We start from the raw sequence: 111,814 nt of genomic DNA, 5'->3' as shown, positions 1-111,814 counted from the left end.
CCCGCGCATGGGTAAGGCAGAAACACGCCGTGCAATCGAAGCCGCCGAGCGTGCGTTGCCCGCCTGGCGTGAGCTTTCTGCCAAGGCCCGGGCCAATGCGTTGCGCCGCTGGTACGAGCTGATCATCGACAACCAGCACGACCTGGCCCACATCATGACGCTGGAGCAGGGCAAGCCTTTGCCTGAGGCATTGGGCGAAATTGTCTTTGGTGCGTCGTACATCGAGTGGTACGCGGAGGAGGCCAAGCGTGTCTACGGGGATCTGATCCCCGGCGCGACCGACAAGCGCCTGTTGGTGATCAAACAACCGGTGGGTGTTTGTGCCGCTATTACGCCCTGGAACTTCCCCAGTGCAATGATCACCCGCAAAGCCGGCCCGGCCTTGGCCGCTGGCTGCACCATGGTGATCAAACCGGCCTCGCAGACGCCGTTCTCGGCATTGGCATTGGTCTATTTGGCTGAGCAGGCGGGCATTCCCAAGGGCGTGTTGTCGGTGGTCACGGGCGCAGCGGCGGAGATTGCCGAAGAGCTGACCAGCAACCCGGCAGTGCGCAAGATTTCCTTTACCGGGTCCACCGAGATCGGGCGCCAGATCATGGAGAAATGCGCCCACGACATCAAAAAGGTCTCCCTGGAACTGGGTGGCAACGCGCCGTTTATCGTCTTCGAGGATGCCGATCTCGATGCCGCCGTGGACGGCGCGCTGGCCTCAAAATTCCGTAACGCCGGGCAGACTTGCGTGTGCGCCAACCGGCTTTACGTGCACGACAAGGTGTACGACGCGTTCGTCGACAAACTGGCTTCGGCGGTCGGTGCCCTGAAGGTGGGCGATGGCTTTACCGACGGCGTCACCCTCGGGCCGCTGATCGACGGTAAGGCCGTTGCCAAGGTGCGCGAGCATATCGAGGATGCGCTGGCCAAGGGCGCCAAGGTTGTTCAGGGGGGTGGCGCGCATGCCCAGGGTGAGAATTTCTTCGAACCCACCATCCTGGTGGATGTACCTGACAACGCCCGGGTCGCCAAGGAAGAAACCTTCGGCCCCTTGGCGCCGGTGTTCCGCTTCTTTGATGACGCCGAAGTCATCGCCAAAGCCAACGACACCGAGTTCGGCCTGGCGGCGTATTTCTATACCGCCAACCTGAGTCGCGTGTTTCGAGTGGGGGAGGCTCTGGAGTACGGCATCGTCGGGGTCAACACCGGCATCATCAGTTCCGAGGCCGCGCCGTTTGGTGGGGTCAAGGCGTCGGGTGTCGGCCGTGAAGGGTCCAAGTACGGGCTTGAGGATTACCTCGAGATCAAATACCTGTGTCTGGCCGGCATCTGAGCTGATCCATCACTGTCCACTTTTCAATTGATAGCTTGCTTCATGGCCGTCAGGGCATTGCCCTGCGGTCCGGTTAACGCTGTGTCGTAAAACATAAAAACAATAGGAACATCGACATGAACATCGCTTGGAAACTGCCGATGGGGCTTGGGCTCCTGTCGTGCATCGCCGTACCTGCGTCCGCCGCTGACCCTTCATCGCAATGGGGAACGGGTGATTGGGGAGGGGTACGCAGCGAACTGCTGGAGCAGGGCGTTGACGTGATCGTCGGTTACGTCGGCGAAGCAGCCACCAATGTCCACGGTGGCTACAACCATGATCGTACCGCACGCTATACCGCGCAGTGGGCGCTCGGCACACACCTGGACCTGCAGAAGCTGCTGGGCTGGGACGACGCCGAGTTCCAGCTACTGGTGACGGAGCGCAATGGCAATAACCTTTCCAACGAACGCATCTCTGACCCGCGCGCCCCGCAGCTCAGCTCGGTGCAGGAAGTGTGGGGCCGGGGGCAAACCTGGCGCCTGACCCAGATGTGGTATCGCCAGAAGTTTTTCGACAGCGCCCTGGATCTCAAACTGGGTCGCCTGGGTGTCAATGAAGACTTTGCCAGTTTCCCGTGCGACTTCCAGAGCCTGTCGTTCTGCAGTGCGCCCATCGGCAACGTGGCTGGGGATGTCTGGTACAGCGGCCCCGTCAGCCAGTGGGGCTTGCGCGTTCGCTACAACCTCAACGAGCAGTGGGCGCTGCAGGTCGGGGTGTACGAGCAGAACCCGTCGAATCTCAGCACCGGCAATGGCTTCAAACTCAGCGGCAGTGGTACTAAAGGTGCGCTGGTGCCGGTGGAGGTTGTCTGGAAGCCAACATTGGGCAAGGAAGCGTTACCGGGTGAATACCGTCTGGGTTACTACCACAGCAGTGCCAGCGCCAATGACGTGTATGACGATGTCAACGGTGCTCCGCAGGCGCTGACTGGCCAAGCCCCCAAATCACGCAGCAGCAAGCATGGTGCGTGGATCATGGGCCAGCAGCAATTGACCACTCATCACGGCGATGCCTCGCGCGGCCTGAGCGTCTTTGCCAGCCTGACCGTTCATGACAAGGCTACCAGCGGCATCGAGAGTTTCCAGAACATTGGTGCGGTCTACAAAGGCCCTTTTGATGCCCGGCCCAAGGATGACATCGGGCTGGGTGTCGCGCGCCTGAAGGTCAACGACGACGTGACCAAACGGCAGCGCCTGATCAATGACAGTACGGGCATCACCGACTACGACGACCCGCTCTATGTCCCTGTGCAGCACAGTGAATACAACATCGAACTCAACTACGGCGTACACGTTACCGACTGGCTGACCGTACGCCCGAACGTGCAGTACGTGCGTAATCCAGGCGGTGTCTACGAGGTAGACAACGCTTGGGTTGCCGGTCTGAAACTTCAGGCGAGTTTTTGAGCGTAGGCACGTACGTGAGCAGTCAGTAGTCGCTATCTAATTCTCCGTCACGATTGAGAAGGAAAACTGAAATGAGCAAATCTTTAGGAAAAGTCGCTTTTGTAACCGGTGCAGGTCAAGGGATCGGTGAGGCCATCGCGTTGCGATTGGCGGCAGATGGCTTTGCCGTAGCCTGCGCTGATATGAACATTGAAACAGCCAGTCAGGTGGCTGAAAGAATCAAAAAAGAGGGGGGTAAAGCTCTGGCCATAAAGGTTGATGTGGCCGATCGCGAGGATGTTTTCAAGGCCGTGCAGGCAGCGGTGGATGGCTTGGGTGATCTACATGTGGTCATTAATAATGCGGGTATCGCGCCTATTGCTCCCATTGAAGCGATTACGCCAGAGATCTACAGGAGAACGTTCGATATCAACGTAGGTGGTGTTCTCTGGGGCATACAGGCCGCGGTAAAGGCGTTTAAAGCGTTGGGGCATGGCGGGAAAATCATCAGTGCTTCCTCTCAGGCAGGTCATATCGGCAATCCCGACCTGGCTGTTTATGGGGGGACCAAGTTCGCAGTGCGAGGCATTACGCAAACAGCGGCCCGTGAGTTGGCCCATCTCGGTATTACGGTGAACGCATATTGCCCAGGCATTGTGAACACTCCCATGATGCGCAAGGTTGCCCAGGATGTGGCGGACAATGCCAACCAGACTATTGAATGGGGGATGGAACAATTTGCACAACACATCACCTTGAAGCGGCTTTCCCAGCCTGAGGATGTGGCAGCCTGCGTTTCGTTCTTGTCCGGTCCTGACTCTGACTACATGACAGGTCAGGCGGTCATTATTGATGGCGGGATGGTATTTAACTGATTCGTCATCAGCGCTGGAGAACGTTCAAGTTTATGCGTGTTGAGCGTTTTCGCGCATGCGACGTGAGGGATTGAGATGACTATTACTAAAGGCATTGCATCGCCGGCCAAGTTTCTGGTTCAGGCTGATGCACTGGTTGATTTATCGATGCATGGTAAAGCCTATGGGGCCAATGCCTATCTGATCTGCGATCAATTTATTGTGGGCCGGGTTCATGAAAAAGCGATGCCAGGATTCAAGCATGAACAGCGTGCTGAGTTGGCCGTGTTCGGTGGGCAGTGTTCCGACAGCGAAATCAACAAGCATGTCCAAGCCGCGCGTGAGGCTGACTATATTGTCGGTATTGGTGGCGGAAAAACATTGGATACCGCCAAGGCAGCAGCACATTTCCTGGAAAAACCAGTATTGATTCTGCCCACATTGGCTTCGACGGATGCGCCCTGTACCGCGATTTCAGTGATTTACAATGACGACGATACGTTTAATCGCTACCTGTTTTTATCAAAGAATCCGGACGTTGTTTTAGCGGATACGCGCATTTTGGCGGAACAACCGCCCAGGTTTTTTGCGGCCGGTGTGGGTGATGGTCTGGCAACTTATTTTGAGGCGAGAGCGTGCTTTGCTGCGCAACGCGACAACCTGATCCTGGGCAATGACGGAAAAATGCTCAAGCCTACGTTGATCGGTTTTGCTATTGCCCAAACGTGCTATGCAACCATCAAGAAGTATTCAGCGCAGGCGGCTTTTGCGGTGGAGAAGAAAGTCATCACTGCAGCATTGGAGAACGCCATTGAAGCCACCATTTATATGTCAGCTGTCGGAGCTGAATCTGGTGGTTGTGCTGCGGCGCATGCGATCCATAACGGAATGACCATAGTGCATGATCTACACGGAGCACAGCATGGTGAAAAGGTGGTTTTCGGCTTGTTCACTCAATTAGTGATGGAGGCCGCACCGATGGAGGAGATTGAAGAGGTTGTTGATATTGCGATCGCCGTCGGTCTCCCGTTGACGCTTGAGGATTTAGGGCTCAAAAGCTTTAAGGAAACGGAGTGGAGAAAGGTCGCCGAACTGGCATGCGACAAAAACGACACGATTCACAACATGCCTTTTACGGTGACGCCTGACTTGGTGTATGACGCGATCGTGGCGGCTGACGCACTGTTGCATGCGTTTAAAAAGAAAAAATCTCTGCACTAGTGTATTGATTGGGAACCGGTTAATCGGGAGCCAATAGCGCTCAATCGGTCAGGCGCCGTCAATCGTTCAAATTGATTGACGGCGCCTGGTGCTGAGGTGAGGCCTGACAGTTATCAGTATTATTTGGGCTGAACTACGCCCCTCAACTTGGATGGCCGGTAAGCGTCTATTTTCCAGCAAATCACTCAGGTAGCCAGTGAGGTGCTGAATAGTCGTCTCGTTTCGCTTCAAGAAATGAAACGGACCGGTTTTGTGTACATCGACCAATGCCACCCCTTTGAGCACGGCCAGGTGTTGGGAGACTGTCGATTGGGACAGACCGCAACGTTGTGTGATCTGGCCAACGCTCACCCCGAACTCAAAACCGCATGGTTGCGGGGGGAAATGCAGAGTCGGCGCCTTGAGCCACTCGAGGATTTTTCGTCTCACTGGGTGTGCAATCGCGCGCATGGTTGCGTCGAAGTGGGGCGAGGTGGACGTCGATTTTTGATCTGTATCGAGCATATCGGATACCTCGGGTTCATAGCCTTCGCTGGCCTCGTGTCGAGGTCAGCGATAGAGGGACCGCAGCAACACCGTTCCCTTTGGTATCAGTCGAGCAGGTCGGAAATGGATTCGGCGGCGAGTTGATAGGAGCGGCGGCGTGCGTCAGGGTCGTAAATCCTCGCATCGATTATCACCTCGTCCACCTCCGTGGTCGCGATGAACTGGCGCAGCCAACGTCCTACATCGTCTTTGTTGCCAATTGCGGTGCACGACATGGCTTCAGCCAGATTCTGCCGATCATAGTTGGACAGCCGTTCCATAAAGCCCTCTTCCGGGCGCGGCAGAGCGCCTGCTTTGCCCGAGTACAAGTTGCTGACCCACTGACGGTGTGAACTCGCCAGGTAGTCGGCTTCGGCTCGAGTCGAGGCAGCGAAAACATTCGCGCCTGCGATGACATAAGGACTCTCCAGCACTGCTGACGGCCGGAACGTGGCGCGGTAATGCGTAATGGCTTCCATCAAAAATCGAGGTGCGAAATGTGAAGCGAATGCGTAGGGCAGCCCCAGTTTCGCGGCGAGATCAGCACTGTTCATGCTCGAACCCAATAGCCATAGTGGAACGTCATGTTTTCCAGGGATCGCGCGAACCGGCTGATTTCCGTCATCCGCTAGATAGTCCGTCAATTGCTGGATGTCTTGCGTGAAGTCTCGCTCGGAGGCATCGCCGCGTATGGCGCGGATAGCCGGTCCAGCGGATCCAGGTGCTCTGCCAATGCCTAAATCGATGCGGTCTGGAAACAAGGTGTCCAATGTCCCGAACTGCTCCGCCACCAACAGAGGAGAGTGGTTGGGTAGCATGATGCCGCCAGAGCCCACTCGCAGGGTGCTCGTTGCCGCAGCCAGATGCTGAATGAGCAGGGTTGTAGCCGAAGACGCGATCCCTGGCAGGTCATGGTGCTCGGCGATCCAGTAGCGCTTGTAGCCGTGGGCCTCCACGTGTCGCGCCAGAGAGACTGCGTCTTCTAGCGTGTGGGCGAAGGTTTTATCTTCGCCGATCATCATGAGGTCAAGTACAGATAGGGCTGTCATCACAGGCTCCATTTTTCAAATTAGGTTCGTGAGGCAGCGATGCGTTACTTCAATGGGAAGTCCGACCAGTGCGGATAACGTTCCAGCCGTCGATCGATATCGCGAAGCGTTGCCAGGCATCGCTGGAGTTTGAGGTAGATATCACCACCATAATCCCAGCCAAGTACGCCAATACTGCCCGTGTAACCGACGCGGTTCAGCGCTGCGATCAAAGCAAAATTGTCGAGCTCTCCGCGGTCGACCGGCTCCATGGTGGCCGCGCCACCCCAGCCGAGTTGCGAAAGTGCGCTGCCAGAGGTCACCACTTGCATGAGCCAGGGTTTCATCGCGGCGAGTCGCTGTTCAAGTTCGCCTTCCTGGCTGGCGTACCAGTGATAGCCATTGAACGAGGCCCCCAGGCGTGGGTGAGCAAAGAGCTCGCAAATCTGCACGACTTGCGTAGTGGTCTGGGTGACGTGATGAAGATGCGGATACAACGCAATGCGTAATCCGCGTCGTTCGGCAATGGGCAGCAGCGACTCGATAAACCGCAGGATGGCTTGGGTGCCATTGACTGAGGTCTGTATCGCCAGCTCGATCAGCTCCACACCCTCGACGGTTTCAACGATGCGCCGTATCAGGGCGTCGTTGCGCCCCTCGTGGAGCACCAGGTAAAGGCCCTCGATGTGCAGGCCATGGTTTTCCCGGACGCTGGGCAGCAGGCTGAGGTCAGTCAGTGGTGTGCCACCCCAGGCAGCGACAGTAATGCCGTCGTAGCCGATCTCGGACAACATTTCGCACTGCGTCTGAAAGGCGTATACGCCCATTGACGAGTAGAAGAAGGAATCGAGTGCATGGATGCGATGAGCCATGATTTATCTCCTGGCTCAGTGCGGCGAGTCGGTCAGGACAGCCCACTCAGGGTGGGCGGCCAACCGTTGTTCCATCGACCGGAACGCAGTGACCGAGCGTCGCAGGTTGCCGTAGACGTCGCCGCCCATGCTTTCCCAGCCGAGCACGCCAAATCGTCCGTCAAAGCCGCGCCGTTCCAGCGCGCCCAACAGCACGAAGTTATCCATCTCACCTTCATCGAGCGGTTCGATAGTTGCCAGGCCACCCCATCCGAGCGGGGAGCGCCGACTGCCGGCAATGTTCACCTGTTTCAGCCAAGGCCACGCCGCATCAAGGCGCTGCTCCAGGGCCTGCTCTTCGGTCGCGTACCAGTGATAACCGTTGAACACGATGTTGAGGCGCGGATGGTTGAACTCACGGCATAGGGCCACCGCCTCGGTGGTCGTCTGCATGCCGTAGCGGGCATGGGGGTACAGGCTGATCTCCAGGCCACGACGCTCGCAGATCGGCAGTAGGCGCTCGATCATTCGGCGGTCAAAGTTCGTGACTTCGTCGCCGGAGTGCAGGGCCAATTCGATTGTGGTGCAGCCCTCAATGGTCTCGAATATGTTGGTCACAAACGATTCCAGGCCCTTGCGATAGATCAGGTAGACCGCGCCCACGTCCAGGCCCCAGGTGGGTTTAACCTGGGCGATCGACTTCAGGTCTTTACTCCAGGCGGACATTGTCAGCCCCTGGTAGCCGAGTTCAGCGAGCATCTCGCACTGCGCTGCCAAGGGATAGGTCCCCAGGGTCGTCTGAAAAATGAAATCCATATGATGCAGAGGACGATTCATGAGTGGGCCTGCGCTGGCGATGGTCCGACGGGTAACGACGCACTTGGAAAGTGCGGCAAGAGGTATTCGCCCAGCTCGTCGATGACATCCGAGGCATGGCGTCGTTGAGGTTTGAAGTGCAGGGCCACGTGACCGACGCCCTGATCCTGTTGGCGTTTCCAATGTTCAATCAGCGTATTTCGCCCGGCACGCAGCACACGGCCCGCTTGGACGGGATGGTTTGGATCACGGTCCAGGTCAAACAGGGTGCCGTAGCCATAGGGCTTGTAGACGTTGGCGCTACAGGCGGCGCGCCAACGTTCGATGATTTGCGGAATGAGAGCGGGATTGGATATGTAGGAAAGAATGCCGTCCGTATTTTCTCCAATCCACTCCAGCGACTGGCCGGCCTGGCCAACGATAATGGTCGGCATGCGTGAGCCTACCGGTTTGGGAACTAGGTCGATCTCTCCATTCAACTGGCCATAAAACCGCGACGGGTGCACGGCCCAGTGTGTTTCCGTCGTGGCGCGAATGATTGCCAGCGCGTCACGGAACCGCTCGGCACGGTTGCCGAAGTCGAGTCCGAAGGCGGGGTATTCCACCGGTCGATCGCCCGTGGCCAGGCCCAGAATAAAACGTCCCCCAAGCAACTGATCGATGCTTGCGGCCTGCTTGGCAACGATCAACGGATCGCGCAAGGGCAGCACGATGCCGGCGGTGCCGATGGCAATCTGCTTGGTCACGGCCGCGAGGAAGCCGGCATAGACCAGCGGATCAAGGATTTGACCCACGTCACCGAAGTTCGGATCGTAAAAGGGCACGTCCCGTAGCCAGATGGCGGAAAAGCCAACTTCGTCAACTTTCTGAGCTAATTGCGCGTGATCCTGCAGGGTCGGGCCTGGACTATTGGGATAGCTTTCCAGCGGCGCGATAAAGCCGAAGGTCAAATGGCCGGGTTGGAAAACGCGCGCGTAGCCGGGGTGTTGTTTGAGCTCAGGCGCAAGTTCGTAGGTGGAAGGCATCGAAGTCATTCGAGGGCTCTCGTGTAGTCAGATGACGGTGACTTCGCAGTGCGATATAGCGGGGTGAAGTCACAATGGCGGTGACTATAGGTTGTATGATGTAAAAGAAAAACAGGATGAAGTTCCGAACATTTGCGAATAAAACGCTCAAATAGACAGGGGTGGTCATGGATCATTTTGGAGCGCTCAGCGCGTTCGTGCATGCCGCGCAAACGCGTAGCTTTACCGAGGCTGGGCGCAGAACCGGCGTGTCTTCATCGGCCATTGGTAAGGCGGTTGCGCGGCTGGAGGAAGAGCTTGGTGTAAGGCTGTTTCACCGATCCACGCGCGCCATAACCCTGACGTCCGAGGGCAGCCTTTTTCTGGAACGCTGCCATCGAATTTTCGCGGAGTACGAGGTTGCCAAACGAGAGCTCACCCAGGCTGCTGGCAAGCCCCAGGGGAAGTTGCGCCTCGGTTTGCCACAACTGGGCATGAGGTTGATGCCTCACTTGATTGCGTTTCAGCAGGCGTATCCCGAAGTGGAGTTGGAACTGGAGTTCAGTGATCGGTTGGTTAACGTGATCGAGGAGGGTTTTGATGCCGTGATGCGTATCGGTGAGGTTGAAGACTCGCGCCTGATGATGCGCAAGCTCAACGGCTACAGTCATCGTCTGGTCGCGTCTCCACACTATCTTTCAAGCCGGGGTGTTCCATCACGGCCATCGGAACTGTCCAGCCATTCATGCCTGCGTTACCGATACCCCACCAGCGGTAAACTCGACCCTTGGCCTCTGGTGTCAAAAAAGGGACAGGACAGTGTTGAACTGGGACAGTCGGCTACCGCCAACGCGATTGAACCGTTGTTGGCAATGGCTGAGGCGGGACAAGGTATAGCGTGCCTCCCTGACTTTTTTGTCGAGGACGCCATTGCAGACGGACGATTGGTGCCTGTATTGGATCGCTACGTTCGCGACCACCGTACCTTCAGCATTCTCTGGCCATCGAGTCGTCATCCGTTACCCAAGATAAAGGCCTTTGTAAGCTTTATGACATCGCGTCTGACGTGAGGCGGTACGGTTGACCCGAGCGCAAACTGCCGATGCTCCGGAGAATTCCGCAGCGTCGGCAGGTTTTGAATCCGCAGTGACTTACGCTTTGTTGGAGGCCTTTGCCGCAAAGACGCCGTCGCCCAGCAAGGCTACTACCAGTGCGGTGACGCTCAGGTAAATCGGGTATTCCCAGCCGCCATTGGCGTTGATGAAGCTCCAGCCATTGCCGAAGTGGACGGTCGCGGCCACGAACAGCTGAACCACTGCCAGAGCGGCTACCCAGCGCGAATAAACTCCCAGCACCAGCATCAAACCGCCGATCACTTCAAAGGCCATGACCGGGTAGGCCAGGAAGCCCGGGAAGCCGATGGACTCAAAGAAGCCCGCAGTGCCTGCCGGGGTGAAGACAAAGACTTTGGTCAGGCCGTGGGCAATGAACATAATGCCCAGTGCCAGGCGCATAACGAAGGCAGCGTATGGTGCGGTACGTGTGTCGATCATGGTGCAGTTCCTTTTTGTTTACTTGGAAAGTGACAGCGTGTTGGTCAGCCATTGCGAGAAGTCTGCCAGTTCTTCAGCGACGATCTCGTGGGCCATGTCGTAGAAATGCGTTTCGTGGGCGACGCCGATTCGACTCAGCCATTCGTCCGCTTCTTTCGCCCAAGCCACTGGTAGTACGTTGTCCTGGTGGCCATGGGCGATGAAAGCGTTGATGGACTGGAGTCGATCGGCCGAAGCAATCCGAGGATCAAGTTCGCGCAGCATCCGGCCGCTCAATATTGCAAATCCGGCAACCAGCTCGGGCTCAGTGACCCCGAGGCTCGCGCTCATGATGCCGCCCTGGCTGAAGCCGGCGATGACGGTCGGCAACTTGGGCAGCGCTTCGATGAAGTGGTGCAACAGTTGCCGGCTGGACTCTGCCTGTTCTTGATTGAACGAAGGGCCGTTGCTGGTGAAGTTCACCTGGTACCAAGCGAAACCTTGTGGGCCAACCTGCAGCGGGCCGCGGAGCAGAATGACTTCCAGTTCCTCGGGCAGGGACGCGGCCAATGACGCGAGATTCGCTTCATTTGAACCGACGCCATGCAGCAGAAGCAGCCGGCCCTTAGGCGCCGATGTACTGCAACCCTTGCGGAAAAACAGGCCCGTTTGCGGCTCGCGAGCGGCTTCGGAAAAAGAGGTGTCACGCATGATCTGTAACGCCTTGGCTAGGTTGAATTGAGTCGAATCCAACAGGGTTGTTTGAGGAAAATAGATAGCTGTCCATCGCCAGTACCCCGTAGCTCACGCCGCCCTCCAGAACTCGAGTCTCGTAGTGTTCGCCGGCCGCACCGAGGGCGATGAGCAGCGGTAAAAAATGCTCATCCGTCGGATGGGCACGTTCGGCTGAAGGTGCGTGTTGCTTATAGTCCAGCAGGAAATCGGTGTTGCCCGCCTGCAGGGTTTGGGCTGTCCAGGCTGCAAACGCTTTCACGTAGTCGGCGCCATGGGTGGCCGCCCCCCGAAACTCATACAAGTTATGGGTCAGGCTTCCGGAAGCCACGATCAGCACATTCATATCCCGCAGTGGCTTGAGGGCTTGGCCCAGTTTCCAGGCGTGGTGGGTATCGAGGCCGGCAGGCATCGATACCTGAACGACGGGTATGTCTGCCTCAGGGGCCAGATACAGCAGTGGCACCCAGGCGCCGTGGTCCAGTCCTCGACGGTCGTCAAGCCGGGACTTCCATCCCGCATTCTGCAGCAGATCCACGATATGGGCGGCTAGGGCCGGAGCGCCCGGTGCGGGGTAGCGCAACTGGTACAAGGCGTCGGGAAATCCACCGAAGTCGTGAATGGTTTCAGGGGCGGTGCTCGCCGTAACGCTGACTTCGCCACGAGTCATCCAGTGTGGTGAAAGGATGACGATGGCATCAGGTCGCGGCAGTTCGCGACCGAGCTCAGCCAGCCGCTGACCAGCCAGACCGGGCTCGATGGCAAACATTGGAGCACCATGAGACACAAACAACAGGGGGAACGAAGTGTTCATGGTGAAGTGCTCCGAAGTGATTACTTGTTAAGCCAGACCGGTGCGATGGCGGTGCCCAGGCCGGCGCCGTAGCCGAGATAGATATTCAGGCCTGCCAATGGCTCCAGGTAACGGGCGTTGATCAGTCCACCAGCGTCCACTGTCTTCCAGCCCAGGCTGTGTGCCAGGGCAATCGCGGTCTGCTTGGCGCGCTCACTGTCACTGGCGACGAACACACTGCCACGCTGGTTTTCCGAGAATGTCGGGCCGTCGGCAAGCACTTGAGCGAACAGGGTGTTGAACGCTTTAACGACATGGGCCTGAGGCACCGCTTTGGCAATTTCTTCGCCAGCGCTTGTCACGTGACCGATGGTCAGCGACATGTAGTCGGCGCTTAGTGGGTTGGTGATGTCGATAACCACCTTGCCCGTCAGGTCGCCCAGGCTTTGCAAGGCTTTGGCGGCGTCTTCGTAGGCGGTTGCAACAACAACGACGTCGCTATCACCCAGTGCCTCTGCCGCCGAATAGGCGCTGACATTGTCAAACTGAGCGGCGAGGGCTTTGGCCTTGTCGATGTCGCGGCCCGTGACACGAACGATATGGCCGGCGCTGGACAGCTGTTTTGTGAACGCCGAACCCATGTTGCCGGTACCCAAAACTGTAATTTTCATAGCGACCTCATTTGTCTTGATGTGCGTTTCGATGGGCTCAGTTTATAGGTTGTGAAAACGAGATAAATAAGGCTGAATATGATTAACCGTTCCACCTAGTGAGACAATGATGGACAGAGCATTGGAGATGCAGGTCTTCTGCACCGTCGTCGATAAAGGCAGTTTTGTAGGCGCGGCCAAACCGTTGGAGATGTCCAAGGCGGCCATCTCGCGCTATGTGAGCAGCCTGGAAGAACGGCTCGGTGCGCGGCTTTTGCATCGCACGACCCGCCGGCTTTCATTGACGGAGGAGGGGCGCCAGTTCTACCACCAGGCGCGGGAGGTGCTGGCGCTGATGGATCAGGCCGAGGAGGCGGTTTCGTCCACCGCGCCGGAACCCAGTGGCGTGTTGCGGGTGAATGCACCGGTCAGTTTCGGAGTGCTGCACTTGGCGCCGCTATGGGGCGACTTCATGAAGGCCTACCCCAATATCGAGTTGGACATCAGCTTGAACGACCGACTGGTTGACCTGGTGGAGGAGGGATTCGATGCGGCTGTTCGCATTGCCCGCATGGAAAACTCTTCGCTGGTCGGGCGTCGTCTGGCGGGCACGCGGATGTGCTTGTGCGCTTCACCCGAATACCTGGCAAGTCACCCAGAGGTGCGCACTTTGTCTGATCTGACAGAACACGGCGTGATTGCCTATACCAACTTCGCCAGCGGCAATGAATGGCAGTTCCAAGGCCCTGACGGCAGCGAAAGTGTGCGCACCCGTTCCATTGTTCGCTGCAACAATGGCGATACCTGCCGCAGTATTGCCTTGGCGGGAGGTGGTATTGCCTTGCAGCCCAGCTTTATGGTGGCCGAGGATTTGCGGGCGGGGGACCTGGTGGAGATTCTGCCTGAGCACCAGTCGGTCGAACTGGGCATCTACGTGGTCTACCCCACGCGCAAGCATCTGGCGACCAAGGTTCGGGTGCTGATCAATTTTCTGGCCGAGCGATTTGCCCACCCTCGATGGGAGCAATAGCGGGCATTTCGCCGGGCATCGTCTGACTCAGCAGTTATCCAGGAAGCCCCGCAGGTCGCTGGCAAACTTTTCCGGGTTCTTCAATGCCAGGAAGTGGTCGCCCTGTTCGGCCTTGGTGTACACATGCAGTACGGAGCCTGCGACCACCGAATTCATCCAGCGTTGGCTGTCCAGCCAGTCGCTGTATTCGCCGGTGAAAATGGCGGTTGGCACATCAATCTTCGTTTGGATGACATCCCGCCAATCATTAGTGACGTGATCGAACAGCACGCGTTCCAGGAACGCCATGTCATCCTTAGCGACGCGCTGTGCCAAGCTGATGACGTTGTGAAAGTAGGGCGAGTCCAGGGCCATGGCGCGTTCCAGAACTCGAGTCCCGCTGATCAGTTGGTTGGTGGGCGACCCAGTGGCATAGGACGCAATCATGCGCTCTGGAGAGGTGGTGAACGCCCCGGCTTGCAGTCGCTCCTGCTCCGTCCAGTCTGCGTGACAATACACCGATGGCGCCTGGTCGATGATGCTCAGCGAGCGTATGCCTTGTGTACCGAACAGGTCGATGCAGGCCCAGAGGATCGACGCGCCCATCGACCAGCCACAGTAATCGGCTTGGGAGACACCCAGGTGATCGGCAAACTCTTTCACGTCCATGGCATAACGGGAAATCCGATTGCCAAAGGCAACCTTCTCGGACAGACCCTGGTTCCTCGCATCCAGCACGTACACACGATAATGCTTGCTGAGGATGTGCATGAGGTGAAAGTACAGCGCACCGTTAGCTGACCACCCCGGGATGAAAATCAGCGGCTTGCCTTCACCGGCCTCCCAATAGGCGAGATTGACCTGGTCGCTGGTGATAAAGCTGTTGAGTTTCAGGCCTTCAAAGTCAGAAACCCGAACCGGTTGGCCGGGAATTTCATGGGGGAAGTGAAAGTCTTCGCCGAGCAGCGAGAGAAGCGATTGATAGTTCAGTGGGTATTTCAAAGTGCAATCCCATTCAGTTGAAGAAATGGCGCAGTTGATTCAGGGCGTGAGAAGGCGGGGTCTCATCCATACCGCCATTTATTGACGCCGAGGGGAGGCTGCGTACAGGTTTACGGCGATGCACACTGCCAAGACCAGCGCTGAAAACAGCATCGCGGTGGATAGTCCAGCGGAAAAAGCGGCCTTATCCGAATGGGCGATCATCGTGCCGAAGACCGCAACACCGATCACGCCGCCCAGTTGCCTGGCGGAGGCCATCAGGCCGGAGGCGATGCCCGCGTCATGCTGTGTGACCGAGGACAGCATCGAGTTGGTAATGAACGGTACTGACATGGCGCTGCCAATTCCCACCAGCATCAACGCACCATTGAGCAACCAGAGCGAGCTATTGGAAGTGGTTTGCGAAAGCGCGATGAATCCGACGATCTGAACCGTGAAACCCGTCGTGATAATACGAGTGGCACTGAACCGCCTGGCGAACCTTGACGAGAGCATCGTAGAAAGTGTCAGCACCGCCGTCAGCGGGATAAACGACAACCCTGTTTTAAATGCGTCGTAGTGCAGGAAGGTTTGAAAGTAAATACTGAAAACGAAGACCGTTCCATAAAACGTCAGATTGATCGCAGCGCCTGCGAGCGCCATGCTCCCCAGCACTTTGTTTTTCGCCAGGTGAGCGGGCAGCATCGGATGCGTTACCCGACGCTCGATCAGAACAAATGCCGCCGCGCTAATCGCGGCAATTGCAATCGCGGTGAGTGTTTCGCTTACCCAACCTATGGCACTGGATTCGGTCAAGCCATAGGTCAGTGACGCCAGGAAAATCGCAATACTGATTTGCCCTGGAATATCGACGTGCTTATCAACCCGAGGGGAGGCGGGGGCGTAACGCAAGATCAGCCCGACAGCCAGCAGGCCGATCGGAATATTCAGCAGAAATACGCTTCGCCAGCCGAAGTACTCGATCATCAGGCCGCCGATCACGGGTCCGGCTGCCAACGCGATACCCCCACAGGCGCCCCAGAGCGCAACAGCGGCACGACGTGCATCGGGGTCATGAAATGACACGCGAATCAGGGTAAGTGATGTCGGTATCAGGAAGGCTGCGCCGATGCCCTGCACGACCCGCATCGTGATCAGCATGGTCATGCTGTCGGCGAGGCCACAACCGATCGAGGCGAGGGTAAAGATAGCGAAACCCGCTGCAAACACGGATTTTGCTCCCCATTTGTCACCCCATGCGCCTCCCAGGATGAGCAAGGCAGAAAAAGGCAGCGCGTAACTGTTAATGACCCACTGCAGGCCGGTGAGGTCGGTGCCGAACGCATTTTTGAGAGCGCCAAGGCCAACGTTTACGACGCTGACGTCAAGTTGAACGACAAGAAACCCCAAACAGGCAGCGGTCAGAATCGCGCGTAACGAAGAAGGTGATTTGGATTCAGCGATCAATGGTTCACAGCCCCAGGCATGTGGTAGTTGCGAGTCGATCAGCAACAGCCAGCGAAGCCAGGTTGTACCTGGCTATCGCCGGCAGCACTGCTTACACGAACTGCAGAACGTCGTTGACAGCTTTACGGGGCTTTTGCGGCCAGTTAGCCGAGCCAGGGTAGCCAACGGTGATCAACATCACCGGAATCTCCGTAGCGGAAAGACCGAATGCTTGTGCCACTGCCGACTGGTCGAACCCGATCATGGGTGTCGAAACAAGGCCTTGTCCTTTGGCGGCCAGCATCAGGGTCATGGCCGCCAGCGAGCCTGAGCGGATCGCTTCGTCGCGTTGTAACTGCGGGTTGTCCTGGTACATGCCTTGAGCGGCGCCAACCCACATGTCGTAGATCGCCTGATCAATGATCCCTGCATCCAGCGTCGGCTTCAGGGCTGATGGCAGGGTTTCATGGGGATTGAGGGTGCCACAGACAATAAAGGTCACGGCTGAATCCATGACCTTTTGTTGACCGAAGGCCAATGGCAGCAATCGCGCCTTTGCTTCGGTGCTGCGTACCGCCAGGAACCTCCAGTTTTGAAGGTTGAAGGCAGAGGGAGCGTGCGTTGCCAGTTCGATCAGCTCGGCGATCTGTTGATCCGTCAACTGACGTTCAGTGTCGTAGCTGTTGGCGGAAATTCGGGACTTAATTACTTCAGCAATAACAGACATGGTGATCTCTGTGCGGGAAAGGGGATGCGTGCAGTCCCGGTTGTTACCGTCGAGCCTGCGCCGTCATAGAACTTAGCGGCTGAAGCCGTCGAAAGGGGTCATATACACCGCCCCGAACGGGTCAAGACGTTTGCGGATTTCTGCATCCGGTGTGCCGTAGACCACCAGACTGGTAACGGTGCACAGTTCGAGGAAACGCTTGCCGAACGGTGCGAAGGTGGTGTCTACGTGACTGACAACGGCATCGGCGTTATAGCGTTCAAGGATGTGAACGGTGTTGTTGTCTTCGTTGGCGCTGTATTCGTAAACCAGCGTGCCAGGCTCGGCGCGGGTGGCTGCCACGATGTTCGCGATCAGCGCCTTGAACTCTGGAAACTCTTCGGGTTTTACAGCGAGGGAGAACAGGCAGGAGACATGTGGGTGCATGGATAGCTCTTCCGTCAGAGGCTTCATAAGAAGCCTGTTGAGAATGCATCGCTGGTCAAGCCGATGTATTCGGTGCTGATGGGGGGTCAGGATTTCTCGGGCGCGTCCCCGAATAGTTTGCCGGCGCCAGCCCAATCCGAAGGCGCAACGTCTTCAAAAATGACGTAGATATAGTTGGCATCTGTACCAGTGTGTTTAACGATGCTTTCGGTGATCTCTGCGGCAACAGCGGCTTTTTGTGCGTGTTCTTTACCTTCGAACCAGCTCACACGTACGACGGGCATGATGGTGTCCTCTTGGGGCATTGATCTGGAGAGAGGTGCGTGATGTGCACCGTTGTCTTTCTAGAACCCATCCTACTGTTGAGTGTGCTGGCGATAAACGGCCTCAAGCTATAATCTGGGTAGACTAAAACTCTACAATCGGCGAGCAGGCATGGTTCCTATCGATTCGTTTCAGGGCGTCATCACGTTCGTCGTGGCCGCGCGCTCGACCAGCTTCACTCAGGCTGCCGAGCGCCTGGGGCTGTCAAAATCCGCCGTGGGCAAAGCCATTGCGCGTCTGGAAGAGCGCTTGGGTACGCAGCTGTTTCATCGCACCACTCGCCGGATTTCCCTGACCGCGGATGGTGAGGCTTATTTCGTGGCGTGCTCTACCGCCCTTGAGGAAATTGGTGCTGCAGAGAGCGGGTTGGGGCCCGGCGGTGGTGAACCTTCCGGGCGTCTGCGAGTGGACATTCCTGTGGCATTCGGTCGTCGTGTTGTCGCCCCGTTGCTGTTTGAGATCGCCAACAAGTACCCGGCTTTGCAACTGAACTTGACGTTTTCCGACCACCTGGTTGATCCCTTTGAGGAGGGGATCGATTTGTTGGTCCGCTTTGGAGAGCTGCAGGACACTAGCGGTCTGGTGGCGCGGCGGCTGACCCGGCAGCGCTGGGCCATTTGTGCCGCTCCCGACTACCTGAAGCGCTATGGTGTTCCGCAGACCCTTGAAGATCTGAGCCATCACCGTTGCATTGTCGGGCATCGACGCGGCCAGCCGTTGTCGTGGCGGGTCATGCAAGCGGGGCAGACCGTACGCTACGCGCCACCCTCGACCCATCAGATTGGTGACGGGGAAGCCATGATTCTCGCGGCAGTCGCCGGCACGGGGTTGTGCCAGATGCCGCGCAGCCTTTTCCAGGAGGATATCGAAGCGGGCCGGCTGGTGGAGGTTCTGCAAGTGTATGAACCAGAAGCTGTCGATGTGCATGCCGTCTGGCCAAAGGTGTCCCATCTGCGGCCGAAGGTCAGGTATGTGGTCGATGAGCTGGTCAAACTATGTGAGCACTGGCGGTGATGCAGGCTGCCGCCAGGTGAGTTCCATCGCTGGATGACTACCGCCGCTCCATCAGCCTTCATCGCTCAATCGCTGAACAGATCAAACATCAGTTGCCGGAACCATTTGTTGGCCGGGTCCCGATTGTATTTACCGTGCCAGAACAAGTTGATGGCGATCTCGGGCAACGGTAAAGGCAACGGCAGGCTCGTCAGTCCGAAGGGGCCGGCGCAGCTGTTGGCGAAACGCTCAGGTACCGTGGCGATCAGGTCTGTGTTCTGCAGGATATGACCGACCGCGACAAAGTGTGGAACCTCCAGTCGAATGTCTCGTTGTAGACCGGCCCGCTGCATATGCGTATCGATCTCTCCATGCCCCGTGCTGGCGGCGATGATCCTGACATGCCCGAACTCGCAAAAGCGCTCCCGTGTCATGGGCTGTTCAGTGAGCGGGTGGTCCTTTCGGCATAAACAGACGTAGCGATGGTGGAACAGGCGCCTCTGGTAGAAGCCCGCTTGCAGATCCGGCAGCAATCCCACGGCCAGATCCACCTCACCATTGGCCATTTTCTCGGAAAGTTCGGTATTGCTGCGCAATGTGGTGACCGATATTCCGGGGGCCTGTTTGAGCAAGGCGTCGATCAACCGTGGCACAAAATAAATCTCCCCGATGTCGGTCATCGCCACGACAAAGCGCTTCTGGCTGGTCGATGGATCGAACTCGTCATGGCGATTGATCGCGCCGTGCAGCAGGTTGATTGCCTGGGAGACTGGCTCGGCCAGTTGCGCGGCATAGGGCGTCGGCTGCATCCCCTGATGGGTGCGCACAAACAATTCGTCATTGAACGTGTTCCGTAAACGCTTGAGCGCATTGCTGACGGCGGGTTGGGTCAGCCCAAGGCTCTCGGCCGCAGCTGAAACACTTCGATCCACCAGCAATTGGTGAAAGATCACCAGCAGGTTCAGATCCAGTTCACGCAGGTTCATCGCAAATTTTCTCGGCCTTGAGGCGGCTCTTGAAAGTGAATTAGTATTCAGGTTGGTGATAGTTTGTATGGGGTTGAGGGCATTTATCAATGGTTTGTGAATAGTCATGATCGGGCTATTCCAAAAACAACACATAAGGTTTCCCCCATGAGTAGCCCTCACTCTGTCTTGCAAGTGGGCATCGTCGGCGGCGGTATCGCTGGCGTCGCCTTGGCACTGGATCTTTGCCGTCATCAGCATCTGGATGTGAAATTATTTGAAGCTGCTCCCGCCTTCGGCGAGGTCGGCGCAGGTGTGTCCTTTGGTGCGAACGCCGTCCGCACCATCGAAGGGCTGGGTATCGGCAAACCCTACGAACTCATCGCTGACCGCACCCCGCAACCGTGGCAAGACATCTGGTTTGAATGGCGTCGAGGCGTCGATGCCGGTTATCTCGGTGCCAGCGTTGCCCAAGGCGTCGGTCAGTCCTCCGTTCACCGCGCAGATTTCCTCGACGCCTTGGCAACGCAATTGCCAGAAGGCATCGCCTGCTTCGACAAACGTGCGGTTGGCGTCCATGAGACGGGGGACAGGGTCAGCGTGCAGTTCACTGATGGCACGGACTATCAGTGCGACCTTCTGATCGCCGCAGACGGTATCAAATCCTCTATTCGCGACTATGTGCTTCAGGGGCTGGGCCAGCCTTTGGTCGCGCCCCGATTCAGCGGAACCTGCGCCTATCGCGGAATGATCGACAGCGAGCAACTGCGCGCCGCCTATCGCACTGCCGGTGTTGATGAGCACCTGATCAACGTCCCGCAAATGTACCTGGGACTCGACGCCCACATCCTCACTTTTCCGGTCAAGCAGGGCCGATTGATCAACGTGGTTGCATTCGTTTCTGATCGCACCGACCCCAATCCGGTATGGCCGCAAGACACACCTTGGGTCAAAAGCACGAGCCAGGCGCAGATGCTGGAAGCGTTCTCCGAGTGGGGGGATGCCGTTCGCGTGCTGCTCGAGTGCATTCCCGAACCTACCCTCTGGGCACTTCACGAATTGGAGGAGCTTGCAGGCTATACCCATGGCCGCGTAGGGCTGATCGGTGACGCTGCCCACGCCATGCTCCCCCACCAAGGGGCCGGGGCGGGGCAGGGGCTGGAGGATGCCTGGCTGCTCGCGCGACTGCTGGGAGACTCTCGGGTGCTTCAAAGTGATGCCCAAAGCGTGCTTGAGGTGTACGACGCTATCCGCAGACCTCGCGCCTGCCGTGTTCAGCGAACGTCCTGGGAAGCCGGCGAACTCTACGAGTTTCGAGACCGTCAGGTCTTAGACCAAGAACCCCTTCTGTCGACAACCCTGGCCAGTCGTTTCGACTGGCTGTGGAACCACGACATGCAATCGGACCTGGCAGAGGCTCGCACCCGACTCGGGTGGGTAGAGGCCATTTGATTGCGTTCCTGCAATGCGCCAGTTCCCAGCGGCTGGCGCGCTACACCCACAATAAAAATAGGTGAAACCTCTATGGCTGTCAGCATTTCCCATACCCCCCCAATGCTTGAGTTTTTCCAGGACGCAGCAGGGCTGAAGAACGCGGCGGGTAACCCGCGCAATAAACAAATCGTGTTACGTATTCTGCAAGAGACCGCCAGGCTCATTGAAGAACTGGAGATCAGTGATGGTGAGTTCTGGGCCGGTGTCGAATACATCAACCGCCTCGGCAAAAGCAACGAGGCCGGGCTGCTGGCGGCAGGCCTGGGCGTTGAGCACTTTCTCGATCTGCTCAATGATGCCAAGGAAGCCGACGCAGGGCGTACCGGAGGCACACCGCGGACGATTGAAGGGCCTTTGTATGTAGCCGGTGCGCCCCTCAGCCAGGGTTACGCCCGGATGGATGATGGCGCCGAAGACGAGGTCGCCACTGCATTTTTTGTGGAAGGACAGATCCTCAATCTGCAAGGCCAGCCGATTGCGGGGGCCCTGGTGGACCTGTGGCAAGCGGACAGCAAGGGCAACTACTCCCACTTCGATAAAAGCCAATCCGAATTCAATCTGCGCCGACGCATCGTGACCGACGCCGACGGTCGTTACCGGGTCAGGAGCATCGTCCCCTCGGGCTACGGCTGTGATCCCCAGGGTCCGACCCAGGAGTGCCTCAATCACCTGGGCCGACATGGCCAGCGCCCGGCGCATATCCACTTCTTCGTGTCCGCTCCGGGGTACGAACATTTGACCACCCAGATCAACCTGTCCAACGACAAGTACCTCTGGGATGACTTCGCCTACGCCACCCGAGATGGATTGATCGGCGAGGTGCAGTTCATCGATGACCAGGCTTTGGCCGCTGCCCATCACGTGCCCGGACGTTTTGCGCAAATGACCTTTGATTTCCAGCTGCGTCCGGCAGCCAACCCTGAAGCGCAACAGCGCAGCAATCGCCCGCGTGCCTTGCAAACCGCGTAAGTCGAAGCAGCATCCCCCGAAACTATTCAAGAGGATAAAGACATGTCCCAAAGCACCCTTACCCCTATCGAAGTCAACGTTGCCGTATTGCGTGAAGCCGGTGGCAGGCTCCAGCTCGAGCGTGCAGAGCTGGCGGTTCCGCGCGCTGATGAGGTCCGTGTGCGTATCGTCGCGACGGGTGTTTGCCACACCGACATGGTCGTGCGTGACCAGCTTTTCCCCACGCCGTTGCCCATCGTCCTGGGTCACGAAGGTGCGGGGGTGGTCGAGTCGGTGGGCGCTGCAGTCACCACCATCGTGCCTGGCGATCACGTGGTCATGACCTACATGTCCTGCGGCTTGTGTCTGCCCTGCGAAACCGGGCACCCCGCGCATTGCTCCCATATGCACCCGCTGAACTTCGGCGGTGGGCGCCTCGATGGCAGCACGTCTACCTGCAGCTGCGACACCGCGGCTCCGATACATGACCACTTCTTCGGCCAGTCGTCTTTTTCGACTTATGTAATTGCCAGTGAACGCAGTGTGGTGAAAGTGTCGAAAAAGGCACCACTCGAGTTGCTCGGCCCGCTGGGGTGCGGCATTCAGACGGGCGCGGGTTCGGTACTTAAGGCTTTGCAAGTGGAGGCGGGAGCCAGTTTCGCGGCCTTCGGTGCAGGCGCAGTAGGCCTGGCGGCGGTGATGGCGGCCAAGGTGGCCGGCGCCACCACCATTATCGCTGTCGACGTTACGCCGAGCCGCCTGAGCCTGGCGCTTGAAGTGGGCGCCACCCACGTGATCAACAGCCGTGAAGAGGACCCTGTCCAGCGCATCCGTGAGATCACCGGCGGTGGCGTGAACTACAGCCTGGAATGCTCCGGGCGCGCGGAAGTGTTGCGTCAGGCCATCGACGCGCTCACGACGCTGGGGACCTGCGGGATTGTCGGGGCAACCAAGATGGGCACGGAGGTGGCGTTCAACATCAACGACGTGATGATCCCCGGCAAGCGAATCATGGGCATTGTCCAGGGCGATGTGGTGGCCAACGCCTTCATTCCCACCCTGGTCGATCTGTACCTGCAAGGTCGCTTCCCGTTCGACAAGTTGTGCCGGTTCTACACGTTTGACCAGGTCAATGAAGCGATGGCCGACAGCGAAAGTGGTATCACGATCAAACCGATTCTTCGCATGCCGGCCGCGGCCGACCTGGCGTGATTGTTCAGGCTCATTAAAGGAACCCAAGATGAATGTTCAACTCGTAATCGACAATATCCCGCAAGATGCCTCGGACGGTAAGACCTACCAGCGTGTCGACCCTGTCAGCGGCAAGGTCGTCACCACCGGCGCCGCCTGCAGCGTCGAAGACGCCCTGCGTGTTGCGGCCTCTTCGCAGCAGGCGTTCAAAACATGGTCGAAGGTCGGTCCTACCGAGCGCCGTCGTCTGCTGCTGGCGGCAGCCGATGCCCTGGAAAACAAGATGGAGCTTTTCTGCAGTGTCATGGCTGAAGAGATCGGTGCTTCGCAGCTGTGGTCGCAGTTCAATGTGGGGGCTTCCGCCAACCTGCTCCGTGAAGCCGCTGCGCTCACGACGCAAATCAAGGGTGAAACCCTTGCCACCGACAAACCCGGCACTTTATCGGTAACCCTACGCCAGCCCGCCGGTACGGTATTGAGCATCGCGCCGTGGAACGGCCCGGTCATCCTCGGCACCCGATCCATCGCCTACCCATTGGCGTGTGGCAACACCGTTATTTTCAAAGGTTCGGAGAACAGCCCGCGCACCCATGAGCTGCTGGCGCAGGCCTTCTATGAAGCGGGCTTTCCGCCCGGCGTGTTGAACTTCATCATCTCTGCGCCCGAAGATGCCGGCGCCTTGACGGAAGTGCTGATTGCCCACGATACGGTTCGCCGAGTGAATTTCACCGGTTCGACCAAAGTCGGCCGGATGATTGCCCAGACCAGTGCGAAACACCTCAAGCGCTGCCTGTTGGAACTGGGCGGCAAGGCGCCGTTTATCGTGCTCGATGACGCCGACCTGGATGGCGCAGTCAATGCCGCAGTGTTTGGCGCCTTTCTGTACCAGGGGCAAATTTGCATGTCGACCGAACGGTTTGTCGTCGACGAAGCCGTGGCGGACGAGTTCGTTGCAAAGTTTGCGCAGCGTATCCGCGGTCTTGAGCAGGGTAGTCCGGTGACCAACCCGGCCAGCATTGTGGGCCCGATGATTTCCCAGGGCTCGGTGCAGCGCATCAACCAGTTGCTCGACGATGCCATCGGCAAGGGCGCGACTATTGTTGCCGGCGGGCTGGCGGAGCAGGCGCAAATGGCGCCGACGCTGGTGGACCGTGTGTCCTCGGCAATGGAGATCTACGATGAGGAAACTTTCGGCCCGGTAACCACGGTGGTGCGTGTCAAAGGTGCCGAGCAGGCGCTGGAAGTCGCTAACGACACAGCGTTCGGCCTCTCATCGGCGATTTTCAGTCGCAATGTCAGCCTTGCCCTGGACCTGGCCAGCCGGCTGGATGCCGGTTGCGTGCATATCAACGGTGCAACGGTGCAAAACGAGCCTCAGGCACCCTACGGCGGCATGAAGAACAGTGGCTATGGCCGGTTCGACGGCAGTGCCGTTATCGAAGAGTTCACCGAAGTGAAGTGGGTCACGGTCGAGCCCTCCGACCAACCTTATCCATTCTGACGTCAGGCCACGGTGACCGGCTCTTAGGAGTCGGTTACCGACACTCTTCACTTCACGACGACACCTTGTGTTGCGGTAAGCGGTGCCTGTGTGTCTTCAACAAATCCATGGTTGCGACAATGAATAATAAAAATACCTATGCAGCTGTAAGCCTCCTTAGAAATGTTCCTTGTGCGATGGCTGGATCCGCGTTGGCAATTTTTTTTCCCGCGGTGCAAGCCACCGAAGGAGGAGGGTCGTCGTACCCAATGGGGGCGGAAAACTACATGACCGGCGCCATGCCGCCGCCTGGTTTTTATGGGCAAATTTTTGCTGAAAGTTATCGCGCTGATCGTCTTCTCGATAATCGAGGGCAGCGGGCGGTTGACGACTTTCATTTGAGTGCAGATGTGATTGCGCCAAGGCTGATTTGGGTCACGGAGCAAAAAATTCTCGACGGGGCGCTGGCATTTCACGTCAACGTTCCATTGGTTGATCTAAGGGTGGAGGTCAACGGCCAGCATCAAAACAAAACGGGGCTTGGGGACATCATCTTTGGTCCGGCTCTGGGGTATCACTACAGCGAAAAATTTCACGCGATTTATGCAGTTGACGTCTTCGCCCCAACCGGGCGTTACGATCGCGGTGACCTGGCCAATATTGGCCGCAACTACTGGGCGTTTGAACCCATCGCGGCGTTTTCGTATGTTGATCCTGCGGGGGTGAACGCCGACATCAAGATGATGTATGACTTCAATCTGCGCAATGCCGCTACTGACTATCGCTCTGGCCAGGAGTTGCATGCCGACTACTCCCTGGGTTGGGGCTTCGGCAATGGCTGGGTGGTTGGGGTAGGCGGTTACGTCTACCGCCAGACCACCTACGATCATCAAGACGGTGACCGCGTTGAGGACAACAAGGGGCGCGCGTTTGCCATCGGCCCTTCGATCAAGTACGCCAGTTCTGCTGGCTGGTTCGTGACCGCAAAGTGGCAGAAGGAGAGCGAGGTGCGCAATCGTCCGGAAGGGGAGGCTTACTGGCTCAAACTGACCGTTCCCCTTTAGCGATGGTTCGCGCATCGGCCCCATTGCCGTTGGCTAAACAGTAGAGATTTTTTCTACACAGCGGCGATTTTCGCGGCGTTTATCCCTGCTGGAAAGCCCTATAGGATCGCGTTGCGCGCGCCTCTGGCGAAACGCATCAGGTACTTTGAAAGCAGGGATAAATCGATGACGGTATCAAAAACCGACGGCTACACCGGCACTGCCAAGTGGTTGCACTGGGGCATGGCCCTGATATGGCTCGGCAGTTGGGGTGTGGGCATTCTGGCCACCCATTGGCGTGACGAACTCAATCCACATCATGAGCTGACCTTTCTGCATAAGGCTACGGCCAGCACTTTGCTTTTTCTGGTTGTGGTGCGAGTCTTCTGGCGTTTGTTAAAGCGCCCGCCAGCCTTTCCGGTGAGCATGAACCCACTGATGAGGCGTGGTGCAGCGTTGGGACATATTCTTCTGTATGCGCTTGCACTGATGGCTTTACCACTGTCGGGCTGGTACTGGAGTTCGGTGGCCGACAAACCCATTCTCGTCGCCGGCCTGTTCATATTGCCGCCATTGGTTGCGCCCAATCCCGATCTCTATGATTTAGCCAAACTCGTCCATACCTGGATCGCGTGGTTTTGCGGCGCGCTTGTCGGCGGGCATGCGCTGGTGGCTCTCAAGCACCATTTTGTCGATAAGGACGACATTCTGAATGGAATGCTGCCCAAGTCGAGGGGCTGAGCGTCAAGGCGTTCGCACCGCAGACCTCACTTGAAGGTCTTCTGCATCATGGAAACGACCAGTGCAATACTGGCGACTATGATGACAGCCCAGAAGTACTCCATGCTTGCGACCAGGGTTGATTGTTGGTGCAGGGATTGGGCAAGTGTCGATACCGAAATCTGACTGGCTGGGCCCGCACCTACGGCAGGTGTGAGTGCCTGAGCCAGCAGTTGAGTCTGTTCCAGATAGAGCGGATCGCCTGAACTGAAATGCCCGTTGAGATTGTTGTATTGCAGAGTGGTGCGCCATTGCAGGAACAAGGTGGCAACGGTTGTGCCAAGTGCCATGGCAATCTGCGCCAGCATACTTTTGATCTGATAGGCGTGGGCGAACAGCGTTTCATGGTGTGTCACATCGCGAAAAGTCTGCATGGCCGCTGTGGCGAGTACAAGCATCACGAAACAGCCGTTAAGCACCAGTGCAGGCAGGATGTTTGACCACATATTGGCGTCGGGGGTCAGGGATGACAACAACACGCCAAAGCAGATCAGGGCACTGAAGCCCGCGACGAAGAACTTCTTCGGAGCTGGATACTTTGGAATGACGATAGCCATGACGATCCATGTCAACAGCGCACCAGCCAAGCCGAAGGCCTGGAACGTACCGATGGTGTCCCAGGAGTAACCCAGTGCCGTTTGCAGGAAATACGGCAAGATGTAGTTGTTACTGCCCAGCACAATGTAGGTGAAGCAGAACAACGCAACTCCGAGGATGTAACGAGACTGCATCAAGTCCTTGACCTTAAGGAAGGGCGCCTCTTTACCGTGTTCGGCGTGGAAGAAGATGTACACGCCCAAGGCGGCGAGCAGCGCGAAGGTGAGGAGGATGAACATCTCGTTGTAAAAATCGTAGTAGGAGCGCTGAAGCACATACAGCAGGAAGAAAGTGCTGACGGATAACAACAGGATGTTAGCCGGGCTGGAGGGCGTCCGGTCATCCTCGTGAATAGGTATGTTGGGTAAAAAACGTGTGCAGAGAACGGCCGCTACCGACGCACCGACAATCAGTAGCCAGAAGATCGCGTGCCATGTGTCCTCGACGACTGCCAGTGATGAAAGAAAGGGCGCCGCTGCCGTGCCAATGGCCAGCCCAGTGGCGAATACTTTTACCCCGACGAATCGCCCGGGCCCCGGCGGGAGCAGGTTGACCATCAGGCGCGCTGAGGTCATGAACGATGCGCCTCCCAGCGCCATGACCACGCGGCCGGTGGTGAAGGTAGTGAGGTCACTGCTGACGCCGCACACGAAGGCCCCCAACACGTAAATGCTGATGGAGCCCAGCATGAAGTTGCGCCAGCCGAGCCGTTCCACCAACCAGCGTTGTTTTGAGATAACCACCACGGCGATACACGCATAGAGCGCCGCAATCAGCGTGAACTCTTCAGGGCTGGCGTCGATCTCACCGCGGATGGGGGCCGAGGCAAAGGCGATCATGCCGGCCTGTAGATACTCCAATGCGCATAGCAGCCCTACGGTGATCAACAAGGCGGCGTTTTTCCGGTACATGAAAGACCCCGTCAAGGTTTCAGATGCTTGGCATATCGGCCACGGTCATCGTTGGCGCTGATCACTTGCTCCACAACGTCATTGGCATCCGTAAGCTCGTTTTCAAAAATATTGGTGCTGTAGGCCGGTTGCGCGGGTGTCTTCTTGTTAAGCACCTGCCCGCTGGTGTCGGTGGTGTCAACGGACACACGCATGGATAGGCCGAGACGCAGCGGGTTGTCGGCGACTTCCTGCGGTTGCAGGGCGATTCGCACAGGCACGCGCTGGGTCACCTTGATCCAGTTACCTGTTGCGTTCTGTGCCGGCATCAACGAAAACGCGCTTCCGGTGCCAGCATCCAGACCTACGATGGAACCGTGAAATATCACCTTGCGGCTGTAGGCATCGGCACGCAGAACCACTGGTTGGCCTATGCGTAAATCCTGGATCTGCGATTCCTTGAAGTTGGCGTTCACCCACACCTGGTCGATTGGCACCACCGACATCAGGGCCACGCCTGGATTGATTCGCTGACCAACCTGCACACTGCGTTTGGTGATTACACCGGTAACCGGCGAGTAGATTTGGCTGCGATGCAGAGAAATACAGGCATCGCGCAAATTGGCGGCAGCCACCAGCACATCGGGGTGGGTACGTAGAGTCGTGTTATCGACCATGGCCAGGCGAACCGCCAGTGCATGCCGGGTACCGTCCAGGTCCGCCAAGGCGTTTTTAAGCACCTTTTCGGCATGGCTGATCTCTTCGCGCGAAACAGCGCCGCTGGCGGCAAGCTGACTGCGTCGGCGTACATCATCCTGGGCCTTGGTTACGTCGTTTTGTCGTTGGCTGACTTCAGCCTCCAGTTGTTGCACCTGGTAATACTGGGTGCGAGCCTGGCGCACGGCGCGGGCAAGGTTGGATTTAGCGCGCTCGAATTGGATCTCGGCATCCACAGCATTGAGCGTGACCAGCGGCGAATGGGCATCGACATGGTTGGTGTTGTCGCCACTGATCACCGTCACGGTGCCGCTGACCTGAGAGGTCACCTGAACGATGTTGCCGTCCACATAGGCATCGTCGGTAGATTCGGTACCCAGTCCCAACAGGTACCAGATGCCCAAGGTCGCCATTAACAGCACAATGCCCAGGATCAGCAGCAACTGAGGGCGATAGGAGGCTTTGGGTTGAGCAGGATCGACGGGGGAGGACGTTTGGGTGGTCATGATTTATCAGCTACGGTTGGGAGTGCAGGGGGGTTGCTGGAGAACTCGGGGCGATAGCCACCGCCCAGCGCCCGGCTCAAGTTGGCTTGCAGAGAAAGCGCACGGGACTGCAACGCGACCAATTGACTTTTTTGGGTCAGTGTCGCGTTCTCGGTTGCCAGCACTTGCAGGTACGTGGCCAGCCCCGCGCCATAGCGCAGGTTGACCAGATCGGACGCGGCCTGGGCTGTGTTGACCGCCTCGAGTTGTTGGGCCAGTCGCTCTTTTAACCAACGCAGCGAAGACAGTTGATCGGCGATGTCACGTAGCGCGTCGATGACGGTCTGGTTGTAGTTTTCAACGGCGAGGTCGTAAGCCGCATCCTGAGCATCCAAATTGCCGCGCAAGCGTCCACCCTCGAAGATGGGCAGGCTGATCGCCGGCGAAAAGCCCAAAATTCGACTGCTGTGGTCGTTGAAGGTGTCGAACGCTAGGCTTTGCAGGCCAATAAAGGACGTGAGGTTCACGTTTGGGTAAAACCGGGCTTTGGCCACATCAATCTCATGCCCCGATGCCTCTACGCGCCAGCGTTGAGCGACTACATCGGGACGGTGCCCGACCAGCTCGGCAGGAATCTGGCTGGGAAGCGCGACGGTGTTGCTTGCCTGCATGTGCGGGCGTGCGATCGAACGTCCACGGTCAGGTCCCTTGCCCAGTAAAGAGGCGAGCTTGTTCTGGTTCAGCTCAATCACTTCTTTGTGGGCGGCAATGTTGGCCCGGCTGGCGGGCAGCGAGGCTTGGGATTGCTTGATATCAATTTGCGTGCCCAATTCGGCGGTAAAGCGTTGCTGTGTCAGCTTTTCAATGTGGACTTGCTGGGCCAGTAACGCCTGAGCAACATCAAGTTGCTCATAAGTGTCCTGCAAGGCGATATAGGTTTGCACGATGGACGTCGATAGCATCAGCGCAGCCGCGTGGCTGTCGACCTCAAGCGCATGTCGACGCCCCACGGCGGCTTCAACGGCAGAACGATTTTTACCCCAGAAATCCAGTTCGTACCCAACATTCAGCGTCGCTTGGTCGACATTTTGCCAGGTGCCTTTGACAGGCGCAGGCGTAGTGCCGTTAGCACTGAAGCGTTCGCGGGTGGTGCTTGCCGCTGCGTCAATACGTGGCAACAGCGAGGCGCTTTCGATGGCCTCCAGGGCGCCGGCCTGGCGCACGCGAGCGGCGGCGGAGCGCAGTGTCGGACTATCTGCGAGTGCCTCTTCAACCAAAGTGTTGAGCTGCGGATCGTTGAAACTGGTCCACCAGGTTTCGGTTGGCCAAGCGGCAGGCGATAACGTGATGCCGCTATCGGCCAAGGTTTCACCGGCATCCTCGGGTGAGAGCATTCTGGACTGCGGCCTCAAGTCGCTGAAAGAGCAACCGGCAAGCAGGATCAGCAAGACAGCGGCTGACGCTTGGGCGGCAAAGGAGCGTCTGGATCGCACGTCCGTAAACTCCTCATTTTTTCGACTGTTCATGAACGGTATTCTCTGGCGTAAGGATTGGCGGGCAGAAATGAAAAAGTGACGGGTTGTGAGTGCGATTTAGTCAATAAACACTGTTAGTGTCGTTATGGGCAAAAAAAAGAACTGGACCTTCTGACGACTATTGAATTCTAAGGCCCTTGACGATCACCGCGACTGAATTGTCTATGTCATCTAGGTTTTCCAGGTTCGCGGTGATCAGATGCAGCCAGGACATGCCTGTGAGCATCGAGACGGCGACCTCCACGGCAGGACCGTCGACAATTTCTCCTGCGCTCACTGCTCTGGCGAATATCTTGCGCAAAGTACGTTCGCGACGCGGTAGAAACTCCTCTCGGAATTCCGCAATGGCCTTTGAATCCATCTGAATTTCAATGAAGAAACTGCGGAGGGTTTCCCCGGCGCTAGACGACTGCCACCAAGTCCAAAGAGAGCGCAAATGCACAATCAAATCCTGCTCCAGATTGCCGGTGTCGGGGGAGGTGACGAAAGTCAGCGCGGTGCGCTCGTAAACATCTCTCAACAAAGCGCCTTTGCTGCGCCACCAGCGATAGATGGTAGGCTTGCTTGACCCGGCACGCTCGACCAGCGCATCCATGGTAAACGCCCGATACCCTTGCTCTTCAAGAATAGCGGCGGCCGCTTCCAGGATGGCCTCGGTGCTTTGCGGGCTGCGCACCGCGCCAATCGAGGAACGGCTGCGGGGTTTGGCAGGCGTGGACTTGGTGGGCTTTTGGGTCATGGGCTTGGCGATGCTCGAAATCGGCTGGTTAATGCTTTGCGGACTCTATAGAAACTGGCAGTGTTTATACAATAGCGTTTTTCCAAGGCAACGCAGCTAGCTGATGGTCTGAGGGGCTGCTTGCCGGTGGGCGCGACGATGAGTTGAAAACGTGCAGACTACGGGAACCGTCTGAACGTCAGGCTGATACGCGGGGAGACCACAGCGTTGGTTTTCGTCAGTGCATGAAGCCAATATTGTTGCGTATCCCCTCGCATCACGATCAGTTGTCCATGGTGCAAAGCCATTTCCCTACGCTCACCGGAGCTCTTGTGTTTGAAGGCAAACTTTCGAGTTCCCCCCAGACTCAATGACGCGATCACAGCGTGCTCACCCGTAGCCTCACTGTCGCTGTGCCATCCCATTCCTTGGGTGCCATCCTCATAACGATTGAGCAAGCACGAGTTGAACGTCGTTGCGGTTAAGCGCTCAACCTGGGCTCTGAGCGAGTCGAGGATTTCGACATCCCATGGCAACGATTGTCTCAGGACACCGGAATGGACGTAGCGTGATGGGGTGTCTGCATACCACGCCACTTGGCGCCTGGTTTCGATGACGTTGCCATTGATGAACGCCGTATCGGCCTGCCAGGCAATCTCTGATATCAGGCGTGAGAAAATAACATCGGCTTCTATCATGCTCAGGACAATGCCGAAATCGTTCACGACACCACCCGAAGGAAGCAGATTTAGATCCTCGGGTCGAGTCAGAAATAGGTCTGCTTGCATGGGGCGTCCATTCGACGATCAAGAAATTTACAGAGTGGCTTAGAGAGCGTACGGCGGACCGGGCATCAATTTAATGGGCAAGGAATAAGCTTCACCGCCGTCCGCTGCAATCGTCGGGTTGCTTCTTGTGGCGGCATTTGCCGGAGGTCTGGCTTAGTGCTGAGAAAGAATGGTCTCGAGCAATCCGGGGAACCGACAGCCAAGCACGTCGGCACGCAACGAATTCATATGCGTAGTTCCCACGCTACGGGTGTGTACAAGCCCTGCATCCCGTAATACCCGAAAGTGATGAGACATGCTGGATTTCGGACGTCCCCCGTCCAGTTCGCCGCAACTTGCCTCGAGAACCCCTGCGAGGCAACGAACGATTTCCAGGCGAACAGGGTCACTCAAAGCGTACAGCACGCGTTCGAGAATCAGGTCTTCGGTATTTGGGTGTTTGAAGGCTCGCATGACTCGAATAATAACAGGGCTATCGCTCATTACCATAGTTCGATTAACATCGAACAATCGAATGAAATTGTCTCTTCGTTTTCTGGAGCTCTCCCATGTCTGCATTGTTCGAACCCTTCAAACTGAAAGACGTTACGTTGCGCAACCGGATCGCCATCCCACCGATGTGCCAGTACATGGCTAACGACGGCATCGTCAACGACTGGCATCACGTCCACCTCGCAAGTTTGGCCCGCGGCGGCGCTGGCTTGCTGGTTGTCGAGGCTACCGCTGTCGCGCCTGAAGGCCGTATCACGCCAGGTTGCGCGGGGATCTGGAGTGATGAGCATGCGCAAGCCTTTGTCCCTATGGTGCAAGCTATCAAGGCCGCAGGCTCCGTACCCGGTATCCAGATTGCCCATGCCGGTCGTAAGGCCAGCGCTAATCGCCCGTGGGAAGGCGACGACCATATCCCCGCTTCCGACGCTCGCGCTTGGCAAACCATCGCACCATCGGCCATCGCTTTCGGCGCTCATCTGCCGAACGTGCCGCGCGCCATGACCCAGGAAGACATCGCCCGTGTTCGCCAGAACTTCGTCGATGCTGCCCGACGTGCCCGTGACGCAGGTTTTGAATGGATCGAACTGCATTTCGCTCACGGTTACCTGGGCCAGAGCTTTTTCTCCGAACATTCCAACCAACGTACTGATGCCTACGGCGGCAGCTTCGATAACCGTAGCCGTTTCCTGCTGGAAACCCTCGCCGCGGTTCGAGAAGTCTGGCCAGAAAACCTGCCGCTAACCGCGCGTTTCGGCGTGATCGAATATGACGGACGTGATGAGCAGACCCTGAGCGAATCTATCGAGCTTGCCCGTCGCTTCAAGGCCGGTGGGTTGGATTTGCTGAGCGTCAGCGTTGGCTTCACCACTCCCGACGCTAATATCCCCTGGGGTCCGGCGTTCATGGGCTCAATCGCCGAGCGCGTGCGTCGCGAAGCCGGTTTGCCAGTGACATCGGCCTGGGGCTTTGGTACGCCGCAACTGGCCGAAGGGGCGTTGCAGGCCGGGCAACTCGATCTGGTGTCAGTGGGGCGTGCGCACCTGGCCGACCCACACTGGGCGTACTTTGCGGCTAAGGAGTTGGGTGTTGAAAAGGCCTCCTGGACACTGCCTGTACCCTACGCTCACTGGCTTGAGCGCTATCGTTAAGGTGTAGCCGCACGTGGGGGGGCTGGTTTTTTCGCGCACACGAAGCTTGAAAGCCATGCCGGCCCACAGCGGCAACACATGGATGTCTTAGCTCGCTGCCCAGGCTAGGAATGCAGGGGATGGAAGTAGAAAATTGAGCGTCCGCAAAGCTTCGTGGTCTAGACTTGCACACTGGCATGTCGCCCCTCTTGGGATTCTGCACGGTGTATAGCGTTATGCGCATGTGTGTTATCAATGATCCGCAAACTTGATAAATGCGCAGCCAGGTTTCTCTCGCACACAGTTAAAAACCCCGTCGACACGCTCTGCACGACGGTCTGACTCTTACACGACAGGGCAGCATGAAGAAAACAAATCCGACAGCGCTCGAACTCCAGTCTGAACCAAAAAAGAAAAGGACGCGTCTGCTCCCCGAAGTTCGTCGCCAGCAAATTCTCGACGCGGCGCTGATTGAGTTCAATGCTTTGGGCTTCACCGGCGCCAGTATTGCCAAGATTGCCGAGAGGGCGGGAATCTCGAAGGCGAATGTCTATGTTCATTTCGCTAGCAAGGACGACATGTTCGAAACGCTCCTTGAGCAATTGATGAGCCGCTCGGAACGTAACTGGAGTCAGTTGCAGAATCTCACCAGTGCCGATGACCTTATCGAGCGCCTTATCGACTTTGCCTACAGCGGGCTTACCGATGACACGGTTGCGATTGCCCGGCTGCTTATTACCGAGGGCCATCGTGTGCCGCACTTGCTGGCGAAGTGGGAGGCCAAGAACATGCATGGTCGTATGGATCGCCAGGCACTGATCGATGGCTATGTGGCGGACGGCATCGTGAAGTCCAGCCCCTTGACCGACCATTTCAGCCTTGTGATGGCGCCCGTGGTCTATTCCGCAGTGGCGCAAATGGTCATGGGCAAGGATAAAGCGCAACAAGAAATACAGGCGGTCAAGGACTCCCATCGCAAGTTGTTGGCCTTGCTGTTGCGCCCCGAAAGCAGTGATTAGCGGGGGCTCTGCGAGTGCCCCCCAATGAGATTGCAAGCTGACAGTCGAAGGCCCTGGTTTTTCTATGGCTGGTAGCAATATCAGAAAAATTGATTGATCGTGTTGCCCAAGGCAACAGCAACGCTACGTTGTTCAGGATCAACGTCGTAATCGACATCCCCACATCCGGCAATTCGCAACGGCGCAGTCTGTCCAGCGTTAACGGAGCAGCATCTGTAGCAACGTTTGCGGCCGAATGCCTCGCCTATGCGCGCTCAAGCCGCCCATCTTTTTCTCATTAAATCAAATGTCTAGCGTGACCTTCTGGTTTAGCGAACGCTCAACCAGCAGGCCCGCGTTGCCGCAGGCTGCGCGTCAACAAACTGTTCAACCGCTGAAGTCGACAGTGGGTCAAGGCGCCGGCCTTGGGTACTGCCTGCAATATCTGGTTTTAAATTGAGCATTTAATGACCGATCGTTCGGTAGTAGGCTTTCAGCTAATGACCGATTGGTCGTTAATGCGTTTTTGATGAGTGTTTTATGGCGCCTGCCGATCTCCGGCCAGGCCTTCCCAGCAGTCTTCTCCGGACGATTCGACTATGTCATCACGTGCTTTCTCTGCCGTTTCACTCAAGCTCGTTCGCAACCTACCGGCGACCCTGGCCATACTTGCTGCCGGTGGCCTGCCCATGACTTCTGCGTTTGCGCAGACCACAGACACCACGGCCAAGTCATCTGGCGAGGGCCGGTCGGAAGCGGATACCAGCAATTCAAAGTGGGCCATCGGGTTCGCAGGCGGTATGAACTATCGGGTCTATCGTGATTTTGACGCCAAAGTACGCGGCTTTCCGATGGTGACCTACGAGGGCGAATATGTTCACGTATTCGGTTCCGGTGTCGACGTGAAGCTGCCATCGGCAGGGCCTGTGACCTTCCGTCTACGCGGGAAATACATCAGTGAAAGCTACGAATCAGGTGACTCGCCTTTTCTTCGAGGCATGAGTGATCGCTATAGCAGTTTCTGGGTAGGTGGCGTTGCCACCTGGAGAACGGAGTGGGTCAGGCTGTCAGCCGAAGTTCTTACAGACGCCATGAATAACAGCCAAGGAGCTCGGGCAAAACTGCAGATTGATCGTCGATTCGCTGCGGGAGCCTTCGGCGTTACGCCGCGATTGGCAGCCGAGTGGGTGGATAGCAACTATGTGGATTACTACTACGGTGTAACGACGGGTGAAGTGATTGCTGGGCGCCCAGGCTACCAGGGAGCTTCAACAGTCAATACCGAGGCGGGCATACGTATGGATTGGCGCCCGACCCCTAATCACTCGGTGTTTGTTGACCTGGGCGCCACCCGAATGGGAGGGGGTATCCAAGACAGTCCATTGGTTGAAAAGAGCACCCAGTACGGTGTTGGGTTCGGCTATTTTTATCGCTTCTGATCTAAGTGCATCAACGCAGGGCGGCGGGTCTGGTTCCTGATCGAAAGAGGGGAACTAGACCTAATACCAGTCAGTTAAGCTGACTGGTATTTTTATTTCTGATTGGATGCTTCAGCGATTTGAGCCGTATGGCGCGAGGATAAACACGCTCCTCAAGCCGGTGCGGCAGCACGTAGTACGGCGCTGAGGCATGGAGCTCGGCCAGGTACTTGGGGATATTCCCGGAACGGTCGGCCGACACACTGTTGATAAACCCCAGAATCGCCCAGGCGCAGGCGGTAAAGCTCATTTCGCACGGGTAGATGCCCGGACAATGACGGCTCATTTTCACCATCTGATAGCGCAACAAGTTGTAGCCCAACAACACCCCCCACAACTCCTACTCGATCGTCTCGGGCGTCTTGCTGCGCAACGTATAGCTGCTGTAGAACAGCGTCTGTTTCATCTCCCGAAAGCCAAATTCGAGCTCCCGTCGCTGGCTGTACAGGTCAACAATCTTGTCGGACGGGAAGCGCAGCGGGTCGGCCATCGAGGTTAGGATCTGGCAGACCTTGCCCTAGACGGTTTTGCTCAGGAGTCGTGCGGTCAGGCGCTCGTGCAATCCCGGCCATTTCTTGTGAGCCTGCGGCGAAGTGCTTAACAAGACCACAACATCCTGGCGAACAAAACGCTTAACCGCATCGATGTGGTGAGTGCCTACATTGGAGGTCGTCGATGAAAGCCGAGTTCGATATGGCATTGTTTCTGAGCCCGGTGCTCAAAGGTGCGCATGTCACGCGGCAGCGGCACATCAGGCAGGCCCAAAGGATGCACGAAGTGATTCGTGAGCGTTGGAGGTGTGCGACGCCCTGGTCCTGGAAGGAAAAGCACACCAGATGGTTTTTGGAGCACTGTCTGCGTTGCTCTGCACCAGCGACCGTTTACTACTACGAATTAACAGCAGGGTTGATTCGTCGAAGGTGTGAAGGCCGTTCAGCTGACTATCAGCTCAATATGGATAAGCGCTCCCCAAGCCATAATGGCAAATAACCCAAATGCTCTGCTTCAAGCTGACTCTCCCAGGGCCCTCTGCGGAAGTGCTTCGTTGGGTTGAGGGGGAGGAGATCGCTGTTTGTAAGGAATCATAAGCGGGGAGGTAGGAGTGGTAATTAGCCATGAAAATTCGGTCGGTACCTAACATTCTCGCGATTGATCCGCACAAAAGCCCGGTCGAAGCGATAGAGTTGCTGGTGGTCGTGCCAAGGTATGTTCTTAATGCGGACGTTGATCGCCGGATGCCATCGACTTTACCTTTGATTATCTGCTCGCGTTCGTCGAGGAGTTGCAAAATCCTGATGACAGCGCGTGATCGTGGCCGCCATTGAGCGGCGTTATCCTGAATTGGTCACGTACATTTCCTTTAGCACAGCGCTAAGAGCTTCTAGGGAACCTGTCGGACTTTCCGCGAAAACCCTGAGAATGAGCAAAAAAACAACCATAAAATTGATCGCTACGTGAGTTCCAAGGCATCAAGTTTCTGTGACTTGCCTGGAAAGCATGTAGCGTCGCCTGATTTTTCTAAGTCCGACAGGCTCCTAGGATCAATAGAAGCGAGCAGGGGAGTGGCAGCAAGCCTTACGCGACTTGGAGCCGGTGTCTTGATGCGGCGAACGCAAAGCAACTGCGACCTGGTCCGATAGCCTGGCCACTATTTGTCGGGCTAGCGCAAAATAGGTCTGGATGGCTATGTTCAGAAATAATAGAGCACTTGCACCGTCGCGGTAGCCTGCTTGCGGTCTCTGCCATTGCCAAAAGGTTTGTCATCATCGCTGCCGGTAAACCAGTCATATCGGATCTCAGGGCGTAACGATAGATTACGCGTTGCTTCATAGCGAAAGCCCGAGGTCAGCGCGTTGAATGCACCGTGAGCTGTAGACACCGGGAACAGTGCGAAGCCGTCGGGATCCGCGAAATGTTCTGCCCTCGCCGAGAAGATAAGGTCCTTGCGATATTGATAACTCAGAGAACTGTTCACGCCCCACCATTGAGCGCCTGAGAACCGCGGGCCTGTCACGATGTCGACAGTATCAACTTTGCCGTCGCCACTTTGGCGTCCATACACCGCCTCGGCGCCGATTGACCAATGCTGGTCAAGCGCGAACCAGCCATTCAATGAATGTTGCTGCTTGAGTTGGCCATTGGATGAAATCAAACGCGACGTCGGTGCTTGAATATCATCGATGGATTTATTCTGCTCGTCACCAATTAGAAATTCATAATCGATCCAGCCTTGCATGTCGGCTCTGCGCCAACGTATTGCGCCTAGTACCGATTTGCTGTCGTTATTGTCCCTCAGGTTATTCCAGCCCTGCACAATGCCTAGCTCGCCGCCAAGCAGACTTGATTCGGTACTGATTAGCCTCGTACCCAGGACGACACCGCTGACGGTTGCTGGCTCGGTTACAAATGCATAAGTTTTGGTAGCAAAAGCGTTGCGCGCAATGCGGATGTTCGGTGGGATCTCGTAGCCTACCCCCGGTCCGAAGATCCCGGCCATAACGCTGATCCCAGTGCCAACAGGCAGATAGGCCGTGCCAAACAAGTCAGGAAACGCATAGAAGTTTTGCCGGCTTCGCTGAGCTTTGGCCGAGTCTGATGCGCCCGGCTCATTCACTCCCCAGTGCTCATCCCAGCCCGTGGTTCGCGCAAATTGACCGTCGCGACCATAGAGCAACCCGAAAGTGAAACCGAATGACGCCTCGGTAGGCTGCGGTCCCGGTAGTGGCGTAGCGCGCGGAACATAGCTGGTATTAAGAGGCTTTTCGATAAACAGGTTGAAAAAGGACAATTGAAACTTTTCGTCGGCGTATCCCGCCACGGGCAAGTTGGTCAGGCCGCCGTGGCGCTCACTACGGGTCGATGTATTGTTGCGTGAAAACCCCGCATCAACGACGCCATAAATGCGAATGCCGGTGTCTCTTTTCAACTCAGGTATCAGCCAGGTTGCCAAGTCACCTTCTCCCGACTGGGAGGGAGGCGCCGCGCACAGGGTGCACGAAAACATTGCGCACAGCGAAGCGATAGGAATACGCATTAGAGCAATTACCTTATTGTTATTGTTTGTCCAGGGGGTATTGCGTGCGCGACCCGAAGATCGTCTAAAAGGCGGGGGAGTTACTCATGGCTTGGCCCTGTTGTTCTTATAGTCGAGTGCCTAGACGGTAAATTCACGGCCCCCGCACAACAAGTGCAATCTGGGCGAATAGATAATTCGCCGAAAACGAACAACTCGTTCGGCGCCCGAGCGCTTGGTTGGTGCCGGACCACTGTTCGTGTTTCGCGAACAGTCATTTCGCCCATAATGGCCTTGTTAGGGGGGGGGAGGGGCCTTAACGTTGAGCCACTCAAACACAAAAATAACAGGGCTAAGACGATGAGTACTCAACCTGCATTCGAAACAGTTTTCGGCTCGCTGGCGCACTACACCAAGGGCTCTATCGAGCTGGTGACCGGAAAAAAAAGCCACTATGCCTTCTCCAATATCTTCGAAGTCGCCGCACAATCGGCACCCTACGAGAAAGTCGTCGTGGGTCTCAATCTCGGCTATGTGATCGAAACGCTGCGCGCTGAAGGCACTTCTCCCTGGTTCACCTGTGCCCACGACGAGTTCGTCATCTCGGTCGACGGCAGCGTACGCGTCGACTTTCTCAAGCTCGACGCGGCAACGGCCCAAGGCGAGGGCACCCAGCTTGCTGGCGAACTGCCGAAAGGTCGGCCAATGGGCTACGTGCTGCTCAAGCGCGGCCACCAGGCACTGCTACCTGCCGGCTGCGCTTATCGCTTCGAAGCCGGCACCCCCTGCGTGCTGCTGCTGCAAACCGTGCAGGGCGCCCTCAGCGTCGAGAAGTGGGCTGACATCTGCCTGAAATGATCCGTGTTCTGACCTCGACATCACTCCAAAAATAACAGGAGCCAATCATGGCTATGCTCGAAGCAGTTGAAACCGAGAACGCACTGTCGTTTGACAACCTGGTGGACGCCAGCGCCGCCCACCCCATCACCGGCTACAAGTCTTATACGCTGGGTGCCTTCAAACTCTCCCGCGACGAATACTTCGCTCGTATCGAATGGCCGGCCAAGGGTGAGCGTCGCTCGCACCTGATCCCGGCAGACGCTTTCCTGCGCGCCGTCATGCGTGACGTGGCGTGGGGCTTTTTCTACGGCTGGGTCAACTTCGACCACGTCTTTGGTACTCGCAACCTGTACGGCAAGGTCGACATGTACGCGGGCACCTTCAATGGTGTCTTAAAAGCCGCCGGTGTCGACTACACCGAGCAGTTCGAAACGCCGCAGATCATGGCCACCTTCAAGGCGATCCTGCGTGACTGGACCAACGCCGGCTTTGACCCGTTTGCCGCACCTTCCGAAACCGGTACGGCGTTTGGCCGCAAGCACGGTGACAACATCGAGGCAATCGAGCGTTTCCGCGTTGCTACTCGGCGTATGCCAGGTCTGGAAGGGGATTCGCCGTTGCGCGAGGACCTGCCGGTCAACCGCCATTTTGCCGATGTGGCCCAGGACGAGCCCGAAGTACACGCCGCCGAGGGCTTCGAAGGGCAGCTACATGCCTTCAGCCTGTTCAAGTACCTGTCGCGCTCCGACGTTAGCTGGAACCCTTCGGTGACCTCTGTGTGCCGCACCAGTCTGTTCTGCCCGACCACCGAAGAGTTCGTCCTGCCGATTGTGCATGGCAATGACCGGATCGAGTGGTTCCTGCAGCTCAGCGACGAGATCGTCTGGGATATCGGCGACAAGGACGATGGCAATCCTCGTGCGCGGATCACCATGCGTGCCGGCGACATCTGCGCGATGCCCGCCGACATCCGTCACCAGGGTTACTCGACTAAGCGCTCGATGCTGCTGGTCTGGGAGAACGCCACGCCTAACCTGCCTCAGCGTTACGAAAGCGGCGAACTCAAGCCGTACCCCGTCGAATTCTAATCACCGCAGCCCAGCGATTCAGGCTGGGCCGGCATTCCCATACCAGTGCATTTCACAGTGCCTATCCAGGCACTGCAGGGAGTCTTTGCTCATGCAAAACCAATTGTTCATTGATGGCCAATTCGTCCCCGCCCTTGAAGGCGGCGAGATCGATGTCATCAACCCTACCAACGGCGAGCTGATCACACGCATTGCCGCGGCGCAGGCCGAGGACGTCGATCTTGCCGTGGCCGCAGCCAAGCGCGCATTCCCAGGCTGGGCGGCCACGCCGGGCGCTGAGCGGGGGCGGTTGCTGATGAAGCTGGCCGATCGCATTGAGGCTTGCAGCGATGAGCTGGCGCACCTGGAGTCGTTGGATACCGGCCATCCCCTACGTGATTCACGGATCCTCGACGTACCGCGCACCGCCGCCTGTTTCCGCTATTTCGGCGGTATCGCCGACAAGATCGAAGGCAAGGTTATTCCGGTGGATGCCGGCTTTCTCAACTACGTGCAGCGCAAGCCAATCGGCGTCGTGGGTCAGATCGTGCCGTGGAATTTTCCACTGATGTTCACCAGCTGGAAGATGGGCCCGGCGCTGGCTGCAGGTAATACCGTGGTGCTCAAGCCGTCAGAGCTGACGCCGCTGTCGACGCTGCGCATCGCTGAGCTGATGAAAGAAGTAGGCTTCCCGGACGGCGTGGTCAACATCGTCCCAGGCTACGGCCATACCGCCGGGCAACGCCTGGCCGAACACCCCGATGTCGGCAAGATCGCCTTCACCGGTTCTACCGCCACCGGGCGGCGCATCGTCGAAGCTTCCCAGGGCAACCTGAAACGCGTGCAACTGGAGCTGGGCGGCAAGGGGGCCAACATCGTCTTCGAAGATGCCAACCTCGACGCCGCCGTCAACGGCGCGGCCTGGGCGATCTTCCACAATCAGGGCCAAGCCTGCATCGCAGGTTCGCGGTTGTTGTTGCAAGACAGCATCGCCGATGAGTTTCTTGAACGCTTTGTCACCTTGGCCCGGTCCATCCGCCTGGGCGATCCCCTGGACCCGAATACCGAAATGGGCCCACTGACCTCTGCGTTGCACCGCGACCGCGTGCTGTCGTTCGTCGACATCGCCCGCCAGCAGGGCGGCCGCGTCCTCACCGGAGGCAAGGCGCCGAGCGATCCCGCGTTGGCCTCGGGTTTTTATATCGAGCCGACCATCGTTGAAGCCAAGCCAAGTGACCGTGTGGCCCAGGAAGAGGTGTTCGGCCCCTTCGTGACCGTGCTGCGGTTTTCCACCGAGGAAGAGGCGCTGGAGATAGCCAACGGAACGGCCTACGGATTGGGCAGTGGTCTGTGGACCCGTGACCTGCAGCGCGCCCATCGTGTGGCGGAAAAGATCAACGTCGGCATGTGCTGGATCAACTGCTACAAGCGTGTCAGCCCCGGCAGCCCGTTCGGCGGTCTGGGTCAATCCGGTTATGGCCGGGAGATGGGCTTCGAGGCCATTCACGACTACACCGAGGCTCGCTCGGTATGGGTAAACGTCGATGCCAAAATCCTTCCCCACTACCCGCGCTGAGGCGACCTCATGAACGCATTCATCTATCAAGGCACGCCGACCCGAGTGATTTTCGGTGCCGGTAAACTGGCCTGCCTCAGTGACGAAATCCAGCGCCTGGGCGCCCGTCGCGCGCTGATCCTGACCACCCCGGAGCAACAGGAACTGGGCGAGCAGGTCGCAAGGTTACTGGGTGATCGCAGCGCCGGCGTCTATCCCCACGCGGTGATGCACGTGCCGCTGGAAACAGCGCAAGCGGCCCGCGAGGAGGCCGTGCGCCGCGAAGCGGATTGCTGCGTGGCCGTAGGCGGTGGTTCGACCATCGGCCTAGGTAAAGCCATCGCCATGGATAGCGGCTTGCCGATCCTGGCGGTGCCGACCACGTACGCCGGATCGGAAATGACCCCGATTTACGGCTTGACCGAAAACCGTTTGAAGAAAACCGGTCGCGATCCACGGGTCCTGCCCAAGACCGTGATCTACGACCCGGAGCTGACGCTGACTCTGCCAGTGGGTATGTCGGCCTGTTCGGGCATGAACGCCATGGCCCATGCGATCGAAGCCCTGTACGCCGAGGACGCCAACCCGGTGATCTCGTTGATGGCCGAAGAGTCGATCCGCGCATTGGCGCAAGCGCTGCCGAAAATCGTCGACGACCCACAAAACGTCGAGGCCCGTGGCCAAGCGTTGCAAGGCGCATGGCTGGCCGGTATCTGCCTGGGTTCGGTGGGCATGGCGATCCACCACAAGCTGTGCCACACCCTCGGCGGTACCTTCAACCTGCCACACGCCCAGGCCCACGCCATCGTCCTGCCCCATGCGGCGCATTACAACCGCAGTGCAGCGGCCGAGCCGTTGCGCCGCGCTGCACGAGCGCTGGGTGGTGAGCACGCCGATGAAGTGGGGCCATTGTTGTACGAGTTGAACCGTCGCCTTGGCATTCCCCTGGCGTTGGCCGAGATCGGCTTCCCCGAGCAAGGCCCGGCCGAAGCCGCGCGCATTGCCTGCGCCAGCCCTTACTACAACCCGCGCCCGTTCGAACAGGATGCCATTGAGGCACTGCTGACCCGGGCGCTGAAGGGGCAAGCACCGGCCTGAGGGTGGTGCCGCTTTCCAACGATTGCCATACGAGAATAACAAGATGAATAACCTCGACTTGTCTTCCGAGCGCGAGATTACCGCCCGCGCCATCAACAGCTTTGCGCACACACCCGATGCACGCCTGCGCTTTTTGCTGCAGAAACTGGTGGGGTATCTCCACCAGTTTGCCAGTGAAGTCGAGCTCAGCGAGGTCGAGTGGTTGCAGGCGATCCAGTTCCTCACGGCCACCGGGCAGAAGTGTGATGACGTGGTTCGTCAGGAATTCATCCTGCTCTCGGATGTGCTGGGGTTGTCCATGCTGGTCGACGCCATCGAGCACCGCAGTGGCGTGGAGGCGACGCAGAGCACGGTGTTTGGGCCGTTCTACATGGCCGGTATGCCTGAACGGGAGTACGGCGAAAACATGGCGCTGATTCCTGGCAGCGCCTCGCTGATCACCGGTTACGTGCGCGATGCCTCTGGCAACCCTTTGCCGGGGGCCACCCTGGATGTGTGGCAGACCGCGGAAAACGGTCAGTACTCGGGTCAGGATGTCGCGCAGCCGCACGGCAACCTGCGCGGTCGTTACCACGCCGATGAACAGGGACGCTATGCGATTCGTAGCGTGGTGCCAGTGAGTTATCCGATCCCTACCGACGGCCCCGTTGGCGACCTGCTGAAGGCCAGCGGCCGCCATCCGTGGCGCCCGGCGCATCTGCATTTCATGCTGGATGCGAGGGGCCATCGCCGACTGGTGACCCATTTGTTCAACGACGACGATCCCTATATCGATTCGGACGCAGTGTTTGGGGTCAAGGATTCGCTGCGGGTCGTGTACGAACCACGGTCCGCCAGTGATCCCCTGGCCGAGCAGTTCGATATCGGTACGGATTTCCACATCGCGACCTTCGACTTCGTCCTGGAGGCCATGGCATGAACTATTTCTTTGCCATCTTCGCCACTGACAAGCTCGGCCGCGAGCCTTTGCGCAGCGAGATCCGCCCCTTGCATCGCGAGTATCTGCGCGAGCCCCACCCGCATCGCGTGGTGGTGCGCTTGGGCGGGCCGACGTTGAACGGCTGCGAAGGCGCCATGAATGGCACCTTGCTGGTAGTGGAGGCAGGCAGCTTGAGCGAGGCCGAGGCTTTTTTTGCCGACGATCCCTATGCCCGGGCCGGGTTGTTCGAGCGCGTCGAGATCCGGCCCTGGTGCTGGGGCCTGGGTAATCCCCAAATGGGAGCGTGAGCCATGGCAGATATTTGGCTGTGCGCCCTCGATCAGGTGCCCGATGGAGGAGCACTCGGGCTTGAGGCGACGCTGCGAGGCCAAGCCACTGCCTTGATCGCGGTGCGGCGGGGTACGCAGGTGTGGGTCTACCGCAACCGCTGCCCGCATTTTTCCATCCCCTTGGACTATCAACCGGGGTCGTTCAGCACCTACCAGACGCGACTGCTGATGTGCGCGCACCACGGGGCGATGTTTCGTTTCGAAGATGGCCGCTGCATCGATGGCCCTTGCGAAGGTGCGAACCTGGACAGTGTCCCGGTGTACGAGCAGGACGGGTTGCTGTGGTTGGCCGAGGTTCACAACGCACCCGAGCAGGTGCATCCATGACAGGAGAGCAACGCTATGACGCTTGATGTCGAGTCTGTCCGATTGCTTGAGCAATTGGCCGAGAGCGGCCTGAAACCGTTTCATTTGATGAACCCCTACGAGGCTCGTGAAGTCATGGCGAGCCTGCGCCCGGAGGCCGTGGGGCCGACCATGCTCAGCGTCGAGGAGGTGCAATTGGGTGGGGCGCGCCTGCGTGTATTGACGCCCAGCGCCTCGGTACGCGGCGCAATCCTCTATCTGCATGGCGGGGGCTGGGTCGTGGGTGGGCTCGACGACTTCGACCACTTCGCTCGCCAGTTGGCGCACCGTACCGACTGCACCGTGGTCCTCGTCGATTACCGCCTGGCCCCGGAGTTTCCTTTTCCAGCCGCCCTCGATGACGTCGAGCGCGCCGCACAGTGGCTGATGGACCGTCGCGAGCAGCTCACTGGCTCGGCCAACGGCACTCTGATCGTCGCGGGCGACAGTGCCGGCGGCAATCTGGCTGCCGTGTTCGCTCAGCGTGCTGCCCAGCGAGGCGAGTTGCACTGGGCCTTGCAGGTGTTGATCTATCCGGCGACCCAGGCTGATCTCGATGGGCCAGGTTATCTCGACCCGCAACGGCAACTACTGCTGACCCGTGAGGACATGCGCTGGTTTTGGGATCACTACCTGCCGGATGCCAACGAGCGCCAGCAGGTTTCGGCATCACCGTTGGCGGCTAAGAGCTTGCGTGGCGTGCCACCGGCGGTGGTGCTGACCGCGGAATTCGATGTGCTGCGCGACGAAGGCCAAGCCTACGCCAACCGTCTGGCGCAGGCCGGCATCGTTGTGAGTGAACGCTGTTTCAGCGGGCAGATGCACGGCTTTGTGACCATGCCTTTCCTGCGTGCCAGCCGCGAGGCGCTGGATTGGCTGAGTGACCAGATCGATCCCTGGTTGCAGGCCGTTTAAACCCCGTACGACCGATCAATGATCCCCTACAACAAGAACAAGAGGTTTACCCATGAGCGCCTATAACACTACTTTGGCTTCCCTTGACTGTGATGAAGAAACCCTGCGTGGCCACCTGCAGGGGGCCGATATTCCGACCTTGCTGATGACCGTCGCGCACCTGACCGGCGACCTCGATGTGCTCAAGCCGGATTGGAAGCCTCTCGTTGCCATGGGCGTGGCGGGAAGCGGGATGAGCGCCGAGGTCGAAGCCGAGGTGCGAGAATTTTGCTTGCACAGACTAATGGCCTTTCACGACAGTGGGATGCCCGTGCCAGCGCGGCCGACCAGCGACCAGTTGCACGCCATCGGGACCTGGCTGATGGGTCCTGTCATCGAGCCCTATCTGCCGCTGGTCGCCGAGGAACTGGTGACGGCCGAGGAAGACCCTCGCGCCCCTCGCTGGCATAAAGAACATGTGGCCGCCGGCCGTGACTTTAAGGTGGTGATCATCGGCGCGGGCGAGAGCGGCATGATCGCGGCGTTGCGCTTGAAGCAGGCCGGTGTGCCTTTTGTTGTCTATGAGAAAGGCGGCGATGTCGGCGGTACCTGGCGCGAAAATACCTACCCGGGTTGCCGCATCGACATCAACAGTTTCTTCTACAGCTTCTCCTTTGCCCGCAGCACCTGGGACGATTGTTTCGCCCCAGGCCCGCAGGTGTTCGGCTACATGCAGGCGGTGGCGCGGGAGAAAGGACTGTATGAGCATATTCAGTTCAACACCGAAGTCACCGATGCCCATTGGGACGAAGACAGCCAGCGTTGGAAAATGCTCTGCCGCAACAGCGCCGGGCAGACCCGCGTCGACAGCAACGTGGTGGTGTTCGCCGTCGGGCAACTTAATCGGCCGATGATCCCGGCCATTCCTGGCAAAGAGACGTTCCAGGGCCCGGCATTCCACTCGGCGCAGTGGGACCACAATGTCGACTGGAGCGGTAAGCGCGTTGCGGTGATCGGCACGGGGGCGAGTGCTGCCCAGTTCATCCCGCAATTGGCCAAGACCGCCGCCGATCTCAAGGTCTTCGCGCGCACCACCAACTGGCTGCTACCCACGCCCGATCTGCACGAGAAAATCTCCGACAGCTGTAAATGGTTGCTCGCCAACCTGCCCAACTACAGCCTGTGGTACCGGGCGGCTATGGTCATGCCGCAGAGCGTCGGCTTTCTTGAGGATGTCGTTGTCGATGTCAATTACCCACCGACAGAAGTCGCGGTATCGGCGCGCAACGATCAATTGCGCCGGGACATCAGTGCCTGGATGGAGCCGCAGTTCGCTGACCGGCCGGACCTGCGCGATGTGCTGATTCCGGATTCTCCCGTCGGCGGCAAGCGCATCATCCGTGACAACGGCACCTGGATCTCGACGCTCAAGCGCGACAACGTCAGCATGATTCGCCAGCCTATCGAGGCGATCACGCCCAAGGGCATCTGCTGTGTCGATGGCACTGAACACGAGTTCGATCTGATCGTCTACGGCACCGGCTTTCATGCCTCCAAGTTTCTTATGCCGATCAACATCACCGGTCGCGACGGCCTGGCCCTGCACCAGCTCTGGAAGGATGATGACGCTCGCGCCTACATGGGCATGACCGTGCCGGGCTTCCCCAACATGTTCTGCATGTACGGCCCCAACACCGGGCTGGTGGTGTACAGCACCATCATCCAGTTCTCCGAGTTCACCGCAACCTACATCGTCGATGCTGTGCGGTTGTTGCTGGAAGGCGGGCACCAGAGCATGGAGATCAAGCCGCAGGTGTTCGAGAGCTACAACCAGAGGATCGACCAGGCCAATGGCTTGCGCGCCTGGGGCTTCTCCAAGGTCAACAGTTGGTACAAGAACAGCAAAGGGCGGGTCACCCAGAACTTCCCGTTCAACGCCGTAGAGTTCTGGCGCCGGACTCATGAAGTCGAGCCGACCGATTACCACCTTTCCTGATCGCTTCGCTGGCGAGATCACCGGCACAGCCTTACTATGAAACGGCAGGCTGCGCCGGACTCACCTAAAATGAATTCCAGCCAATCATTACAAAAAAAAGGGGAGGTCATGGATCGTCTACTCATCACTGAGGCGTTCGTGCACGTGGCGCAGACCGGTAGTTTCTCCAAGGCGGCGGAGCAGCTGGGCGTGACCCGCTCAGTGATTACTAATCGTGTGCAACAGCTTGAGACGTTCATCAATTCGCCGCTTTTTCACCGCAGCACTCGCCACGTTCGACTCTCGGACATTGGCGAAGCCTATTTTCAAGAATGCGCCGACATGGTTGCCGGTTTTCATGGCCTGACCGAGAAGATGCGCAATCAGCGCTCCAACCTTACGGGTCAGTTGCGCGTCCAGGTACTGCAAGGGTTCGCGATCGACCACCTGGGCCCGATGCTGGCGGAGTTCACCGCTATGTATCCCGAGATCGAGTTCGATGTGGTGGTCAATGACCGCGTGGTCGATCCGATCGAAGAGGGCTTTGACATTGCCTTCCAGATGTTCCCGCCGATGGCCGAGCGCCTGGTGGTGCGCAAGCTGTTTAATGTGTATCGGCTGTTCTGTGCGTCGCCCGCATATTTGCGCGTACATGATGCTCCCCAGCATCCCGAACAGCTCAAGGATCACCGCATTGCCCTTTACGGTGGCTATCCGTCACGCAACCGGTGGCAGTTCACCCGGGGCGAGGAGTGTATCGATTTGACCTTACACGGTCAGGTGCGCTCCAGTTCGGTCCATCTTTTGCGTGACTATGCCCTGGCCGGGGCCGGTATCACTTGCTTGCCGACGCTCATTGCCAGCAGCGAGCTACTCGCCGGGCGACTGGTGCCGATTCTTACCAACTATCATTTGTCATCTTTTGATTTCGCCGCCGTGTATCCCGAAACCCAACGTCGAGCCCTCAAGGTACGGACATTGATCGACTTTCTGATCGAGCGCATCGGTGATGTGCCTGAGTGGGATCAGGTATTGCTGGATCGAGGGATCCTGAGCCACTGACAGCGAAGGATGGTTCGCTGCCCTGGCGAAAAAAATGCTGTGTTGGCTTGGCTACCCCGGAACCGGCGTATCCGTGTTCCGAGGTCAGGTTCGCGTCAGTTTGTGAAGCTTTAGACGCGTTTCGGTACTGCTGCCTATGCGATCACCCAGCACGCGCAAGCCCGTGCGAACCAACCCAAACAGAGCGACCTGATGCATCCGGTACAGCGAGACGTAAAAGCACTTGGCCAGCCATCCTTCCACCTTGACGCTGCCCATCACGGCCCCCGCTCCTCCCACAACAACGATGTTGACTGGCATGCGTTCAATCTCTTGCCTAAAGAACAAACCGCTGACGGCAACAGCGGAGCCAGGCTTGATACCATTGCTGGCGAGAAAAATTAATCGGTGCGCGATGCGGCCGCGGCCAGGCACGGGTAGATTCTAGCTTGCAAAGCATGTTTCGCATTGTGGTACATTGGGCCGCATTGCGATACAAGCGTCTTTCGGCGTTGAGTCTGCGACGCCGAATGGGGACCGGGACCCCTCAAGATGTGAAGAGCGCATCTCAACTGAATCGCTAACGAATGAGAGGTTGAACGAACATGAACGATGAGCTGCTTGATTTTACCGGTCAGGTCATCTTGATCACCGGTGGGAGTACTGGTATCGGCCGTGCTACAGCATTGGCGTTCGCCAAACGGGGCGCGAAAGTGGTTGTTGGCGATGTTAGCGAGGAAGGTCAAAAGACTATTGAGTTGATCAAGGCCGCCGGTGGTGAGGGGTTGTACGTCAAGACTAACGTCGCCGATGCCGCCCAAGTCCGAGCGCTGGTGGACACCACAGTGAAGACCTATGGCGGTCTGCACTGCGCGTTCAATAATGCCGGGATCTTACCGCCGACATTGCCCTTGGCAGAACAAGATGAGGAAATGTACGACCGCGTGATGGCGGTAGACGTCAAGGGCGTGTTCCTGTGCCTGAAGTATCAGATCAGGCATATGTTGAAGGCGGGCGGTGGTGTCATCGTCAATACCGCATCGGTCGCTGGCGTTATTGCCGATCCTGGAATGGCGCCTTATGTCGCCGCGAAACACGCCGTTATCGGTCTGACCAAAGCAGCAGCGGTCGACTACGCCAAGTCAGGGATCCGGGTCAACGCACTGGCTCCCGGCTTGGTCGAGACGCCTATGACCCAGCGCTGGTTAGCAGACCCCGATATGCGCGACGCGGTGTTAGCCGGGCCGCTGATGGGACGTCCTGGTAAACCGGAAGAACTGGCTAGCACCGTTCTTTACTTGTGCTCTCCGATGGCCTCTTTTGCTACAGGCCAGGTTTTCATCATCGATGGCGGCCAGACCAGTCACTGATAGATCATCACTTACCGTCTGACTGGCTGACTGTTTCCAGGCATAAAGAGCATGGCCGCCTGGCGGCCATTGCGCTGAGTGCATCTTTCAGCGCTGCCCCAGGATCGCCTCGATCGTTCTGATTGCAGGCGCTAGCTTACGAGCGATGTCGTGAGCTTTGGAAGTCGGTTCCATACCGCTACCCATTCGCTCGAACAACGGATCGCCAAAACGCGCACGCAACCGCGCCAGCGAGCCACTCACCGCCGGCTGGCCGACGCCAAGCTTGAGCGCCGCGCGCGAGACATTTCGCTCATCGTAAATAACCATAAAGACGACCATCAGATTGAGGTCGATTTCGGCAAAAATCCGGAGATTGATTTTCATGGGTGTCAGCGTGGGCATAGTTTGGGCTATCGGGTATCTGCTGAATCTATCGGTCAATCGCTCGAGCAAGATGAGGCATTAAGACTGAGCTGACATTCTTTAAGCGCCAGGATGATCGGCTCCCGCTGATTGCGAATTCGCCACGACGGGCCGACCACGGTTATGGAATAAAAGCCCTGGGTGGTCTCGACGCCTATTGCGATCGAGCCGATCCCCTGACGATGCTCCTCGTGATCGAAGGCAATCCCTTGCTGACGTATATGGCGCAGGTCATCGAGCAGCGCCGGCAAGCTTAATGTATCCGAGGTAAGTGGCTCCGTTACGCCACCCAGCAGGCTGGTCACCTGCTCGTCGCTCATCTTGGACAGGCAAATCTTTCCGGCGGCAGTGCCGTACACACAGAGAAAACTGCCAACCATGGGAGCTACTCGTAACTCCTGACTGGAGACCACTGCGTGCAACATGATCAACTCAATGCCGCTGGAATAAACCAGTGCTGAAGTTTCGCCGGTGTGTTGCGCCAGCCGTTCCAAAGGTGCCCGGGCGCTGTAGGTCACGTCGAAGTGGCTGTGGGAAGCCAGTCGCATCAATGCAGAGCCCAGACGCACACCGTTCTTGCCGATATCCAACAGTTGCTCGACGGCCAGCGCGTCGACCAGCCGTTGCACGGTCGAGCGGGGCAGATTACTGCGAGTGGCGATAACGCCAAGGCTCAATCCTTCAGGCTCACTCTCCAAGCAACGCAGTATTCGGGCGGCTCTGGAGACAACCTGGATGCTGTTTCTTTCAACCAATTCAATTCCCATATCACTTCTCGTCAGGGCATCAATCGCACACTATGTGTGTCACTCGGCCAACGCCGGTGCTGCCACCGGTAACCAATGCCATCCTGTCTCGAAAACCTAGGCATCCCTCCGTCATATCAACGTTCTCATTCGGCTATTCGAGATGGGAATCGGAATGTCTGGCACTGGCAAGTTGCGTGTCGTCCCAACCGCCGCCCAGGGCGCGGTACAGCTGGACCTGACTTTGAAGCTGCAACAAGCGGTTGGAAGCGAGTTCTTCGCGCGCCGCAAACAGATTGCGCTGGGCGTCTAGGACGGGCAGGAAGTTATCGACGCCGTGCTGGAAGCGATTAAGTGCCAGATCCAGGTACGCGCTGTTGTCTTGCACCAGATCGCGGTGCGCTTGCAGTTGCTCGTCGTAGACTCCCGCTGAGGCCAGGCCGTCGGCGACTTCACTGAAGGCGACCTGGATGCTCTTCTCGTAGGCAGCCACGCGGATATCTTTCTGGATTTCTGCGTAATTGAGGTTCGCCTTCAAACGCCCCCCATTGAAGATCGGGATATTGATCTGGGGGATGAACGTCCATTGACCCTGGCCTCCGGCGAACAAATGGGACAGCTGTGCACTGGCCACGCCAGCATTCGCCGTCAAGGTGATGGAGGGGTAGAACGCTGCCCGCGCTGCACCGATGTTGGCATTTGCGGCGATCAAGTCGCGCTCCGCTGCTCTGACATCAGGCCGTTGCCGCAGTATGTCCGCAGGCAAACCGGCCGGAATGGATGCGATCATCCGCTGCGTCCAATCGCCGTCGTCAGGCAGATTGCCGGGTATGTGGGTGCCGACCAACAGCGCCAAGGTGTTCATGTCATGGGCGACCCGGCGAGTGTAGGACAGGGTCTTGGTGCGTGCGGTGTCCACAAGAGTGCGTGCCTGACGCACGCTCAGGTCAGAGGTCGTGCCGGCAGAGCGGGCGGACTGCATCACGTTGAGCCCATGGATGTAGGTGTCCATTGTCGATTGCGCGATCTGCAGCAGCTGCTGGTCTGTTCGCCAGGTCAGGTAAGCGCTGGCGACACTGGCCACCAGGCCCACCTGAACGCTGTGCTGGGCTTCTTCGGTCGATAGGTAAGTCTGCAGGGCGCTCTCGTCCAGGCTCTGGATACGTCCAAACACGTCCAGCTCGTAGGACGCGACGCCGACATTGAGCTCGTAGTCGCCATAGGTCCCGTTCTTCCCGGAAATCGCCCGATCTGCTGGAAGGTGTTGTTTGCTGCCTGAACCATTGACGTCAACGGTTGGTGACAACTCGGAGCGCTGAATGCGATACAGCGCTCGGTAAGCATCAACATTCAAGGCCGCCTGGCGCAGATCCCGGTTGTTAGTCAAGGCCAACCCGATCAACTGGCGTATGGCCGGGTCGCGAAAAAATTGCTGCCAATGCAAGTCAGCGATGGATTTGGCGCTGTTGGCCGCACCCACTGATGAGGCTTTATAACCCGGACCTTGAGGCCAGCTCTGATCAACCGGCGCTTCGGGCCGGTGGTAGACGGGGATCAAGCTGCAACCCTGCAGGCTGGCGCCCAGCAGAATCGCAACAATAAGTGCTTTCAACTTCATGGTTCTTACCTGATTTTTTGAGGGTGTGGACTGCCAGCTTGTAAGCAAGGAACTTGAACTGTACCGCAATGCGAGAAAGTGTACCATAATGCGGCCATCTACAATGCTCGGTTTTTGCGATGCCGAGGTGTGTGGAAGGCTGAATGACATCCACCGGTGCACAGGATCAGGTAACAATTGTCATGGCGAGAAAAACGGTTGAAGAGTCAGAACAGACGCGTATCAGGTTGATGGCGGCGGGTACACGGATGTTCGCCAAGTACGGTTACGCCTATTCGACTCTTGATGACATCGCGAAATGTGCAGGTCTAAGTCGAGGTGCGGTTTACTGGCATTTCAAGGGGAAGGGGGATCTGCTGCTGTCGATCATGAACGCCTCGGTATTGCCCCTGGAGGGGTTCTTCGTGAACTCGGATGATCCGACGCCAGGTTTCGAGCATTTCGCTCGCGCACTGAATGACACGCTCAACGTCCAACACCACCGAGACTTCTGCACCATCTTGTTGAAGGATGGCGAAATCGGCGCACCGGAATGTCCGGTGGTGGTCCGTTGGCGCGTTGCGCAGCATAACCTGCGGACCCAACTGACGTTGCTCTTGACCGCTTTGGAGGGCATGTCGACACAGCGCACAGCGGTCCAGTTAAATGCACTGGCTCACCTGATGGCCTTGTCCATAACCGGCCTTGTCATCGAGACACTACACAGTCCCGACTCCACCGAGACACTGACGGGGCCGTTCGTTCATACGCTGCAAGAACTGGTCAGAGGCGGCTACGTCCTTGCCTGACAGACCAAAATCGGCAGCGATAAATTTGCGAGCTGTCGCCGTTAGGGATGTAATGTTTTTTTTTCTGGAGTGATTCCATGTCTGATCCAAGCGACCTGGTCGAGAGCAAGCAACCCAGCATCCAGGTCATCGCCCGAGCCGCCGCCATTTTACGTGCGCTTGGGAACAACTCTGGCGGGCTGAGTCTTTCGGCCATTGCCAACATCGTCAAATTGCCGCGATCCACGGTGCACCGTATTATCGTTGCGCTAGAGGAAGAGCACCTGGTCGAGTCAATCGGACCATCCGGTGGTTTTCGCCTGGGTCATGCATTCGGGCAGCTTATTCACCAGACCCAGGCCGACATCATCTCCAGTGTCAGGGAATATCTGAACTCCTTGTCGGCGCAGGTTCGCGAGTCGGTATGCCTGGCGACGCTGGCGGGCGCCAAGGTCAACGTCGTCGATTGCATCATTGTCGAGCGCGAGTTGCGGGTTGTCTTCTCGGTGGGCATCGAGGCTCCCGCCTATGCCACCGCAGCCGGAAAAATAATGCTGGCTGCGTTTTCCGACGATGCATTGCAAGCAATTCTTCCGAAGAAGCTTCAGGAGTTGACCGAGCACACACTGACCCGCGCCCAGCTCATTACCCAACTGCAAGACGTTCGTCAGTCTGCCGTCGCGGTGGATGATCAGGAACACATTGAAGGCGTCTGCACCTTTGCCGTGGCGCTGGAGACTTACCTCGGAAATTACTCCATCAGCATCATCGCCCCGAGCATCCGTGCCGGGCGTAATGGTGATACGTACAAAGCGGCGCTGATGGACTGCAAGCGCGAGATCGAGAAGAAGATCGGTCGCATGTCCAAGGGCGCTGTGGCAAGTCGCTAAGTTCTGTTAGGCGGCGCGGCGTTAGCAGTTTTACTGCTTATTGCGGCACTTCCGGTGTCGGCATTCCCCCTGATTCCAAACCCCTGATGCGTCGGCCCTGACTGGGCCGGTCGCAGCATTTCTGTGTCTACGTTTTGTTGATCCATGCGAGAGCCGGACAGAAATCAAAAATTAGAAAGCTACCGAGTTGTCTCGTATGGCGGGATGCTGTATCGTAATACGAGATTGCTTGTGGTCATCCTTTTGCTGACTCATTTGCCCCGTGTTGTCCGCCCTGGCCCCTCCTGCGCAGGAGATGGCTGGCAGTCGGATGATCGAGTTTTGCGTATTTAGCCTTTAACCAGAGGATTGCCTGTTATGCCGCTGCACGAAGTGAGTTTTCAGGGATTGCTGGTCAGCCCGATATTCATGATGGTGCTGATTGCCGCCGCCGTGACTGTTGTGACCAGCCGAGTTGTGGATCGGATCATTCCCTATTCAATGCAACGCAATGAAAGTTTGCTGGGCATGCTGCTGTTCATGTTGATCCTCGCCGGACTGGTACGAATTACTTTCTGAGAGACAAAAAATGAAAAGAGTCGCAAATATGGCCATGACACTGGTGCTGATTGGCGCCATTGTCGTAGTTCTGGTTTACATCTGGGACAGCTACATGTACACGCCCTGGACGCGCGACGGCAGGGTCCGGGCCGATGTCGTTAATATCGCTCCCGATGTATCGGGTTGGATTGATGAGTTGCATGCGCAGAACTCCCGTGAAGTTAAAACGGGCGATGTCCTGTTCACTGTGGATCACGCACGCTATCAAGTCGCCGTCGATCTGGCGCAGGCACAATCGGACAGTGCCAAGGTGAGCTGGGATCGGGCGACCAACGTCTATAAACGCCGGACACTAATGAGTGCCGATGCCGTGAGTCGTGAAGAGGTCGATACATCGCGCCTGGACATGATGGAAAAGCAAGCCAGCTACAAACAATCAGTCGCCGTCCTGAACAGCGCGAAGATTGACTTGGCGCGAACCACCTATACCTCGCCAGCCTCGGGCAAGATCATCAATCTTGAACTGGAAAAAGGCGACTACGTTAATCGTGGTGTGAATCGCCTGGCCTTGGTCAAAGACGACAGTTACTACGTCACCGGCTATTTCGAAGAGACCAAAATCCCCGGTATCAAGATCGGCGACAAGGTCGAAATATGGCTGATGGCCGGGACCTTGAAGCTCGAAGGTCATGTGGAATCAATCGACAGCGGTATCTCCAACAGTAACAGCACTCCGGGCAATCAGATGCTTCCAAGTGTCGAGGCGACCTTCGCCTGGGTGCGCCTGGCCCAGCGAATTCCCGTCAACATCAAAATCGATCAGGTACCTGAAGGTGTCAATTTGAGCTCTGGCATGTCGGCCACGCTGAAAGTCGTTGTGCCAGTTGGTGATCAGCGTGACCAGCGATCGGTTCTTCATGCTTTCAGCGAAAACGTAAAATCGTTGTTGTAGGCTCCGGCGCGATTTTTTTCAGATAGCAAGTGCGGCACCTTCGTGCAAAGTCGAGGCAAATTTCATGGCTCCTACAGCGCTGGATTCATACCTGTTAGGTAATAAGGTCGCCGTCAAGACCGGTATCAAGATCTCTGTTTCGGTCCTGGGCGCGTTGTTCATTGCTTTGTTGATGAATTTTGAACACCCGGTCTGGGCCATGATCACCGGGATGATTTCGTTTTTCGCGCCGGACCATGCGCAAGTGCTGAAGAAGTGCCTGTTCCAGTGTTTCAGCACTGTGCTGGGCGGGATTCTTGGCGTGGCGGTGATGAACTTTTTCGGCCAGAGCCCGCTCATGGCAGCATTGTCGGTCGCCATTATTGTCTTCATAGCCTCCGCGCTTTCCTACCATACACGCGATGCCAACCGTACTTTTCTGTGTGCGATCTTTGTGGTGACCGTTTGCATCATGGTCATGGTGACGGTGACGCTAGTGCCTACCAGCGAAGAGATTTACGAAATTTTCGTTGATCGGATCGGCACCATCATCGTGGGGATTATCTGGGCATCTTTTGTCAGCGCCTGCATTTGGCCGATGTTCAGTTCGGACTTGCTGCGCCTGTCTTCCGGGCGCCTGTTCAAATCGGTGTTTGCCCTCAATACGCAGTTCGGTTCGGACCCTGAGCAGTTCCGGGCACGACTCTCGGCGGTATTCAGCGGCATCATCGAACACGCGGACCTGGCTGACCATTGCGAGTTCGAGGGTGCATGGGGGAGAAGGGGGGCGCAGGTTGCCCGGGAAATGAACAAACTGGCGATCGAGGTCACCACTGATTCGTATGCACTGGCGCAACTCACTCCGGTGTATCAACAGCATATGGCGGTTGAACTCAATGAACTGGAGCACCTGGTTGACGTCTTGGCCCACCAGGCGATACCGGCGGGGGGCGATGTGTATCGGCTGCAAAGTTTTATGGCGGACGCCCGCGAGCGCAGCGAACAGGTCGCCCATGAAGATGGCGAACTGAGCATGTTGTTGGGCAAGATCGCTGATCTGGCCCAACACCTCAGCGGTTTTGCCCAGCTTTATGCGAGCCTGATGAAGGCTGAGAAAGTCAGCGTCAAAGGGGTCAGTGTTCGTCGTCACCGACAGCTGTCGAACTGCCTGATTACCGGAGCGCGATCGGCAGTGCTGTTTCTGCTCGGGTTCGTGTTCTGGTACGCGACCGATTGGACCTACGGCTTTTTGATGTGTGTCGTTCCGATCGTGTTCAGCATCATGCTGGGCAAGCTTCCACACCCGGAGCTAATCCTCAAGAACATCGCCATCGGTTTCTTTGTCGCCATTCCTGTGGGGATGGTGGTCATGAGTCTGTTGGCTCAAGCTCCGAGCGCCGTCGAGCTGCTGTTGCTGACCAGTGGCCTAGTGCTGTTCTTTGGCTTCATGGGCTTGTCCAGTCTGTCGAGCTTCGCCTACAGCCTGGGCTTCAATATCTCGTTCATGGTGTTCTTGCTGCCAGAAAACGTGCCGTCGGTTGACATCGGTTTTGCAATCGAGCGCTCGCTGAGCATGGGCCTGGGTACCATCCTTTTGGCACTGCTTTACATCTGCCTGCCCAGAAAACGGGTCCTGAAAAACCCGGCGCGGGTCAGTGAAGTGTTTGAACATGACCTTGATCGCTTCCTCTCCGATAATTCGGTAGAACGAACTTCGTCGATAGCCCTTGCCGATCGAGTCGGGCTGGTTATCGACAAGATGGTCTATATCTCGATTTATGAAGCCCCTGAGAAGAAGCACCAGTTGATCGAGCAGGCTGGGCGAGTGATCTTTCTGATGAGTCAGGTCCGGCATGTCAGTGCAGTTGTCGAGGCGACCAACCTCGCACCGTCTGGCACCAGAGCGCTACCGCAATGGCGCGCCGAACTGCTGGCCAATTACAGAAACGACACCAATCGTGATGAGCATCCGTTGGTCACCGAGATCGACAATTGGACGCTGACGTCGTCACCTGCGGTTGATGATCCCGGTGGCGCGCAACTATCAGGTTACTTGCTGTCCATGGATCGACTAACCCGTCGCGTGTTTACTCCGCACGCTTGATGCTGCATTTAGTGAGGTAGTGGATATGGATCGGTTTCAGGCTATGCAAGCATTCGCCCATGTAGTGGAACAAGCCGGCTTCGGTAAAGCGTCGCTGGTGATGGGTGTGGCGACGCCGACAATATCGCGCCAGGTCCAGCAATTGGAAACTCATCTCGGGGTAGCCTTGCTCAATCGCACTACCCGTCGACTGAGTCTGACTCCCGACGGTCTCCACTACTATGACCACTGCAAGCGGATTTTGGTCGATGTGGAACTAGCGGAGAAAACCCTGCCAGGCACTACCCTGGCGCCGCGGGGAAAACTGCGGGTCGATATTTCCCATGCGCTGGCCAGCCAGTTGATCTTGCCGGCGATTAACGAGTTCATCGAGCTTTATCCGCAGATCCAACTGACGATCGGCCTGGATGATCGGGTGGTCGATCTCATTCAGGACAATATCGATTGTGCCATCCGTACCGGCGTCCCGCAGGACTCCCAGACCTTGATCGCGCGACGCGTTGCTTCATTTGAGTGGATAACCTGCGCCTCCCCCGAGTATCTTCAAAAATACGGTACGCCCCGACAATTGACTGACCTCGCGGCCCATCAAGCCGTCGGTTATTTCCATCCGCAGTCAGGCAAGAATATCGACTGGGTTTTTATCTCCAATGGCGAGTCAGTCAACATCCGCATGAATAACACGATTTCTGTTAACGAGACTTCGGCGTACGTGACCTGCGGCCTTAAAAGCCTCGGATTGATTCGAGTCGCCAGTTACTTAGTGCAGGAGCATTTGCGCGCCGGACGTCTGGTTTCGGTGCTGGAGCAGTTCAATGAACCCAGTGTCCCCGTCTCGGCGGTCTACCCTAAAGGTAATCGCTCGTCGATGATTGTTCGGGCTTTCACAGACTGGGTTGGGGAACTGTTTGCCAAGCGTGCGCATGAAGAAGAGCGTCTACAAGGCGATCGGGTTAGGCGGACTGGCTAGAACGCCGTTTGCATTTTACTTGGTAGCTAACCACGAGCGATGAACGAAACAGCAACATACGTTGAAGTTTTTAAGGGGCCGCAATGTACGTGCGCCACCTGACGCTAGAAAGTGGTACAGATCAAATGTCGTTCAGACGACGTCATTTACAGCAGTGAGTGATGAGTACATGTAGATGCTGACGCCGAATTGACCCACATGCCGAGGCAAGACTAACCCACCTCCAATCGGCGTAAGTCCAGTACATGCGACGGTTCGCAAGAAGTCAGACTGGGTCAGTGATATCTCGGCATGTGGGTCAATTCTACGTCGGCCTCAACACATCGGGGCGGTTCGGGATTAACGGCAGCACATGAACTGCGGGTCGTGCTGGTTGGTCAACATCGTTTCGCCGATCGCTCAGCCGCAGATAGACAAAGGCTTGGAATGGTCGACGGGACATATATCAACGGAAATAAGGTTTTATGGCTGACTCGCTCAACCCGAAAATATACATCCTGACATTCACAGCATTCGTGATGCTGTCCTCCGAGTTCATAGCGGCGGGCCTGCTGCCTGAGATCGCTTCGGGTCTGCAAATCTCCGTGGGTCAAGCAGGCTGGCTCGTTACTGCATTTGCCTTGGGGATGGGAATTGGTGCTCCGGTCATCGCGGCTTTTACGCATAAGGTTAGCCTGCGCACCCTGCTGATGAGCGGGTGCGTGGCGCTCTTTTGTGGGAACACCATCAGCGCGCTCACTGATAATTTCTCGTTGCTGATGATGGGCCGAGCGCTGGGCGGCATAGGCGTGGCGATTTTCTGGACTAATGCTGCCCTGGCCGCCTCAGCGATGTCCTCAACGGCGCATAAGAGCCTTGCCGTATCTCGTGTGCTTATCGGCATTTCAATTGCTTCAGTAGTGGGCGTACCGCTCGGCAAGCTAGTTAGCGACACGTGGGACTGGGAAATTGCTATGGGGATGATGGCCGCGTTAAGTGCGTTGGCGTTGCTTGCCGTTATTCGATGGATACACCCGCCTCAAACTGACACACCTGTGAATCATCGCGGCCTCGCTCAGCGGCTCCGAAGCGTCTGGACGAGAGATATTGCCTTGGCTCTGCTGAGCTACCTATTTATGTTTGCAGGGATCATGGCGGTCTTCAGTTACCTCGCAACATTCCTCGCGAGGTATACGGGGCTGGCAGGTACGCCGGTCACGCTCATGTTAGCTCTGTACGGCGTTTCGGACATTGTTGGCAACTTGCTCCTGTCCCAGCGGGTTCCTGATCAACTGGATGGCATGTTCAAGACGCTGTTGTTAGTGCTGGCTGTCAGCCTCGCTGCGATCTCGCTCTTGGGCGAATCAGTATGGTTGGTACCTTTGGTAGTGGCCGCCATCGGCTGCTGTCATGCAGGTGCCAGCCTGTTGACAGGCGTTGACGTGCTGCGAAGGGCTGGGGCTAATGCTCAGTTCATCGGCTCCGTAAACGTCAGCGCGATCAACCTTGGGATCATGCTTGGTACTTCGGCTGGAGGGCTGTTGATCGATCACATCGGCCTTCAGTACGTCGGATTCTTAGCCGCCGGCTTCGTCATTTGTGCATGGGGCACCAGGATGTGCTTGAGCACGGAGCCAGTTGCCACTGAGGATCTCGCGGCCGAATGACTCAGTGCTTTTTCTGCTTCCGATTCTGCTAGCTAGCAGTGGTGCTCAAGAGCATCGGGTATGCCGGCGCTTCCACTGAGTCAGCCCCGGCGCCGTGGATGCATGGAGGGAGCCATAGAATGAAATGTTGCTCACGGGTTTGTTACCCTGCCGACAGACATTGCGCTTTGGCGCTCTGCGTAAGCGTTAACGTCAACCAACGCACACTTGGGATATCTCCTTCCCTATGCTGTGCGTGGTTAAAAATGCCTATTACCTCCTCGACTATCCAGGTCGAAAAGTCTCTATTCACGTCGTCCTTGCTCATGGGCATCCTGCTCATCGCGGCTAATTTGCGTGCCCCCATTACGTCGCTTGACCCAGTATTTGTCTCAGGTACAGGACTACTTCGGATTAAGTCCTGCGGCCGCAGGGCTGCTGAATGCGCTTCCTTTACTGATTTTTGCGTGTGCCCCCCATTTGGCTCCTTGGTTAACGTGGCGCCTGGACCTAGAGCATTCGCTGTTCACCTGCCGCTCTAGCAACGACTCTAGGCATCGGTGAAAGACGAGGATCTTAATGACAACGACATCAGCGATTTTCTGGTTGAGCGACTCAGCCAATGGGGCGTAACGCGGATTTTTGGTTATCCGGGGGACGGTATCAACGGTGTTTTTGGTGCGCTGAGTCGTGCCCAAGGCAAAATCGAATTCGTTCAGGCCCGGCACGATGAAATGGCTGCATTCATGGCCTGCGCTCATGCCAAGTTCACGGGATAGCTGGGCGTGTGTATTGCGACCTCCGGCCCCGGCGCTTCGCATCTGATCACCGGGCTTTACGATGCGCGGATGGATCACATGCCGGTGTTGACCATCGTCGGCCAGCAAGCGCGTGCTGCGCTTGGGGGACACTATCAGCAAGAACTGCCGTATTCAGGACTGGCGATTACTTCGGAGTCGTTGCGGGATTACCCGATTTACTTGGTGAGCTTCCGTAATCGTTGCGCTGATTGGCAGACGGTGTCCGTTCAACAGGTGATGAGCGAGTTGATGCTTTGGTGCATGGATACTCATCTGCGTGTGGCATTGCGCAAGCTTCAAGTCGATGTAAGTGGGCACTCTCACTTGGCTCGCTCGCCTGGCATTGAACCGCATTCGTTACTGCGGGTCACCCGACCGGTTCGTGTCGATTGAGGCCTCAAACATTAGGGTACGGTAGTCGTATCGCGGACTGGCTTTAACACCATCACTCCATCCAGAATCTCGATGCTTAACTGGTTGCCAGTCTCAAGCCCATAGCTGACAGCGGCGATAGGCAGAAATCGACCGATTCTGTTGAAAAAGTCGATCATCCAAAACTGTCTCGTCATTGAACGGTGAAAACACCTTTTTTACACGCTGCTACGTGAAATATGCGTCTGGGGATCTCAGCTGAAAGTAAAGATTTCAATCTCGGATGCGTACTTTTCAGCTGCGGAAACCACGGCCGACTTTTTCAACAAAATTGACCCATAGCTGCCGGTCAGCATTGGCTAAAATTGGCCGATTTCTGCCATCTATTGGATGCTTACACTAAAAAAGCCCTCAAAGGGCCTTTTTGTATTTGAACAAAATCTATTGTCGCCAAGGTGGTTGCGGCCGGAACTGATCCTGGAGGAAACGCAAAAAATTGAGCGTTCGCGCGGGCAACCCCTCGCGTTGATGCGTCAGCGCAACAATATTGACATCTGGAAGTTTCCAACCAGGCAATAGTCGTATCAACGTCCCCTCCGCCAGAGCATCGGTAACATCCCATTCAGAACGCATGATGATGCCGCGCCCTTCGCACGCCCATTGCCGAATAACACTTCCATCGTTGCAGCTCAATGCTGGGCGGATGCGCACATTGAGTGTTTTACGTGCGCGCGTGAAATGCCAGAGGGTGACGTCTTCGTTGTTTTCCCGCAATGCAATGCAGGGCAGGGTAGCCAACTGGTCGGGATGTTCCGGCAGACCGTACTGTTCAATAAAGGCGGGTGAGGCGCATACGTAGCGACGGTTGGGGGCAATGGAATGGCCCACCAGGTTGGAGGAGCGCAGTTCCCCAATATGGATAACGACATCAAATCGATCAGTCGCTTCGACCATCGGCTGTTCGGACAAACTCAATGCTATCTCTACGTCTGGATGCAGGCGCTGGAAAGCCGCCACCGCGGGCGCCACGTGCAGGCGCCCAAATCCGAACGGTGCGTTGACTTTCAGCTTGCCAACGAAGCCACTGCGTCGCTCATGCAGGTCCGCCAGCAGAGTATCGAACTGCTCGACCAGCTCGGCCCCACGCAGACACAAGAATTCGCCCTCATCGGTAAAGCGCAGCTGCCGGGCTGACCGATCCAGCAATCGAATCGACAGTTTTTTCTCCATTTGCTGAAGTCGCTGGGTCACGGCCGAGGGCGTCAGACCCAGCTTGCGTGACGCGGCCAACAAACTCTCGCTTTCCCGGACGACCAGGAGAAAGCGGATATCAAATGTCTCGTTCATTAAGAATCACTGAATATTAGAATTAATTTTATTAAATTTTAATCTGAAATCGGAAGCTTAGAATAGCGCTATTCCAGGAGACCAGACATGTCCGCACTCACTCATATCGAAACCCCCGCCTTACTGCTCGATCGCGATCGACTCGATGCCAACATCCAACGGATGCGCAATAAGCTGGCAGCATTCAATGTGGTATTGCGTCCACACGTGAAGACCAACAAGTCGGTGGAAGTCACCGAGCGCCTGTTTGCAGGTGGGCGCGGGCCCATCACTGTTTCAACCCTGCGTGAGGCCGATTTCTTTTTCGAGGCCGGGTTTACCGACATCTTGTATGGCGTTGGCATTGCGCCTAACAAATTCGCTCACGCCGCCACGTTGATCAGCAAAGGTGCGCAGCTCAAACTGGTACTCGACAATCTGGACACTGCCAGATTATTGGCCGACTTTGCCCAAACGTCGGGTCATGTTTTTGATGTCCTGCTGGAAATCGATTGCGACGGCCACCGCTCCGGTCTCGGCCCGCAATCGCCGCTGTTGGTGGAAATCGCGCAATTGTTGAGCACCAAAGGCGTCAGGCTCAGCGGCTTGATGACACACGCCGGCAAGTCCTACGACAGTCAGTCGATCGCTGAAATCGAGGCCTGCGCCCGGCAGGAACGCGCGGCGATTATCGATGCCAGCCAAATGCTCGCCGCTGCGGGTTTCAACATGACGATCATCAGTATCGGTTCGACACCCACGGCACTTTTTACTAAGGATTTAACCGGAGTAACTGAAGTTCGTGCGGGGGTGTTCGCCTTCTTCGATCTGGTCATGGCGGGCTTGGGTGTCTGCGATGTGCAGGATATTGCGGTCTCGGTTCTGACGACCGTCATTGGTCATCAGGCTGAGAAAGGCTGGATCATTACGGATGCGGGATGGATGGCACTGTCTCGTGATCGTGGTACCGCCAGGCAAGCGATCGATCAGGGATATGGCGTTGTGTGTGACGCCGCCGGCCAGCCCATTGGCGACTTGATCGTCAGCGCCACCAATCAGGAGCACGGGATCATTTCATCGCGGGCCGGGAAGCTTGAAGCCTTGAGCTTACTGCCCTTGGGCACGCTGCTGCGGATCTTGCCGAATCACGCCTGTGCCACCTCGGCACAGCACACGGGTTATCACGTTCTCAGCGAGGGACGCAGTCTCGGTTACTGGCCACGCATCACAGGTTGGTAATTAATCCATTCACCAGAACTTACAACTTTGATCGATCAAGGGGGGCAAATGAAGTTGATCACAGCAGAGAAACTGCCTGTACCCGGTGGGCATTACTCACACGGTGTAATGGCAGGAAAACTTCTATTCATTTCCGGGCAGTTGCCATTTCCACCGGATGTTCAAGAATTTCGTGATGGAATAGAGGCCCAGACTATTCAGGCAATGACGAATATTGAAGCTGTGCTTCAGGCTGCGGGAGGTTCGTTGAGTCATTTAGTCAGCGTGCAAATTTACATCGTTGATGTTGCTTACTGGCCGATCGTCAATCTGGCTTATTCAACGCTGATGGGGGCGCACCGTCCCGCAAGAGTAATCATCCCGTGTGGTCCGCTCCATTATGGGGCCTTGGTGGAAATTTCAGCAGTGGCTGAAATATAAATTTAAAGAAGGGCAGTTGTTATGAATTCGATTGAAAACAATGTGCAGCAAACTCCTGTCAAACTTGTCCTGTTCGATTTGCTCACTGCTTTGCTGGATTCGTGGACGCTTTGGAATTCCGTTGCAGGCTCCGATGAAATGGGGCACACCTGGCGTATGGCTTATTTGAAGGCGACTTACGGCTGTGGCGCTTACCGGCCTTATGAAACGCTGGTCGAGGAAGCCGCGATCAGTGTGGGACTAGGTAAAGAGGCCGCGCAAAATCTGGAGGCGCGCTGGACGGAATTGCAACCTTGGCCTGAGGCCAAACGCGTGCTCACCGAGTTGGCGCCGCACTATCAACTGGGGGTGGTCACTAACTGTTCGGAGCGGTTGGGACGCATCGCGGCGGATCTTCTGGGGGTGCCATTTGACGTAATTGTCACTTCTGAACAGGCCGGTTTCTACAAGCCCGATCCGGAACCTTACAGGCTCGCGCTGCAAGTCGCGGGTGTAGAGCCCTCTCACGCCATCTTCGTAGCGGGTTCAGCCTACGATCTGTTTGGCACGCAGAAAGTCGGCTTGCCAACCTTTTGGCATAACAGAATAGGACTCGACGCGCCCGCAGGTGCGCCTGATCCATTAATCATGCGCCCGACACTCGATAGCCTGTTTGAGGATATTAAAGCCCTGAGCGGGAAATAACCGTGGTGTTGCTCATCGCCGTCCTGCGGCGCGTCACTCTGTAAATCAATACCGGCGGGGGGGCTTACAAAGGCGTCTCCGCCGGACTGCTCTTGTAACAGGCCGCGAACGCACGCGGTTGTTCCTGGTTTGAGGCTCAGCTTATGCACTTCGCCCAACTCAGCGGACTTTAAGTTCAAAACAAATTCTTCCATCAAAGGAAGGTGTCTGAAACGGGTGCTGTGGTCCGAGGACTAATCACGCGTCCCAAACGAGGTTCCGCCATGTCAGCTGAAACCCATATCCGCAAACCGTTCTACAAGATTCTATATCTCCAAGTCTTGTTCGCGATCGCAATCGGCATCCTGATAGGCCACTTCTATCCGGAAACTGGTACCACGTTAAAACCGCTGGGTGATGGCTTTATCAAGCTGATCAAAATGGTCATCGCTCCTATCATCTTCTGTACGGTGGTCACGGGTATCGCCGGTATGCAAAGCATGAAAGCTGTGGGAAAGACCGGTGGCTTTGCGCTTCTTTACTTCGAGATTGTTTCGACAATTGCCCTGTTGATCGGGCTAGCCGTGGTCAACGTCGTGCAGCCAGGCGCTGGTATGCATATTGATCCGTCCACGCTTGATGCGTCGGGGATAACTGCGTACGCGGCCGCAGGAGAAAAGCAGAGCACGATCCAGTTCCTGCTGAACATCATTCCCAACACGATTGTTGGCGCGTTTGCGGAGGGTGAGATCCTGCAGGTGTTGTTCTTCTCCGTACTGTTTGGTTACGCGCTGCATCGCATCGGCGACTATGGCCGTCGGGTGTTCGAGTTCATCGAGAGCATCTCTCAGGTGTTGTTCAGCATCATGGGCGTGGTGATGAAAGTCGCGCCAATCGGTGCGTTGGGTGCAATGGCATTTACTATCGGTAAGTACGGTGTAGGTTCTTTAGTGCAGTTGGGCTATTTGATGCTGTGCTTTTACTTCACCTGCCTGGTCTTCGTACTGGGGATATTGGGCACGATCGCACGTGTCCACGGGTTCAGCATCTTTAAGTTCATCAAGTACATCCGCGAAGAACTGCTGATCGTCCTGGGTACTTCGTCGTCTGAGACCGCGCTGCCACTTATGATCGTCAAGATGCAGAAGCTCGGTGCGCATAAGTCCGTCGTGGGCCTAGTCATCCCGACCGGTTATTCCTTCAACCTCGATGGCACTTCCATTTACCTGACCATGGCGGCGATTTTCCTTGCCCAAGCCACCGATACGCCCATGGACATTACACACCAGATCACTTTGTTGCTGGTCTTGCTCATCACATCAAAAGGAGCGGCGGGTGTAACGGGCAGTGGCTTCATCGTATTGGCGGCTACGCTGTCGTCAGTAGGGCATGTGCCAGTTGCGGCGCTGGCCTTGATTTTAGGTATCGACCGCTTTATGTCCGAAGCGCGGGCGTTGACCAATCTGATCGGCAACGGCGTAGCGACAATCGTGGTCGCCAAGTGGTGTGGGCAGTTGGACGAAAAGGTGCTTCAAAAAGGTCTAGAAGAGGGCCCAGGAGTAGCGGCTATCGCTTCGCCGGCAACACGAGTTCCCGACGAACCTGTGCGTACTTAATCTAGCCATGTGAAGAAGGCCTGTCCTTGCGACGGGTTTTTGCATATGTCGTAAAGCCGTTACGGGAACCTGGCTGGCAAATGCCAATCAAGCCGGGCGTGATGCACCGCCAGGGGGCCGTCCCGTATGCTCAACATTATCAAGGTCCGTATATGGACTCCTCCTCGTTGCAAGCCTCCTTTGCTTTGGCGCCCGTGCCGACTGCACACGTATATTCGGCCTCTGACTTTGGCATCGATTCGATGCAGGGCCATGATGGGCTATTCGCGCGTCGGCTCCCAATCGGTTCTACGTGCTTTGCGCACCTGGACACTTGAGGGTTTTGCCGACGCCGGTTCGACCGGTTTGCCATTGCTCGGGTTACTTCGCAATCGTGGTGTAGGGTGCTTCTCCCGGGATGAATAGGTCAGGCCAATGCTCGATCCGGTTGGTAATCAGTGCCGTTGCGCAGCATCGCCCAAGCCATGCGTGCAGTTTTGTTAGCCAGTGCGATAGCGGCCACGTTGGGATGTGAGCGCTCGGCTATCCCCCTCGATAGCGACCATGATGAGAAGGCTTTGATCAATCGGGCTGACATTGCGCTCTACCTGGCAAAGTCTCAGGGTAGAAATCGAGTGAGCGGTGCACCGGCAATGGCGGAGAAATAACTTAACGCCGTGCACAGGAGTAGTTGAGCACTACATTGGTTAAGGGATTTAATGTGTCGTTTTCAACACAATGACTACCATTCAGTTACACAAAAAATTGATGAAATCAATGATTACACTGTCATAAGCGGCAAGTATTGTTTTTGTTGCTGAAAAAGAGAGTGCTGTAATGAAGCTGAATCGTGTAGCAAAAGTAGCGGTAGTGGTCGCTCTATTTTCGTCATTGTCGGGCTGTTGGTTATTCATGCCTCCAGGTGGTGGTGGTGGTGGTGGTGGTGGTGGTGGTGGTGGTCAGCATGGCGGGCCTGGCGGCGGTGGTGGTCAAGGTGGGGGCGGTCAACGATAAGTCCTGGGGTCGCTCTGTCTGCGTTTGAATAATCTGGATTTCACAAAAACGCCACTCTATGAGTGGCGTTTTTTTTGTTAGTTGATTTTGAAAAAGGTTTACACCTGCTGACTTCTTGTCAGGAAGTGCATGGGTACGCGTATAAAAGCAGTGCGACTGATGAGCATCTAAAACCGATACTCCGCTGGAACTTCCCGAGCGATGAATTGCTGCATGTGTTCGAGAAAGCTGATTTGCAGTTTCGATGCCGGTCCTTGAACCAGCAGCACGCTGAAGTCCATTTCGATCGCTGGTTCGAACGCTCTGAACACACTGGCCTGCTTCTTTTGAGTTGGGTGACTGAAGGCAAGTTGCATGCTTTCGATACGACCTCGACGACGTATGCCGGGCTGGTTCTTTTGTTATTGCCCCGTTTCGGTGTAATGACCTGGAAAGACGTTCAAGCACGCATTCTGTGGGGAGCCGTGATTGTCTTCGGGGTCGGCATCAGCCTGGGCACCGCGCTGTTGACCACCCAGGCCGGGCAATGGTTGGGTGTCCAGGTTGTCGGGCAAATGGGGCTGGACAAGCTCGGCACGCTGGGGGTGTTTGCCGTCCTCAGTGCCTTCCTTATTCTGATCCACTTGGGCTTTGCCAGCGCCACGGCGCTGACCTCGGCATTGATTCCGATTCTGATGGCCGTTCTGCAAACCCTGCCCCGAGGATTTCAGTCGACTGGGCGTTACCACGCTCCTTGGGTTTGGTTACGTCGGCGAGCGCGCCGCCAACAACGCCAACGATTTCTGGCTGAGCAGCTACACCGTGGCCGATGCCTTCGTACGTTGGGAGTCGCCGATGTTCGGGTACAAGACCACGCTGCAGTTCAACGTCGATAACCTGTTCGACAAACAGTACTACCCGTCCTCCACCGGCAGCCAACTGGCGGTCAATGTCGGCGAGCCGCGCACGGCCCGCCTGAGCGCCAGCGTGACATTCTGATCACACCGCTTTGACGAACTGCCCCGTTCTGCCCGTTTATCCGGCGGAACGGGGCGGTGATCATCCTCAGCCCGGACGACACCTCAGTCGTCGGCGAGTTGAAACCGATAACCCACGCCATACAACGACTCGATGGGATTCTCCCCCGGGCAGGCCTGTTCGAGCTTGCGCCGCAGATTACGAATATGGCTGTCGACCGTGCGGTCGGTCACCACTCGGTGATCGGAGTAGATCTTGTCGAGCAACTGATCCCGAGAAAATACGCGTCCCGGAGAGCGGGCGAGGGTGTTGAGCAGTCGCAGTTCCAGGGGCGTCAGGTCCAGTGCGATACCGTCGAGGGAGGCCTGGTATTGTTCTTCATCAATCTGCAGACGCGATCGCGCAGACGTCAAAAGGTGCGGGCTGCGTCGCAGGATGGCCTTGACTCGGGCGACCACTTCACGGGGGCTGAAAGGTTTGCAGATGTAGTCGTCGGCGCCCAGGTCCAGTCCGAGCAGGCGATCTACTTCCTCGACTCGGGCGGTGATCATGATGATGGGCACCGCACTGAAGCTGCGCAGTTCTTTGCACACTTGCAGGCCATCCCGTCCGGGCAGCATCAGGTCGAGAAGGATCAGTCGCGGCTCGCAGGCACGTACCGCCGGCACCACGTCCAACCCGTTGTCCAGACACTGGGTCGGGTAACCGGCAACGGTCAGGTAGTCGCGCATCAACGCGGCCAGTTTGGGTTCATCTTCGACGATGAGAATCGGAGTGTCGTTGACCATGTTCAGGCATTCCGTGGCAGGCGCAGGGTCAGCCAGAGGCCACCCAAGGGAGAGTGGTCGGCCGTCAGGCTGCCGCCGTGGGCCAGGGCGATGCTATGACAGATTGCCAATCCGAGGCCGGCCCCGCCACTGGCGCGATTGCGTGAGGCTTCGCCGCGGTAGAAACGCTCAAATAGCCGGGGCAATTGCTGCGCTTCAACCCCGGGGCCGGAATCGAGGAATTCGATGCGCACGTCGTCGCCATCGATGGCAGCGCTGATGCGCAGTACACCGCCCGGATCGGTATAACGCACAGCGTTTTCCAGCAGGTTCCCGAACAGTTGTTGCAGGCGCTTGGGGTCGGCCTCCAACCGCAGCGGTTGCGCCGGCAGGTCCAGCTCCAGACGTAGCTGTGCAGCGTTGCAGCGCTCTTGAAACATGGCCGCGCTGCTTTCCAGCAGCTCGTTGAGCACGCATTCGCTCTTGCGATAGTTCAGTGCGCCGACGTCCGCCAGGGACAGCTCGTACAGGTCGTCCACCAGTTTGCTGAGCATGCCGACTTCGCCTTGCAGCGACTTCATCGAGGTCTGATCGAGGGTGCGCACGCCGTCCTCGATGGCCTCCAGTTCACCGCGCAATACCGACAGCGGGGTGCGCAGTTCGTGGGAGACATCGGCCATGAATTCCCGACGCATCTGTTCGTTGCGTTCCAGCGTGTACGCAAGCTGGTTGAAGTCGCGAGCCAGTTGGCCCACTTCGTCGTCGGACGACACGGTCACTCGATTGCTGTATTCCCCGGCGGCCAGACGGTGAGTGGCCGCGGCCACCCGTTTGACCGGTTCGAGCAGGGTGCGGGCAATCCACCAGGCGATCAGCATCGCCAACAGCAACGAGAGCACACCCATCGCCAGGCTGGCACGCCATTGATACTGCTGAAACCGTTCGCCCCCTGCTTCTGTCACGCTCTGGAAGGGGGTGACTGCCAGCCAACCGACGGTTTTGCCAGCCACTTCGATCGGACGCAGCAACGCGTCATCACCGATCGCGGGGTAACCGGTGACGCGTTTTTTTTGCTGATCCAGCAAGGCTATGCGGAACAACGCGCCCGTCAGATCAGAGGGTGATGGAATCCTCAGCTCGTGGAACACATCTCCATCCCTCGGCTCCGGCCGCATGATCTCGAACCAGCGATCCGGCTGGTTGCGCAGGAATTCCCAGCTGCCCTCACGCTCGTAGGCGCTGGCCAGGCGCGGCAGCACCGGGGCCATGCGCTCCAGGGCCTGTTCATTGAGGTAGCCGAGAAACCCCCGGCCAAAACTCCAGCTGGTGGCCAGGCCCATGCTCAGGATGACAAACAGCACGCTGGCCAGTACAGCAACAAACAGCTTGGTGGAGATGCTCAGTTTCATGGGCTCGGGCGGGTCGGTGAATGGCCCGGTCATTTAGGCCCTGACGCGACGAAGATTCAAGCTCGGCGGGCAATCTTCAATTTTCCTGCACATTTGCCTCGCAGTATGGCGCATGGCTCAAGCCACCCCGTCTTGCAGAGGCAGATATGTCGACCAAACTTTTCGCCAAATCCCTGGTAACCGCCGCCGTTATTCTTTCCCTGATCGTTCTGTTCGTGTTGAGCGGTTGTTCGGCCGGCGAGTCCGCGCCTGTCGCTGTCGCACCAAAAGTTTCGGTGATCACCGTGCAACCTCAGAGTCAGGCGCTGACCACTGAACTGGCCGGGCGCACCCAGGCGTTCATGGTCGCCGAGATCCGCCCGCAGGTCGGCGGTATCGTCCAGCAACGCTTGTTTGTCGAAGGCGCCGAGGTCAAGGCCGGACAGGCGCTGTATCAGCTGGATGCGGCCCCTTATAAGGCAGCATTGGCTGAAGCGCAGGCGACTGTGGCCAAGGCCCGCGCCACCTTGAAGTCAGCCCAGTCCACCGCCAAACGCAATGCCCAACTGGCGAAAATCGACGCCATCAGCCAGCAGGATAACGAGGATGCTCAGACCAGTCTGTTGACCGCCGAGGCCGAACTGCAAGTAGCGCAGGCCGGTGTGGATACAGCGCGCATCAACCTGGCGTATACCCGCATCAGCTCGCCCGTCGGCGGGCGCATCGAAACGTCGACCGTTACCCCCGGCGCGCTCGTCGTGGCCAATCAGGACAGCGCACTGACCACGGTGCAGCAGCTGGACCCGATCTACGTTGATGTCACGCAATCGACCACCGAACTGCTGCGCCTCAAGCGCGATCTGGCCAGCGGCGCATTGCAAGGCAACGGCGAGGGCGAAGCGCGGATCAGCCTCAAACTCGACGACGGCAGTACCTATAACCACGAAGGCCGCTTGAAATTCAGCGGGGTCAGTGTCAACGAAGGCACCGGCACGGTGACCCTGCGCGCCGAGGTCGACAATCCGGAGCATCTGTTGCTGCCGGGTATGTATGTGCGGGCGGTGCTGGAGCAGGCCTGGAATGATCAGGCGATTCTGATTCCACAACAGGCTGTGAGCCGCAGCGCCAGTGGCGTGACCTCGGTGTTGCTGGTGGTCAACGGCAAGGTCGAGCAGCGCGTGCTGACCATCGACCGCGCCGTGGGCAACCAGTGGTGGGTCACCGCAGGCCTGAAGGCGGGTGATCAGGTGATCGTGGAAGGCGGACAGAAAGTCCGGGTCGGCGCCGCGGTGTTGGCGCAAAACACCAGCGCTCGGGGACGGACGCTGCACACCGCCCCCACTGCCATTGCGCAGGAGGGTTGAGCATGGCGCGCTTCTTTATTGATCGACCGATTTTTGCCTGGGTCATCGCCATCGTCATCATGCTCGCCGGCGCGTTGTCCATCAGCCAACTGCCCCTGGAACAGTACCCGGATATCGCGCCGCCGACGGTGCGGATTTCCGCCACTTACACCGGTGCTTCGGCCAAGACCGTGGAGGATTCGGTGACCCAGGTGATCGAGCAGCAGATGACCGGTCTGGACAACCTGACCTATATGTCTGCCTCCAGCAGCTCGGCGGGTAGCGCCAGCATCAACCTGACGTTCGACGCCGGTACCGACCCCGACGTGGCGCAGATGCAGGTGCAGAACAAGCTGCAACAAGTCGAGTCGAGACTGCCGCAGTCGGTGCAAAGTGAAGGCCTGACCGTGACCAAGGGCGGCTCGGACTTCCTGATGATTGCCGCCCTGGCCTCCGACAACCCGAGTGTCACCGGTACCCAAATTGGCGACTACATTTCCAGCACCTTGCTTGACCAGATCAGTCGTATCGATGGCGTTGGCGATGTGCAGACCCTCGGTTCGGGCTATGCCATGCGCATCTGGCTCGACCCGGCCCTGCTGGAAAAATACGCGCTGATGCCCTCGGACATCAGCACGGCCCTGGAGGCGCAGAACACCGAAGTTTCCGCCGGCCAGCTCGGCGCCTTGCCGGCGGTGGCAGGGCAGCAGTTGAACGCCACGATCAGTGCCCGCAGCAAGCTGCAAACCGCGGAAGAATTTCGCAATGTCGTGGTCAAGTCTTCAAGCGACGGCGCAGTGGTCTTGCTCGGCGATGTCGCGACGATTGAGCTGGGCAGTGAAAGCTATGACGTGAATTCGGCCCTCAACGGCAAGCCCGCTGCCGCCATGGGCATACAGCTCGCCGCGGGCGCCAATGCCCTGAAAGTCGGCGAAGCGGTGAAGGCCAAGCTTAAGGAGCTGGAGCCGTTTTACCCGACGGAAATGCAGCTGAAAAACGTCATTGCCTACGACACCACGCCCTTTGTCAGCCTGTCCATCGAGGAGGTGGTCAAGTCGTTGGGCGAGGCCATTGTTCTGGTGGTGCTGATCATGTTCCTGTTCCTGCAAAACCTGCGGGCCACGCTGATTCCGGCGATCACCGTACCGGTGGTGCTGTTGGGCACGTTCGGCGTGCTGGCGCTGTTCGGCTATTCGATTAACACCCTGACCATGTTCGCTATGGTGTTGGCGATCGGCCTGCTGGTGGACGACGCGATCGTGGTGGTGGAGAACGTCGAGCGGGTGATGGGCGAGCAGGGGCTTTCGGCACTGGCGGCCACGCGCCAGTCGATGGATGAAATCACTAGCGCACTGATCGGCATCGCCCTGGTGCTGAGCGCAGTGTTTATTCCCATGGCGTTTTTTGGTGGCTCCACGGGGATCATCTACCGACAGTTCTCGGTGACCATCGTCTCGGCCATGGTGCTCTCGGTGCTGGTGGCGATGACGCTGACGCCGGCATTGTGTGCGACCTTGCTCAAGCCGTCCGATGCCCAGGGTCATGGTCCTCAAGGCGGGTTCTTCGGCTGGTTCAACCGCACCTTCGAACGCAGTGCCGAGGCCTATCAAAGGCTGGTCGGCGGTATTTTGCAGCGCGGGCGCCGCAGCCTGCTGGTGTATGGGCTGGTGGTGCTGGCCATGGCGGCGGGTTACGCCAGCCTGCCGACCTCGTTCCTGCCGGACGAAGACCAGGGCATTCTCATGGCACAGGTGCAGTTACCGGTGGGTGCCACGGATAGTCGCACCCAAGCGGTGATGAAGCAGTTCGAAAGCTACATGCTCGAACAACTGGAAGTCGAAGCGCTGATCAGCATCACCGGCCTGGGCATGGGCGGCAACAGCCAGAACACCGCCCGCGCCTTTATCCGGCTCAAGGACTGGAGCGAGCGGTTGGGGGCAGGGCAGGATTCGGCGTCCATCGCCCAGCGGGCGACCCAGGCGCTGGCGAGCATCGGTGATGCCAATGTGTTTGTCATGCAGCCGCCGGCCGTGCGCGGGTTGGGGCAGAGCTCCGGTTTCGACTTGCAACTCAAGGATCTCGGTGGCCTGGGGCACGACGCCCTGGTGGCGGCGCGGGAGCGGTTCATCGAGCTGGCGGAAAAAGACCCGCGGTTGCTGGGTGTGCGCAGCAATGGTCTGGACGACACGCCCCAGCTCAAGGTCAGTATCGATGATCGCAAGGCCGGCGCCTTGAGTCTGAGCACCAGCGATATCAACGCCACCTTGTCGACTGCCCTGGGCGGCAGTTACGTCAATGACTTCCTCAATCAGGGGCGGGTCAAGAAGGTTTATGTTCAGGGCCAGGCGTCAGCGCGCATGCAAGCGGCGGATCTGGATCATTGGTTTGTGCGCAACAGCAACGATGAGATGGTGCCGTTTTCCTCCTTCGCCAGCAGCTCGTGGAGTTATGGCTCGCCGTTGCTGGAGCGCTATAACGGCAGCGCTTCTTTGGAGGTCGTTGGTGATCCGGCGCCGGGCGTGAGTTCCGGCGTGGCGATGGATGCGGTGGAAGCGATCATCAAGCAATTGCCGGAAGGCATCGGTTACGAGTGGACCGGGCAGTCGTATCAGCTGCGCCTGTCCGGTACCCAGGCACCGCTGCTGTACGGGATCTCGGTGCTGTTCGTGTTCCTCTGCCTGGCCGCTCTTTACGAGAGCTGGTCGGTGCCATTCTCGGTGATGCTGGTGGTGCCATTGGGTGTGGTCGGCGCGGTATTGGCGACCCGATTCACGGGCTTGAGCAATGACGTGTACTTCCAGGTGGGGTTGTTGACCACCGTGGGGCTGGCGGCCAAGAACGCGATTTTGATCGTCGAATTCGCCAAGCACCTGCAAGAGCAGGGCAACAGCTTGCGGGAGGCGACGTTGATCGCCGTGCGCCAACGCCTGCGGCCCATTCTCATGACGTCCCTGGCCTTCATGTTCGGCGTGCTACCCCTGGCGTTGAGCTCCGGCGCCGGTTCCGCCGGGCGCCAGGCCATCGGCACCGGCGTGCTGGGCGGTATGTTCAGCGCCACGGTGCTGGGGATCTTCTTCGTACCGCTGTTCTTTGTGCAGATCCGCCGCCGTTTTGGCCGCGCTTCCACGGCTTCGACCTCCACCCAATCCGTCCAGACAGGTGACGCATGATCAAGTTTCACTGGCCACTGCTGGCCGTTCTGGCCCTCGGCGGCTGTGTCAATCTGGCGCCTCAGTATGAGCGCCCTGAAGCGCCCGTCGCCGATCAATGGCTGCCGGCAGCCAGCACGCCAAAGGGGCAGGTGGCAGCCGACATCGAGTGGCAACAGTTTTTCACCGACAGCCGTCTGGCGCGCTTGCAGTCCCTGGCGCTGGTCAACAATCGCGACCTGCGCCTGGCCAGTCTGAACATCGAAAAAGCTCAGGCTCAATACCGCATCCAGCGAGCAGCGGCCTTGCCCTCGATCGATGCCGGCGTCAGCGGCACTCACAGCCGCACACCGAGCTCGTTGTCCAGCAGCGGCACGGCGGCCACCAGTCATGACTACAGCGCGCAACTGGGGCTGAGCAGTTATGAACTGGATGTGTTCGGGCGGGTACAGAACCTTCAGGACGAAGCGCTGGAAGCCTATCTGGCGCTGACCGAAACCCGGCGCAGCACGCAGATCAGCCTGGTGGCCGAAGTGGCCACGGCCTGGCTGACTCTGGCGGCGGACAACGAACTGTTACAGCTGGCTCAGGAGACCCTGCGCAGTCAGCAGGCGACCTACGAATTGACCCAGCGCAGTCACGCGTTGGGCGGTTCTTCCGGCTTGGCCCTGGCGCAGGCGCAAACCACCGTGGAGTCGGCGCGGGGCGACGCGGCGGTCTATGAAAGCCAGATTCTCCAGGACCGCAATGCCTTGCGCCTGCTGGTCGGCAGCGACGTTCCCGATGAGCTGCTGCCGGGCACGAGCCTGCAATCGGCTGCGGCGCTGGTTCAGTTGCCGGCTGAACTGCCATCCAGCCTGTTGCAGCGTCGCCCGGATGTCCTGGCCGCCGAACACACGCTCAAGTCGGCCAATATCGATATCGGTGCGGCCCGCGCGGCGTTCTTTCCAAGCATCACCCTGACGGCCAATGCCGGTTCCGCGAGTTCGGCGTTGTCCGGTCTGTTCAAATCCGGCAGCGGCGCCTGGACGTTTGCCCCGAGTATCAGCCTGCCGATCTTCGATGCCGGCAGTAACCGCGCAACGCTGGACGCGGCCAAGGTCGAGCACGAAATACAGGTGCAGACCTATCAACAAACCTTGCAGACAGCCTTCAAGGAAGTGGCTGACGCGTTGGCGGTGCGTAGCACCCTGGATCAACGCCTGGCGGCGCAGCAAGCGCTGACCGACGCCAGCCGCAAAAGCTTCGAACTGGCCGACGCGCTTTACCGCGGCGGCTCGCAAAGCTATCTCGAAGCCCTGGACGCCCAGCGTTCGCTGTACAGCGCACAGCAGGACCTGATCATCTTGCGTCTGGCCGAACAGAGCAATCGGGTGAGCTTGTACAAAGTATTGGGTGGCGGCTGGAATTAACCGTCGATGTTAACCATGGTAAAAGAGTCGGGCATTTCTCGGAGTCTTGGTGCGGCACTGTCGTTTCCCGCTCCATACGCAAAAACGCCGCTCATTTGAGCGGCGTTTTCGTTTGTACGTAATTTTTTTGGCTTGCTGAGGACGAGATCAAGATAGTTACTTTTGTCTCGGCGCTTCCTGCAGGAGCTGAGTCTTAATGGGTGCTTCAGGAGAGTGTAGCGGCAAGAGAGCATTCGAAAAACTAGCCACTGGTCGAAAATCAATGCTTCATCCAGGGTGTGGGCTGAAGTGTGGGCTGGTAGGTATTTCCAAAAGCCAGAAACGAAAAAGCCCTGAATAATCAGGGCTTTGTCGTATAAAGATGGCGGAGGCGATGACATCTCTTATTGTGTCTCAAGTCCTCCAAATCATCCTGGTGTATCAAGATATCAATGAGCATGTCGCCCAACAGGTTCCAGCTGCGACCGGTTTCTGTTTCATTGGGTCTACTGCGTTCCAGTCGTACCATTGGAAAAGTCCACTTACCGAAGGACCCTTCCGCGTGGATGACCACACCCGAATTTTCCATGGCGATTACTCGGTGGAATCCGGTAGCAACGCTCATTACTGAGTCTGCCCGCAGACTGAGGGTACACATAGAGGTAGAAAAATTTTCGACCTAAAAATTTCCCTTTATTTTCAATAACAATAAGAAAGGTTCGATTCCGGCTTCGGCACCATCTTAAATCAAGGGTTTGCGGGCGAGAGCTGATGCAAGCCCTTGTTTGTTTTTGGTCCGCTATCGATCTGCTCCGCAATTCATTACCTTTGCCAATGGTTAGATGGCGCGGCAGGGATGGTTTCCAGCGTTTCAAGATTCAGAAGCGTGAAATACCCACGATCCTTCCAACCACCGGTATCAATGTGAATTACATTGCCCAGTCTGACTGGCTTTTGAAGCGGTGTATGCCCGACGACTAGCGCACGCAGGCCGTCAACGCCATGCGTTTCAAACTGATCAATTCGCCGTCGTGACCACATGCAGCGGTTCTGCACTTGTGCCAAACGCTCATCGCTTTCTGGCGTTTCCAGTTCATTTCGCAATGCCTCCCACGATGGCAGCGGGCAGTCGGCGTGCACGATGCCGATCAGGCCTTGTGCGGTTTCGATTTCGATGGCGATAGGGAGTGCGGCGAAACGCGTCGCGAAGTATTGCTGTTCGGGCAGCGACAGGCCGGCGAACCAGGAGCCGCCGTTGTAGATCCAGCTGTCGACGTCGCAGGTATCGAAGTGAACCACGTAGTCGTCATGGTTTCCGCGTACCGGGTGGAACCAGGGTTTTTCCAGCCAATCAAGAACGTCGCGGCATTCAGGCCCGCGGTCGATCAGATCGCCAACACTGAACAGGCGATCGAGCGTGGGATTAAACCCGGCCGCATCCAGCGCGGCCTGCACGCGAGTGAAGTAGCCATGAATGTCGCCGACCGCGAAGTCTCGACCGGCCACGTTCGCGGCGAAGCGTTTCACGCGCGGCGCCTGCAAAGTTTCCAGCATGGGAATGCCTCGCCTGTTACTCACCGACGAATTGATGTTCAGTTGAGTTTAGGCCAGGAAGTGATGGGTGCAGGTCGCCGATTTTTGAATCAAGGGTTTGCGCGCGAAAGCTGAGGCAAACCCTTATTGGTTTCTGGTCCGCTATTTTTGCTGGCGGCAGCTATTGGCTGTCGCCAGTGGACGAATCGGCTTTACGCCGATCACTCCCACCAGGATTGCCGATGTCCACCAGCCTTCTTTCTGCCAGGACATTTTGCAGGGCCTGGCGAGCGATAGGGTCCAGCTGATGTTCTCTCTCCTTGAGTTCAAGCAAAATCGGGCTGGACCAGGTGCGATAGGTCTGCTCGGTGATATGGATTGTTGTCATCTGTCTCCTCCTTGATTAGGTGCCCGCCACCAAAGGCGCCACATTTCGATGCGATAGAAATCCTAGTTGAGGAATCTGTTTATCGCCAACCAGAGACCTGGCAAGGCTGACGCAAGCGCGCGTGAAGCGATTGAATTAATAATAAAATAATATATCCAGCACGTTGCGGTTATCTAATCTTAGGGTTTGTGTTGCCTGATTGGATAAATAAAAAAGGTGGAAGTTATGAGAAAGTTATTGGCTGCCATTGCTATAGCACTACTCGTGGCTGGATGCTCTTCAGGTCAGCAGACGCCCAATGCAGCCCATATGCCCGCACCTCCAGGCGCGAAGCAATTGAGTGGAGCCGAGATACACCAGACGTTGATTGGTCGTAAGCTGCAAAGCGAAACCGCTGGGGGACTGCCTTTCTGGGAGACCTTGAGTCCTGATGGAACGGCGGCGATACAAATTGCCAAAGATCCAATCCAAAAAGGCAATTGGACAGTCGCTGGCGACGTCATTTGCGTCACCTACCAAGAGTATGGAAAAGAATGCAATACCGCACACAGTGACGGTGTTTCAGTTTGGCTTGTCGATCAAACGAAAAAGACGACCAACAATAAGTTCAGTGTGCATTAGTTTCAGGGCCTTTAACTAACGCACACTAACTGTTTCAATCGCAGGCAGGCACTGGGCAACCCTTTCAACCTTCGTTCGCCCAAACGCCTGAAGCGGCCGTGCGCCGCACATAATCGGTGAAGTCCCGCGCCGGCCGACCCAACGCACGCTGTACGCCATCGGCCACCGGTGTATTGCGACCGTCGAGTACGGTGGTGAAGAGGTACAGCACCAGGTCGATCAGTTGAGCCGGCAGCGCTGCCTGTTCCAACGCCTGACGATAACCTTCCGCTGGCACGGCTGCGAAACGGATATCGCGTCGGGTCACATGGGCGATTTCTTCCACGGCGTCGGCAAACGTCAGCGAGCGTGGCCCCGTCAATTCATAGAGTTGGCCTGAGTGCCCAGGTTGGGTCAGCGCTTCGACTGCGATCTCGGCGATGTCTTCTGCATCGACGAAAGGCTCCGCAATGTCACCGACGGGGAGGGCCAGTTCGCCCTGAACGATCGGCTCCAGAAAGTGCGCCTCGCTGAAGTTCTGGAAGAACCAGCTGGCTCGCAGGATTGTCCAGTCGACGCCACTGTTCTGTACGACGCGTTCGGCCTGTTCTGCTTCGACTTCACCGCGACCGGACAGCAACACCAGTTTGCCGACACCACTTTTGACGGCCAGGTCGGTGAATGCCTGAACCGTGTCGAGCGCGCCGGGGACGGCGAGGTCTGGTTGATAAGAGAGGTAGACCGCGTGAATGCCATCAAGCGCCGCTGCCCAAGTGGTTCTGTCTTCCCAGTCGAATGCTGGCGTCGCGGCGCGCGAGCCGAGGCGAACGGGTAAACCGGCGGCTTGCAGGCGTTCAGTGATGCGTCGCCCGGTTTTGCCCGTCGCGCCGAGAATCAGGAGGGTTTCTTGTGTGGTTTTCATCGCGTTCATCTCCATCGGGTTAATGTGAGTGATGCTCATGTTTAAAATATGATAAACGCTCACGTTCTATCGTCAACCAACGGAATCGATGAAACCGACGTGCGGTGCTAAGGTGAGCCTATGTCACGTTATTGATCGGGAACCACGCCAGTGCGCAAGAAAACCACCGAGCAATCTGTTCCAGAGCCGACTCGGCGCAACCCTACGCAACAACGCAGTCGTGAGCGTCAGGAGCGAATCCTGGCGGTGGCGACGCAACTGATTGCGACCAAGGGCAGCGATCAAGTGAAGATGAGTGAAATTGCTGAGCGGTCGGAGATCTCGATCGGATCGCTGTATCAGTATTTTCCCGACAAGAGTTCGGTCATTCGCACCTTGGCCGAACGCTATAACGCCGAAAGCCGCCGCTGTATCGAGGAAGCGCTGGCGGCGGTCGAGGATGAACAGGGGTTGCGGAGCGCGTATTCGGAGCTGCTCGACCAGTATTACGAGATCGTTCTCGCGACACCGGCGATGCGTGATATCTGGTCGGGGATGCAGGCAGACAAACAGTTACTGGAGTTGGAGCTGGAGGAAAGTCGTGTCGCCGGGGCATTACTGGCCGACGCGATGCTGCGGGTCAATCCAGGCATTGATGCGCAACAGGTCGCTGACGCAGCCTTTCTGATCTGGCAGCTGGGAGAGGCGACGATGCGCCTGGCGATCTCATGCGTGCCCGAGGAAGGGCGGCGTCTGGTCGAAGCCTTCAAGCGCATGTCCTTGCGCGAAATCATGACGGCAGCGGTGGTGACAACGCCCGGCTCATAGTTATTTCTGCGACCAGCGCCCGCCGCCTGTTTCGCAATCGATCTTGGCTTGCTGCGGGTGTTCAACGCCGTAGTAATACGTGGTTATCTGCGCATTGGCGGGGATGTTCAGCGACTTGCTGTTCTTGTCCTTGCTAATGGACTGAGGGTTTGCCAGGGATTCTTGGGTCAATGTGGCCAGGCAGGTCGCCTGATAATGATCGCCGCACTGTGCGACTTTTTTCTTGGTGCTGGTCAGCATTTCCTTGCTCTCGTTGCTGCACGACCAATCGATGGCATCCACCGGCATGCCTTCGTATTCATAGCAGGTGTGGGTTTCAACCACCGGAACGGAAGGGCTTTGCGAGCGGGTGGTGACGTCACATCCTTGAGCGAACGCCAGGGTCGGGCTGAGGCTGGCAAGCAGAAGCAGCAGTCGACTGTTCATCAGGATTTCCTCTCCAATAGCGGCCTGTGTGCGAAGTCAGGACCTATAGGTTTCGAAAGATGATGAACCGGCTCGTTCCATCCGATTTTCTGATTTTGACAGACTGCACTGGGCGGCTGCCCCGATTTCAGTCGAGTCAGCCGCCGAAGTTTGCAGCTAAACGAAGGGTTGACCGGAAAAACCACGAGGCAATCGTTGCCGACCGGCCATGGCCGTCAGGCGCTCGGTCCAGGCTGCGCGCCAGTCACTGGCGGTGTGGGTGGTTTTGGCTTTGCGTGCGGCGCGCCGAGCAGCGTTGCGTTGGTCTTTGCGCGCGTCCTTGAAGGCATCGGTGTTTCGGCAGCTTCTGCATTTGACGCGGGTCAGTTCTTTGGTTGAAACCAGGTTGCTGCCGGTGTGACCGCAGGCCAGGTGCCCGCCGACTTTGAAGTGAGTGACCATAAGAGGTCTCCTTCGTGATGTGTGAACGTTTGACCTTCAGCGGGCGGTGACGTTCGCTGCCTGGAAAAGGCAAAAAAAAAAGGCCCGCATGCGGGCGGGCCAAGGGATTCATCAAAAGGAGTGGGCTCACAGTAGGGCCTGAGATGTGAAGGCAGTGTGAAAGGGAAATTTTCGCAATAAAAAAATCCCAGCGCCAGGCTGGGTTGGGGATGTAAACGCGGGCAATCAGGCAAGGACGCACTCGGTAACGATAACGTCGCCGTTCATGCGCCCTGAATCAGGCCGTGTCCTCTATGCGCGATCCCGGATTGAATCATCTGAACCGTGGCAGCGGCGGGTCGACGGGTTTGAGCGAAGACAGTGTGTTGCGAATCAGTGGCGCGTCCTTCTCGATGTCGTTCAGACGATCGCGAATCCGCAGGGCTGTCGGGTGCCCGCCTTGATGATCGACCCAGTCGGCGATTTCCTTGCACGCCGCAGCCAGGCGAGCCTGGCGAGAATCAAGCAGAGTAAGCAGGGTGGTGATGGACTCTTTTTCGGACATGGCAAACACCTCCGTTCAAGAAACCTGTAATTGGCAGCAAAAAGCCCGCTTGGTGCGAGCTGTCTGCCGATGGGGTCGCTAATCCTTCAGCTAACGTCAGTATAGACCCGGAAACGACAGGTGAATGTCAGCCGAGTCGGACCGTCATTTGTGACCTGGCGTTGAGCCGGTGGCATTCACGTTGGGCGTCTTCTTCAACATCGAAACCGTCACCGATGAAGCCGTGCGTGCGGGTGTCGGTGATTCGGAACCAGACGGCGGCGTCGGGCGGTTGATGACTGACTTCCCCGGCGCGGCGGCCATGAATAATGATCTTGTTGCAACGCTTCACAACGAAAATGTCTTCCATGGCGTCACCGCAGCTAATTCGTTCAGAACAACTATAGAAGCCATTTGCAATCGTGCAAAAAATAGGCAGGTCAGTTCGTCGGTTCTGTCGCCTCGATCATCTTTTCCAGGTACATCGCCAGCCCGACTTCCTCGGCCCGAAGCCCCTTGCGCATTCTCGGCCGGGGCAACTCGGCCAGTGCGCCGATGAGGAAACCGTCAAGCACAGCAGGATGGATATAGCACTTGCGGCACACCGCCGGGGTGTTGCCCAGTTGCCTGGCGACGTTCTTCACCATTTCCACCACATGCCGCTTGGCGTCCGATTCCGGTTCCCACTGCAACTCGCGCAATACCGCCAGTGCCAGGGCACTGCCGGCCCAGGTGCGGTAATCCTTGGCGGTGAAGTCCGCGCCGGTGAGGGTTTGCAGGTAGGCATTTACGTCGGAGGAGCTGATGGTGTGGCGCTCACCGTTTTCATCGAGGTACTGAAACAGGTTTTGCCCGGGGATTTCCTGGCAGCGCTTGATGATCCGCGCCAGGCGCCGGTCTTTCACGGTGATCTGATGTTCGACGCCGCTTTTGCCGCGGAACTGGAACAGGATTGCGCTGCCGTTGACCTCGACGTGACGGTTGCGCAACGTGGTCAGACCGTAGGAGCGGTTGTCCCGCGCGTACTGGGTATTGCCGACGCGAATCAGCGTTGCATCGAGCAAGGTGATGACCGTGGCCATGACCTTGTCGCGACTGAAGCCTGGGGCTTCCAGCAGGGCTTCGAGTTGTTTGCGCAGCTTCGGCAAGGCCAGGCCGAAGTCGCGCAGGCGCGAGTATTTGTCGGCGTCGCGCACTTCACGCCAACGCGGGTGATAGCGGTATTGCTTGCGGCCTCGGGCATCGCGGCCAGTGGCTTGCAGATGGCCGCGCGGGTCGGCGCAAATCCACACGTCGGTGTACGCCGGGGGCACGGCCAGTGCGTTGATCCGTTTGATTTCGTCCGGGTCGGTGATGCGTTGACCCTTTGCGTCGAAATAGCAGAATTTGCCACGCAGTTTCCTGCGGGTGATTCCGGGTAAGGTGTCATCGACGTAATGCAGGTCGGGCGGCAGTACAGCAGGCAGCGCGGTGTCAGGCATGGCGGTAGTCCTTGGCATCGGATCAGGGGGCCGTTACAGCCATTGACCGCGCGCCCTTGCAGTCGTGCCAGCGGATTTACGCCAGTACCGCCACCGCCTTGATCTGCGCCCAGAGTGGCTGGCCGGGGTGCACGCCCAACTGGTCCCTGGAGAAGCGGGTAATCCGCGCCAGCAGCGGGGTGCCCGCCGCGTCCAGGCGGATCAGCACATGGGCAGCGTTGTCCGCGCCCATTTCACTGACCACCGTGACCGGCAGGCGATTGAGGATGCTGCTTTGCTCGACGCTGTGCAGGCTCAGGCTGACATCTCGCGCCTGGACCTTGCAGCGCAGCGCCTGGCCGGCGTCCATCGGCGTATGCGTCACGCGAATGTTCAAATCCGTGCCGGGCAGTTGCAAGGTCAGCAGCTGATAATGGCTGTCATACGCGCTGACGTGCCCCTCGATCACCACGCCCGCGTCATCGCCCAGCGCCAACGGCAGATCGAGTCGCGCCAGGGTCTCACCGATCGGGCCGCTGGCCAGCGCCTTGCCGTTGCTGAGCAGGACGATATGGTCGGCGAGGCGTGCCACTTCATCCTGGGAATGGCTGACGTACAGCACCGGAATATCCAGTTCGTCGTGCAGCCGTTGCAGGTAAGGCAGGATTTCACTTTTACGTTGTGCATCCAGCGCGGCCAGCGGTTCGTCCATCAACAACAGCTTCGGGCTGGTGAGCAGGGCGCGAGCGATGCCGATCCGCTGCCGTTCGCCGCCCGACAGGTGTTGCGGATGGCGATCCAGTAAATGGCCGATACCGAGCAGTTCAGTCGCGTGAGCCATATCGACCCGGCGCTGTTGTTTGGGAATTCGCTTGAGGCCGAATTCCAGGTTGGCCAGCACCGAAAGATGCGGAAACAGACTGGCTTCCTGAAAGACATAACCCAGCGCACGTTTGTGCGGCGCGACGAAAATCTTCCTGTCGCTGTCCTGCCAGACTTCGTCGTTGACCTGGATAAAACCCTGTTCGGCCCGTTCCAGGCCGGCGATGCAGCGCAGCACAGTGGTCTTGCCCGATCCGGAGTGACCGTACAATGCGCTGACGCCGCGCCCCGGCAACTGCACATCCACATCCAGTGCGAACCCTGAGTATTTCAGTTTCAAACGCGTATGAATCATCGATCAGCTCCAGCCCGCTTTGGTTTTGCGGCTGGAGTAGAGCGCCAGCAACACGGCAAACGAGAACACCAGCATCGCCCCGGCCAGCCAATGGGCCTGGGCATATTCCATCGCCTCGACGTGATCGTAGATCTGCACCGAGACCACGCGGGTCTTGTCGGGAATGTTGCCGCCGATCATCAGCACCACGCCAAACTCACCGACGGTGTGGGCGAAACCGAGAATGGTGGCGGTGATAAAGCCGGGTCGGGCGAGCGGCAGGATCACGCTGAAAAAGGTGTCCCAGGGATTGGCGCGCAACGTCGCGGCCACTTCCAGCGGACGGGTGCCGATGGCGGAAAAAGCGTTCTGCAGTGGCTGCACCACGAACGGCATCGAGTAAAGCACCGAGCCGATCACCAACCCTGCAAAACTGAACGTGAGGGTGCCGAGCCCCAGTGACTGGGTGAAGTGGCCGACAAACCCGTTAGGGCCGAGCGCCAGCAACAGATAAAAACCAATCACCGTGGGTGGCAGCACCAGGGGCAGGGCGACGATCGCCCCGACCGGGCCGCGCAACCAGGATTGGGTGCGCGAGAGCCACAACGCAATCGGAGTGCCGATGATCAACAGAATCAGCGTCGTCACGGACGCCAGTTTCAGGGTCAGCCAGATGGCGGAAAAGTCGGCACTCGAGAGCGTCATTTAGAGTTGGTAACCGTAGGATTTGATGACAGCGGCGGCTTTCGGGCCCTTGAGGTAGTCAACCAGCGCCTTGGCGGCCGGATTGTCCTTGCCTTTGTTGAGGATCACCGCGTCTTGTTTGATCGGATCGTGCATGTTGGCTGGAACGATCCACGCCGAACCGCTGGTGACTGTGCCGTCTTTGTAGATCTGCGACAAGGCAACGAAGCCGAGCTCGGCGTTGCCGGTGGACACGAACTGGTAGGCCTGAGTGATGTTCTGGCCTTCAACGATCTTGCCTTTGACCTTGTCGGTCAGGCCCAGCCTGGCCAGCACCTGGGTCGCCGCCAAGCCATACGGTGCGGTTTTCGGGTTAGCGATGGACAAGTGCTGATATTCGTTCTTTTTCAGCACATCGCCCTTGGCATCGACATAACCGTCCTTGGCCGACCACAACGCCAGGGTGCCGATGGCGTAGGTGAAGCGCGAACCCTTGACGGTGTCGCCTTCGGTTTCGAGCTTCTGCGGGGTGGTGTCGTCAGCCGAGAGGAACACTTCGAACGGCGCACCGTTTTTGATCTGGGTGTAGAACTGGCCGGTTGCACCGAAGGACGTGACCAATGTGTGCCCGGTGTCTTTCTTGAAATCGGCAGCGATGGCTTGAATCGGCGCGGTGAAGTTGGCGGCGACAGCCACCTGGACTTCGCCCGCCTGGGCAGACCCGATGGCCAGTGCAGCGAGAAGGCTTGTGAGGGCAAAACGTGAGGCACGAATGGACATGAAACGGCTCCGTGGCAGGCACTGCAGCGAGGGGGTGAACGCTATATAGATGAATATATAGCGAATTGCCTGCAAACGGAATGTTCGTTGAAATCGCACGCAATCCTGTAACAGCTGCCGAAGGCTGCGTTCGGCTGCGCAGCAGTCGTAAAACCAGGCACCGCGGTGTTTCAGAATGACCGTGTAGACAGATTTACGACTGCTTCGCAGCCGAACGCAGCCTTCGGCAGCTGCTACAAGGGCTATGCACGAACCAGTTTCGCCAATCCCTCTTCGGCCAGGCGTCGGGTCAGTTCTGCCGTCGTTAATTCAACCCCCAACGTAAACGCCTGTCCTGCCCAGAGGTTGCTGAATTGCGCTTCCCCCTTGGCCCGCAACGGCATCAACGCACCACCCGCGAGCGGGAATGCCGGTGCTTTATCGCTCATGGGGCCGATTTCACGCATCACCCGATTGAGAATCCCGCGTGCCGGGCGACCGGTGAAAATATTGGTGACGGCGGTCTCGCTTTCCTTGGCCGTGCGCAACGCCGTGTGGTGCGACGCACTGACCTTGGCCTCTGGTGTGAACAAGTACGCCGTGCCCACTTGCACCGCCGAAGCCCCCAGCAGAAACGCCGCCGCGACGCCGCGTGCATCGGCAATGCCGCCCGCCGCAATCACCGGCACTTTCACCGCATCGACGATCTGTGGCACCAGCGCGAAGAGGCCCACCTGGCTGCTCAGGTCGTCGCTGAGAAACATCCCGCGATGGCCTCCCGCTTCGTAACCCATGGCGATGATCGCGTCACAGCCATGCTGCTCCAGCCAGACAGCCTCCTCGACGGTGGTTGCCGACGACAGCACTTTTGCCCCGGTCGCTTTCACGCGGTCCAGCAAGGATTTTTCCGGCAGGCCGAAGTGAAAACTCACGACTTCGGGGCGAAACGCTTCGATCACTTCGCAGGTAGCGTTATCAAACGGCGCTCGATTGGACACCGGCGTCGGTGCGTCGAAGTCGACGCCCAATTCCCGGTAATACGGCTCCAGCAAATTCTTCCAGTCGCGGGCGCGTTGCTCATCGGCAGCCGGGGGTTGATGGCAGAAAAAGTTGACGTTGATCGGGCGCTGGCTGTGTTGGCGAATCGTCTTCAGTTCCTCACGCAACTGCTCGGTGCTCAACATGGCGGCGGGCATCGAGCCCAGGCCGCCGGCGTTGCTCGCCGCAATCACCATGGCCGTACCGGTGGCGCCCGCCATGGGCGCCTGGATGATGGGCAGCTCAATCCCGAGCAGGTCAAGAATGCGGGTGTCTGGCCATTGGCTCATTTGCAGATTCTCCGGCGTGAAATCGGGGGCAGAGGAGTGCGGAGTCTGTACCAGCAATGACTGGCACACGACCGGTTGAGTGTATGGCTGGTGAGCATCTCCTTCAACGCCGATGCAATCCGTCACTGCCGCTGCCGCCTCGACCGCAGGTCACGTAACCCGGGAGCAATCACCCGGACTGGCTTAAAGTCGAGTACGGCAACCTTTAGCTTTGTGATATTTCAATTGCACAACAAACGGATAAATCCAAGAGGAAGCAGTAATGTTCAAAGGCATATTGATCGACAAAGACGACAGCGGTTACCGGGCCACACTGCAAGAGATCAATGACGATCAGCTACCCGAGGGCGATGTCACCGTGCGTGTGGCGTACAGCACGCTGAATTTCAAGGATGGCCTGGCGATTACCGGCAGCAGCCCGGTGGTGCGAAAATTCCCGATGGTGCCGGGTATCGATTTGGCAGGGACTGTCGAAGTCAGTGGACATCCAGACTACAAGTTCGGTGATCAGGTCGTACTCAATGGCTGGGGCGTGGGCGAAGGGCATTGGGGCGGTCTGGCGCAGAAGGCTCGTCTGAATGGCGGCTGGTTGATTCCACTGCCCAAGGCATTTACCGCTGCGCAAGCGATGGCCATTGGTACGGCGGGTTACACGGCGATGCTGTGCATCCTGGCGCTGGAGCATAACGGCGTGACGCCTGAACAGGGCGACATCCTGGTCACGGGCGCCAACGGCGGTGTCGGCAGTTTCGCCATCGCCTTGCTGAGCAAGCTCGGCTATCGGGTGGTCGCGTCCACCGGCCGTACTTCTGAACATGACTACCTGAAACAGCTGGGCGCCAGCGAAATCATCGACCGCGCCACCCTGTCCGAACCGGGCAAACCTTTGGCCAAGGAACGCTGGGCGGCGGTCGTTGATTCGGTGGGCAGCCACACCCTGGCCAACGCGTGCGCGAGCACCAAAGCCAACGGCACGGTCGCGGCGTGTGGTCTGGCTCAGGGCATGGATTTTCCGGCGTCAGTCGCGCCGTTCATTTTGCGCGGCGTGACCCTTGCCGGGATCAACAGCGTGACCCAGCCGAAAGCCAAGCGGGTACAGGCGTGGAATCGTCTGGCCGAGGATCTGGACTTTGCCTTGCTGCCGTTGATCAGCCATGAAATCGGTTTGAGCGAAGCGATCGATGCTGCGCCACGGTTGCTCGCCGGCCAATTGCGCGGGCGAGTGGTGGTGGATGTGAATCGCTGATTATTGCGTTTCACGCGCCAACAACTGCCGCTTGCGTTCTACCCCCCAGCGATAGCCCGACAAGTTGCCGTCGCTGCGGACCACCCGATGACACGGAATCGCCACCGCCAGACTGTTCGCGCCGCAGGCTTGAGCCACCGCGCGAACGGCTTTTGGCGCGCCGATGCGCTGGGCGATATCGGCGTAGCTCGCCGTGCTGCCGGCAGGAATTTCCCGTAATGCTTGCCAGACCCGTTCCTGAAACGCCGTGCCACGTACGTCCAGTGGCAAATCCAGGCCGATGGCCGGGGCTTCGATGAAGCCGACGACCTTGGCGATCAATTGCTCGAACTCGTGATCGGCACCAATCAGATTGGCCCGCCGAAATTTGTCCTGCAGGTCGCAGACCAGTTGGTGCGGATCATCGCCCAGCAGTATCGCGCAAACCCCGCGCTCACTTTGCGCCACCAGAATCGCCCCCAGGGAACACTGGCCGACGGCAAAACGAATGTCGTTGTTCTGACCGGCCGCGCGGTAATCGCCGGGTTTCATGCCCAACAGCTGATCCGCTGACTCATAGAAACGGCTGTTGGAGTTGAAGCCAGCGTCATACAGCGCGTCGGTCACCGAGCCGCCATCGGTCAAGCGCTCACGGACCTTGCGCGAACGGTGGGCCGTGGCATAGCCCTTGGGCGTCAGCCCGGTCACGGTTTTGAACACTCGATGAAAGTGAAAACTGCTGAGGCCGGCGGCAACGGCCAGTTCGCTCAGAGCCGGCACATGCTCGGCGGTTTCGATTTGTCGGCAAGCCGCGGCCACGGTGGCGGCATGCTGCGCGGCCACGTCACTTTGATCCTTCGCGGCGCGTTTGCTGGGGCGATAACCGGCCGCCTGGGCCTGCTCGGCGGTGTCGAAGAATTCGACGTTCTGCGGTTTCGGCAGACGCGCCAGGCTACTGGGGCGGCAGTAGATACCGGTGGTTTTCACCGCATAGACAAACTGCCCGTCAGCGCGGGCATCGCGTGCGACGACAGCGGCCCAGCGCGGGTCGTTCTCGGTGGCGATCTTTGTTGGATGGTTTGTCATGGCTTCATGTCCGTTGACCCGTTTAAGGCAGACTAACCAGTCGCCGGGCTCGCCGCACTCCGGGTCTTGCGGTCAAATTCAAGGGCTTCAACCCGCGGTACGAAAAGTGAAGTTGATCCGTTGCTCACCGAGTCGCGGGTGCAGTCCATCCTTGATCGGCAAGACCCCGTGATAGCGCAAGCGATCGACGCCGCCCCAGACCACAATATCGCCATGCAACAGTGGCACTCGTTGGCTCTTGTCGCCGCGCTCAAAGCCGCCGAACAGGAACATCGCCGGCAACCCTAACGACACCGAAACGATGGGCGCGGCGTAGGAACCTTCGTCCTTGTCCTGATGCAATGACATCTTGGCCCCGGGAACATAGCGATTGATCAGGCAGGAATCCGGCACGAAATCCGCAAACCCGGCTTCCCGGGCCGCCGCTTGCGCGAGCTCGAAAAACACCTCGGGCATCGCCGGCCAGGGTTGGCCGGTCTGCGGGTCGTTGCGGGTGTAGCGGTAACCGCTGCGATCGGTGGTCCAGCCCAGCGTGCCACAACTGCTCAACGCCACCGACATGGTGAAGCCGCCCGGCGTGACCATTTGCCGAAACGGCGCGGCGGCCAAAACCGCCTCTAATGCAGGCAACAACCGATCCAGCCAAGGCAGGGCAAAGCCGCGCAACACGCAGGACTGTTGGCCAATCTGATCGCGTCTGGGCTGCTGCTCAAGTTCGGTATCGGCAAACAGATCGAAAGTGCTCGGTTTCATGGGGTCATAACGCATCGTGAAAGATGATTCCAAGAGTATGCCGTTTTCCGCTGTGCAGGCGACTGACGCCATGTCGCAGCGTCACCCGGTAATAGCCACGAACCCCTTTGACCGGTCGCTGATTGACGGCAAAGATCAGCCCGTCGCCTTTCTTCAAGCCGATGACCTGCGGGCGCGACTGCATTCGTGGGCGCTGTTCGGTCAGGACGAATTCGCCGCCGGTGAACTCTTCGTCCGGTTCTGACAGCAGAATCGCCACTTGCAACGGGAATACGTGTTCGCCGTACAAGTCCTGATGCAGGCAGTTGTAGTCCTGCGGACCGTAGTGCAGCAACAGCGGCGTCGGGCGTTCCTGACCGGCGGCATGGCAGCGTTCGAGGAAGGCTTCATGCGTGTCGGGGAAACGGGTCGGCAGGTCCATGTGTTCGTACCAGCGATTGGCAATCGGCACCAGTCGAGGGTAAAGCGCGCTGCGCAAACGGGCGACGAGGTCTGGCAGCGGGTAATTGAAGTACTTGTACTCGCCACGGCCGAAACCGTGGCGAGCCATGACCACTTGCGAGCGAAACGGCTCGGCGCTGGGGTACAGCGCGCTCACTTCATCACAGGCCTTGCGACTCAGCAGTGATTGGATGACCGCGCAGCCATCCTGATCGAGTTGCTGTTCAAGCAGTGCCCAGTCCAGCTTGTCCAGATAATGCTCGCTCATCCCCGGGCCTCGCGATCCAGCAGTTGCCGTTTGCGTTCCAGGCCCCACCGATAACCGCCGAGGCTGCCATCCTGGCGCAGCACCCGGTGACACGGCACGATCACCGCCAGCGGGTTCGCGCCGCAGGCATTGGCCACTGCGCGAAAGGCTTTGGGTTGACCCAATTGCCGGGCGATCTCCTGGTAGCTGGCGGTTTGACCGATCGGTATCTGTTGCAAGGCCTCCCAGACACGCCGTTGAAACACGCTGCCGATAAGATCCAGTGGCAGATCGAGGGCGGTGTGCGGGTTTTCGAGAGAGTGCAGGGTTTGCTCCAGCGCCGGCCTCAAGCCTTCATCGCGTTGTAGCGGCTGCTGGTCGGGGAAACGCTGGGCAAGATCATGTTCCAGCGCCGCCAGGTCATCACCCAGCAGCAACGCACAAAGACCCTCGGCGCTGAACGCCAGCATCAGGATGCCGAGGCTGGAAGTACCCGTAATGAAGCGAATCGTGGAAGCGGGCATGTTCTGACTCCTTAACCAATGGTTGAGGTGGCCAGTCTAGGGCGCGTTATTGGAGCGAACACTCCGGCGCTTGCGGTCGAATTTACACGCGGGGAGCAGACGTCCATGTTGTCGCTCCGGATCGCGTTACAGCGCTTTGCTGACGCTGATCTCGCTGATGACGTCGTCGCTCTGGCCATGAATGACGTCCAGCGCGGCCTTGGCTTCTGCTTCGGTGCCTTGTTCAAGCTGGGCAAATTCGAAGCGGCGTTCGCCGTTGAGTTTGTATTTGATGACGTACTTGGTCGTTTGGGCCACGGTCATACCTGCCTGTCTTGGTGTGGGGCGCTACTCAGCTCAGTTTCGAGCTGGAGCGGCGGATGATCTTGATCGAGTGAGTCAGGGTCGGTTTGCGGGTCACGCTGATCGGCCGGCGGTTGACCGTGTCGATGGTGATGTTCCAGAAGCCGGTGCTCGGTGCAGTAATCCGCGCCGGGAAAGTGTCAAACGCTCCGCCGTGGTAAGTGTGGCGGCCGCCATTCTTGAAGCTGCGGAAGTTGGCGTCGTTCATCAAACGGATGTTGCACATTTGGGAGCACTGGATGACGACGATGTCGTCTTCGTTCAGGTGCTCGCGCTGGTGGATAAATTTCATGAGGCGCCTCCAGAAGGGCTTTTTCTACAAAATCAAAACGATAGCATGGGCGATTGGCGCAGTTTATCAGCCCGAACGGGTTATTATCCGGTCGTCGGGGTCCGCTTTGGCAATTAAAAACAGTTAATCGGAATTCTATGAGCCATAAAAGCAGTGAGCCTCGGAGAAAATTGGCATTTGTGCTGTCGGAGGGTCTTTATCGGAGGTTTCGTATGAAGTGGGGTGTGTGCGTGTTGCCGCTGGCATTGGTGATCAGTGGCTGTGCGAATGTCGCGGAAATCAATGAGACGTTGCCCACCATGAGCGTGATCTCCGGCAAGAAACCCCATGAGTATGCGCAATGCCTGGTGGAACAGTTGGCCGATACGCGTGGCGCGCTGCAGGTGGAGCCACACAAGGACGGCATGCGCGTGATCGTCCCGGCCAGGTTTTCGTCGGCGCCGGCCGCCGTCTTCGACATCGAAGACCGCTCCACGGGCAGCAGCATCAAGCTGCATGAGCGCATGTCCAATGTGCCGGTGCGTCCAAAGGACGTACAGAAAGCCGCCAACACGTGCATTTCCGGCTGATAGACTGTCGACCATCAGCACCGATGCCGTCAAAGCAACGCTTTGGCGGCATTGTCATTTCTGGAGTCGAGCATGAAGCGAGAGCAGGTACGGGAACGCCATGCAGAGGGTCATATCTCTGCCACGCATGTCATTCAGAATCCGGCAAACCCGGGGGAATGGATCGTGTTTTTCAAGAAGAGCGCCGGGCGCAGTTACTTCCTGGTGGATGAAAACGACGAAGTCGAATCCTTCAGTGGTCTCGACGAATTGGTCGAGACCGTGCGCGGTCTCGGGATCAAGTTCGCCGAAATTCACATGTAGGGCAGGGCGCCCTTACTTGCAGACCACCACGACACTGCGGTTCTTGTAGTTGCCGACGTCCACGCCCAGGGTCTTGTCGCTTTCCTTGGTCGAAGGGGATCCGTCGGTACCGACGATTCGGTAACCGGTGCCCGCGCAGGAGGCATCGGCTTTTTCGTAGCAGGTGGCCCAGGAGTTGGCTTCGCCCGAGCAGTCGATGCTCAGGCCTTGCTCGCCGTTGTTCAGGTAAGTCGTTTCGGACGTGGCGCAGCCGCTCAGGGCCAATACTGCAATCAGGGGCAAAAATTTATTCATGTCGTTGTCGTCGTCAGGATGATGGGGCTTAGCCTGTGACAGCGCCGGCATCGAAAGGTTATAGCGATTGGCCACGACCGTGCAGCCAATCACAAAAAAGCCCTGCGCGACGGCAGGGCTTTATCTAGTCAGGTGCTTCTCAGGACTTATCTTTGCCGCGCCGTTTCGGGCCGGCGGGTTGATCTTGCAACACCGATGCCACCTCGATCGCCAACGCTTCGGTCGGGAAAGGTCCGGCAATATTCTCGCCGCCAACGCTGTCTACCCACCATTGGCCGTCTTTCGCCTGATTGATCAGGTACCCATTGACGCTCTTTGCTACCGACATCTATCTGCCTCGTTGACTGGTTCAATCGCGCAATGATACCGCCAAATGCACGCAGAAGGTGCCGATGGGCGTATGGTGGTGCAGATTGTCTTCGGCTGACAGGTCGTGCAATTCTGTCGGTCTCTGCTATCTATAAGAGCCAGCGGAACTATCCGCGAGAATATTTCTCTATGATGGCATCGGTTAGCCAGTGCGGGGCATTGTAAGGTGCGCGCCGCCTGATTAGACTGCGCCGAAACTCGTACACACAGCCCTTTCAAGGACTTATATGATCAAGAAATGCTTGTTCCCAGCAGCCGGTTACGGTACTCGCTTCCTGCCAGCGACTAAAGCCATGCCCAAAGAAATGCTGCCGGTGGTAAACAAGCCACTGATCCAGTACGGCGTCGAAGAAGCACTGGACGCTGGGTTGACCGAAATTTCCATCGTCACCGGTCGCGGCAAACGCGCCCTCGAAGACCACTTCGACATCAGCTACGAGCTGGAAAACCAGATCAAGGGCACCGACAAGGAAAAATACCTGGTCGGCATCCGCAAGCTGCTCGACAACTGCTCGTTCTCCTACACCCGCCAGACCGAAATGAAAGGCCTGGGCCACGCCATCCTGACCGGCCGTCCGCTGATCGGCGACGAACCGTTCGCCGTGGTCCTGGCGGATGACTTGTGCGTCAACCTCGACGGCGACGGCGTACTGACCCAGATGGTCAAGCTGTACAAGCAGTTCCGCTGCTCGATCGTGGCCATCCAGGAAGTCGATCCGCAAGAAACCCACAAGTACGGCGTGATTGCCGGCGAGATGATCCGCGACGACATCTACCGCGTTCACAGCATGGTCGAAAAACCAAAGCCTGAAGACGCCCCGTCGAACCTGGCGATCATCGGTCGCTACATCCTGACCCCGGACATCTTCGACCTGATCGAACAGACCGAGCCAGGCAAGGGTGGCGAAATCCAGATCACCGACGCCCTGATGAAGCAAGCCCAAAACGGCTGCGTCATGGCCTACAAGTTCAAAGGCAAGCGTTTCGACTGCGGCGGCGCCGAAGGCTACATCGACGCGACCAACTTCTGCTTCGAGAACTTCTACAAGACTGGCAAGGCTTACTGATAGCGCTTGATCTGCTTGTAACGAAAAGCCACCTTCGGGTGGCTTTTTCATTTTCCGCCCTCATATCGTTTGCAGCGCTTGCCCCACGGACATCTGCGGGTATGCTGTTTGCCTGCCGAGGAGATTGAAAATGGCCTACGATTTTGACCTTTATGTGATTGGTGCCGGTTCCGGCGGTGTGCGGGCTGCGCGGTTTGCGGCGGGTTTTGGGGCGAAAGTGGCCGTGGCCGAGAGTCGTTATCTGGGCGGCACGTGTGTGAACGTCGGCTGTGTGCCGAAGAAGTTGCTGGTCTACGGCGCGCACTTCGCCGAAGACTTCGAGCAGTCGCAGGGTTTTGGCTGGACGCCGGGTGAGGCGAAGTTTGATTGGGCGACGTTGATCGCCAACAAGGATCGCGAGATCAATCGCCTGAACGGCATCTATCGCACGCTGCTGGTCAACAGCGGCGTGACCTTGCACGAAGGCCACGCCAAGATCGTCGATCCGCATCAGGTCGAGATCAATGGCGAGCGTTTCACCGCCAAGAACATTCTGATTGCTACGGGCGGCTGGCCGCAGATTCCGGAGATTCCGGGGCATGAGCACGCGATCAGTTCCAACCAGGCCTTCTTCCTCAAAGAGCTCCCCAAGCGCGTTCTGGTGGTGGGCGGTGGTTACATCGCCGTCGAGTTCGCCGGGATTTTCCATGGTCTGGGCGCCGAAACCACGCTGCTCTATCGCGGTGAATTGTTCCTGCGCGGCTTCGACGGTGCGGTGCGCAAGCACTTGCAGGAAGAGTTGACCAAGCGCGGCATGGACCTGCAATTCAATGCCGACATCGAGCGCATCGACAAGCAGGCTGACGGTAGCCTCAAAGTCACCCTCAAGGACGGTCGCGAGCTGGAGGCGGACTGCGTGTTCTACGCTACCGGCCGACGTCCGATGCTGGACAATCTCGGGCTGGAGAACACCGGCGTCAAACTCGACAAGAAAGGCTTTGTCGAGGTTGACGAGCAGTATCAGACCGCCGAGCCGTCGATCCTGGCGCTGGGGGATGTGATCGGTCGAGTGCAACTGACGCCCGTCGCGCTCGCCGAAGGCATGGCCGTTGCGCGCCGTTTGTTCAAGCCTGAGCAATACCGTCCGGTGGATTACAAAATGATCCCGACGGCGGTGTTCAGCTTGCCGAACATCGGCACCGTCGGTTTGACCGAAGAAGACGCGCGCGAAGCCGGCCACGACGTGGTGATCTTCGAAAGCCGTTTCCGGCCGATGAAGCTGACCCTGACCGAATGCCAGGAGCGCACGCTGATGAAGCTGGTGGTGGACGCCAAGACCGACAAGGTTTTGGGTTGCCACATGGTCGGGCCGGATGCGGGCGAAATCGTCCAGGGCCTGGCGATTGCCTTGAAGGCCGGCGCCACCAAGCGTGACTTCGACGAAACCATCGGTGTGCATCCGACGGCCGCCGAAGAGTTTGTCACCATGCGTACGCCGGTCGCCGGTTAAGCGTCCTTAGGTGCGTCTGGCACTGTCTTCGCGGCAGCTGCCAGGCGTACGCTTTCTGCCAGATCGGCCTGGGCCTTGGTCAATTCGATTTCCAGTGACTGGTTGATCTGCGACTGCTCGTCGACGCTTTGTTTGAGTGACTGACTCTCCAGCAGGGCGACGCGCAAGCGTTCCTGGAGAAGGGTGCGTTCGCTGTCGACGCGAGTGGCTTGCTCCAGCAGTTGATCCTGTCGGCTGTTGCTCTGTTTCAGCTGATCCTGCATCAGGCTCAGTTCCCTCAAGGTTCCACGGTTCTCGGTCAGCAGGCGCTCGTTGTCGCGGTGCAATTGCGTGATCTCATCCTGACGCACCATTGCGCTTTGCTGAGCCTGGCGCAATTCCATCTGAATCTGCTGCACTTGGCCTTCATGGCGACGCTGTTCCTGCTCGCGCTGATCCTTGACGGCGTTGCGGTAGTGTTCCAGCGCATCGCGTGCATGCAGGTGTTTCTCTTCAAGGGAGCGGATCTGCTCGTCCTTGTCTTGCAAGCGTAATTCGAAATCGGCCAGCGCCTGGTTCAGTCCGGCGTTGCGGGTTTGTTCGGTCTGCAGCAGGGCGCGAGTGTCTTGCAGTGCCTCGGATTCCTGGGTCAGTGCCAGGCTTTGAACTTCGTAATGCTCCTGCAGCTGCGTGTTGGCCTGATCAGCTGCCTGCAGCCGGGTTTCCAGCTCTTTTCTTTGTTGCTCGAACTGCTCGCGAGCCTGATCAATCGGCTCTTGCGCCTGCTCCTTGAGGCGTTGCGCCAGCCGCGACACCAGTCCTGCCAGCTCATCGTCGATGGGGGCGGGCGGCGCTTCGGCGCGCTCGATGCCGTCATCCAGTTCCTTCAAATACCGATGAATCGTGGTTTTCGAGCCAGTGTTGCCCATCTCGATCCGTACTGCGTCGATGCTTGGGTTTTCGCCGCGCGCCAAGATTGCCAAGCGTGCCGCTTGCACCACTGCTTTGTTTACACCGCCACGAGCCATGAGTTCTCCTACGATTTCGTAATGTGGTACATACCACTACAATACACATTGTACCATTCATTATTAGAAGTTAAATACTTGATGTAATTGACACGGGATATACTGGTATTACCCCGTGTGATGAGCCATTCACCGGGTTTTGACTCGCAACAGCAGTACGCCTTCGAGAAGTGAGCCCATGACTGAGCTGGATCGTTACCTGCAAGCCGCCACTCGCGACAACACCCGTCGCAGCTATCGGGCGGCGATCGAGCACTTTGAAGTCAGTTGGGGTGGTTTTTTGCCGGCGACGGGCGACAGCGTGGCGCGCTATCTGGTGGCGCATGCGGGCGTGTTGTCGATCAATACCTTGAAACTGCGTTTGTCGGCGCTGGCTCAGTGGCACAACAGTCAGGGTTTTGCCGATCCCACCAAGGCGCCGGTGGTGCGCAAGGTCTTCAAGGGGATTCGGGCGTTGCACCCGGCCCAGGAGAAACAGGCCGAGCCGTTGCAGCTTCAGCACCTGGAGCAAGTGGTGGCGTGGCTGGAACTGGAAGCGCAAACCGCCAATGCTGCGAACGATCGACCGGCGCTGTTGCGGGCCAGGCGCGACACGGCGTTGATCCTGCTGGGTTTCTGGCGTGGCTTTCGTAGCGATGAGTTGTGCCGCGTACAGATTGAGCACGTGCAAGCGAGCGCCGGCTCCGGCATCACGCTCTACTTGCCGCGCAGCAAAAGCGATCGCGAAAACCTTGGCAAGACGTATCAGACACCGGCGTTGCAGCGGTTATGTCCGGTGCAGGCCTATATCGCCTGGATCACTGAAGCCGCGCTGGTGCGTGGGCCGGTGTTCCGAGGCATCGACCGCTGGGGCCATTTGAGCGAGGAGGGCTTGCACGCCAACAGCGTGATTCCCCTGCTGCGCCAGGCGCTGGAACGCGCCGGCATCCCGGCCGAGCATTACACCAGTCACTCCCTGCGACGCGGCTTCGCGACGTGGGCCCATCAAAGCGGTTGGGATTTGAAGTCGCTGATGAGTTACGTCGGCTGGAAGGACGTGAAGTCGGCGATGCGCTATGTCGATGCCAACCCGTTTCTCGGGATGAACCGCATCGCCGAACAACCCTGATCAATTCCGCTTCACACGCAACCTGTTGTGGCAGCTGCCTCGCGGGCTCGACAGCTGCTACGAGACCTCATGGAGCCCTAGTACCGTTTTCTTCTATTAATACTGTCGGCTAATAGCGAAAACCAATCAGCAGCATGAGGTTTGCCAATGAGCCATCCGTCCGTCGAGTCGGTAGAGTTCACTCCATCAACTTCTTAACCCCTGACGGAGAGTCAACGATGCCTATCATCAACAGCCAAGTTAAACCGTTCAAAGCTGACGCATTCAAAAATGGCGACTTCGTAAAAGTCTCGGACGCTGACCTGAAAGGCAAGTGGTCGGTCGTGTTCTTCTACCCAGCTGACTTCACCTTCGTTTGCCCGACCGAACTCGAAGACCTGGCTGACAACTACGACGCGTTCCAGAAGCTGGGCGTCGAGATCTACAGCGTTTCCACCGATACCCATTTTGCTCACGCTGCCTGGCACAACACATCGCCAGCCATCGGCAAAATCCAGTACACCATGATCGGCGACCCGACTCACGCTATCTCCCGCAACTTCGACGTACTGATCGAAGACGCTGGCCTGGCTGACCGTGGCACCTTCGTGATCAACCCTGAAGGCCAGATCAAAATCGTCGAACTGAACGACGGTGGTGTAGGCCGTGACGCTTCCGAGCTGCTGCGCAAAATCAAGGCTGCCCAGTACGTTGCTGCTCACCCAGGCCAGGTTTGCCCAGCCAAGTGGAAAGAAGGCGAAGCCACTCTGGCTCCGTCCCTGGACCTGGTCGGCAAGATCTAAGTCTGTGGATCGCATCATCAGGGCGGAACTCCGCACCTACTAAGTAAGCTGCACCGCCCTCAAAAACGCCCGGGCGATATTCGCTCGGGCGTTTTTTTATGAATTTGCAAAAAGGAAATCGCCCGTATGTTGGACGCCAATCTTAAAGCCCAGTTGAAATCGTACCTGGAACGGGTCACCCAACCGATCGAGATCGTTGCCTCCCTCGACGACGGTGCGAAATCCCAGGAAATGCTCGAACTGCTGAAAGACGTTGCCAGTCTTTCCAACCAGATTACCTTGCTCGACAACGGTGACGATGCACGCAAACCATCGTTCTCGATCAACCGCCCCGGTGCCGATATCAGCCTGCGTTTCGCCGGCATCCCGATGGGCCATGAATTCACTTCGCTGGTGTTGGCCCTGCTGCAAGTCGGCGGCCACCCATCGAAGGCCAGTGCTGAAGTGATCGAACAGATCCGCTCGCTCAAGGGTGATTTCAGCTTCGAGACTTACTTCTCGCTGTCCTGCCAGAACTGCCCGGACTTGGTCCAGGCACTGAACCTGATGGCCGTGCTGAACCCGAACATCCGCCACGTCGCCATCGACGGCGCGCTGTTCCAGGCTGAAGTCGATGAACGCCAGATCATGGCCGTGCCAAGCATCTACTTGAACGGTGTGAACTTCGGCCAGGGCCGCATGGGCCTGGAAGAAATCCTCGCCAAGATCGACACCAGCGGCATCGAGCGTCAGGCCGAGAAGATCAGCGCCAAAGAAGCCTTTGACGTGCTGGTCGTCGGCGGTGGCCCGGCCGGTGCTTCGGCTGCTATTTACGCGGCGCGTAAAGGCATTCGCACCGGTGTGGCGGCGGAGCGTTTTGGTGGGCAGGTGCTGGACACCATGGCCATCGAAAACTTCATCTCCGTGCAGGAAACCGAAGGGCCGAAACTGGCGGTAGCGCTGGAAGAGCACGTCAAGCAATACGACGTCGACATCATGAACCTGCAACGCGCCGACAAGCTGGTGCCAGGCAAGAGCGGCGAGCTGCACGAAGTTCACTTCGCCAGCGGCGCGACCCTGAAAGCCAAGACGGTGATCCTGGCGACCGGCGCAAGATGGCGTGAAATGAACGTCCCGGGTGAGCAGCAATACCGCAACAAAGGCGTGGCGTACTGCCCGCACTGTGACGGTCCGCTGTTCAAAGGCAAGCGTGTGGCGGTGATTGGCGGCGGTAACTCCGGCGTCGAAGCGGCTATCGATCTCGCCGGTATCGTCTCGCACGTTACGCTGCTGGAGTTCGACGTGCAGTTGCGCGCCGATGCAGTGTTGCAGCGCAAGTTGCACAGCCTGCCAAACGTCACCGTGATCACCCATGCGCAAACCACTGAAGTGTTGGGCGACGGTCAGAAGGTCAACGGCCTGCGCTACAAAGATCGTCAGTCTGACGAACTGCGTAGCGTGGAACTGGAAGGGATCTTCGTGCAGATCGGTCTGTTGCCGAACACCGATTGGCTCAAAGGTACCATCGAGTTGTCGCCGCGTGGCGAGATCATTGTCGATGCGCGTGGCGAGACGTCGATGCCGGGCGTGTTTGCGGCCGGTGACGTGACGACCGTGCCGTACAAGCAGATCGTGATCGCGGTGGGCGAGGGCGCCAAGGCTTCCCTGAGCGCATTTGATCACTTGATCCGGACCTCGGCCCCGGCATAACGGCCGCGCTGAAAACACAAAACCCCATGAGCGATCATGGGGTTTTTTTGTGCCTCACGCCTACCAACTGTGGGAGCGGGCTTGCTCGCGAAAGCGGTGTGTCAGCCAACAAAGATGTTGAATAATACGCCACTTTCGCGAGCAAGCCCGCTCCCACATTAGTTCAGTGGTGGGAGTTACATCGGGGCCGGCTGGATGATCTCTACCCAGTACGCATCCGGGTCCTTGATGAACGCCAGGCTTTTCATGCGGCCGTCGTTCAGGCGTTTCTGGAAATCACAGCCCAGCGCTTCGAAGCGCTCGCACGCGGCAACGATGTCCGGCACGGAAATGCAGATATGGCCAAAACCACGCGGGTCGGTGTTGCCGTTGTGGTAGGCAAAATCCGCGTCGTTCTCGGTGCCGTGGTTGTGGGTCAGTTCAAGAATGCCGGGGATCGATTTCATCCACTCGGTACGCGCGGCGGCGTCGGCCGGGATCTGGTTTTTGTCGACCAGCGCCAAAAAGTACAGGCTGAACTCGGCTTCCGGGAAGTCGCGTTTTTCCACCAGCGAAAAACCCAAAATACGCGTGTAGAAATCCAGGGACTTGGTGATGTCCTTGACCCGAAGCATGGTGTGGTTGAAGACAAACTTCTGGGTGGCGGTGTCAGGTTGGGCGGTGACGCCTGGGAAGGTGTTCAATTCGTGCAGGCTCATGGGCCCTCCGGAAAAAAAATAAGTGGGGCGAACGAATGGCGACAATGATACGCAAGGGTTCTGACATCACCAAACCCAAACCGTCGGCTATTGCCTGACGGGCGGGTGAGGCTCAGACTTTACCGCTCAATCCGTGAGTGTTCATTGCAATGATTCGATTCTGTAAATCGGCGTTCGTCCTGATGTGTCTGCTTTCAGGCATTGCCAACGCTCACGCAGACGAGCCAATCGTGACGTGGCCCAGCGGCTGGGAAGTCGAAGTCATTCCGCCCGATGATGCCAAACCAGAAGTTTCCCGCCAGCGCGCGGTCAAAAACGATCAGGACGGTACGCCGGTGATGGTGATGGAGTTGACCATGACGCCGGTGGAAAGCGGTCATCAGGTGAACCTGCAAGGCGTGTTGCTGGAGATGCGCAAGTCGGTGCAAAAGGACTTCTTTCAAGGCGGTTATCAAAGTGTTTGCAGCAAGATTCACCCGACTACCTTGAGCCGCTTAACGGCGCTGGAAACTACCTGCACGATCACCCAGAACGGCAGGCATGTGCTCTCTCAAACATTGGTCGCGGCTGTCGATGCCGATAAAGCCTATGTTCTTTCCTACGCGGGGCAGGCTGAGGTTTATAAAGCAAGTCAGGAGGAAATAGAGGCTGCCCGTAACAGCTTGAAACTTTAGTGAACGATTTCAGTGGCCATCGATCTCAGCGCTTTTTGTCATGTTTAGATACCTGAAGGGACTAAGCACAAAGTTAACGTGCAAGTAGTGATTGATCGGTGCTGATCGTTGCATTTAGAGGTATCCATGAAAAAGCCCTGCATAAGCAGGGCTTTTCTTGTTACCGCGAGTGCTTAGCCGCGCAGCCAGGAATCAACAGTAGCTGCACCGTATTCTTCCTTCCAGGCTTTCAGGCCGCGGTGGTTGCCACCCTTGGTTTCAATCAGTTCGCCGGTGTGCGGGTTCTGATAAACCTTGACCACGCGAGCGCGGCGGGTCTTGGGTGCTGTTGCCTGTTGCAGGCCGGATTTTGCCGGGTTCGGATCGAGAATGGCGATGATGTCGCGCAGGCTCTTGCCGTAGGTTTTCATCAGCCCCTGGAGCTTTTCTTCGAATTCGATTTCTTTCTTGAGCCCGGCATCGTTCTTCAGCGATTCCAGCTGCTTGAGCTGTTCTTGAAGGGCCTTTTCAGCGGCACGAAATTCAGCGAGTCTGGACAATATCTTTACTCCAATAGTGTGTTTGGCTGATACCAACCGCAAACAAAGCTATAAGCCAAGGGCCTTGTAGCGACTCGGTGATAATGGCTCACCTGCTAATCTTACGCAGGCACGAAAAATTGTAGTAGTTAATTGGCCAAGAGTAAATCCTGTCTTTTTCTTCATGTAACTACCGTAGTCTTTTGATTCAATTTGGTGCAAGGCTTGCTTGAGTCATCGCTTAGAGCCGCTAGTTAATGGTGACTTAATGCGTTAACGAACTCTGCGGCGGGCATGGGGCGGCCGAACAGATAACCTTGCAAGAAGTTCACGCCATGGGCAGTCAGGTAATCACTTTGTTCCTCGGTTTCCACACCTTCGGCAACAATGTCCAGGTCGAGCTTGGCGCAGAGTTCGATGATGGTGTCCAGAATGTGCCGGGAAAGGGCGTCGGCGCCGATCATGGCGACAAAGCTCTGGTCGATCTTCAAAAAGTCCACATTGAACTGCCGCAGATAACCCAGGCTCGAGTGACCGGTACCGAAGTCGTCAATGGCAATCATCACGCCCAGCTCATGCAGCTGCTCGAACAGTTGATGGGTGATGGCCGTGGGCTCGATGAGTTCGCGTTCGGTGAGTTCCAGTACGAGGCTGATGGCACCCGGCGCAAAAGCGGCGAGGAATTCGCGGCAATCGGCGACCAGTTCCAGGTCTCGGCAGTGACTGGCCGTGATGTTGATCCCCACATGAAACGGCCGGTTGAACGACGCCTGATGGGGCGCCAGCAGGGCGGCAGTTTGTTGCATCAATGCGCGGGTCATCGGCACGATCAGCCCGGAATGTTCGGCAAACGGGATGAACATGTCCGGGCGCACCAGGCCTTCCTTCGGGTGATTCCAGCGCATTAGGACTTCGGCGCCCGACCACTTCTTGCTGTCGCCGTGGACCACGGGTTGAAAATACGGAACGAACTCTGAAGCCTCCAGCGCACGCTGCAATTCATGGCTGGGTGACGACGAGCGCTTCTGTAGAAAATGCCCGATAACACCAGCGATCACACCGAAAAAGATCAACAAACTGAACAACGGCGGATACTCGCTGCGCATATAGCGCCAGGTTTCACCTTCGGGGAAACCGGCCGTCACGGTAAATGCATAACGCGAGGACGCCAGTGTGGTTTGTGCCACTGGCAAAGTAGGCAGCGCGTCACCGTGGAAGGTGCCGTCAGCGGTCAACCAATTTGGGCCAACTTGCAGTAGCAGTAACGTCTTGCCGCCGATCATGCGCAACACATTGCTCAGGTGATAACCGTCCAGGGTACTCATCGCGCCCTGTTTTCCTGCGTTGAGCCGATACACCAGTAACGCGCTATTGGGCGTTACCAGGTTGCCTTTCATCAGCACTATCTCGCCTTTGCTGTAGTCACCGGCAGTGAGTTTTTCCTGGTAGTCGCCAAACAGGGAACTGCAGTAAATGGTGTCGTCCCACAGCAGATTGGTTGAGCGCACGAACGGGCGGCGGGTGACTTGTTCGCGCAACGCCAGGTTCACATCAATGCAACTTTGCCCGGCCAGTGGCAGTAACTCGCGTGCGGCCGAGGCGTTGTTGTCGAGCATCAGTTCGAATTGGCGAATGGCTTCTTCGGCGGTCTGTTCGGTGTTGTGCTTCAGTGCCCGTTCCGCTTGCATATAGAGGATGGCGAATCCCAGCAGTACCGGGAGTAAACCGCTCAATACAGTCACCGCAATCCGGGTACGTGTGCGGCGGGTTTTGACGTTCAGTGGCATTCGCGAAACCTGTAACGATAAAAGAGGGCTCTCAAATGCTGGCAGGGCAAGGTGCCTCCCAAAAAGAGTTCAAGTACGGGCCATGATAGTTGGCCTTCGGCAATTATGCCGTTCAACGGTAGTTCAGGCGCTCGGCCAGTTTGATAAAGGCCAGCGCCGCCGGTGAGGACTGGCGCTGGTCGAGCACCGCCAGGCCGACTTGGCGAGCAACCGGCGGTGACAGTGGTTTTTTCACGTAGCGGTTGTCGTCGTGCACGGGCAATGAGCCTTCGGCGACCACGGTCAACGCATCGCCTCGGCCAACGGTATCCAGCGTGCTCAGTAGCTGCGAACAGCGATAGCGAATGTTCGGTGTCAGCCGGGAGGCGCTGAACAGCCGTGAAACCAGTTCCGACGAGCCGGCCTCGGTCAGCACGAACGGGTCGTGACACAAATCGCCGAGGCTCAAGCTGTCGCGACTGGCCAGCGGATGATCGACGGGGAGCAGCGCGACCATCTGGTCCTCGATCAGCGCGAAGGTGTCGAAGCGCTCTTCGGGCAACACCACGAAGCCGACATCGATACGTCGCTCTTCCAGCCAATGGATGACTTGCCTGTCCGGGCCTTCATCAATATGGACCTCAATGCCCGGGTGAGCGGCGCGGTAGTGCTGCAGGATCAGCGGCAGCAATTTGATCGATGAGGTCGGGCCGAACGAGCCGATACGCAGCGTGCCGCGTTTCATTCCGCGGGCATCGGCGGCTTCCTGGCGCAAGGTGTTGGCCAGGCCGAGCATTGCCCGCGCGCGCATTAAAAGCTGTTGGCCGATGTCGCTTAGTTCGACCTGGGATTGATTCCGGCGCAGCAACTCGACGCCCAATTCCTGTTCCAGTGACTTGAGCGCGTGAGATACCGCGGATTGGGAAATCCCCAAACGGTTGGCCGCCGCCGTGAAACCGTGAAGCTCGGCCACGAGGGAGAAAATCTCCAATTGGGTAAGGGTCATGAGTGTTTACTCATTTTACGATGATCTGACATTAGTCGAATGATACGTCATCTCGTCCATTTCCCGTTCTGGAAACTTATGACCCGTTGTGAACAAACCCTATCGAACCCTTCGGATACACCGGTCTATCTAAAGCTCGCCGCTGTCACCATGATCTGGGGCGGCACCTTCGTCGCTGGCCGGTTTCTGGCAGATAGCCTGAGCCCGCTGTTCGCCGCCAGCCTGCGTTTCCTGTTGGCCAGCGCGGCATTGTTGCTGTTTTTGCTGTTGGCCCGCGTACCGCTGGCCCGACCCAGCCCCAGGCAATGGCTGCGGTTGGCACTGCTGGGATTCTTCGGGATCTTTTTCTACAACCTGTGCTTCTTTTATGGCCTGCTCTACATCAATGCCTCACGGGCGTCATTGATTGTGGCGCTGAACCCGGCCGTGATCGGGTTGGCGTCGTGGCTGTTGTTCAAGGAGCACTTGAGTCGGGCGAAAGTCGCCGGTATTGCGATCTGCATTGCCGGGGCCAGCCTGGTGATCGTCAGCCGTAACCCGCAGCTGTTGGCCGGCAATGTCGACGCCTGGATCGGCGATCTGTTGATTTTCGGTTGCGTGGTCGGTTGGGGGATTTACTCGCTGTTCTCCAAGGATCTGAACTACGCCCTCGGGCCCGTGCAAACGGTGACGTACTCGATTCTGCTGGGCACGCTGATGCTATGGGTGACCAGCGCTGTCAGGGGAGAGTTGAGCGTTGCAGCGCTCGCCAGCCTCGGGCCGCAACAATGGCTGAGCCTGATGTACCTCGGCGTGTTGGGTTCGGCGCTGGCCTACATCGGCTATTACGATGGCCTCCGCAAAATCGGCGCGACCCGTTCCGGCGTGTTCATTGCGTTGAACCCGCTGACCGCGGTGATCCTTGGCGCGCTGCTGCTGGGCGAGCAATTGACGCTGACGATGTGCCTGGGAGGAGGGCTGATTCTGGCCGGGATTTTCCTCTGCAACAAACCCCTTGCGCGAGTGGGGAAAAAGGGGATTTGATACAGAAGGCGGACAAACTGATTTACGCTGTGTAGAATCGGTTTACGCATATAAGAATAATCGTCTTCTGGCAGCAGAAGCCTCGCCCGCAACAGCCTTGGGTCGACAATGAAGAGTTTTGGGTTTCAATTGATCTACGGTGACTTCCTCGCCCGCAGCGTGCGGGGCATCTCCTGCGCGCCACCCGCCGGTCTCAGCATTGCTAGTAACTAACGTTCCGTTAATTCTAAGAATGATGATGAGGCGCCAACCATGGCAGATTTATACGAAAACCCAATGGGCCTGATGGGCTTTGAATTCATTGAATTCGCATCGCCAACCCCGAACACTCTGGAGCCGATCTTCGAGATCATGGGCTTCACCAAGGTCGCGACCCACCGCTCCAAAGACGTGCACCTGTATCGTCAGGGCCAGATCAACCTGATCCTCAACAACGAACCGAACAGCGTGGCCTCGTACTTCGCGGCCGAGCACGGCCCGTCGGTGTGCGGCATGGCGTTTCGCGTCAAGGATTCGCAAAAGGCCTACAAGCGTGCGCTGGAACTCGGCGCACAGCCGATCCACATCGAGACCGGTCCGATGGAATTGCACCTGCCGGCGATCAAAGGCATTGGCGGCGCGCCGCTGTACCTGATCGACCGTTTCGGCGAAGGCAGTTCGATTTATGACATCGACTTCGTGTTCATCGAAGGCGTGGATCGCAACCCGGTCGGTGCCGGCCTGAAAATCATCGACCACCTGACCCACAACGTGTATCGCGGTCGCATGGCCTATTGGGCCAACTTCTACGAGAAGCTGTTCAACTTCCGCGAGATCCGTTACTTCGACATCAAGGGCGAATACACCGGCCTGACCTCCAAAGCCATGACCGCGCCGGATGGCATGATCCGCATCCCGTTGAACGAAGAGTCTTCCAAGGGCGCCGGGCAGATCGAAGAGTTCCTGATGCAGTTCAACGGTGAGGGCATCCAGCACGTTGCCTTCCTCAGTGATGACCTGATCAAGACTTGGGATCACCTGAAAAGCATCGGCATGCGCTTCATGACCGCGCCACCGGAAACCTACTACGAAATGCTCGAAGGCCGTTTGCCGAACCACGGCGAGCCGGTCGATCAACTGCAATCGCGGGGGATTCTGCTGGACGGTTCGTCCGAGTCGGGCGACCGACGCCTGCTGCTGCAGATATTCTCGGAAACCCTGATGGGGCCGGTGTTCTTCGAATTCATCCAGCGTAAAGGCGATGATGGTTTCGGCGAAGGCAACTTCAAGGCGTTGTTCGAATCGATTGAGCGGGATCAGGTGCGTCGTGGTGTGCTTTCCACTGACTAAACCCTTACACCGATAAAACTGTGGGAGCTAGCCTGCTAGCGATAGCGGTTGTGCATTCAACATCACTGTTGACTGACACACAGCCATCGCTAGCAGGCTAGCTCCCACATTTGTTTTCGGTTGTTGTTACGGGCGTCGTTGCCTCATCAAATGCTTGAACCCTTCAAACATCAGCACAACCACCGCCATCCAGATCGGAATGTAGGTCAGCCATTCGCCGGCCTTGATACTTTCCCCCAGCAGCAACGCAACGCCGAGCAACAGCACCGGTTCGACGTAGCTCAACAACCCGAACAGGCTGAACGGCAACAGCCGACTGGCGATGATGTAGACCACCAGCGCCGAGGCACTGATCACCCCGAGTATCGGGATCAGCAGCGACAGCCACGGGTACTGATCGAACACGTCGAAACCTTGCTCACCCCCCAGCACGAACCAGAACGCCACCGGCAGCGTCAGCGTCATGTCCACCCAGAGCCCGCCGAGGTTGTCCGTCGCCAGTCGTTTGCGCAGGACGAAATAGGTCGGATAGCCAATGCACACCAGCAAGGTCGCCCAGGAAAAACCACCGACCTGATACACCTCATTGATCACGCCGAGGCAGGCGAATGTCACGGCGACTTTTTGCAAATAGGAGAGGCGTTCGCCATAGGCGATCCGTCCGGTCAGGACCATGGTCAGCGGCAACAGGAAATACCCCAGCGACACGTCCAGGCTGTAGCCGTTGAGCGGCGCCCACATGAACAGCCAGAGCTGTACGCCGACCAGGGCGGAAGAGGCGATCAGGCCGGCGAATAATTTGGGTTTGCTGCGCAGGCGGCGAAGGATGTCGATGACGCGTTTCCATTCGCCGGAGACCACCATGAACACGGTGATGCACGGCACCGTCAGCAGCATGCGCCAGCCGAAAATTTCCACACCGCTCAACGGGGTGAGCAGCGACGTGTAGTAATACATGACGGCAAACAGCACCGAGGCTGTGACCGATAAAACGATACCTTTAGACAAACTGTCCTCGCGAGGTTGAACGTGAAACGGGGGCGCAGAGGATACGTGGTTTTACCTGTGAATACTGACCAACCGATCAACACTGATCCCATGTGGGAGCGAGCCTGCTCGCGATGGCGATTTCAAATTCAACAGAGATGTTGGTTGATAGTCCGCTTTCGCGAGCAGGCTTGCTTCCACAGTGGATTGGGTGTTTTCAGTTGCTACGCGGTTTACGACCCGACACGAAATGGCTCACGTCATTGAACCCCGGTGTCGACGAGTGCCCCGGCGTGACCAGCGAGTCGATGAACGCTTCATCTTCCGCCGTGATCTTCACCGCCTGCGCTTTAGTGTAGGCATCCCATTGCGCTTCGGTACGCGGCCCAACGATGGCCGAGGTGACGGCGCCGTTGTTCAGCACCCAGGCGATGGCGAACTCGACGATGCCCACGCCACGGCCCTGGGTGTAGTGCTGGATCTGCTGGGCGATGCGCAGGGATTCGACGCGCCATTCGGTTTCCAGAATGCGTTTGTCTGCGCGCCCGGCACGACTGTTGGCGTCCGGTTTGACGTCCGGCGCGTATTTGCCGCTAAGCACGCCACGCGCCAGCGGGCTGTAAGGCACCACGCCGAGGCCATAGTTTTGTGCGGCCGTGATCTGTTCGGATTCGGCCTGGCGGTTGACGATGTTGTACAGCGGCTGGCTGATCACAGGTCTGTCGACGCCCAGGTGGTCGGCCACTCGAATGACTTCGGCGATGCGCCAGCCACGGAAATTCGACAGCCCCCAGTAACGGATCTTGCCATGGCGAATCAGATCGCCGATGGCCGACACCGTTACTTCCAGCGGCGTGTTGTGGTCTTCGCGGTGCAGGTAATAGATGTCCAGGTAGTCGGTGCCCAGGCGGGTCAGGCTGGCGTCGATACCATTGAAAATGTGCTTGCGGCTCAGGCCGCTGCGGTTTGGCACGCCGTTCACCGGGCCGGAACCGACCTTGCTGGCGAGCACCCATTCGTGACGGCGGCTGGCAATCGCTTCGCCGACGATTTCTTCGGAGCGGCCGTTGGTGTAGACGTCTGCGGTGTCGATGAAATTGATGCCCTGGTCCCAGGCCTTGTCGATGATCCGCAGGGAATCTTCGGTGCTGGTCTGTTCGCCGAACATCATGGTGCCCAGGGTCAGGGTGGAAACCTGCAGACCCGAATGACCCAGTACGCGGTAGCTCATGACGAAATCCTTTTACCGGTGGGAAAGGCTCAATCAAATACCAGAACGGTAGGGCGGGGCAAACGGAATTATCGAACATCCCACATTTGACC

General features: G+C 57.8%; 111 protein-coding genes and 5 pseudogenes (1 of these 116 only partly in view). 57 read left to right on the top strand and 59 right to left on the bottom strand.

Going from position 1 to position 111,814, the window contains the following annotated elements; translation table 11 throughout:
- The 4 genes from gabD to ACA057_RS17945 all read left to right on the top strand — a co-directional run.
- Positions 1–1,324 carry the 3' portion of an NADP-dependent succinate-semialdehyde dehydrogenase gene (gene gabD, locus ACA057_RS17960; RefSeq protein WP_497340961.1) on the top strand. The gene continues 125 nt to the left of window position 1, outside the view, so 1,324 of the gene's 1,449 nt are visible here — the last part of the coding sequence; the start codon falls outside the window, past its left edge; it ends in the stop codon at positions 1,322–1,324.
- A 116-nt stretch (positions 1,325–1,440) separates the two neighbouring features.
- A complete protein-coding gene (locus ACA057_RS17955) occupies positions 1,441–2,772 on the top strand; it encodes a carbohydrate porin (protein ID WP_497340959.1) in 1,332 nt (443 codons plus the stop codon).
- 71 nt (positions 2,773–2,843) lie between these two features.
- Entirely contained in the window at positions 2,844–3,626 is a 783-nt protein-coding gene (locus ACA057_RS17950) for a (S)-acetoin forming diacetyl reductase (protein ID WP_497340957.1), read from the top strand.
- A 75-nt stretch (positions 3,627–3,701) separates the two neighbouring features.
- Positions 3,702–4,826 (top strand): glycerol dehydrogenase, encoded by a 1,125-nt coding sequence (locus ACA057_RS17945; protein WP_497340955.1) that lies wholly within the window; start codon positions 3,702–3,704, stop codon positions 4,824–4,826.
- A gap of 174 nt (positions 4,827–5,000) precedes the next feature.
- On the opposite strand, the pseudogene ACA057_RS17940 reads toward ACA057_RS17945, so the two are convergent.
- The 5 genes and pseudogenes from ACA057_RS17940 to ACA057_RS17920 all read right to left on the bottom strand — a co-directional run.
- A pseudogene (locus tag ACA057_RS17940) lies at positions 5,001–5,330 on the bottom strand (ArsR/SmtB family transcription factor); the annotation flags it as partial.
- Between the two features lie 86 nt (positions 5,331–5,416).
- Positions 5,417–6,400, bottom strand: a complete 984-nt coding sequence (locus ACA057_RS17935; RefSeq protein ID WP_201087491.1) for an LLM class flavin-dependent oxidoreductase — start codon at positions 6,398–6,400, stop codon at positions 5,417–5,419.
- 44 nt (positions 6,401–6,444) lie between these two features.
- Positions 6,445–7,251 (bottom strand): sugar phosphate isomerase/epimerase family protein, encoded by an 807-nt coding sequence (locus ACA057_RS17930; RefSeq protein WP_497340953.1) that lies wholly within the window; start codon positions 7,249–7,251, stop codon positions 6,445–6,447.
- Positions 7,252–7,266: 15 nt separating this feature from the next.
- A complete protein-coding gene (locus ACA057_RS17925) occupies positions 7,267–8,067 on the bottom strand; it encodes a sugar phosphate isomerase/epimerase family protein (RefSeq protein WP_497340951.1) in 801 nt (266 codons plus the stop codon).
- Positions 8,064–9,080, bottom strand: a complete 1,017-nt coding sequence (locus ACA057_RS17920; protein ID WP_497340949.1) for an LLM class oxidoreductase — start codon at positions 9,078–9,080, stop codon at positions 8,064–8,066. The genes ACA057_RS17925 and ACA057_RS17920 overlap by 4 nt, the downstream gene beginning before the upstream one ends.
- Before the next feature lie 158 nt (positions 9,081–9,238).
- Here ACA057_RS17920 and ACA057_RS17915 point away from each other — a divergent pair, with 158 nt between their 5' ends.
- Positions 9,239–10,120: a LysR family transcriptional regulator gene (locus ACA057_RS17915; RefSeq protein WP_277588297.1), complete on the top strand. Its 882-nt coding sequence runs from the start codon at positions 9,239–9,241 to the stop codon at positions 10,118–10,120.
- A gap of 81 nt (positions 10,121–10,201) precedes the next feature.
- Here ACA057_RS17915 and ACA057_RS17910 read toward each other — a convergent pair whose 3' ends face one another.
- Genes ACA057_RS17910 through ACA057_RS17895 form a run of 4 tightly spaced genes read right to left on the bottom strand, consistent with a single transcriptional unit; the run spans position 10,202 to position 12,778 of the window.
- The gene (locus tag ACA057_RS17910) at positions 10,202–10,603 is read right to left on the bottom strand and encodes a DoxX family protein (protein WP_497340947.1); all 402 of its coding nucleotides are present in this window, start codon (positions 10,601–10,603) and stop codon (positions 10,202–10,204) included.
- 18 nt (positions 10,604–10,621) lie between these two features.
- Positions 10,622–11,293, bottom strand: a complete 672-nt coding sequence (locus tag ACA057_RS17905) for an alpha/beta hydrolase (protein ID WP_497340945.1) — start codon at positions 11,291–11,293, stop codon at positions 10,622–10,624.
- The gene (locus ACA057_RS17900) at positions 11,286–12,128 is read right to left on the bottom strand and encodes a DODA-type extradiol aromatic ring-opening family dioxygenase (RefSeq protein WP_462022394.1); all 843 of its coding nucleotides are present in this window, start codon (positions 12,126–12,128) and stop codon (positions 11,286–11,288) included. The genes ACA057_RS17905 and ACA057_RS17900 overlap by 8 nt, the downstream gene beginning before the upstream one ends.
- A gap of 20 nt (positions 12,129–12,148) precedes the next feature.
- Positions 12,149–12,778, bottom strand: a complete 630-nt coding sequence (locus tag ACA057_RS17895) for an NADPH-dependent F420 reductase (protein ID WP_454866844.1) — start codon at positions 12,776–12,778, stop codon at positions 12,149–12,151.
- Positions 12,779–12,887: 109 nt separating this feature from the next.
- On the opposite strand from ACA057_RS17895, the gene ACA057_RS17890 reads away from it, so the two are divergent.
- Complete coding sequence (locus ACA057_RS17890) at positions 12,888–13,787, top strand: LysR family transcriptional regulator (RefSeq protein WP_497340942.1); 900 nt, start codon at positions 12,888–12,890, stop codon at positions 13,785–13,787.
- A gap of 27 nt (positions 13,788–13,814) precedes the next feature.
- Here ACA057_RS17890 and ACA057_RS17885 read toward each other — a convergent pair whose 3' ends face one another.
- The 5 genes from ACA057_RS17885 to ACA057_RS17865 all read right to left on the bottom strand — a co-directional run bounded on the left by ACA057_RS17885 (position 13,815) and on the right by ACA057_RS17865 (position 17,630).
- Positions 13,815–14,768, bottom strand: a complete 954-nt coding sequence (locus ACA057_RS17885) for an alpha/beta fold hydrolase (protein ID WP_497340940.1) — start codon at positions 14,766–14,768, stop codon at positions 13,815–13,817.
- A gap of 78 nt (positions 14,769–14,846) precedes the next feature.
- Positions 14,847–16,214 (bottom strand): MFS transporter, encoded by a 1,368-nt coding sequence (locus ACA057_RS17880; RefSeq protein WP_497340938.1) that lies wholly within the window; start codon positions 16,212–16,214, stop codon positions 14,847–14,849.
- A 91-nt stretch (positions 16,215–16,305) separates the two neighbouring features.
- Positions 16,306–16,920 carry a nitroreductase family protein gene (locus ACA057_RS17875; RefSeq protein WP_497340936.1) on the bottom strand — a complete coding sequence of 205 codons (615 nt, stop codon included), beginning with the start codon at positions 16,918–16,920 and terminating at the stop codon, positions 16,306–16,308.
- Positions 16,921–16,992: 72 nt separating this feature from the next.
- Positions 16,993–17,346 (bottom strand): putative quinol monooxygenase, encoded by a 354-nt coding sequence (locus ACA057_RS17870; RefSeq protein ID WP_322267997.1) that lies wholly within the window; start codon positions 17,344–17,346, stop codon positions 16,993–16,995.
- Between the two features lie 86 nt (positions 17,347–17,432).
- Entirely contained in the window at positions 17,433–17,630 is a 198-nt protein-coding gene (locus ACA057_RS17865) for a tautomerase family protein (protein ID WP_497340934.1), read from the bottom strand.
- A 151-nt stretch (positions 17,631–17,781) separates the two neighbouring features.
- Here ACA057_RS17865 and ACA057_RS17860 point away from each other — a divergent pair, with 151 nt between their 5' ends.
- Positions 17,782–18,684, top strand: coding sequence for a LysR family transcriptional regulator (locus tag ACA057_RS17860; RefSeq protein ID WP_497340933.1), 903 nt, complete (start codon positions 17,782–17,784; stop codon positions 18,682–18,684).
- A 65-nt stretch (positions 18,685–18,749) separates the two neighbouring features.
- On the opposite strand, the gene ACA057_RS17855 is transcribed toward ACA057_RS17860, so the two are convergent.
- Positions 18,750–19,649, bottom strand: a complete 900-nt coding sequence (locus ACA057_RS17855) for a LysR family transcriptional regulator (RefSeq protein WP_134101548.1) — start codon at positions 19,647–19,649, stop codon at positions 18,750–18,752.
- Between the two features lie 147 nt (positions 19,650–19,796).
- Here ACA057_RS17855 and salA point away from each other — a divergent pair, with 147 nt between their 5' ends.
- The 6 genes from salA to ACA057_RS17825 all read left to right on the top strand — a co-directional run bounded on the left by salA (position 19,797) and on the right by ACA057_RS17825 (position 26,525).
- On the top strand, positions 19,797–21,080 hold the full coding sequence (salA, locus tag ACA057_RS17850; protein WP_497340932.1) for a salicylate 1-monooxygenase: 1,284 nt from the start codon (positions 19,797–19,799) through the stop codon (positions 21,078–21,080).
- 72 nt (positions 21,081–21,152) lie between these two features.
- Positions 21,153–22,091: a catechol 1,2-dioxygenase gene (gene catA / locus ACA057_RS17845; protein WP_277588306.1), complete on the top strand. Its 939-nt coding sequence runs from the start codon at positions 21,153–21,155 to the stop codon at positions 22,089–22,091.
- Between the two features lie 42 nt (positions 22,092–22,133).
- On the top strand, positions 22,134–23,282 hold the full coding sequence (locus ACA057_RS17840) for an NAD(P)-dependent alcohol dehydrogenase (RefSeq protein WP_277588307.1): 1,149 nt from the start codon (positions 22,134–22,136) through the stop codon (positions 23,280–23,282).
- A 28-nt stretch (positions 23,283–23,310) separates the two neighbouring features.
- Positions 23,311–24,762, top strand: coding sequence for an aldehyde dehydrogenase (locus ACA057_RS17835; RefSeq protein ID WP_497340931.1), 1,452 nt, complete (start codon positions 23,311–23,313; stop codon positions 24,760–24,762).
- A gap of 119 nt (positions 24,763–24,881) precedes the next feature.
- Positions 24,882–25,805: a SphA family protein gene (locus ACA057_RS17830; RefSeq protein WP_497340930.1), complete on the top strand. Its 924-nt coding sequence runs from the start codon at positions 24,882–24,884 to the stop codon at positions 25,803–25,805.
- 165 nt (positions 25,806–25,970) lie between these two features.
- A complete protein-coding gene (locus ACA057_RS17825) occupies positions 25,971–26,525 on the top strand; it encodes a cytochrome b (protein ID WP_497340928.1) in 555 nt (184 codons plus the stop codon).
- Between the two features lie 26 nt (positions 26,526–26,551).
- Here ACA057_RS17825 and ACA057_RS17820 read toward each other — a convergent pair whose 3' ends face one another.
- The 6 genes from ACA057_RS17820 to ACA057_RS17795 form a co-directional block, all read right to left on the bottom strand.
- A complete protein-coding gene (locus ACA057_RS17820) occupies positions 26,552–28,072 on the bottom strand; it encodes an MFS transporter (RefSeq protein ID WP_497340926.1) in 1,521 nt (506 codons plus the stop codon).
- A gap of 11 nt (positions 28,073–28,083) precedes the next feature.
- Positions 28,084–29,274, bottom strand: a complete 1,191-nt coding sequence (locus tag ACA057_RS17815; protein ID WP_497340924.1) for an HlyD family secretion protein — start codon at positions 29,272–29,274, stop codon at positions 28,084–28,086.
- On the bottom strand, positions 29,271–30,779 hold the full coding sequence (locus ACA057_RS17810) for an efflux transporter outer membrane subunit (RefSeq protein WP_497340922.1): 1,509 nt from the start codon (positions 30,777–30,779) through the stop codon (positions 29,271–29,273). Before ACA057_RS17810 ends, ACA057_RS17815 begins: the two co-directional genes overlap by 4 nt.
- A gap of 127 nt (positions 30,780–30,906) precedes the next feature.
- Complete coding sequence (locus tag ACA057_RS17805; protein WP_454866860.1) at positions 30,907–31,527, bottom strand: TetR/AcrR family transcriptional regulator; 621 nt, start codon at positions 31,525–31,527, stop codon at positions 30,907–30,909.
- Between the two features lie 158 nt (positions 31,528–31,685).
- Complete coding sequence (locus tag ACA057_RS17800; protein ID WP_497340920.1) at positions 31,686–32,294, bottom strand: alpha-ketoglutarate-dependent dioxygenase AlkB family protein; 609 nt, start codon at positions 32,292–32,294, stop codon at positions 31,686–31,688.
- Positions 32,295–32,447: 153 nt separating this feature from the next.
- Positions 32,448–32,783 carry an ArsR/SmtB family transcription factor gene (locus tag ACA057_RS17795; protein ID WP_248691463.1) on the bottom strand — a complete coding sequence of 112 codons (336 nt, stop codon included), beginning with the start codon at positions 32,781–32,783 and terminating at the stop codon, positions 32,448–32,450.
- A gap of 59 nt (positions 32,784–32,842) precedes the next feature.
- Between ACA057_RS17795 and ACA057_RS17790 the strand changes: the two genes are divergently transcribed.
- From ACA057_RS17790 to ACA057_RS17780, 3 genes are all read left to right on the top strand, one after another.
- Complete coding sequence (locus ACA057_RS17790; protein ID WP_497340918.1) at positions 32,843–33,934, top strand: NADH:flavin oxidoreductase/NADH oxidase; 1,092 nt, start codon at positions 32,843–32,845, stop codon at positions 33,932–33,934.
- A gap of 341 nt (positions 33,935–34,275) precedes the next feature.
- Positions 34,276–34,932, top strand: a complete 657-nt coding sequence (locus ACA057_RS17785) for a TetR/AcrR family transcriptional regulator (RefSeq protein WP_497340916.1) — start codon at positions 34,276–34,278, stop codon at positions 34,930–34,932.
- 578 nt (positions 34,933–35,510) lie between these two features.
- Positions 35,511–36,350 carry a MipA/OmpV family protein gene (locus tag ACA057_RS17780; protein WP_497340914.1) on the top strand — a complete coding sequence of 280 codons (840 nt, stop codon included), beginning with the start codon at positions 35,511–35,513 and terminating at the stop codon, positions 36,348–36,350.
- 70 nt (positions 36,351–36,420) lie between these two features.
- Here the strand turns inward: ACA057_RS17780 and ACA057_RS17775 are convergent, their stop codons facing one another.
- Together ACA057_RS17775 and ACA057_RS17770 are read right to left on the bottom strand one after the other, a co-directional pair.
- Positions 36,421–36,717 (bottom strand): hypothetical protein, encoded by a 297-nt coding sequence (locus ACA057_RS17775; protein WP_497340912.1) that lies wholly within the window; start codon positions 36,715–36,717, stop codon positions 36,421–36,423.
- 12 nt (positions 36,718–36,729) lie between these two features.
- A complete protein-coding gene (locus ACA057_RS17770; protein ID WP_497340910.1) occupies positions 36,730–36,879 on the bottom strand; it encodes a hypothetical protein in 150 nt (49 codons plus the stop codon).
- A gap of 185 nt (positions 36,880–37,064) precedes the next feature.
- On the opposite strand from ACA057_RS17770, the gene ACA057_RS17765 reads away from it, so the two are divergent.
- Positions 37,065–37,379: a hypothetical protein gene (locus ACA057_RS17765; RefSeq protein ID WP_497340908.1), complete on the top strand. Its 315-nt coding sequence runs from the start codon at positions 37,065–37,067 to the stop codon at positions 37,377–37,379.
- Positions 37,380–38,079: 700 nt separating this feature from the next.
- On the opposite strand, the gene ACA057_RS17760 is transcribed toward ACA057_RS17765, so the two are convergent.
- Positions 38,080–39,339 (bottom strand): outer membrane beta-barrel protein, encoded by a 1,260-nt coding sequence (locus ACA057_RS17760; RefSeq protein ID WP_497340906.1) that lies wholly within the window; start codon positions 39,337–39,339, stop codon positions 38,080–38,082.
- A 423-nt stretch (positions 39,340–39,762) separates the two neighbouring features.
- On the opposite strand from ACA057_RS17760, the gene ACA057_RS17755 reads away from it, so the two are divergent.
- The 10 genes from ACA057_RS17755 to ACA057_RS17710 all read left to right on the top strand — a co-directional run bounded on the left by ACA057_RS17755 (position 39,763) and on the right by ACA057_RS17710 (position 49,507).
- A complete protein-coding gene (locus ACA057_RS17755; RefSeq protein WP_497340904.1) occupies positions 39,763–40,260 on the top strand; it encodes a cupin domain-containing protein in 498 nt (165 codons plus the stop codon).
- Positions 40,261–40,307: 47 nt separating this feature from the next.
- Entirely contained in the window at positions 40,308–41,330 is a 1,023-nt protein-coding gene (locus ACA057_RS17750) for a hydroxyquinol 1,2-dioxygenase (protein ID WP_497340902.1), read from the top strand.
- Between the two features lie 91 nt (positions 41,331–41,421).
- A complete protein-coding gene (locus ACA057_RS17745) occupies positions 41,422–42,885 on the top strand; it encodes an aldehyde dehydrogenase family protein (protein ID WP_497340900.1) in 1,464 nt (487 codons plus the stop codon).
- Between the two features lie 9 nt (positions 42,886–42,894).
- Entirely contained in the window at positions 42,895–43,962 is a 1,068-nt protein-coding gene (locus ACA057_RS17740; RefSeq protein ID WP_497340898.1) for a maleylacetate reductase, read from the top strand.
- A gap of 43 nt (positions 43,963–44,005) precedes the next feature.
- Positions 44,006–44,881 (top strand): dioxygenase family protein, encoded by an 876-nt coding sequence (locus tag ACA057_RS17735; protein WP_497340896.1) that lies wholly within the window; start codon positions 44,006–44,008, stop codon positions 44,879–44,881.
- On the top strand, positions 44,878–45,189 hold the full coding sequence (locus ACA057_RS17730) for a YciI family protein (RefSeq protein WP_497340894.1): 312 nt from the start codon (positions 44,878–44,880) through the stop codon (positions 45,187–45,189). The genes ACA057_RS17735 and ACA057_RS17730 overlap by 4 nt, the downstream gene beginning before the upstream one ends.
- Before the next feature lie 3 nt (positions 45,190–45,192).
- Entirely contained in the window at positions 45,193–45,558 is a 366-nt protein-coding gene (locus ACA057_RS17725; RefSeq protein WP_497340892.1) for a Rieske (2Fe-2S) protein, read from the top strand.
- Positions 45,559–45,573: 15 nt separating this feature from the next.
- Positions 45,574–46,491: an alpha/beta hydrolase gene (locus ACA057_RS17720; protein WP_497340890.1), complete on the top strand. Its 918-nt coding sequence runs from the start codon at positions 45,574–45,576 to the stop codon at positions 46,489–46,491.
- A 52-nt stretch (positions 46,492–46,543) separates the two neighbouring features.
- Positions 46,544–48,466, top strand: coding sequence for a flavin-containing monooxygenase (locus ACA057_RS17715; RefSeq protein ID WP_497340888.1), 1,923 nt, complete (start codon positions 46,544–46,546; stop codon positions 48,464–48,466).
- Between the two features lie 108 nt (positions 48,467–48,574).
- On the top strand, positions 48,575–49,507 hold the full coding sequence (locus ACA057_RS17710) for a LysR family transcriptional regulator (protein WP_497349940.1): 933 nt from the start codon (positions 48,575–48,577) through the stop codon (positions 49,505–49,507).
- 84 nt (positions 49,508–49,591) lie between these two features.
- Here ACA057_RS17710 and ACA057_RS17705 read toward each other — a convergent pair.
- Positions 49,592–49,774: pseudogene (locus ACA057_RS17705) on the bottom strand (FAD-dependent oxidoreductase); the annotation flags it as partial.
- 317 nt (positions 49,775–50,091) lie between these two features.
- Between ACA057_RS17705 and ACA057_RS17700 the strand changes: the two are divergent.
- Positions 50,092–50,856, top strand: a complete 765-nt coding sequence (locus ACA057_RS17700) for a glucose 1-dehydrogenase (protein ID WP_497340886.1) — start codon at positions 50,092–50,094, stop codon at positions 50,854–50,856.
- 87 nt (positions 50,857–50,943) lie between these two features.
- Here ACA057_RS17700 and ACA057_RS17695 read toward each other — a convergent pair whose 3' ends face one another.
- The 3 genes from ACA057_RS17695 to ACA057_RS17685 all read right to left on the bottom strand — a co-directional run bounded on the left by ACA057_RS17695 (position 50,944) and on the right by ACA057_RS17685 (position 53,625).
- Positions 50,944–51,222, bottom strand: coding sequence for a LysR family transcriptional regulator (locus ACA057_RS17695; RefSeq protein ID WP_497340884.1), 279 nt, complete (start codon positions 51,220–51,222; stop codon positions 50,944–50,946).
- Between the two features lie 53 nt (positions 51,223–51,275).
- Positions 51,276–52,028 carry an IclR family transcriptional regulator gene (locus ACA057_RS17690; RefSeq protein ID WP_497340882.1) on the bottom strand — a complete coding sequence of 251 codons (753 nt, stop codon included), beginning with the start codon at positions 52,026–52,028 and terminating at the stop codon, positions 51,276–51,278.
- Positions 52,029–52,161: 133 nt separating this feature from the next.
- A complete protein-coding gene (locus ACA057_RS17685) occupies positions 52,162–53,625 on the bottom strand; it encodes an efflux transporter outer membrane subunit (protein WP_497340880.1) in 1,464 nt (487 codons plus the stop codon).
- 143 nt (positions 53,626–53,768) lie between these two features.
- On the opposite strand from ACA057_RS17685, the gene ACA057_RS17680 reads away from it, so the two are divergent.
- The 8 genes and pseudogenes from ACA057_RS17680 to ACA057_RS17645 all read left to right on the top strand — a co-directional run.
- Positions 53,769–54,413: a TetR/AcrR family transcriptional regulator gene (locus tag ACA057_RS17680; protein ID WP_497340878.1), complete on the top strand. Its 645-nt coding sequence runs from the start codon at positions 53,769–53,771 to the stop codon at positions 54,411–54,413.
- A gap of 77 nt (positions 54,414–54,490) precedes the next feature.
- Entirely contained in the window at positions 54,491–55,282 is a 792-nt protein-coding gene (locus tag ACA057_RS17675; protein ID WP_497340876.1) for an IclR family transcriptional regulator, read from the top strand.
- 357 nt (positions 55,283–55,639) lie between these two features.
- A complete protein-coding gene (locus ACA057_RS17670) occupies positions 55,640–55,840 on the top strand; it encodes a hypothetical protein (RefSeq protein WP_321374973.1) in 201 nt (66 codons plus the stop codon).
- A gap of 28 nt (positions 55,841–55,868) precedes the next feature.
- The gene (locus ACA057_RS17665; protein ID WP_497340873.1) at positions 55,869–56,774 is read left to right on the top strand and encodes an efflux RND transporter periplasmic adaptor subunit; all 906 of its coding nucleotides are present in this window, start codon (positions 55,869–55,871) and stop codon (positions 56,772–56,774) included.
- A 64-nt stretch (positions 56,775–56,838) separates the two neighbouring features.
- Positions 56,839–58,857 (top strand): FUSC family protein, encoded by a 2,019-nt coding sequence (locus tag ACA057_RS17660; protein WP_497340871.1) that lies wholly within the window; start codon positions 56,839–56,841, stop codon positions 58,855–58,857.
- Positions 58,858–58,882: 25 nt separating this feature from the next.
- Entirely contained in the window at positions 58,883–59,827 is a 945-nt protein-coding gene (locus tag ACA057_RS17655) for a LysR family transcriptional regulator (protein ID WP_497340869.1), read from the top strand.
- Between the two features lie 464 nt (positions 59,828–60,291).
- Entirely contained in the window at positions 60,292–61,473 is a 1,182-nt protein-coding gene (locus ACA057_RS17650; protein WP_497340867.1) for an MFS transporter, read from the top strand.
- Positions 61,474–62,042: 569 nt separating this feature from the next.
- Positions 62,043–62,378, top strand: a pseudogene (locus ACA057_RS17645) (thiamine pyrophosphate-binding protein); the annotation flags it as partial.
- Positions 62,379–63,065: 687 nt separating this feature from the next.
- Here the strand turns inward: ACA057_RS17645 and ACA057_RS17640 are convergent.
- Positions 63,066–63,971 (bottom strand): LysR family transcriptional regulator, encoded by a 906-nt coding sequence (locus ACA057_RS17640; RefSeq protein ID WP_497340865.1) that lies wholly within the window; start codon positions 63,969–63,971, stop codon positions 63,066–63,068.
- An 87-nt stretch (positions 63,972–64,058) separates the two neighbouring features.
- Between ACA057_RS17640 and ACA057_RS17635 the strand changes: the two genes are divergently transcribed.
- The 4 genes from ACA057_RS17635 to ACA057_RS17620 all read left to right on the top strand — a co-directional run bounded on the left by ACA057_RS17635 (position 64,059) and on the right by ACA057_RS17620 (position 67,888).
- Complete coding sequence (locus ACA057_RS17635; protein ID WP_497340863.1) at positions 64,059–65,189, top strand: alanine racemase; 1,131 nt, start codon at positions 64,059–64,061, stop codon at positions 65,187–65,189.
- 48 nt (positions 65,190–65,237) lie between these two features.
- Complete coding sequence (locus ACA057_RS17630) at positions 65,238–65,609, top strand: RidA family protein (RefSeq protein ID WP_497340861.1); 372 nt, start codon at positions 65,238–65,240, stop codon at positions 65,607–65,609.
- A 21-nt stretch (positions 65,610–65,630) separates the two neighbouring features.
- Positions 65,631–66,293, top strand: a complete 663-nt coding sequence (locus ACA057_RS17625; RefSeq protein ID WP_497340859.1) for an HAD-IA family hydrolase — start codon at positions 65,631–65,633, stop codon at positions 66,291–66,293.
- 263 nt (positions 66,294–66,556) lie between these two features.
- Complete coding sequence (locus tag ACA057_RS17620; RefSeq protein WP_497340857.1) at positions 66,557–67,888, top strand: dicarboxylate/amino acid:cation symporter; 1,332 nt, start codon at positions 66,557–66,559, stop codon at positions 67,886–67,888.
- A 406-nt stretch (positions 67,889–68,294) separates the two neighbouring features.
- On the opposite strand, the pseudogene ACA057_RS17615 reads toward ACA057_RS17620, so the two are convergent.
- A pseudogene (locus ACA057_RS17615) lies at positions 68,295–68,414 on the bottom strand (IS110 family transposase); the annotation flags it as partial.
- Between the two features lie 787 nt (positions 68,415–69,201).
- Here ACA057_RS17615 and ACA057_RS17610 point away from each other — a divergent pair.
- A pseudogene (locus tag ACA057_RS17610) lies at positions 69,202–69,859 on the top strand (anion permease); the annotation flags it as partial.
- A gap of 83 nt (positions 69,860–69,942) precedes the next feature.
- On the opposite strand, the gene ACA057_RS17605 reads toward ACA057_RS17610, so the two are convergent.
- Together ACA057_RS17605 and baeS are read right to left on the bottom strand one after the other, a co-directional pair.
- Positions 69,943–70,626, bottom strand: a complete 684-nt coding sequence (locus ACA057_RS17605; protein WP_497340855.1) for a response regulator — start codon at positions 70,624–70,626, stop codon at positions 69,943–69,945.
- A gap of 2 nt (positions 70,627–70,628) precedes the next feature.
- Entirely contained in the window at positions 70,629–72,047 is a 1,419-nt protein-coding gene (gene baeS / locus ACA057_RS17600; RefSeq protein ID WP_497340853.1) for a sensor histidine kinase efflux regulator BaeS, read from the bottom strand.
- A gap of 113 nt (positions 72,048–72,160) precedes the next feature.
- On the opposite strand from baeS, the gene ACA057_RS17595 reads away from it, so the two are divergent.
- The 3 genes from ACA057_RS17595 to ACA057_RS17585 are packed head-to-tail and all read left to right on the top strand — an operon-like array spanning position 72,161 to position 77,897.
- Positions 72,161–73,357 (top strand): efflux RND transporter periplasmic adaptor subunit, encoded by a 1,197-nt coding sequence (locus ACA057_RS17595; RefSeq protein ID WP_497340851.1) that lies wholly within the window; start codon positions 72,161–72,163, stop codon positions 73,355–73,357.
- Between the two features lie 2 nt (positions 73,358–73,359).
- Positions 73,360–76,506, top strand: coding sequence for an efflux RND transporter permease subunit (locus ACA057_RS17590; RefSeq protein ID WP_497340849.1), 3,147 nt, complete (start codon positions 73,360–73,362; stop codon positions 76,504–76,506).
- Complete coding sequence (locus tag ACA057_RS17585; protein WP_497340847.1) at positions 76,503–77,897, top strand: efflux transporter outer membrane subunit; 1,395 nt, start codon at positions 76,503–76,505, stop codon at positions 77,895–77,897. The genes ACA057_RS17590 and ACA057_RS17585 overlap by 4 nt, the downstream gene beginning before the upstream one ends.
- 801 nt (positions 77,898–78,698) lie before the next feature.
- Here the strand turns inward: ACA057_RS17585 and ACA057_RS17580 are convergent.
- Together ACA057_RS17580 and ACA057_RS17575 are read right to left on the bottom strand one after the other, a co-directional pair.
- Positions 78,699–79,430, bottom strand: a complete 732-nt coding sequence (locus tag ACA057_RS17580; RefSeq protein ID WP_497340845.1) for a metallophosphoesterase — start codon at positions 79,428–79,430, stop codon at positions 78,699–78,701.
- 160 nt (positions 79,431–79,590) lie between these two features.
- Positions 79,591–79,797, bottom strand: coding sequence for a hypothetical protein (locus ACA057_RS17575; RefSeq protein ID WP_497340843.1), 207 nt, complete (start codon positions 79,795–79,797; stop codon positions 79,591–79,593).
- Between the two features lie 225 nt (positions 79,798–80,022).
- Between ACA057_RS17575 and ACA057_RS17570 the strand changes: the two genes are divergently transcribed.
- Positions 80,023–80,418 carry a hypothetical protein gene (locus ACA057_RS17570; RefSeq protein WP_497340841.1) on the top strand — a complete coding sequence of 132 codons (396 nt, stop codon included), beginning with the start codon at positions 80,023–80,025 and terminating at the stop codon, positions 80,416–80,418.
- Positions 80,419–80,482: 64 nt separating this feature from the next.
- Here ACA057_RS17570 and ACA057_RS17565 read toward each other — a convergent pair whose 3' ends face one another.
- Positions 80,483–81,319, bottom strand: a complete 837-nt coding sequence (locus ACA057_RS17565; RefSeq protein WP_497340839.1) for a Rossmann-fold NAD(P)-binding domain-containing protein — start codon at positions 81,317–81,319, stop codon at positions 80,483–80,485.
- Positions 81,320–81,469: 150 nt separating this feature from the next.
- On the opposite strand from ACA057_RS17565, the gene ACA057_RS17560 reads away from it, so the two are divergent.
- Positions 81,470–82,126: a TetR/AcrR family transcriptional regulator gene (locus ACA057_RS17560; RefSeq protein ID WP_497340837.1), complete on the top strand. Its 657-nt coding sequence runs from the start codon at positions 81,470–81,472 to the stop codon at positions 82,124–82,126.
- Here the strand turns inward: ACA057_RS17560 and ACA057_RS17555 are convergent, their stop codons facing one another.
- The 9 genes from ACA057_RS17555 to ACA057_RS17515 form a co-directional block, all read right to left on the bottom strand.
- On the bottom strand, positions 82,127–82,552 hold the full coding sequence (locus ACA057_RS17555) for a hypothetical protein (protein WP_497340835.1): 426 nt from the start codon (positions 82,550–82,552) through the stop codon (positions 82,127–82,129).
- Positions 82,553–82,708: 156 nt separating this feature from the next.
- Positions 82,709–82,993 carry a hypothetical protein gene (locus tag ACA057_RS17550; RefSeq protein WP_497340833.1) on the bottom strand — a complete coding sequence of 95 codons (285 nt, stop codon included), beginning with the start codon at positions 82,991–82,993 and terminating at the stop codon, positions 82,709–82,711.
- 313 nt (positions 82,994–83,306) lie between these two features.
- A complete protein-coding gene (locus ACA057_RS17545) occupies positions 83,307–83,537 on the bottom strand; it encodes a hypothetical protein (protein WP_010460746.1) in 231 nt (76 codons plus the stop codon).
- A 127-nt stretch (positions 83,538–83,664) separates the two neighbouring features.
- Positions 83,665–83,886, bottom strand: a complete 222-nt coding sequence (locus ACA057_RS17540; RefSeq protein ID WP_497340831.1) for a hypothetical protein — start codon at positions 83,884–83,886, stop codon at positions 83,665–83,667.
- Positions 83,887–83,956: 70 nt separating this feature from the next.
- On the bottom strand, positions 83,957–84,997 hold the full coding sequence (locus ACA057_RS17535) for a DNA topoisomerase IB (RefSeq protein WP_497340829.1): 1,041 nt from the start codon (positions 84,995–84,997) through the stop codon (positions 83,957–83,959).
- 76 nt (positions 84,998–85,073) lie between these two features.
- Positions 85,074–86,153 carry a molybdenum ABC transporter ATP-binding protein gene (gene modC, locus ACA057_RS17530; RefSeq protein ID WP_497340827.1) on the bottom strand — a complete coding sequence of 360 codons (1,080 nt, stop codon included), beginning with the start codon at positions 86,151–86,153 and terminating at the stop codon, positions 85,074–85,076.
- Between the two features lie 3 nt (positions 86,154–86,156).
- Entirely contained in the window at positions 86,157–86,837 is a 681-nt protein-coding gene (modB, locus tag ACA057_RS17525) for a molybdate ABC transporter permease subunit (protein ID WP_497340825.1), read from the bottom strand.
- Positions 86,838–87,596, bottom strand: coding sequence for a molybdate ABC transporter substrate-binding protein (gene modA, locus ACA057_RS17520; RefSeq protein ID WP_497340823.1), 759 nt, complete (start codon positions 87,594–87,596; stop codon positions 86,838–86,840).
- A 242-nt stretch (positions 87,597–87,838) separates the two neighbouring features.
- Positions 87,839–88,903 (bottom strand): NAD(P)H-dependent flavin oxidoreductase, encoded by a 1,065-nt coding sequence (locus tag ACA057_RS17515; protein WP_497340821.1) that lies wholly within the window; start codon positions 88,901–88,903, stop codon positions 87,839–87,841.
- A gap of 262 nt (positions 88,904–89,165) precedes the next feature.
- Here ACA057_RS17515 and acuI point away from each other — a divergent pair, with 262 nt between their 5' ends.
- Positions 89,166–90,149: an acrylyl-CoA reductase (NADPH) gene (gene acuI / locus ACA057_RS17510; protein WP_497340819.1), complete on the top strand. Its 984-nt coding sequence runs from the start codon at positions 89,166–89,168 to the stop codon at positions 90,147–90,149.
- Here acuI and ada read toward each other — a convergent pair whose 3' ends face one another.
- From ada to ACA057_RS17480, 6 genes are all read right to left on the bottom strand, one after another.
- Positions 90,150–91,214: a bifunctional DNA-binding transcriptional regulator/O6-methylguanine-DNA methyltransferase Ada gene (gene ada, locus ACA057_RS17505; protein ID WP_497340817.1), complete on the bottom strand. Its 1,065-nt coding sequence runs from the start codon at positions 91,212–91,214 to the stop codon at positions 90,150–90,152. It abuts the gene before it with no gap.
- Between the two features lie 87 nt (positions 91,215–91,301).
- Entirely contained in the window at positions 91,302–91,982 is a 681-nt protein-coding gene (gene alkB, locus ACA057_RS17500) for a DNA oxidative demethylase AlkB (RefSeq protein ID WP_497340815.1), read from the bottom strand.
- Positions 91,972–92,676 (bottom strand): 2OG-Fe(II) oxygenase, encoded by a 705-nt coding sequence (locus ACA057_RS17495; RefSeq protein WP_497340813.1) that lies wholly within the window; start codon positions 92,674–92,676, stop codon positions 91,972–91,974. The genes alkB and ACA057_RS17495 overlap by 11 nt, the downstream gene beginning before the upstream one ends.
- The gene (locus ACA057_RS17490) at positions 92,673–93,179 is read right to left on the bottom strand and encodes a methylated-DNA--[protein]-cysteine S-methyltransferase (protein WP_497340811.1); all 507 of its coding nucleotides are present in this window, start codon (positions 93,177–93,179) and stop codon (positions 92,673–92,675) included. The genes ACA057_RS17495 and ACA057_RS17490 overlap by 4 nt, the downstream gene beginning before the upstream one ends.
- Before the next feature lie 126 nt (positions 93,180–93,305).
- Complete coding sequence (locus ACA057_RS17485) at positions 93,306–93,482, bottom strand: hypothetical protein (protein WP_497340809.1); 177 nt, start codon at positions 93,480–93,482, stop codon at positions 93,306–93,308.
- Between the two features lie 28 nt (positions 93,483–93,510).
- Positions 93,511–93,813, bottom strand: coding sequence for a DUF1883 domain-containing protein (locus ACA057_RS17480; RefSeq protein WP_007900033.1), 303 nt, complete (start codon positions 93,811–93,813; stop codon positions 93,511–93,513).
- A 212-nt stretch (positions 93,814–94,025) separates the two neighbouring features.
- Here ACA057_RS17480 and ACA057_RS17475 point away from each other — a divergent pair, with 212 nt between their 5' ends.
- A complete protein-coding gene (locus ACA057_RS17475) occupies positions 94,026–94,382 on the top strand; it encodes a hypothetical protein (protein WP_497340806.1) in 357 nt (118 codons plus the stop codon).
- Between the two features lie 72 nt (positions 94,383–94,454).
- Complete coding sequence (locus tag ACA057_RS17470; protein WP_497340804.1) at positions 94,455–94,685, top strand: hypothetical protein; 231 nt, start codon at positions 94,455–94,457, stop codon at positions 94,683–94,685.
- Between the two features lie 12 nt (positions 94,686–94,697).
- On the opposite strand, the gene ACA057_RS17465 is transcribed toward ACA057_RS17470, so the two are convergent.
- Positions 94,698–94,979 (bottom strand): hypothetical protein, encoded by a 282-nt coding sequence (locus ACA057_RS17465; protein ID WP_497340802.1) that lies wholly within the window; start codon positions 94,977–94,979, stop codon positions 94,698–94,700.
- A gap of 139 nt (positions 94,980–95,118) precedes the next feature.
- A complete protein-coding gene (locus ACA057_RS17460) occupies positions 95,119–95,307 on the bottom strand; it encodes a hypothetical protein (RefSeq protein ID WP_059405464.1) in 189 nt (62 codons plus the stop codon).
- Positions 95,308–95,575: 268 nt separating this feature from the next.
- On the opposite strand from ACA057_RS17460, the gene galU reads away from it, so the two are divergent.
- Positions 95,576–96,415, top strand: coding sequence for a UTP--glucose-1-phosphate uridylyltransferase GalU (galU, locus tag ACA057_RS17455; protein WP_064678069.1), 840 nt, complete (start codon positions 95,576–95,578; stop codon positions 96,413–96,415).
- A 130-nt stretch (positions 96,416–96,545) separates the two neighbouring features.
- Entirely contained in the window at positions 96,546–97,904 is a 1,359-nt protein-coding gene (gene gorA / locus ACA057_RS17450; protein WP_497340800.1) for a glutathione-disulfide reductase, read from the top strand.
- Here the strand turns inward: gorA and ACA057_RS17445 are convergent.
- Positions 97,901–98,911 (bottom strand): DNA-binding protein, encoded by a 1,011-nt coding sequence (locus tag ACA057_RS17445; RefSeq protein ID WP_497340798.1) that lies wholly within the window; start codon positions 98,909–98,911, stop codon positions 97,901–97,903. The genes gorA and ACA057_RS17445 overlap by 4 nt on opposite strands.
- Positions 98,912–99,089: 178 nt before the next feature.
- Here ACA057_RS17445 and ACA057_RS17440 point away from each other — a divergent pair, with 178 nt between their 5' ends.
- The 3 genes from ACA057_RS17440 to ahpF all read left to right on the top strand — a co-directional run bounded on the left by ACA057_RS17440 (position 99,090) and on the right by ahpF (position 102,490).
- On the top strand, positions 99,090–100,019 hold the full coding sequence (locus ACA057_RS17440; protein WP_497340796.1) for a site-specific integrase: 930 nt from the start codon (positions 99,090–99,092) through the stop codon (positions 100,017–100,019).
- 218 nt (positions 100,020–100,237) lie between these two features.
- Positions 100,238–100,801 carry an alkyl hydroperoxide reductase subunit C gene (gene ahpC, locus ACA057_RS17435; RefSeq protein ID WP_010460707.1) on the top strand — a complete coding sequence of 188 codons (564 nt, stop codon included), beginning with the start codon at positions 100,238–100,240 and terminating at the stop codon, positions 100,799–100,801.
- A gap of 126 nt (positions 100,802–100,927) precedes the next feature.
- Positions 100,928–102,490, top strand: coding sequence for an alkyl hydroperoxide reductase subunit F (ahpF, locus tag ACA057_RS17430; RefSeq protein ID WP_497340794.1), 1,563 nt, complete (start codon positions 100,928–100,930; stop codon positions 102,488–102,490).
- A 176-nt stretch (positions 102,491–102,666) separates the two neighbouring features.
- On the opposite strand, the gene gloA is transcribed toward ahpF, so the two are convergent.
- Positions 102,667–103,188, bottom strand: coding sequence for a lactoylglutathione lyase (gloA, locus tag ACA057_RS17425; RefSeq protein WP_033055156.1), 522 nt, complete (start codon positions 103,186–103,188; stop codon positions 102,667–102,669).
- A gap of 149 nt (positions 103,189–103,337) precedes the next feature.
- On the opposite strand from gloA, the gene ACA057_RS17420 reads away from it, so the two are divergent.
- Positions 103,338–103,862 carry a DUF4946 domain-containing protein gene (locus tag ACA057_RS17420; RefSeq protein ID WP_497340792.1) on the top strand — a complete coding sequence of 175 codons (525 nt, stop codon included), beginning with the start codon at positions 103,338–103,340 and terminating at the stop codon, positions 103,860–103,862.
- A gap of 173 nt (positions 103,863–104,035) precedes the next feature.
- On the opposite strand, the gene ACA057_RS17415 is transcribed toward ACA057_RS17420, so the two are convergent.
- The 3 genes from ACA057_RS17415 to ACA057_RS17405 all read right to left on the bottom strand — a co-directional run bounded on the left by ACA057_RS17415 (position 104,036) and on the right by ACA057_RS17405 (position 107,152).
- Entirely contained in the window at positions 104,036–104,401 is a 366-nt protein-coding gene (locus ACA057_RS17415; protein ID WP_401353164.1) for a histone-like nucleoid-structuring protein, MvaT/MvaU family, read from the bottom strand.
- A gap of 233 nt (positions 104,402–104,634) precedes the next feature.
- Positions 104,635–106,167 carry an EAL domain-containing protein gene (locus ACA057_RS17410; RefSeq protein ID WP_497340790.1) on the bottom strand — a complete coding sequence of 511 codons (1,533 nt, stop codon included), beginning with the start codon at positions 106,165–106,167 and terminating at the stop codon, positions 104,635–104,637.
- A 112-nt stretch (positions 106,168–106,279) separates the two neighbouring features.
- Positions 106,280–107,152, bottom strand: a complete 873-nt coding sequence (locus tag ACA057_RS17405; RefSeq protein WP_497340788.1) for a LysR family transcriptional regulator — start codon at positions 107,150–107,152, stop codon at positions 106,280–106,282.
- A gap of 78 nt (positions 107,153–107,230) precedes the next feature.
- Between ACA057_RS17405 and ACA057_RS17400 the strand changes: the two genes are divergently transcribed.
- On the top strand, positions 107,231–108,175 hold the full coding sequence (locus tag ACA057_RS17400; RefSeq protein WP_497340786.1) for a DMT family transporter: 945 nt from the start codon (positions 107,231–107,233) through the stop codon (positions 108,173–108,175).
- Between the two features lie 252 nt (positions 108,176–108,427).
- Positions 108,428–109,504, top strand: coding sequence for a 4-hydroxyphenylpyruvate dioxygenase (hppD, locus tag ACA057_RS17395; protein ID WP_462005544.1), 1,077 nt, complete (start codon positions 108,428–108,430; stop codon positions 109,502–109,504).
- A 126-nt stretch (positions 109,505–109,630) separates the two neighbouring features.
- Here hppD and rarD read toward each other — a convergent pair whose 3' ends face one another.
- Together rarD and ACA057_RS17385 are read right to left on the bottom strand one after the other, a co-directional pair.
- Positions 109,631–110,512 carry an EamA family transporter RarD gene (gene rarD / locus ACA057_RS17390; RefSeq protein WP_497340784.1) on the bottom strand — a complete coding sequence of 294 codons (882 nt, stop codon included), beginning with the start codon at positions 110,510–110,512 and terminating at the stop codon, positions 109,631–109,633.
- A gap of 196 nt (positions 110,513–110,708) precedes the next feature.
- Complete coding sequence (locus ACA057_RS17385; protein ID WP_497340782.1) at positions 110,709–111,722, bottom strand: aldo/keto reductase; 1,014 nt, start codon at positions 111,720–111,722, stop codon at positions 110,709–110,711.
- Positions 111,723–111,814: the final 92 nt, after the last annotated feature.

The sequence above is a fragment of the Pseudomonas sp. LBUM1661 genome (assembly GCF_059695925.1).
Note: the sequence above shows the minus strand (reverse complement) of the source record. Positions and strands in the feature narration are given on the sequence as shown.

What these genes read in the sequence shown, in the direction of transcription:
- ACA057_RS17875 (WP_497340936.1), bottom strand. Translation starts at nt 16,920, where the DNA reads ATGTCTGTTATTGCTGAAGTAATTAAGTCCCGAATTTCCGCCAACAGC.
- ACA057_RS17930 (WP_497340953.1), bottom strand. Translation starts at nt 7,251, where the DNA reads ATGGCTCATCGCATCCATGCACTCGATTCCTTCTTCTACTCGTCAATG.
- ACA057_RS17545 (WP_010460746.1), bottom strand. Translation starts at nt 83,537, where the DNA reads ATGTCCGAAAAAGAGTCCATCACCACCCTGCTTACTCTGCTTGATTCT.
- ACA057_RS17665 (WP_497340873.1), top strand. Translation starts at nt 55,869, where the DNA reads ATGGCCATGACACTGGTGCTGATTGGCGCCATTGTCGTAGTTCTGGTT.
- ACA057_RS17550 (WP_497340833.1), bottom strand. Translation starts at nt 82,993, where the DNA reads ATGGTCACTCACTTCAAAGTCGGCGGGCACCTGGCCTGCGGTCACACC.
- ACA057_RS17745 (WP_497340900.1), top strand. Translation starts at nt 41,422, where the DNA reads ATGCAAAACCAATTGTTCATTGATGGCCAATTCGTCCCCGCCCTTGAA.
- ACA057_RS17490 (WP_497340811.1), bottom strand. Translation starts at nt 93,179, where the DNA reads ATGCCCGCTTCCACGATTCGCTTCATTACGGGTACTTCCAGCCTCGGC.
- ACA057_RS17855 (WP_134101548.1), bottom strand. Translation starts at nt 19,649, where the DNA reads ATGAACCTGCGTGAACTGGATCTGAACCTGCTGGTGATCTTTCACCAA.
- ACA057_RS17605 (WP_497340855.1), bottom strand. Translation starts at nt 70,626, where the DNA reads ATGGTCAACGACACTCCGATTCTCATCGTCGAAGATGAACCCAAACTG.
- ACA057_RS17900 (WP_462022394.1), bottom strand. Translation starts at nt 12,128, where the DNA reads ATGAACACTTCGTTCCCCCTGTTGTTTGTGTCTCATGGTGCTCCAATG.
- ACA057_RS17565 (WP_497340839.1), bottom strand. Translation starts at nt 81,319, where the DNA reads ATGAAAACCACACAAGAAACCCTCCTGATTCTCGGCGCGACGGGCAAA.
- ACA057_RS17895 (WP_454866844.1), bottom strand. Translation starts at nt 12,778, where the DNA reads ATGAAAATTACAGTTTTGGGTACCGGCAACATGGGTTCGGCGTTCACA.
- ACA057_RS17640 (WP_497340865.1), bottom strand. Translation starts at nt 63,971, where the DNA reads ATGAACGAGACATTTGATATCCGCTTTCTCCTGGTCGTCCGGGAAAGC.
- ACA057_RS17495 (WP_497340813.1), bottom strand. Translation starts at nt 92,676, where the DNA reads ATGAGCGAGCATTATCTGGACAAGCTGGACTGGGCACTGCTTGAACAG.
- ACA057_RS17840 (WP_277588307.1), top strand. Translation starts at nt 22,134, where the DNA reads ATGTCCCAAAGCACCCTTACCCCTATCGAAGTCAACGTTGCCGTATTG.
- gloA (WP_033055156.1), bottom strand. Translation starts at nt 103,188, where the DNA reads ATGAGCCTGCACGAATTGAACACCTTCCCAGGCGTCACCGCCCAACCT.
- ACA057_RS17805 (WP_454866860.1), bottom strand. Translation starts at nt 31,527, where the DNA reads ATGACCCAAAAGCCCACCAAGTCCACGCCTGCCAAACCCCGCAGCCGT.
- ACA057_RS17680 (WP_497340878.1), top strand. Translation starts at nt 53,769, where the DNA reads ATGACATCCACCGGTGCACAGGATCAGGTAACAATTGTCATGGCGAGA.
- ACA057_RS17715 (WP_497340888.1), top strand. Translation starts at nt 46,544, where the DNA reads ATGAGCGCCTATAACACTACTTTGGCTTCCCTTGACTGTGATGAAGAA.
- galU (WP_064678069.1), top strand. Translation starts at nt 95,576, where the DNA reads ATGATCAAGAAATGCTTGTTCCCAGCAGCCGGTTACGGTACTCGCTTC.
- hppD (WP_462005544.1), top strand. Translation starts at nt 108,428, where the DNA reads ATGGCAGATTTATACGAAAACCCAATGGGCCTGATGGGCTTTGAATTC.
- ACA057_RS17655 (WP_497340869.1), top strand. Translation starts at nt 58,883, where the DNA reads ATGGATCGGTTTCAGGCTATGCAAGCATTCGCCCATGTAGTGGAACAA.
- ACA057_RS17460 (WP_059405464.1), bottom strand. Translation starts at nt 95,307, where the DNA reads ATGTCGGTAGCAAAGAGCGTCAATGGGTACCTGATCAATCAGGCGAAA.
- ACA057_RS17685 (WP_497340880.1), bottom strand. Translation starts at nt 53,625, where the DNA reads ATGAAGTTGAAAGCACTTATTGTTGCGATTCTGCTGGGCGCCAGCCTG.
- ACA057_RS17465 (WP_497340802.1), bottom strand. Translation starts at nt 94,979, where the DNA reads ATGAATAAATTTTTGCCCCTGATTGCAGTATTGGCCCTGAGCGGCTGC.
- ACA057_RS17575 (WP_497340843.1), bottom strand. Translation starts at nt 79,797, where the DNA reads ATGACAACAATCCATATCACCGAGCAGACCTATCGCACCTGGTCCAGC.
- ACA057_RS17710 (WP_497349940.1), top strand. Translation starts at nt 48,575, where the DNA reads ATGGATCGTCTACTCATCACTGAGGCGTTCGTGCACGTGGCGCAGACC.
- ahpC (WP_010460707.1), top strand. Translation starts at nt 100,238, where the DNA reads ATGCCTATCATCAACAGCCAAGTTAAACCGTTCAAAGCTGACGCATTC.
- ACA057_RS17790 (WP_497340918.1), top strand. Translation starts at nt 32,843, where the DNA reads ATGTCTGCATTGTTCGAACCCTTCAAACTGAAAGACGTTACGTTGCGC.
- ACA057_RS17870 (WP_322267997.1), bottom strand. Translation starts at nt 17,346, where the DNA reads ATGCACCCACATGTCTCCTGCCTGTTCTCCCTCGCTGTAAAACCCGAA.
- ACA057_RS17800 (WP_497340920.1), bottom strand. Translation starts at nt 32,294, where the DNA reads ATGCAAGCAGACCTATTTCTGACTCGACCCGAGGATCTAAATCTGCTT.
- ACA057_RS17860 (WP_497340933.1), top strand. Translation starts at nt 17,782, where the DNA reads ATGGTTCCTATCGATTCGTTTCAGGGCGTCATCACGTTCGTCGTGGCC.
- ACA057_RS17725 (WP_497340892.1), top strand. Translation starts at nt 45,193, where the DNA reads ATGGCAGATATTTGGCTGTGCGCCCTCGATCAGGTGCCCGATGGAGGA.
- ACA057_RS17660 (WP_497340871.1), top strand. Translation starts at nt 56,839, where the DNA reads ATGGCTCCTACAGCGCTGGATTCATACCTGTTAGGTAATAAGGTCGCC.
- ACA057_RS17590 (WP_497340849.1), top strand. Translation starts at nt 73,360, where the DNA reads ATGGCGCGCTTCTTTATTGATCGACCGATTTTTGCCTGGGTCATCGCC.
- ACA057_RS17630 (WP_497340861.1), top strand. Translation starts at nt 65,238, where the DNA reads ATGAAGTTGATCACAGCAGAGAAACTGCCTGTACCCGGTGGGCATTAC.
- ACA057_RS17750 (WP_497340902.1), top strand. Translation starts at nt 40,308, where the DNA reads ATGGCTATGCTCGAAGCAGTTGAAACCGAGAACGCACTGTCGTTTGAC.
- ada (WP_497340817.1), bottom strand. Translation starts at nt 91,214, where the DNA reads ATGACAAACCATCCAACAAAGATCGCCACCGAGAACGACCCGCGCTGG.
- ACA057_RS17420 (WP_497340792.1), top strand. Translation starts at nt 103,338, where the DNA reads ATGATTCGATTCTGTAAATCGGCGTTCGTCCTGATGTGTCTGCTTTCA.
- ACA057_RS17580 (WP_497340845.1), bottom strand. Translation starts at nt 79,430, where the DNA reads ATGCTGGAAACTTTGCAGGCGCCGCGCGTGAAACGCTTCGCCGCGAAC.
- alkB (WP_497340815.1), bottom strand. Translation starts at nt 91,982, where the DNA reads ATGCGTTATGACCCCATGAAACCGAGCACTTTCGATCTGTTTGCCGAT.
- ACA057_RS17515 (WP_497340821.1), bottom strand. Translation starts at nt 88,903, where the DNA reads ATGAGCCAATGGCCAGACACCCGCATTCTTGACCTGCTCGGGATTGAG.
- salA (WP_497340932.1), top strand. Translation starts at nt 19,797, where the DNA reads ATGAGTAGCCCTCACTCTGTCTTGCAAGTGGGCATCGTCGGCGGCGGT.
- ACA057_RS17820 (WP_497340926.1), bottom strand. Translation starts at nt 28,072, where the DNA reads ATGTACCGGAAAAACGCCGCCTTGTTGATCACCGTAGGGCTGCTATGC.
- ACA057_RS17915 (WP_277588297.1), top strand. Translation starts at nt 9,239, where the DNA reads ATGGATCATTTTGGAGCGCTCAGCGCGTTCGTGCATGCCGCGCAAACG.
- ACA057_RS17445 (WP_497340798.1), bottom strand. Translation starts at nt 98,911, where the DNA reads ATGGCTCGTGGCGGTGTAAACAAAGCAGTGGTGCAAGCGGCACGCTTG.
- ACA057_RS17585 (WP_497340847.1), top strand. Translation starts at nt 76,503, where the DNA reads ATGATCAAGTTTCACTGGCCACTGCTGGCCGTTCTGGCCCTCGGCGGC.
- ACA057_RS17470 (WP_497340804.1), top strand. Translation starts at nt 94,455, where the DNA reads ATGAAGCGAGAGCAGGTACGGGAACGCCATGCAGAGGGTCATATCTCT.
- ACA057_RS17400 (WP_497340786.1), top strand. Translation starts at nt 107,231, where the DNA reads ATGACCCGTTGTGAACAAACCCTATCGAACCCTTCGGATACACCGGTC.
- ACA057_RS17945 (WP_497340955.1), top strand. Translation starts at nt 3,702, where the DNA reads ATGACTATTACTAAAGGCATTGCATCGCCGGCCAAGTTTCTGGTTCAG.
- ACA057_RS17695 (WP_497340884.1), bottom strand. Translation starts at nt 51,222, where the DNA reads ATGAAAATCAATCTCCGGATTTTTGCCGAAATCGACCTCAATCTGATG.
- ACA057_RS17650 (WP_497340867.1), top strand. Translation starts at nt 60,292, where the DNA reads ATGGCTGACTCGCTCAACCCGAAAATATACATCCTGACATTCACAGCA.
- ACA057_RS17385 (WP_497340782.1), bottom strand. Translation starts at nt 111,722, where the DNA reads ATGAGCTACCGCGTACTGGGTCATTCGGGTCTGCAGGTTTCCACCCTG.
- ACA057_RS17475 (WP_497340806.1), top strand. Translation starts at nt 94,026, where the DNA reads ATGAAGTGGGGTGTGTGCGTGTTGCCGCTGGCATTGGTGATCAGTGGC.
- gorA (WP_497340800.1), top strand. Translation starts at nt 96,546, where the DNA reads ATGGCCTACGATTTTGACCTTTATGTGATTGGTGCCGGTTCCGGCGGT.
- ACA057_RS17920 (WP_497340949.1), bottom strand. Translation starts at nt 9,080, where the DNA reads ATGACTTCGATGCCTTCCACCTACGAACTTGCGCCTGAGCTCAAACAA.
- ACA057_RS17595 (WP_497340851.1), top strand. Translation starts at nt 72,161, where the DNA reads ATGTCGACCAAACTTTTCGCCAAATCCCTGGTAACCGCCGCCGTTATT.
- ACA057_RS17480 (WP_007900033.1), bottom strand. Translation starts at nt 93,813, where the DNA reads ATGAAATTTATCCACCAGCGCGAGCACCTGAACGAAGACGACATCGTC.
- ACA057_RS17770 (WP_497340910.1), bottom strand. Translation starts at nt 36,879, where the DNA reads ATGGCCGACCCGCTGCGCTTCCCGTCCGACAAGATTGTTGACCTGTAC.
- ACA057_RS17910 (WP_497340947.1), bottom strand. Translation starts at nt 10,603, where the DNA reads ATGATCGACACACGTACCGCACCATACGCTGCCTTCGTTATGCGCCTG.
- ACA057_RS17935 (WP_201087491.1), bottom strand. Translation starts at nt 6,400, where the DNA reads ATGACAGCCCTATCTGTACTTGACCTCATGATGATCGGCGAAGATAAA.
- ACA057_RS17635 (WP_497340863.1), top strand. Translation starts at nt 64,059, where the DNA reads ATGTCCGCACTCACTCATATCGAAACCCCCGCCTTACTGCTCGATCGC.
- ACA057_RS17625 (WP_497340859.1), top strand. Translation starts at nt 65,631, where the DNA reads ATGAATTCGATTGAAAACAATGTGCAGCAAACTCCTGTCAAACTTGTC.
- ACA057_RS17570 (WP_497340841.1), top strand. Translation starts at nt 80,023, where the DNA reads ATGAGAAAGTTATTGGCTGCCATTGCTATAGCACTACTCGTGGCTGGA.
- ACA057_RS17755 (WP_497340904.1), top strand. Translation starts at nt 39,763, where the DNA reads ATGAGTACTCAACCTGCATTCGAAACAGTTTTCGGCTCGCTGGCGCAC.
- ACA057_RS17540 (WP_497340831.1), bottom strand. Translation starts at nt 83,886, where the DNA reads ATGGAAGACATTTTCGTTGTGAAGCGTTGCAACAAGATCATTATTCAT.
- ACA057_RS17670 (WP_321374973.1), top strand. Translation starts at nt 55,640, where the DNA reads ATGCCGCTGCACGAAGTGAGTTTTCAGGGATTGCTGGTCAGCCCGATA.
- ACA057_RS17785 (WP_497340916.1), top strand. Translation starts at nt 34,276, where the DNA reads ATGAAGAAAACAAATCCGACAGCGCTCGAACTCCAGTCTGAACCAAAA.
- ACA057_RS17485 (WP_497340809.1), bottom strand. Translation starts at nt 93,482, where the DNA reads ATGACCGTGGCCCAAACGACCAAGTACGTCATCAAATACAAACTCAAC.
- ACA057_RS17955 (WP_497340959.1), top strand. Translation starts at nt 1,441, where the DNA reads ATGAACATCGCTTGGAAACTGCCGATGGGGCTTGGGCTCCTGTCGTGC.
- acuI (WP_497340819.1), top strand. Translation starts at nt 89,166, where the DNA reads ATGTTCAAAGGCATATTGATCGACAAAGACGACAGCGGTTACCGGGCC.
- ACA057_RS17405 (WP_497340788.1), bottom strand. Translation starts at nt 107,152, where the DNA reads ATGACCCTTACCCAATTGGAGATTTTCTCCCTCGTGGCCGAGCTTCAC.
- ACA057_RS17410 (WP_497340790.1), bottom strand. Translation starts at nt 106,167, where the DNA reads ATGCCACTGAACGTCAAAACCCGCCGCACACGTACCCGGATTGCGGTG.
- ACA057_RS17690 (WP_497340882.1), bottom strand. Translation starts at nt 52,028, where the DNA reads ATGGGAATTGAATTGGTTGAAAGAAACAGCATCCAGGTTGTCTCCAGA.
- ACA057_RS17795 (WP_248691463.1), bottom strand. Translation starts at nt 32,783, where the DNA reads ATGGTAATGAGCGATAGCCCTGTTATTATTCGAGTCATGCGAGCCTTC.
- ACA057_RS17555 (WP_497340835.1), bottom strand. Translation starts at nt 82,552, where the DNA reads ATGAACAGTCGACTGCTGCTTCTGCTTGCCAGCCTCAGCCCGACCCTG.
- ACA057_RS17835 (WP_497340931.1), top strand. Translation starts at nt 23,311, where the DNA reads ATGAATGTTCAACTCGTAATCGACAATATCCCGCAAGATGCCTCGGAC.
- ACA057_RS17700 (WP_497340886.1), top strand. Translation starts at nt 50,092, where the DNA reads ATGAACGATGAGCTGCTTGATTTTACCGGTCAGGTCATCTTGATCACC.
- modA (WP_497340823.1), bottom strand. Translation starts at nt 87,596, where the DNA reads ATGTCCATTCGTGCCTCACGTTTTGCCCTCACAAGCCTTCTCGCTGCA.
- ACA057_RS17925 (WP_497340951.1), bottom strand. Translation starts at nt 8,067, where the DNA reads ATGAATCGTCCTCTGCATCATATGGATTTCATTTTTCAGACGACCCTG.
- modB (WP_497340825.1), bottom strand. Translation starts at nt 86,837, where the DNA reads ATGACGCTCTCGAGTGCCGACTTTTCCGCCATCTGGCTGACCCTGAAA.
- ACA057_RS17810 (WP_497340922.1), bottom strand. Translation starts at nt 30,779, where the DNA reads ATGAACAGTCGAAAAAATGAGGAGTTTACGGACGTGCGATCCAGACGC.
- baeS (WP_497340853.1), bottom strand. Translation starts at nt 72,047, where the DNA reads ATGACCGGGCCATTCACCGACCCGCCCGAGCCCATGAAACTGAGCATC.
- ACA057_RS17740 (WP_497340898.1), top strand. Translation starts at nt 42,895, where the DNA reads ATGAACGCATTCATCTATCAAGGCACGCCGACCCGAGTGATTTTCGGT.
- ACA057_RS17765 (WP_497340908.1), top strand. Translation starts at nt 37,065, where the DNA reads ATGAAAGCCGAGTTCGATATGGCATTGTTTCTGAGCCCGGTGCTCAAA.
- ACA057_RS17890 (WP_497340942.1), top strand. Translation starts at nt 12,888, where the DNA reads ATGGACAGAGCATTGGAGATGCAGGTCTTCTGCACCGTCGTCGATAAA.
- ACA057_RS17535 (WP_497340829.1), bottom strand. Translation starts at nt 84,997, where the DNA reads ATGCCTGACACCGCGCTGCCTGCTGTACTGCCGCCCGACCTGCATTAC.
- ACA057_RS17440 (WP_497340796.1), top strand. Translation starts at nt 99,090, where the DNA reads ATGACTGAGCTGGATCGTTACCTGCAAGCCGCCACTCGCGACAACACC.
- ACA057_RS17735 (WP_497340896.1), top strand. Translation starts at nt 44,006, where the DNA reads ATGAATAACCTCGACTTGTCTTCCGAGCGCGAGATTACCGCCCGCGCC.
- ACA057_RS17830 (WP_497340930.1), top strand. Translation starts at nt 24,882, where the DNA reads ATGAATAATAAAAATACCTATGCAGCTGTAAGCCTCCTTAGAAATGTT.
- ACA057_RS17730 (WP_497340894.1), top strand. Translation starts at nt 44,878, where the DNA reads ATGAACTATTTCTTTGCCATCTTCGCCACTGACAAGCTCGGCCGCGAG.
- ACA057_RS17950 (WP_497340957.1), top strand. Translation starts at nt 2,844, where the DNA reads ATGAGCAAATCTTTAGGAAAAGTCGCTTTTGTAACCGGTGCAGGTCAA.
- ahpF (WP_497340794.1), top strand. Translation starts at nt 100,928, where the DNA reads ATGTTGGACGCCAATCTTAAAGCCCAGTTGAAATCGTACCTGGAACGG.
- ACA057_RS17815 (WP_497340924.1), bottom strand. Translation starts at nt 29,274, where the DNA reads ATGACCACCCAAACGTCCTCCCCCGTCGATCCTGCTCAACCCAAAGCC.
- ACA057_RS17675 (WP_497340876.1), top strand. Translation starts at nt 54,491, where the DNA reads ATGTCTGATCCAAGCGACCTGGTCGAGAGCAAGCAACCCAGCATCCAG.
- ACA057_RS17780 (WP_497340914.1), top strand. Translation starts at nt 35,511, where the DNA reads ATGTCATCACGTGCTTTCTCTGCCGTTTCACTCAAGCTCGTTCGCAAC.
- ACA057_RS17825 (WP_497340928.1), top strand. Translation starts at nt 25,971, where the DNA reads ATGACGGTATCAAAAACCGACGGCTACACCGGCACTGCCAAGTGGTTG.
- ACA057_RS17720 (WP_497340890.1), top strand. Translation starts at nt 45,574, where the DNA reads ATGACGCTTGATGTCGAGTCTGTCCGATTGCTTGAGCAATTGGCCGAG.
- modC (WP_497340827.1), bottom strand. Translation starts at nt 86,153, where the DNA reads ATGATTCATACGCGTTTGAAACTGAAATACTCAGGGTTCGCACTGGAT.
- ACA057_RS17620 (WP_497340857.1), top strand. Translation starts at nt 66,557, where the DNA reads ATGTCAGCTGAAACCCATATCCGCAAACCGTTCTACAAGATTCTATAT.
- ACA057_RS17905 (WP_497340945.1), bottom strand. Translation starts at nt 11,293, where the DNA reads ATGCGTGACACCTCTTTTTCCGAAGCCGCTCGCGAGCCGCAAACGGGC.
- ACA057_RS17865 (WP_497340934.1), bottom strand. Translation starts at nt 17,630, where the DNA reads ATGCCCGTCGTACGTGTGAGCTGGTTCGAAGGTAAAGAACACGCACAA.
- catA (WP_277588306.1), top strand. Translation starts at nt 21,153, where the DNA reads ATGGCTGTCAGCATTTCCCATACCCCCCCAATGCTTGAGTTTTTCCAG.